Raw genomic sequence first — 92,123 nt, forward strand, 5'->3', positions numbered from 1 at the left:
TGCCAGCCGATCGCCTCCCAGCCCATTCCAGTGACGATGGCGAGAGCGAAGAACCCCGTGATCAGCAGCAGCGATACGCGGTTGGAAATGGTCATGGTGAGAAGGTCGCTGGCAGCGGCAAACGCCATCAGCGCGGGAAACAGAAACAGGCGCGCTAGGTCCAGCAGCATGGCGTCTCGCAGATTGTTCGGAGCGTTCTCGCGAAGACTAGATGTCAGACGTGAACAATCACCAAACGCTTAGGATTCTGAAAGCAAGAATCACGCAGGCCAAGCCGAGCCCGGCGCAGATGAGCAATAGCCCTTCCAGATCGTGCGCAACTGTCGTGCGCTGGAACAGGCTTGTGCCCTGATGGCGCGGCGCCGGCTGGACTTTCACGTCGAGATTCCGCGGTGTCATGCGTTACGCGGACGCAAAAAGGCTTCGGTTTCCCGAAGCCTTTGCTGCATCCTTGGAGGCTTATTAGTTGCCGGCCAGCTTGCCGTTGATGTTCGTGAAAACGCCGTTCAGCGTGCTGCCGAGAGTCTGCACAGCGCCGATGATGACGACGGAAATGCCGGCGGCGATCAGCGCGTATTCGATAGCGGTGGCGCCGGATTCGTCCTTGACGAAGCGAGCGAGCAGGTTGGTCATTGGAGACTCCATAAAATGTATTTACGTGGCTGTCTGTTTCAGTTGGTCCATCCGGAGCGGGTGGGCACCGAGGCCAAGCGCGAGACTAAAATCGAGGAATTGCATCGCAGTTAATTCGATTGCGGAAAGTCGCCTGTATCAGGCTCTTCTTGCACACGGTAAATGCGGCGTTAAACCAATGTATCGCATTTGAATGGCGCTGAATTGATGCATGAAAATTGAGAAAATAAGAGACGAAGTGTCGTTGGGAATTTCGTTGCGGCCAATACATCATTGAATATTTGCAGTTCATTCATCAATTAACGTCAGATTTGCCATACCGGGTCGTCTTTAGGCCCCTGTACAGTTGCGTAAGAGAGTAAGCAGATGAACACCGCGCGTGTTGTGGTGCTGGCCATTGCCGTCAGCGCCGGTGGCGTTGCAGCCTTCCTCGCCAGTGGATCGGATCAGAAGCCGGCGCCCCGTGTCGCTGCTCCGGTGCCGCAACTGGAAACCACGGATGTGCTGGTGGCAAAGAGCGATATCCCGCTTGGCCAGACCATCACCGCCGATGACATGAAGTGGCAGTCCTGGCCCGCCGCGACGGCAAGCTCGAGCTTCGTCAAGAAGAGTGAACGCGCCGACGCTATCAAGGATATGACCGGTTCGATCGTGCGCTCGCCCTTCCTTGCCGGCGAACCGATCCGCGAAACCAAGCTGGTGAAGGCGAATGGCTCGGGCTTCATGGCGGCCATTTTGCCGAGCGGCATGCGGGCGATCTCGACGGAAATCTCGCCGGAAACCGGCGCTGGTGGCTTTATCCTGCCCAACGATCACGTCGATGTGTTGCTGTCCCGCCGCCAGAAGAGCCGTGAGGGAAATGGTGAGAGCGTCAGCTCGGAGATCATCCTGAGCGATGTGCGGGTCCTCGCGATCGACCAGACGGTCGAGGAAAAGAACGGCCAGAAGGTCGTCGTCGGCAAGACCGCGACGCTGGAGCTCAAGCCGGCCCAGGCAGAAACGCTGGCACGTTCCCGGCAGAGCGGAACGCTGTCGCTTGCCCTGCGCAGCCTCGTCGATGCCAATAAGCCCGGCAAGGTCGAGGATGCGAGCGACGAGAAACTGATTACGGTCTATCGGGGCGGCGGCGAGCGTGAAACCTATAATTGCTCGACGTCGTGCAAGAAGCGCAGCAGCGATGGCGGCTAACGCCGCTCTTTCACAGTTCCGGAAGAAACTGGTTACCATTTTCTTAACCGTGCCCCTTGCCTTGTCCGGATCGGGCGCAAGCATTCGACAATCTCTGTCGGTTAGTCTCGGCGGTAGCTATTTAATGGCCCGACTGAGGATAACACGATGCCCGCGCCGTCGCCGCGCACGCTGCACCTGAGGGATGTTTTCCGCCGCTTTGGTATGAACCGGAGGGGCAGCGCGGCGGTTCAATTTGCTATGGTCGCGCCGCTGTTTTTCGCATTGCTGTTCGCGATCGTCGAAGTCGCGATGATGTTCTTTGCCACGCAAGTTCTCGAAACAGGTACGCAGGACACCGCGCGCCTGCTTTTGACGCATCAGGCGCAAGACCAGCAGATGACTGCCGAACAGATTCACGACAATCTGTGCGGCAGGGTTCAATTCCTGCTGACATGCAGCGGCATCTACCTCGACGTGCGAGCCTATCCCGCCGGCGATGCTTTCACTGTGCCGACACTGTTCGATGGAGCAGGAAACGCCACCAACAATTTCACCTATCAGCCGCCGGCTGCAGGGAGCGCCAGCATTGTCGTGGTGCGGACGTTTTACAAATGGCCGCTCCTGATCACGAACCTCGGTTTCTCGCTGGCGAATATCGGAGCTGACAAGCGGCTTATATCTTCGACGACGGCGTTTCGTGTCGAGCCATAGTGCGATCTGGAATCATGCGAATGTCGCTTTATCGAATGGCTGAACGGTTGAATGCGTGCAGGTTGGTGCGCGATGTACGCGCTGTAGCGGCCGTGGAGTTCGCCGTCATTCTCCCCATCGTTCTGATGCTGTTTTTCGGAACGATCGAAGTGTCGACTGGGGTTGCCGTCGACCGCAAGGTCATCATCCTGACGCGTACGCTGTCCGACCTGATTTCGCAGGCAACATCAATCACCGATACGGACCTCAGCAATGCATTCAATATATCGTCTGCGGTGATGGCGCCTTATTCCAACGCTCCGGTGCAGGCAAAGATCTCGCAGGTTTTCATCGACACCAACGGGATCGCCAAGGTCAAGTGGAGCAAGGCGTCGAACACATCGGCGCGCGGCTGCAACGAGGTGGTGACCACGCTCGTCCCCAGCGGCATCGCTATCGGAGGCACCTATCTCATCATGAGCGAGGTGGCTTACGATTATACACCGGCTGCCGGAATGAACGGCGGGAGCTTCACGCCACCGACATTCCATCTGAGCGATAGAACCTTCACCCGCCCGCGGCAGACGGACTCGGTGGCTTATCCCTCAGCTCCGGTTTGTAACTGAGTGGAGCGCGATTCACGCGCGCCTCACAGGCCTCAAGTCATCAAGTTAAAGGCCGTCAAACTAAAAAGACCGCGCAGAGCGCGGCCTTAATAGATCACCGAAATATCGGCGAGATCGGTTTTAACCGGCCGCGCGAAGATTATCGGCAGACGACTTGCCCGAACGGCGATCGGCAACGATTTCGTAGCTGATCTTCTGGCCTTCGCGCAGCGTGCCGAGGCCAGCGCGTTCAACGGCGCTGATGTGGACGAACACGTCGTTGCCACCATCATCCGGCTGAATGAAGCCGTAGCCCTTGGTCGCGTTAAACCACTTCACTGTTCCCATGCTCACGTGGGTAGTTCCTCTCAAGTAGATGTCTAATAACCCGTGTCGCCACGGGTTGGTGAGATCGAAATTTGGAAGAGGTCGTCAGCGCTAACCGGCTATACCGGGGATAGCTATTGTCGTCCGGCCGAAATTCGATTGGGCGATATTATTCGAAAGAAGCCCCCAAAACAATCCTGCCCCCCGACGTTTTTGGGAGGCAGGTTTCAGGGTATGCAAAAGCGCGGTCAGCGGCGGCGGAATTGACCACCGCGCGGCGCCGCGGGGCGCGGCGCGCCGGCCGGGCGCTCGTCCTTGTGGCGGAAAATCAGGCGGCCCTTTTCCAGATCGTAGGGTGACATCTCGATTGTCACGCGATCGCCCGCCAGGGTCTTGATGCGGTTCTTCTTCATTTTGCCTGCAGTGTAGGCAACGATTTCATGCCCGGCATCCAACTGGACGCGATAGCGCGCGTCGGGGAGGATTTCGGTCACCAATCCCTCAAATTGGATCAGTTCTTCTTTGGCCATAAACGTCTCCGGATCAGTTCAGCGCTGCGGGCGCCGATTGCGATTAGGTTGTGATGCGGTGCGCGCAGGTGCGCTGCCACGGTGGAGGAAGGCGACGCCCTGTATACCGCTTCCCTGGCCGGCTTGCGACGGCCGAGTTCGTTCATGTTTCCCCTGTTCGGCGCGGGGAGTGGCTGCCGGATCGTGATGGGAGCCGGGGTTCGCGCCGGGACTGACACCATGGCCGGGATGCCGCCGCCGGCGCTGCGGCCCGCGGGATCCGGGGGCGCCATCGGCATGGGAGTGGTCGGACGCCTCAAAAGATCGCCCCTTGCCGTGTCCCTGGTTACCGCGCCCCTTGCCCTGTCCCTGATGTCCTTGGCCGCCGCCGCGATAGTTCTTGCGCGGCTGTGCGGAGGGCTGACTTGCAGTTTCGTGTTTGCCGGTACGCCGGTCCTCGCGGGGAAGGGTTACGCGGATCAACCGCTCGATGTCGCGCAGGTAAGTATTTTCCTCACCCGCCACGAGCGAGATCGCGGTGCCGTCGGCACCCGCGCGCGCCGTGCGGCCGATGCGGTGGACGTAGGTTTCCGGGATGTTCGGCAGGTCAAAATTGAAGACATGGGTGATGCCGTCGACGTCGATGCCACGAGCGGCGATGTCGGTTGCGACCAGCGTGCGGATGTCGCCATTGCGGAACGAGGCCAGCACGCGCTCGCGATGGTTCTGCGATTTGTTGCCGTGGATCGCCTCCGAGGGGATCCCGGCCTTGACGAGACCGCGCACGACCTTGTCGGCGCCGTGCTTGGTGCGGGTGAACACCAGCGCCCGGTTGACCGGCTCTGATTTCAGCAGTTCCGAAAGCGTGGCCGGCTTGGCGCTGTGATCGAGCTGGATGATGCGCTGGGTGATGCGCTCGGCGGTGGAGGACACCGGCGTGACCGCGACGCGTGCCGGATCGCGCAGCATGTGCTCGGCGAGTTCGGCGATGTCCTTGGGCATGGTGGCCGAGAAGAACAGCGTCTGGCGCTTTACGGGCAGCTTGGCGACGATTTTGCGGATGTCGTTGATGAAGCCCATGTCGAGCATGCGGTCGGCTTCGTCGAGGACGAGAAACTCGACCTGGTTGAGCCTGACGGCATTGCCCTGAACGAGGTCGAGCAGGCGGCCGGGAGTTGCCACCAGGACCTCGACGCCCTGCATCATGGCGCGGACCTGACGGCCCATCGGCACGCCGCCGATGGCGAGCGCCGCGCTCAGCCGCAGGTGGCGGCCATAAGCGTTGAAGCTGTCGAGGATCTGCCCGGACAGTTCGCGGGTCGGGCTGAGCACCAGCACGCGGCAGGTCTTGGGCTGCGGACGGACCCTGTTCTCCAGAAGCCGGTGCAGGATCGGCAGCGCGAACGAGGCGGTCTTGCCGGTGCCGGTCTGGGCGATGCCGACGACGTCGCGCCCGGTGATCGCGATCGGGATGGTCTGGGCCTGGATTGGGGTGGGGGTGACGTAATTCTCTTCGCGGAGGGCGCGTGAGATGGGATCGGCGAGGCCGAAATCCTGAAAGGAGGTCAAGTGAAGCTTTCTGTATGAATCAAAGGGCGAGCCCGGCGGTCTTCTTGGACCTCGGGGGCGCTCGGGTGTCGGAGACACCCGCGTGTTTGGGGCGTCGGTTCGGTTAGCTGAAAGAAGGCAAGCCAGAAACCGTAAACGGATCCGAACACGCGGCTCGCAAAGACCTGACGATTCTCAAGGTCGTGGGCAAGTCTATGAAGCACGAAGACGGCGCTTTCAAGGTTAAAATCAAGCGAACGCGGCGGAATGTTCCGCCCCTGGGCGGCCCATTGGGGCCCTCGCTGTCCCCAACCGCATGATCCAATAGGCTAATCCCCCTCTTTGGACGGAACGCTCGAAAGGGTCGCCCGTTGAGCATGCATGTGGCTGAGGGTCCAAAAGAAATCCATAGATTACGGCGAGTTCTTACTCGCCATGATCCTGCTTGGGCTGTTCATCATCGTGGCGGGGCTCATGACGGTTGTCATGCATTGATTTTGCTGGCTTTTTTTGTCGAAATCTTAACCAATCGGCTGTCGCGCTTCCGGAACGGAGTTTGCCAGCCCCGAGGACAACGCCGGGAGTCAGCAGCGCGTGGTCGATGGCGGTTTGCGGGATTGGGCGGCAGGAACTATTGGCCAGGGTGTGGCTTGACGTTCTTTCGGTTTGCCGGCTCCGCGTCAGTAAGTTTCGATAGACGGTTCATTGTTATTTTGGATTGGCCCGGCCGCGCTGGGCCGTTTTTTATCTGCCCTGAATCCGGAGGAGTTGCAGTCATCTTGAATCGTCTTCGGCAAATCTTTGTATCGAGTCGATAAGCGTGCTCCGGGTTGGTTTTTTCATCGGGCTTCTCGCCATCATCGGGATACTGGTCTCCGGGCTGGTGTCCTATCGTATCTATGAGCAGGAAGGCGTCATCGACCGCGCCGCGCTGACGCGCCAGATCGATGCTCACGCCGGCCTCGTTCAGGAACGGTTGAGCGAACGCGAGGTTCTGGCGCGCGTGTCGGCGGGCGCTTTCCAGCCCTCGACGGCGATTTCCTCGAACGCGTTGCAGCCGCTGCGTCCCTCGATCTACACCTTCAAGACCAATTTCGTAGTGACGGGCTGGATCGCGCATTTGATGCCGTCCGATTTCCCGCTCGCCGAAGCTGAATTGAAAAGAGCCGGTTTCAAAAATCCGCAGATTCGGAATTTCAACGATGCGCCGCTCGACGCCGCCGCGGCAGCGAAAGGCGTCGATGTGCTGATGGATGTCGAGCCGCAGGACGACAACACGTTGAAGCTGCCGGGCCGTGCTTACGACCAGCATCCGGTGATCGGGCCCACGCTGGCGAAGGCAGCCGAAACAGGTGAGCCGGAAGCATCCGATCCGCTGATTTTGTCGCCGGTGGGTGGCTCCTTGGGTGTGGCTCTGGCCGTGCCGGTTGTGAAGCAGGGTACGAAATCCCCGATCGGCTTCATCACCACGTCATACCGGCTGTCGCTGATGCTCGGAAATGACGATCTTTCGCTGTTTTCCGTGGCGTTGCGGGATCCCCGCGCTAAGGGCGGCGAACTCGTGCTCGATAATAACGGCGAGGTGGTGACGGCGGCGGCGCGACCGGAAGAAAACCGGCCCGAGGTCCGCAAGATCCTGTTCGGCGGCCGGCAGTGGGCGCTGGACTATTATCCCAAGACCGACACCATGCAGCGTGCGCTCAATCATGCTTTTGTTGCTGGCCTGATCGGCCTCGCGGTGACGGTCGTGCTCTGTTCGCTGTTCGGCTACGTCTCTTACAACAACGTGCGCCTCAGCCGGGAAATCCAGACCCGGATCGGGTTCGAGCGCAGGCTCACGGCGGTGATCGACGAGCTCAATCATCGCGTCAAGAATATCCTCGCGGTGATCCAGTCGATCGTGACGCGAACATTGCGCCATGGCTCCGACATCGACAGTGCGCGCGAACTGCTGATCGGCCGCATTCATGCGATGTCGAATGTCGTCACGCTGCTGAGCGACAGTCAGTGGCAGGGCGTGAAACTCAAGGGTTTGTTCGATTCACGCGCGATTCCGCACGGCGACCGCATTGCGCTCGATGGGCCCGACATCACGGTTTCGGCGCGCGCGGCGCAGAGCCTGTCGCTGCTGTTTTTCGAACTGGCCTCGCATTCGGACGAGGGCCTGTCGCTGGTCGGCAAGCATCCGCATATCGTGGCGAACTGGACGGTCTCCGGCGAGGAGCCACATGCGATTTTCAAATTCCACTGGGAGGAGTTCAACACCAGTGTTGCGACGCGCCGGCCCGAGAGCGATTTCGGTATCGTGCTGCTCGACCGCGTCGCCCCCGAGGCGCTCGGTGGTACCTCGAAGCGATACTTCACCGATGTCAGCTATGTCTATGAACTGACCGCGCCGATGGCGACGGTGGTGGACGAGAACGAAATGAACCGGACGGGCTATATCTCGCGCGCGACCTGAGGGCGGCTCCATCATGTCCGCCGGATATCCGGATCAGGGCTGGAAACAACAACGGGACGCCAGAGGGCGCCCCGTTGTCCTGTTCGATATAGGAGACAACAGCGATCAGTTGCCGCTGCCACCGATCACGGCGCGGACCGTGCTGTCAGGCCCGAAATCCTCCGTGCCGTCGACATACAGCATGGCGCTGAGCTTCGAGCGCGCCCGGTTGACACGGCTTTTGATGGTGCCGACCGCGCATCCGCAGATGGCCGCCGCATCCTCATAGGAAAAGCCTGAAGCGCCGACGAGGATGAGGGCTTCACGCTGGTCCTGTGGAAGTTTTTCGAGTGCTGCGCGAAACTCCTCGAATTCGAGATGCGAGCTTTGCGCGGGTTGCGACTTCAGCGTCTTGGAGTAGCTGCCCTCGGCATCCTCCACCTCGCGCCGCCGTTTGCGATAATCGGAGCGAAACAGATTGCGCAGGATCGTGAACAGCCAGGCAGGCAGATTCGAGCCGGGCTGAAACGAGTCGATATTGGCGAGCGCACGCAGCAACGTTTCCTGCACCAGATCGTCGGCACGATCGCTCTTTCCGCTGAGCGAAATCGCGAAGGCGCGGAGACTCGGCACAGACGCGAGGATTTCGTCGCGAAGAGAATCTGTGAGAGGCATCAATCCCTCCCGATACTGTTTTGCGGCAGGCCCTCACCGTCGGTCCCAGGCGGTTCGCCGGCGTCCAGTTTGCGGATCAGATCGGCGAAGCGATCTGGCACTCCCTGTTTGACGACATCGTCGTACATGGCGCGGAGCTGGTGGCCGATCCGGGCCTGGATTTCTGCATTGAGGCCGCTTTTGGGGGCCGGCTTGCTGGGAAGCGGCTTGGGGTCTTTCATGGTTGAATCCATGCTGTCGCCATGGGTTAACTCCTTCAAGGAGAATGCTTTTTTGTACCGGCCGGATAGTCTACAGGCCATTCTCCGAACTTTAATGCGGTTCAAACCAGAAAGTTCCGAGAGAAGGGAACTTTAATCGCGCTCGGGGGTAGATAGGGACACGGCTTCCGGGACATAGTCTCGATCGCCCGCAGCCACGATATCGATTTTATGGAGGGGGTATGTCCCGTTCTCAGCTTGTTGCTGAACATTTGCCCTTGTTGCGCCGGTACGCCCGCGCGCTGACAGGGAGCCAGGCGTCTGGAGATTCTTATGTCGGCGCGATGCTGGAGGCCCTGCTGCAGGATCCCTCTCTGCTGGATGAGAGCCATGGCCCTCGAGTCGGCCTGTTTCGCCTCTTCACCAAGATCTGGCATTCGGTTGCGTTGAATGACGAAGGCGAGCCTGTTCCTCTGGCCGCGTCGGAGCGGCGGCTCTCCAACATCACGCCGCTTGCGCGTCAGGCCTTTCTGCTGCTGTCCCTTGAAGGTTTCTCCGAGGAAGAAGTCAGTTTCATTCTCGATATCGATGTTGCGGAAGTTCGTGCGCTGACGGATACGGCGGGCCGCGAGCTTGCAGCCGAGATCGCGACTGACGTGCTCATCATCGAGGACGAGACATTCATCGCCATGGATCTCGAAAGTCTGGTGAAAAACCTCGGCCATAACGTCATCGGCGTCGCGCGCACTCACAGCGATGCGCTTTCGCTCGCGAAAACCAAGCGGCCGGGCCTGATCCTCGCCGATATCCAGCTCGCGGATGGCAGCTCGGGCCTCGATGCGGTGAACGAACTGCTGCGAACCTTCGAGGTGCCGGTGGTGTTCATCACCGCTTACCCGGAACGCTTCCTCACCGGCGAACGGCCAGAGCCAGCTTTCCTGATCTCGAAGCCGTTCCAGCCGGCGATGGTTTCGGCGGTGGCGAGCCAGGCGCTGTTCTTTCAGAGGAACTCACGCAATCGTAACCAGCGGGCGAGCGCCTGACGGGCGGGGCCTGACCACGTTCACGAAAAGCCCCGCTTAGCGGGGCTTTTTTCTTGGAGAAACGGGCACCTACCTCTTTTGGGGTACTGCACCTGCGCTCGATAGTCTTACCCCGCCAGATCTCTTGCCGGAACGAAGCCTTCCGGCAATCGTTATCTGATGCATCGTCTGTGGTGCGTTTAGTAAAAGCGACGACGACCATGTTTCAGTTGGCCTCAGGAATTTTGGGTGCTGCCGCAGCAACGCTGGCGTTCAGCACCGTGCATCTCGAAGTCCCCGCAAAGGGCGATCAGCGGCAGCCGTCTGCGATTGTGCGGGCCGATGCGGGGCCTCAGATCGAACGCGCAGGCAAAGGCGACCGTCTCACAACGCCATCCGTGCCAGGGCCGAACCTCACTGTTTCTTTCCAGCTGCCGGGTGCCGATAGTTCGGTGATGATGCGCGTTCCGTTGCCTGCGGGCGGTTCTGCGACAGACCATATCGCGCCCCCTCCGGTGGACCGGGCTTCGACGGGTAAACGCATGGTGGCATGCGAGCCGTCCGTCAGTGTGCTGACGCCGGTCGCGAAGCTGCTGCAACCCTCCCGCTGCATCACCTGACGTGCCATTGAAGCAGTGGACTTGCACTTGCACCGCCCGCGCAAAAACACGGGCGATTATTCCTTCGCGGACGGTCGCTTCGACATCAGCCCCAACGCGATGCCGCCGATTGCGAGCAGCGGGATCATCCGCTTCACGCCGATAATCCGCACGGCCTGCAGGGCGGTTGCAATGACGAGCGGGTCGCCGAGCGCGGTTTGCAGCGTCGATTTTGCGGCCTCCACGCGACGCTGACGGATGGCGCGTTTACGCAGTGCGTAGCAGATCGCAGCCATGGCCGCGCAGACAAAGAACACGGCGGCGCCGGCGAGGCAGGCATAGACCGGGCCATATTTATCAAGCACGGCGACGAAGGCCGCCCCGCACAGGAATCCGGTGGTGATGAAAAGGCAAACGGCAACAGCGGCGGCGAGCGACGTGAGTCGCATCGCCGTTCCGGCGCTTTCCTTCAGGTCATCAATGAACTTGTCGAGCATGAAAGCCTCGATCAGTGAAACAGGACAAACGAAAAAGGCGGTCGCTCGCGCGCCCGCCTTGAAGGTTCAGGGCACTAGCGGCGCCACGTCACGCCGATCAGGAAGCCGAGGCCGATGGCGAGGCCGACGGCTGCGAGGGGGCGTTCAGTGATCGCATCTTCAAGGGTTTCTTCCAGGGTGTTGGCGGCGTCCTGCGCCATGTCGAGCGCCGCGCTGCCGCGCTCCGCCGCATCGGAGACGGCGGCATCGACCTGCGCGCGAGCCTGTCGATAGCCGCGTCTGGCGCGAGTTTGTGCGGTGTCGGCCAGTGAGTTCAACGACTCGGTGAGTTGCTGCGCGAGATTTGAAACGTCTTTTCTGACGGCATCGAAATCTTTCTGAAGGCGGTCGAGAGTGGCTTGATCTGTCATGTGCTGAATTTCCCGTTACCGGTACGCGACATCGGAATGCCCGCTGCAGGGCGAGCTGTGTGCAGCACAAACGCGTCCCTATCCCGGAAAGTTCCCGCAGCCTCAGTCTGATGGAAGCGGCTGGTCGCGCTCAGGTATCATGTGCTCCTTGACGATGAGGCCGACGATCAACAGCGGAGACGATAGAAACGCGCCCATCGGCCCCCACAGCCAGGTCCAGAATGCCAGCGCGAGAAACACCGCCAGCGCGTTGAGTGACAATCGCCGCCCGATGATTGTCGGTGTGACGAAGTGTCCCTCGACGAAGGCGATCCCCGCGAAGGCGAGAGGCGCGATCAGCGCGCCGCCAAGGGTCGGCATCGCGACGATCCCGACACACAGCAGGATCGCAAACATCAGGATTGGCCCGATGATGGGAATGAAGTTCAGCGTCGCAGCGAGCCCGCCAAGCCCTGCCGGATTTGGCATTTGCGCAAGCGCACAGGCGATGCCGGTGGCGACGCCGACACCGGCATTGATGAAGCTGACAGTGAGGAGATAGCTGCCGAGATTGGTTTCGATAGCGTTGAGGATCCTCAGCATCCGCAGCCGGGAGTCGTGGTTGGGAAAATTCATCACGAGCGCGCGGCGCAGGTCCGGCCAGCTTGCGATGAACAGAACGAGCACCGCGAAAAACAGCAGGATTTCGGTGAATGTCGGGGAAAGGAATTCAATCGTGGGCTGTACCCACGCGACTTTCGGAAGCTGCAACGACGGCTCTGCCGTGGCCGGCGCACCCAGCATCGCCTGCAGTTGATGCCAGATCGCAAGCGGGCGGTCGAACACATGCAGCTTGTCCTTCAGGATGGGGCCAAGCTCAGGCAGCTTGCCGAACCAGTCCATCACCGGCACCGAGATCAGCCCGATCATCAGCACGAAAGCCGCCCAGGTGAGGACGACGATGAGCGCCGCCGAGACCGGACGCGGTACCCGGAAGGCCTCGAGGCGCTTGGCCGCGGGTGAGAGCATGGTGCCAAGAATGACCGCGGTGACGACGGGCAGGAAGAACGCGCGCCCCACATACAGCACCGCGACGATGGCGAGGATCAGCAGCGCGACCAGACAGAACGAGACGATTTCGGCGCGCTGGATGACGGGAGGCGAAAGGGCGATGCTTTCGGGGACAGGTTCGCCAACGGTTTCGATCGCGCGCTCATGCATGGGTTTTTCGCTCGATCGGTATCCGGCAATGGCCACAACTTGAAACAAACTGGCGGGACTGCCGGCCGTCCGTCAGATGCAACAAACTTCCCCTCCGGCAACACCCCCGGCAGCGAGAAACTCCGCACTAACAGGCGTCATAACGAGAATCATGAGGCAATGGTTCCTCGCTCAGTTTGTGATCCTCGTCTCTAAAGAGGTAAGGAACCGCAAGGCTTGTCTGCGCATTGGCTTCGCGCTCGCATCATGGGATGCGCGGAGGCGTGGTGTCATGAGTGACCTGGCTGGCGGTAGGAGGGACTTTTTCGCATTGCGCTCGGTGTTGAACTGGGGCGCTGGTTTATCCGTGATGGCAGCGGCGATGGTCATGGCTGCACCGGCTTCCGCGCAGTCGCTAAGCTACGCGGCGCAGCCGGGCCTGTACTGGCCGCAGAATTCAGCCGTTCCGTCGGGGGGCCCCGACAATGAAGCCTCTGAGGATGCGGCGTTGCCGGATCGTTTGCGGCGCGCGGTGGTATCCTATCCGAGCCGCGAGGCGCCGGGCACGATCATCATCGATACGCGCCACACCTATCTCTACCTCGTCCTCGGGGGCAATCGCGCCATCCGCTATGGCGTCGGCGTCGGGCGGGAAGGCTTCACATGGTCGGGTGTGCAGACCATTTCGCGCAAGGCGGAATGGCCGGATTGGCATCCGCCGGCACAGATGATCGCGCGCCAGCCCTATCTGCCTCGGTTCGTCGCGGGCGGGCCCGGCAATCCACTCGGCGCACGGGCGATGTATCTCGGCCATAGCGACTATCGCATCCATGGCACCAACGATCCCACCACCATCGGCAAGTTCGTCTCGAGCGGCTGTATCCGCCTGACCAACACCGATGTCGAGGACCTGTTCAATCGGGTGAAGGTCGGCGCCAAGGTGATCGTGCTGCCGAAGGGCGGTTCTCCGCAATTTGAAGCAAAACGCACGTTGCCATCTCAAGCCTCGCTAACCAGCAGCACGGAAAGAGCCAGTCAGCCGATGCAGTTGTCGAGGCTCGATTAACGCTGTCCCGGTAGGACGCGAAGGATGGGTGTGAGGAGAAGTGGAATGCCGCCGAAACATGCGACGTGGATCACGGGTCTCGCCGCCGGATTGACGATGGCCATCGTCGCCTCTGGTTCGCCGGCGCAAGCCCAGGATTTCTTTTCATCTCTGTTCGGTGGATTCGTGCGGCCGAGCTACCATGCTCCTTCGTTGCCGTTTGCCGAGCCGGGCTATGATAACTCCGCGCCGGAGCAGCCGCGTGTCGCATCGGGGCCTTCTAAGGCGTACTGCGTGCGCACCTGCGATGGCCGGTATTTTCCGCTTGGTGCGACAGGGAACGAGAGCAAGGCCGAGATGTGCCAGAGCCTTTGCCCTGCCAGCGCAACCAAGGTGGTGTTCGGGCATGATATCGACAGCGCGGCGACCGACAGCGGCAAACCCTATTCGGCACTCCCCAATGCTTTCCGCTATCGCAATGAGCTCGTGAACGGGTGCACTTGCAACGGCAGGACCCCGGGGGGACTTGCGCATATCGATATCAAGGACGACCCGACGCTGCGTAAGGGCGATCTGGTCGCCAACGCAGATGGCACGCTGTCGGCGACCGGGGCGAAGTCCAGCCGGGTGACGCTGAAGGTCAGTCCCGCCCAGACGAAGAGTGCGGCCTCCCGCTTTGCGACCATCCCCGTCATGGCGGCGCAGTAATCCGTTCCCGAACGGGAACTTCAAATTCCGTCACGCGTTGGCTTCTCTGAGGAGCGGCGATTTATGTTCGTCGCGGTCAAACAGACGGGGCCTTCATGTCATTGCTCATCAGCGCACTGATTACGTTCGTTGTCGTTATTCTGGTTCTGTATCTGGTTAATATGCTGCCGATCGAGGGACGGGCGAAACAGATCATCCGCATCGTCGTCATCATCATCGGTATTCTCTCGCTGGTGCGATACATCACGCTGTAGCGCTCAATAAAAAAGCCCGGCAATGCCGGGCTTTTTGCTTTCGGGATGAGACTGGCTTCAGGATGCCAGCTTCCGCCGCGCCGCTTCCTTGATCTCGCGGCGGCGCGCATGGAGGATGAACTCGGTGTAGCCGTTCGGCTGCTCGCGGCCCTTGAAGATCAGGTCGCAGGCCGCCTGGAAGGCGATGCCGTCATAGCGCGGCGCCATCGGCGTGTAGTCCGGGTCACCTTCGTTCTGCTTGTCGACGACGATGGCCATGCGCTTGAGCGCTTCCATCACCTGCTCGCGGTCGATCACGCCATGGTGCAGCCAGTTCGCGAGCAACTGGCTCGAGATGCGCAGCGTGGCACGATCTTCCATCAGGCCGACATTGTGGATGTCGGGCACCTTCGAGCAGCCGATGCCCTGATCGAGCCAGCGCACGACGTAGCCGAGGATGCTCTGGCAGTTGTTGTCGAGTTCTTCCTTCACGTCGTCCGACGACCAGTTCGAATTGGCGAGCGGAATGGTGAGGATGTCGGAGAGCTTGGCGCGCGGACGCGACTTCAGCTCCTTCTGCCGAGCGTCGATATCGACAAGGTGATAGTGCATCGCGTGCAGCGTGGCTGCGGTCGGCGAGGGTACCCATGCGGTCGCGGCACCAGCCTGCGGATGCGCGATCTTCTGCGCCAGCATGTCAGCCATCTTGTCGGGCGCGGCCCACATGCCCTTGCCGATCTGCGCATGGCCGGGAAGGCCGTCGAGCAGGCCGGTGTCGACGTTGGAATCCTCGTAAGCCTTGATCCAGGCGCTTGCCTTCATCTCGGCCTTACGGACCAGCGGGCCGGCTTCGATCGAAGTGTGGATCTCGTCGCCGGTGCGGTCGAGGAAGCCGGTGTTGATGAAGCAGACGCGCTCGGATGCGTTCTGGATGCAGTTCTTGAGGTTGACGGTGGTGCGGCGTTCCTCGTCCATGATGCCGACCTTGAGCGTGTTGGCCGGCAGCGACAGCACTTCTTCCACGCGTCCGAACAGACGCACGGTCAGCGCTACTTCATCCGGACCATGCAGCTTCGGCTTGACGATATAAACCGAACCAGCGCGGCTGTTGCGGCGCTGCTTCAAATCATGCAGCGCGAGCAGCGCGGTGATGGCGGCATCGAGAATGCCTTCGGGAATCTCATGGCCGGCTGCATCGAGCACGGCGTCCGTGTACATGTGGATGCTGACATTGCGCACCAGCATCAGGCTGCGGCCGGGGAGCGTGATTTCCTTGCCGTCGCGGCCGACATAGGCGCGGTCGTCGTTCAGTTCGCGATGCAGCGTCTTACCGCCCTTGCTGAATTCGGCTTTCAGCGTGCCCTGCATCAGGCCAAGGGCGTTGCGATAGATCAGGACTTTGTCCTCGGCATCGACGGCGGCGACGCTGTCCTCCATGTCGAGAATCGTCGTCACCGCGGATTCGATGACGATGTCGTTGACGCCGGCGGGATCGTCCTTTCCGATCGTGGCTGTGCGGTCGATCTCGATATCGATGTGCAGGCGGTGGTTGACCAGCAAGACCGCCGAAGGGGCTGCGGCATTGCCGCGATGGCCGATGAACTGGGCCGGGTTCTTCAGCGCGGTTGAACCACCTTCAAGCCGTGCGACCAGTTCGCCCTTCTCAACGGAATAGCCGGTGACGTCGGCATGGCTGCCCTTGGCGAGCGGCACGGACTGGTCAAGGAACGCCTTGGCCTTCGCGATGACCTTGGCGCCGCGATTCTTGTCGTAGCCGTTCTTTTTGTAATCGGCGTCGTAAGGAATGGCGTCGGTGCCATATAGCGCGTCATACAGGCTGCCCCAGCGCGCGTTGGCGGCGTTGAGCGAATAGCGCGCGTTGCTCAGCGGCACCACGAGCTGCGGGCCGTGAATGTGGGCGATTTCGTCGTCGACGTTGGCGGTCTTCACCGGCTGCGTCGGCTGTTCGGGAACGAGATAACCGATCTCCTTCAGAAACGCGGTGTAAGCGGCGAGGTCGATCGGCTTGCCGCGATGGGCGCGATGCCATTCGTCGATCTGCTTTTGCAATTCGTCGCGCTTTTTCAAAAGCGCCTGATTGTCTGCTGCGAATTCCTTCACGAGCGTGGCGACGCCGTTCCAGAATTTCTCGGCGGAAATTCCGCTGCCGGGTACGGCTTCCTTCTCGACGAATTCCGCGAGGACAGGAGCAATCTTCAGGCCGGCGATTTCTGTGCGAGTCATTTCAGTCCCATTCCCAAACAGCCACTGGCGGCCATTTCAAAAAATGGAATGAAATGTCCGCCGAAATGAATTGGATTGGGACGATCTAACGATAAACACCCCATAAAGAGAAGTGTTTTGCTGCATAGCACCTATTAGACCTATGGCGCACGAAAACGACTAAGCGTTGCGATTTTGCAAATCTATTTTTACAAAATTTACAATTTTACTCCGCGCGATGACAGATTTTGCCCCGCGCGGAGGAAAGCGCGTCCGCTGCCCTCAGATATGAGCGGCAATATCCATCGGTTCCTGCAGGAGGACGTGGCTCGCAAGTAGCATGCGCTCGATCTCGCCGACCGCTTCGAGAACCGGCCGGGTTGCGGTGTCGAGCACAAGTTCGGCCGCGGAGGGTGGCTGGTAATCGGTGCCGGTGCCGGTGAATCCGGGCAGGCCGCCCGCGCGCGCCTTGGCGTAATGGCCCTTCGGGTCGCGGCTTTCGCAAACCTCGGCGGATGTCGACACGTAGATCTCATGGAACAGGTCGTCGGCGATGCGGCGAGCCTGGGCGCGGTCCTCTGCGGCGGGGGAGACAGCCGCGACGATGGCAATGTGGCCGTTGCGGGCGAGATGGGCTGCGACTTCGGCGAGGCGGCGGATGTTTTCACGCCGGTCGTCGGAGGAAAATCCGAGATCGCTGTTGAGGCCTGCGCGCAGCGTGTCGCCGTCGAGCAATATCGCGGAGCCACCACGGCTGAACAGCCTGCGCTCCAGCGCGCGTGCGAGCGTCGACTTGCCCGCGCCGGGCAGGCCCGTGAACCACAGCACCGCGCCGGAGTGATGATGCCGCGCTGCGCGCTCTTGCGGTTGCAGGGCGGATTCGACGGGGACGATATCGACCGGCACCGCGCGCTGTCCGGCATCGATGCTGAGCACGAGTCCGCCGCCTGCGATGCGGCCGCCGACTTCGATCACCAGCCGTCCGTTGCGCGGGTTGTCGGCATAGGGGTCGGCGGCGGCGGGTCTTGCGAGCGAAAGGTCGATTTCGCCGACATGGTTGCGCGCGATCGAGGTGCTTGCGACGCCCGTCAATTCGCCGGGATCGACCGCCTTCTCGACGGCGACTACGGTGGCGCGGCTCTCCATCGTGCCGATGCGGACGAGAACGGTGTCGCCGGTTTTCAGCGGCGCTTCATGCAGCCAGAAGATACGGGCGTGCAGGCGGCGGGTGTCGCGCGGCGCCGTGGCCGTGTGGGCGATGACATCGCCGCGCTCGAGAAAGAGTTCGCGGTCGAGCGTGATGCCGACCGAGCGGCCGGCAGCTTGCGGTCCGTTCACGGGGGTGTTCGGCCAGCTCTCGACGGTCTTGATCTTGGCGATCTTGCCCGCAGGCATAATGACGATTTCATCGCCGGGTGAAAGTTGTCCGGCCTCGATGCGGCCCGCGATGATGCGGCGGTCGTCGAATTTGTAGATCGCCTGCACCGGCAGGCGCAGCGGCAATTCGGTGAGAGCGCGTGTTGGCGTCAGCGTGTCGAGCGCGCCGACAACGGTTGGACCATTGTACCAGGCGATGCGCGGCGTGTTGTGCGCGACGCCATCGCCATCGCGCGCGGAGATCGGGATAACGGCAGCTGGTGTCACGCCGAGTCCGGTGAGATGCTCGCTGATCTCGCACTTGATCTCATCGAAACGCGCCTCGCTGAAATCGACGCGGTCCATTTTATTGATAACGACGCAGACCTGCTTCACGCCGAGCAGATGCAACAGATAGCCGTGGCGGCGAGTCTGGTCGCGCACGCCTTCAAGGGCGTCGATAATTAGCACGGCGGCGTCGGCCTGCGAGGCGCCGGTAATCATGTTGCGCAGGAATTCGGCATGGCCGGGCGCATCGATCAGGACGATGTCGCGCGAGGGCGTACGGAAACGGATCTGCGTGGTGTCGATGGTGATGCCCTGGTCGCGCTCGGTCTGCAGCGCATCGAGCAGGAACGACCACTCGAACGGCATGCCGCGCCGCGCGCTGACGGCTTTCAGCATTTCGAGCTTGCCGTCCGGCAGGCTGCCGGTCTCATGCAAGAGGCGGCCGACGAGGGTCGATTTGCCGTGGTCGACATGGCCGACGATGACGATGGAAACCTGCGGGCGCTCGCCGGTTGCGGCGTGCGGAACGGCAGAAGGAGAAACAAGAATGGTCATGGCGCTGCTCCCGCTTCACAGATAACCGGCGACGCGCAGCCGCTCGAAGGCATCTTCGGTTTCATGATCGAGCGCGCGGCCCGCGCGCTCCGGCACCTTGGTGCTGTGCAACTCGGCGAGAATTTCGGGAATGCTCGAGGCATGCGAGGCCACGGGATGGGTGATGTCCTGGTCGCCGAGTGAGCGATAACGCTTGCCGTTCTTTGACAGATAAAGCGGGATGATCGGAATGTTCTCGCGCTGGGTGTAGGCCCAGATGTCGGTCTCGGTCCAATGCAGGATCGGATGGATGCGTAAGTGAGCACCCGTCGGCACCGAAGCGTTGAAGTGATCCCAGAACTCCGGCGGCTGGTCGCGGACGTCCCATCCGCCTTCCGTGCCGCGCGGCGAGAACACGCGCTCCTTGGCGCGGGTGGCTTCCTCGTCGCGACGGATGCCGGCGATCAGGCCATCGAAACCGTACTTGGCGAGTGCGAGCTTGAGGCCTTCGGTCTTGCGCGCCGCAGAGCGGGCCGCTGGTGGCAGCGTGGGGTCGACCTCCTCGACCGGCGGGCAGAAGTCCACCTTGAGATCGAGGCCCCATTCCTTCGAGTAGTGATCCCGGAAGGCGTACATTTCCGGGAATTTCTTTTGCGTGTCGACGTGCAGGCACGGGAACGGCACCTTGCCGAAGAACGCCTTGCGCGCCAGCCAGATCATGACGTTCGAATCCTTGCCGAGCGACCACAGCAAGGCGAGCCGTTTCAGGCGCGCGAACCCCTCGCGAAGAATGTAGATGCTTTGTGCTTCAAGCTCGTCGAGATGGTCCATGCGTCGTCATCTTTCGTGGCTACTCCGTACCCGGGGCCAGCTTGACGCGCAGGCCGTCGGTTTCAGGAGTCATCAGGATTTGGCAGGCAAGCCGTGAATTCGGCTCGACGAAGAAGGCCCCGTCGAGCATGTCGATTTCCTCATCGCTCGGCGGCGCGAGCCGCCCGACCCATTCCGGGTCGACATAGACGTGGCAGGTTGCGCAGGCGCAGGCGCCCCCGCATTCGGCCTTGATCGAAAGCCCCCAATCGCGGATGACCTCCATGACGCGCCATCCGTCCAGACCTTCCAGTTTGTGCTCTTGGCCGTCGCGGTCTTCGACAAGAAGATACATTTCCCTTGTTTCACTATCTGGGAAGGCAAAAATTCTTCGATAGGATCGTTCTTTAGAAGAATTAAATTCTACTTGGTGTATCTTCTAGATACATATATAGAAATTAATTCTAGTCAATCCAGAATTTCAGCTTCGAGTTGTCATGCGCTTCCTGCCGATCTTTCTCGACCTTCAAGCCGGGCCCGTTCTTCTTGTGGGCGCGGGAGATCTGGTGCGGGCAAAGCTGCGGCTGCTGTTGTCAGCGGGAGCGCGGGTGAGATGGTTTGCCGTGGATGGCGACTACGATTCCGGCCTCGATAGCGAGGCTGCGGGCCGGGTCGAACGCGCCGGCGATCCTTTATCAGCGGACCTGAATGGTGTCATCGCCATTCTCTGCGCCGGGGCGGGAGAGTTGGGCGAAACCGTGGCGGCGCGGGCGCGAGCGGCGGGCATTCCCGTCAATGTCATGGACGATCTTACGCATTCGACCTTCATCTTTCCGGCCATCGTCGATCGCGGCGATGTCGTTGTCGCGGTCGGCACCGGCGGCAGTTCGCCGGTGGTGGCGCGGCGTGTGCGCGAGAAGATCGAAAGCATTCTGCCCGCGCGTATTGGTGACCTCGCGGCCTTCATCGGTCGTTGGCGCAAGCCGATGCAGGCGCGGTTGCCGGAGATGTCCGATCGGCGGACATTCTGGGAGCGCATCGTCGATGGCCCGATCGGCGCGCTGGTTCTGTCCGGGCGCGAGCGTGAGGCCGAACGCGCGCTGGATGCGATCGAGGATCCTGTCGCCTTCGCATCCGAACGCGGTCTCGTCACTCTGGTCGGCGCGGGACCGGGCGATCCCGATCTTCTCACGATCAAGGCGCTGCGGGCGCTTCAGGATGCCGACGTGATTTTCTACGACGATCTGGTGTCGCCTGAAGTGCTCGATCGTGCGCGCCGCGATGCCGCGCGCGTGTCGGTCGGCCGGCGTATCGGTAAGCCGGGGATCGGGCAGGAGGCCACCAACAGGCTGATGATCGAAGCCGCGCGCGCGGGCAAGCGCGCCGTCCGCCTCAAGGGTGGCGATTCTTTCATTTTCGGTCGCGGCGGCGAGGAGATCGCGGCGCTGCGCGAAGCGGGTGTTGCCTATGCCGTCATTCCGGGCGTCACCGCCGGAATAGGTGCTGCAGCGCAGTTCGAGGTGCCGCTGACATTCCGCAAGAAGGCCACGCGGATCACCTTCCTCACTGCGCACAAGACTCGCGATGCCGAGGCGGTGGACTGGTCGCTTCTCACCGACGTTGCGATGACGGTGGTGGTCTACATGGGCATCACGGCGGCGCCCGCGATCCGCGCCGGGATGCTGGCCGCAGGCCGCTCGCCCGATACGCCGGTCGGCGTGTTCGCGCGTGTGACGCGGCCGGATGCGAAAGCCGTGGTCGGCACGCTCGACCAGCTTCCTGACCTTGTCACGCAGGTCGAGAACGGCCCTGCGATCCTTATCATCGGCGATGTGGTGGAGCGCTCGCTGTTATGGCGCCGGTCGGATTTCGATCGGCTGGCCGCGAGCCTTATGGAGAAAATCCAGTGATGGCATTGGATGTAAAAGTTACGGACGTCGCGGCGCTGGACGCGCGGCTGAATGATGCTTCGCCCGCGGACATCATTCGTGCCGCTGTTGAAGCGGTCGGACGCGAGAAGCTCGCGTTGGTGTCGTCGTTCGGCACGGAATCGGCGGCGCTGCTGAAATTCGCGGCCGATGTCGACCCGGCGATCCCTGTCGTATTTCTCGATACCGGCTGGCTGTTCGAGGAAACGCTCGCCTACCGCAACACGCTGATCGATCATCTCGGCCTGACCGACGTGCACACGATCCATCCGTTAACCGAGGACGTGGCGCGGCAGGACGCGGATCGTGAATTGTGGCTGACCGATCCGGATGCGTGCTGCCATTTGCGCAAAGTGGAGCCGCTTACGCGTGCGCTTGCGCCGTTCGCTGCCTGGCTCAATGGCCGCAAGCGATTTCAGGGCGGTGCACGCGCGGCCATCCCCGTCGTCGAACGTGATGGCGAGCGGTTGAAATTCAATCCGCTGGCCAATGTGACGGCGGAAGAATTGAGGGCGCTCTACGCGGAAGCGAAGTTGCCGCAGCATCCTCTGGTCGCGTCAGGCTACGCGTCGGTCGGATGCATGCCGTGCTCGAGTCGAAGTGCGCCGGGAGAAGAAGACGCGCGTGCCGGTCGCTGGCGCGGAAGAGCCAAGACAGAATGCGGCATTCACGTTGCGAAGACTTGATAGCACGTTCGTTACGCTTCGCATCAAACAAAGAAATCCCGTTTCGTTGACGTAAACACGTGAGTTTCGGACTGTAGCTCCATCGCTGATGACGTTTTGTCATCGGCTCGCATGGAGATTTGAATGATCCGTCGTACCCTTCTTGCGCTCGCGGGAATCGTGGTTGCAGGTGCCGCGCACTCCGCCGATTATACGTTGCTGAATGTGTCGTATGATCCGACGCGCGAGCTTTACGTCGACTTCAACAAATCATTCGCGGCTGCCTATCAGAAGGAAACCGGCAAGACCGTCGAAATCAAGCAGTCGCACGGCGGCTCGGGCTCGCAGGCGCGTTCGGTGATCGATGGCTTGCAGGCGGACGTTGTGACGCTCGCTTTGGCTTATGACATCGATGCCATTGCCAACAAGGGCGTGCTGAAGAAGGACTGGCAGAAAAGCCTGCCGCAGAATTCGTCGCCTTATACCTCGACGATCGTGTTTCTTGTCCGCAAGGGAAACCCGAAGGCGATCAAGGATTGGGACGATCTCATCAAGCCGGGCGTCAGCGTGATTACGCCGAATCCGAAAACGTCGGGCGGCGCACGCTGGAATTATCTCGCGGCCTGGGGCTACGCGCTGAAGAAGTTCGGCTCCGAAGACAAGGCACGCGAATTTGTCGCGAACATCTACAAGAACGTGCCGGTGCTCGATACCGGTGCGCGCGGCTCGACCGTGACATTCGTGGAGCGTGGTGTTGGCGACGTGCTGCTTGCCTGGGAAAACGAGGCTTATCTAGCGGTGAAGGAATTCGGCGCGGACAAGTTCGCGATCGTGGTGCCTGCGATTTCCATCCTTGCCGAGCCACCGGTGGCGATCGTCGACAGTGTTGTAGACAAGAAGGGGACGCGCGGCGTTGCCGAGGCCTATCTGAAACATTGGTACACGAGGGAAGCGCAGGAGATCGCGGCGCGCAATTTCTACCGCCCGCGCGATCCCGAAGTCGCCAAGAAGTATGCGGCGAATTTCGCCAAGGTTGATCTGTTCACCATCGACGATGTGTTCGGTGGATGGACCAAAGCCCAGAAGGAGCACTTCGCCGAGGGCGGCGTGTTCGACAAGATCTATAAGAACTGACGGAATTTTTGATCGACAAGGACTGCCGGGCGCATCACATGCGCCCGGCAGTCACGGTTTATCGAAGCAAGCGAGGCGCTGTGAGTGTGTTGACGAGACGGAGCGTGTTGCCGGGGTTTGGGCTGACCCTCGGGCTCACTCTGACATGGTTATCAATCCTGATTCTGCTGCCGCTTGCGTGTCTGTTTCTGAAGAGCGCGGAGCTTGGCTGGTCCGGGTTCTTCGATGCGGTGACGAGCGGTCGCACGCTTCATGCGCTGTCGGTGTCGTTTGGCATCGCCTTCGCCGCGGCACTGGTCAACCTCGTGGGCGGCGTCATCGTTGTCTGGGCGCTGACGCGTTATGATTTTCCCGGCCGCCGCCTGTTCGATGCGATCGTGGATATTCCCTTCGCGCTGCCGACGGCGGTGGCGGGCATCGCGTTGAGCACGCTGTTCGGCGCGAAGGGCTGGCTTGGTGCGCCGTTGGCGGCGCTGGGCATCAAGGTGGCGTTTACGCCGCTCGGCATTTTCGTGGCAATGATCTTCATTGGCATTCCCTTCGTCGTGCGCACGGTGCAGCCGGTGCTGGCCGATCTGGAGCCGGAACTGGAGGAGGCCGCGAGCAGTCTCGGTGCGCGGCGCTGGCAGGTTATCGCCAGAGTCATCCTGCCGAGTCTGACGCCTGCCATTCTCACCGGCTTCGCGCTCGCTTTCGCGCGGGCGGTCGGTGAATACGGCTCGGTGATTTTTATCGCGGGAAATCTGCCGAACGTGTCGGAGATCGCGCCGTTACTGATCGTGATCCGGCTGTCCGAATTCCGCTATGCCGATGCAACCGCGATCGCGGTCGTCATGCTGGTCGCGGCCTTCCTGATCATCTTCGTGATCAACCGTATTCAGCGCTGGGCCCAGACCCGTGGCGCAGCGAGTTATTAAAATGAGCGATCTTGTCCTCACCACAAGCCGTATTCTGCCGCTGGCGCGCCCCGATGCGCGCTCGGAGCCGCGCATCCTGCGCTTTCTTGTCATCGCCTTCGCGATCACTTTCCTGTCGGTCTTCGTGCTGTTGCCGCTGATTCTGGTTTTCGCCACCGCGCTCACCAAGGGCGCGTCGGCCTATTTCGATGCATTGTCCGGCACTGAGACGCTATCGGCGATCCTGCTGACGCTGACGACGGCGCTGATCTCGGTGAGCGCCAACCTCGTGTTCGGTCTCTTGGCGGCGTGGGCGATCGCCAAGTTCGAATTCCGCGGCAAAACGCTGCTGATCACGCTGATCGATCTACCCTTCTCGGTGAGTCCGGTCATTTCGGGGCTAGTGTTCGTGCTGCTGTTCGGTATGCAGGGCCTGTTCGGCGTCTGGCTGCAGCAGCACGGCATTCAAATTTTATTCGCCACGCCGGGGATCGTGCTGGCGACGACGTTCGTGACGTTCCCGTTTGTTGCCCGCGAGTTGATCCCGCTGATGCAGGAGCAGGGCACGCAGGAGGAAGAAGCCGCGATCTCGCTCGGCGCATCCGGGCTTCAGACATTTTTCCGCGTCACCGTCCCCAACATCAAATGGGGCATCCTGTACGGCGTGCTGTTGTGCAACGCGCGGGCGATGGGCGAATTCGGCGCGGTGTCGGTGGTGTCCGGCCACATCCGCGGCGAAACCAACACGATGCCGCTGCTGGTCGAGATTCTATACAACGAGTACCAGCTCGCGGCGGCGTTCGCCGTCGCCTCGCTGCTCGCATTGCTGGCGCTGGTGACGCTGGTTGCCAAGACCATCCTCGAAGGACATTTGGAAGGAGAGCCCGCAAATGACGATTGATGTTCGCAATCTCGTCAAACGGTTCGGCGCGTTCAAGGCACTCGACGATGTCAGCCTGAGGGTCGATGATGGAGAACTGCTGGCGCTGCTCGGCCCGTCCGGCTCGGGCAAGACCACGCTCCTGCGCATCATCGCTGGTCTCGATTGGCCGGATGCAGGCTCGGTGCGGTTCGACGGCAATGATGCGCTGTCGCGCGGCGCGGGCGAGCGAAATGTCGGCTTCGTCTTCCAGCACTATGCGCTGTTCCGCCATATGACCGTGTTCGAGAATGTCGCCTTCGGCTTGCGGGTGCAGCCGCGCGCGGTGCGTCCGAGCGAGGATGTCATTCGGCGGCGCGTGAAGGAGTTGCTCGACCTTGTGCAACTGGACTGGCTGTCCGACCGCTATCCTGCGCAATTGTCCGGCGGTCAGCGCCAGCGTATCGCACTTGCGCGTGCGCTGGCGATCGAGCCGCGCATCCTGCTGCTCGATGAGCCGTTTGGCGCGCTCGACGCCAAGGTGCGCAAGGAATTGCGGCGCTGGTTGCGCCAGTTGCATGACGAGATTCACGTCACCTCGATTTTCGTGACGCACGATCAGGAGGAGGCGCTGGAAGTTGCCAACCGCGTGGTGGTGATGGACAAGGGCAGGATCGAGCAGGTCGGCTCGCCGGGCGATGTCTATGACAACCCGGCGAGCGCCTTCGTGCACGGCTTCATCGGCGAATCCATCGTGCTGCCCGTGCATGTCGTGGACGGACAGGTTCGCCTCGGCGAGACGACGCTTGCGCTGGACTCGCAGGGCAGCGCTTCAGGGCCGTCGAAATTGTTCATCCGCCGCCATGATGTCGCGGTGGGTCCTGCGGGCAGCGGGCTTCTCGAGGGCGATGTCAGGCATGTGCGCACGTTCGGGCCCACCCAGCGGGCCGATATCGCGCTGCATGTCGGCGGCGGGGAGACCGTGATTGAAATCGATGCGCCGCGCGACCGTGGGCTCAAGTCCGGCGATGTGGTGGGGCTTCAGCCCCGCCGGTTCCGGATTTTCGCCGGGGCATAAATCCAGGAGCCGGACGGCACGCCTGCTATTCCTGAAAATTGTGTCCGTGTTCACCTTTCAGCCATGGTTCCTGTGCAACAACGGCCCTCTCAAGGGGCCTTTGCACACATGTTACGATTAGCCGTCGCCATTCTGGGATTGCTCGTGCTCGCCGGTTGCGCCGGTAACGACATCTCCACCGAGCAGCCATCCTTTTATGTCAGCATGGCGAATCCGAACGCCAAACTCGATGCCAGTGCGGCGGCCTCGATGATCTCCCAATACCGCCAGAACAACGGATTGGGCGCGGTGACGATCGATTCCGAATTGATGACCGCCGCCGAAACGCAGTCGCGGGCGATGGCGGCCAAGAACAAGCTCGATCACGATGTCGCGGGTCCGTTCGCCAAGCGCGTGAAGGCATCGGGCTTCAATGCCGCGAAGGCGGTCGAGAATATTTCCGCCGGCTACCACACCATGGCGGAAGCGTTTTCCGGCTGGCGCGACTCGCCCTCGCATCGGGCCAACATGCTGGCGAGCGGTGTCACAAAAATGGGCATTGCCGCGGTCTATGCGCCGAATTCCAAATACAAGGTATTCTGGACCATGATCCTGGCCTCACCGGATCGTTAAACCTCCTCCGCAAGCCGGGATTGACGGCGCGCTGGTCACGTCCCACGTTCTCCCGCGAGAGTGTTCAAGACGCAGGAGCGCGCAATGACTTCACTGGCAGGCAAGGCCGCCGTCATCACCGGATCAACCAGCGGCATCGGCCTCGCTTATGCGCGGGCGCTTGCCAAGGCGGGCGCCAATATCGTGCTCAACGGCATGGGTGAGCCCGCCGATATCGAGAAGGAGCGCTCCGGCATTGAGCGCGAATTCGGCGTCAAGGCGGTGCATTCTCCCGCGGACATGACCAAGCCTGCCGAGATCGAGCAGATGATCGCGCTCGGAGAGAAGACTTTCGGTTCGGTCGATATCCTCATCAACAACGCCGGTATCCAGTTCGTCTCCCCGGTCGAGGAGTTTCCACCCGAGAAGTGGGACGCGATCATCGCGATCAATCTGTCATCTGCCTTTCATGCCATCCGCGCGGCGGTGCCCGGCATGAAGAAGCGCGGCTGGGGTCGCATCATCAACACCGCCTCGGCGCATTCGCTGGTGGCATCGCCCTTCAAGTCGGCCTATGTCGCGGCCAAGCATGGCATCGCAGGTCTCACCAAGACCGTGGCGCTGGAGCTTGCGACCTTCAAGATCACCTGCAACGCGATCAGCCCCGGCTATGTCTGGACGCCTTTGGTGGAGAAGCAGATTCCCGACACCATGAAGGCCCGCAACATGACCAAGGATCAGGTCATCAAGGATGTGATGCTGCAGGCGCAGCCGACCAAGGAGTTCGTCACCTCCGAGCAGGTCGCCGCTCTTGCAGTCTATTTGTGCGGTGATGATGCGGCCCAGATCACCGGCGCCAATCTGTCGATCGACGGCGGCTGGACAGCGGCGTAAGCGGCGCGCTCAGGCGCTCTTGCGTCCGCCAAAAGCGAGAACGTGCAGGCCGAGCTTATGCTTGGCGATGGCGAACAGAAGAATGCTTTCGAACACCAGCGAGGTCGAAGTGGCCGCGGCTGCGCCGTAGCCGCTGTAGTGCGGCACCAGTACCACGCACAGCACGAGGTTCATGACGAACGCGCTGGCATAAGTCAGCGCGCAGGAGCTCTGGTTGCCGCTCATGTTCAGGAGCCTTTCCACCGGGCCGATCGCCGCACGCGAGATCAATCCGATGGCGGCGACGAACATGATTCCATAGCCGGCGGTGAATTGCGGGCCGAACAACCACAATAATGGCTTGCCGCATGCGAGCAGAAGCAGCGTCGCGGCGAGCGAGGGCCAGAACGTCCACTTGATCGCATGCTTCACATAGGCGGACAGCCGTTCGGTGTCGCCGCTCGTATAGTATTCGGTAAAGCGATGCGCGGTGGTGGTCGCCATCGCGTAATGGATGAAGGACACCAGCGCGAGCGTTTTCACCACCGCGAAATAAAGACCGACTTCTTCGGATGACCGGAAATGCTCCAGCACCAGAATGTCGGTGTAGGACAGCAGCAGGTAGAAGCCTTCCACCATCATGATGGGGAGCGACAGCTTGAGCCAGCTTGTGAGCGCGTAGTCGCGCGGGCCGCGCTCCACTTCGGCGTGCAACTTGCGGTTCAGAATGAGCATCTGCCCCGTCACGGAGATCCATACTGCAGCAGCGCTCGCCATCATGGCGGCGGTGGCCTCGAGATGCAGGCCGAGCGCGACCATGCCCGCCGTGAACGCGATGATCAGCGTCTGGCGGACGATGAATTGCGGCATCAGTCCGAGGCGAATCCAGTCATGTGAGCGGGCGATGCCGTCCTGCATGTTGGCGACGACGAAGGCCGGCAATATCAGGCAGCCGATGTAAAGCGGCGTCGCCATGCCTGCTTCGAGCCATGGCGTCACGAGATGGACGATGCTGGCGAAAACGAGGGCCATCAGGGTCGATGCGCCGAGCACCATCAGACGGCTGCCGAGCAGGAAGCCGCGCAGGAGGGCCTGCTGGCCGCTGCTGCGATATTCGGGAATGAGTTTCTGTGCCGAAACGGCTAGGCCGAAATCGAGCATGCTGCCGACCAGCAGCACCCAGGTCCAGACATAGACGTAGATGCCGTATTCCGATCCGCTCATCCAGCGCGCCAGCAGAATCTGCGCCAGATACGCAAGGCCGGCGCTGAGCACGCGGATGGCAAATACGGCGCTCGCGAGACGGCTGGTCAGCGAGGCCTCGTTGGTGCCTCCCAACATGCCGCGTAGCCGCTCCAGCCAGGTCGATAGGCGGTTCGTCGAGCTTTGAGCGTCCATGAGGGCCAAGGGGCGGTGATCCGTCTGCCGCATCTGCGGCGATGGTCCGACCTAGCAAGGATTCGTTAAGATATGGTTGGGCGGCGGGCCTATCCCTTGAAGCCGCCATCGGCGAGGAAGGCCGCTTCCTCCGCTGTCGTCTGCCGCCCGAGCACGGTGTTGCGATGGGGGAAGCGTCCGAATTTGCGGATGATGTCGGCGTGCAGTTCGGCGAACGCCAGATTGTTGGCGTTGCCGAACGCGCGGAACACCTCGACGCAGCGAAGCTGGTCCTTGGGATCTTCCGAATGCATCAGCGGCATATAGACGAAGGCGCGAAGGTCGGGGCCAATGCGCTGGTCCATGCCCTGCGCGACGGCGCGCTTGGTGAGGGCGAGCGCCTGCGGGTCGGTCGAGAACGCCTCGGCGCTGCCGCGAAACATATTCCGTGGAAATTGATCCAGCACAATGATCAGCGCCAGCATGCCGTCGGCGGTCTTTTCCCAGTCGGCATGGCGGCCGTTGCGGGCTTCCTGCCATAGCGTGTGAAAACGCGCGCGTACGTCGGCGTCGAAATCCGCATCCGCCTTGAACCAGCGGTCCTCGCCGGCGTCACGCCAGAACGAGATGATGTCGTCGGGAGAAAACGAAGTTGTCATCGATCAGTGTTTTGCCATTTCTTCATCGCGCAGCGCGCGGCGGAGGATTTTTCCGACATTGGATTTCGGCAGCTCGTCGCGGAATTCGATGTGCCGCGGCGTCTTGTATTTGCTGAGCTGCTCGGCGGCAAAATCGTGCAACGCCTGCTCGGTGAGGTTTGGGTCTTTTCTGACAACAAAAGCCTTCACCACCTCGCCGGACTTTCCATCCGGAGCGCCGATCGCCGCGCACTCCCGCACGCCGGGATGGCTCGAGAGCACTTCCTCGACTTCGTTCGGATAGACGTTGAAGCCTGACACCAGGATCATGTCCTTTTTCCGATCCACGATCCGAAGATAGCCTTCGGCCGATAACACGCCGATGTCACCGGTGCGGAAAAAGCCGTCCGCCGTCATCGCCTTCGCGGTCTCGTCGGGCCTGTTCCAGTAGCCCTGCATCACCTGAGGGCCGCTGGCGCACACCTCGCCGCGCTCGCCGACCGGCATCTCATGATCGGAGTCGTCGCGAATCGAAATCATGGTCGACGGCAGGGGCAGTCCCACGGTGCCGTTGAAGCTGTCGATGTCGGACGGGTTGCAGGTCAGCACCGGCGACGTTTCGGACAGGCCGTAACCTTCCGCGATGGCGCAACCGGTGCGCTTCTTCCATTCCTCGGCGACCGTGCGCTGCACCGCCATGCCGCCGCCCGCGCAGGCGATCATCTGGCTGAAGTCGATGTCGTCAAATCCCGGCGCGTGAAGCAGCGCGTTGTAGAGCGTGTTCACCGCAGGCAGGCTATGAACGCGGTACTGCTTCAATTCCTTGATGAAGCCGGGAATATCGCGCGGGTTGGGAATAAGGAGGCTTGCGCCGCCCGCGCGCAATGTCAGCAGGAAGCAGGCACTGAGTGCGAAGATATGATAGAGCGGCAGCGCGCAGACCTGAAGGAATTGGCCTTCGACAGGCTTTTTCTTCAGTGCCGGTTGTAGCCATGCATCGTTCTGCAACACGTTGGCGACGATGTTGCGATGAAGCAGCACGGCACCCTTGGCGACGCCGGTGGTGCCGCCGGTATATTGCAGGAAGGCGATATCGTCCGGGCCGAGCGTAGGTTTCTTGAAGGCGATGCCGCGCCCTCGCGCCAAGGCATCGTTGAACGACACCGCGCTCGAAATCGAGAAGGCGGGGACGAGCTTCTTGACGTGCCGCACCACGAAATTGACGATCCTGCCCTTGAAGCCCATCAGGTCGCCGAGCGAGGCCACGATGACATGCCGCACCGGGGTGACGGTCAACGCCCTTTGCAGCGTGTGCGCGAAATTTTCCAGCACAACGATGGCGTCTGCGCCGCTGTCCTTGAGTTGCACCTCAAGCTCGCGCGGCGTGTAGAGCGGATTGATGTTCACCACGACGAAGCCCGCGCGCAGAATCGCGGTGGACGTAATCGGATGCTGCAGCACATTCGGCATCATCACGCCGACGCGTGATCCCTTGGGCAAGCCGAGGCTTTGGAAATAAGCGGCGAGAGCGGCGGAGAACTCGTCATATTGCCGGTAGCTTAGCGACTTTCCCATGCAGGTGAAGGCCGTGCGGGCGGCGAAAGCCGCCATGCTTTCTTCGATCAGGTCGACGAGGGAGGCGTAATGGCTTGCATCGATATCCGCCGGTATGCCGGGCGGATAACTTTTGAGCCAGATACGTTCCATGACATCTCCCGAGGCGGCGCAGCCACTCTTGGAACGAGTATCGGAGAGCGGCTGGCTCAAGGCAAGGCGCAGGGTCTGCGCGATCAGGATGCGCACCGAACATTTTGCCGCGCGCTCTTGTGATGCGGCAGCATCACCGCATCGTCAGGTTTTTGGTGCGGTGTCTTTTTGCGACGTGGCGGGTTTTGGCTTCGGCTTGGCGGAAGCGTTCGCCGTGGGCTTCTTGGCCGGGTGAGCAACGGGCTTCGCGTGCACTGCGGGCTTCGTGGAGGACGCTGGCGCAGGTTTGGCCGCAGGCTTCGCAGCCGGAGCAGCCGACGCTGTCGCGGTGCGCTTGCCACTGCTCGCTGCGGCCTGCTTCGGTGCAACGGGCGTATCTGCAGGCTTGGCCGCCTGTCTGGCGTGCTTGTGCGCGCCATGCTTGGCAGCTCTGGCTTTGCGGAGTGCCTTGCCCGCTGCGGCCTGTTTGGCGGCTTCTTCGGCATTGGCGGCAAGCAGCGCAGAACCGCTGCGCGTGGGGCCCGTATAGACGATGATCGGCTGCGCCTGCACGGCCGGGACCGACAGGATGTCCGACGCCTTGATGTTGACCTGAAGCTTGGCGAGCGCGAAGGCGGGGTTCGCGGAGTCGCTCTTGTTGTCGAGCGTGATCTCGACATCGTCGTCCTCGTCCTCGGCGGCGGGACGCTTGCGATGCGGACCGCAGACCTGATCGCGCAGGTTTGGCGGCGCGGCGTCGATCGGCGGCAATTGTTCGACCGTGCCGAGAGAGGGTTTCAGCCAGGCAAGCTTGCTGTGATTGAATCCCTTTTCCAGAAGCTGTGCGGCCTTGATCGTGCGCTGGGCCGATGAGGGCGCGCCGAGCACCACCGCGATCAGATGCTTGTCGTTACGCGTGGCGCTGGCGACGAGATTGAAGCCGGAGGCGCAGATGAAACCGGTCTTCATGCCGTCCGCGCCGGGATAGCGGCCGATCAGCTTGTTGAAGTTCATCGTCACGCGGCGGCCGAATTTGATGCCGGGCAGGTGGGCGAAATACTCGTACTCGGGCAGGTCGCGATAGAAGGCGCGCGCTAGAATGCCGATATCGCGCGCCGATGAAATATGTGCGTCGTCGGGCAGGCCGTTGGGATTGACGAAATGACTCTGCGTCATGCCGAGTTGACGGGCGGTCTCGTTCATCATGCCCGCGAAACCCTCGATGGAGCCACCGACGCCTTCGGCGAGCACGACCGCCATGTCATTCGCCGATTTCACCATCATCATCTTCAGCGCGTTATCGACCGTCACCGTCGTCCCAGCGGGGAAACCCATTTTCGAGGGGGCTTGCGCGACCGCGTTCGGCGAAACGGTGAGCAGCGTGTCGAGGCTGATGCGGCCCTGCTTCACCGCCGTCAGCGTCACATAGGCGGTCATGATCTTGGTGAGCGAGGCCGGATACCATGGCTGGGTGGCATTCTCGGCTTGCAGCACTTTACCGGAGTTGGCGTCGATCAGCAGATAGGCTTCCGCGTGGGCCGGTGTGGCTGAAGCGTGCAACGAAAACGCTGCGGCGATTGCGATCAGCCACATGCGAAATGCGCCGGAATGGCGAAGCATAAAATCAGTCACGCTTAAGTCCGGTTCGTTGTGGCGCCGGCGAAGCAGGCGAACACGTTGCGATGAAGCCGCTCTTGCGGATGCATGAAAACGGATGGAGCGACGCGGCAAACCTATACCGGCTTGGGCGCGAGAGAAAGCCTGTGAACGCTCCTTTCGGCAGTCTATCCGCCACGAACTGGGCCAAATTTCGTCGCGATCGGGCTTTCCTAAAGCTTCTCGATGGCAATCGGCGGCGCATCGCGGTCTGCTTCCTGCACCATGAACTGGGCCCGGGCGAGATTGGCAAAATATCCTCCCCGCGCAACCAGTTCATCGAAGGTTCCACTCTCGATCACACGTCCTTTATCGAACACGAGGATGCGCGTTGCATTGCGGATAGTAGAGAGGCGATGCGCGATCACGAACGTGGTGCGGCCCTCCATCACGGTGTCGAGAGCGGCGTTGACCTTGGCTTCGGTGACGGCATCGAGCGCGGAGGTTGCCTCGTCCAGAATGAGGATCGGCGGGTTCTTCAACAGCGCGCGGGCAATCGAGAGCCGCTGGCGCTCGCCGCCGGACAGCATGCGTCCGCGCTCGCCCGCATTTGTGTCGAATTTCTGCTCGCTGCGTTCGATGAAGTCGAGGGCCTGCGCGCCTTTTGCTGCCTGCCGCAATTCCTCGTCGGTTGCATCCGGCTTGCCGACTCGCAGATTCTCGGCGATCGAGCGATTGAACAGCAGCGCTTCCTGAAACACCACGCCGATGTTTCGCCGCAAGCCCGCAAGCGTGAGGGCGCGGATGTCCATGCCGTCGATCTTGATGACGCCGGATTGCGGATCGAATGCCCGGTGCAGCAGCGCGATGGCGGTGGATTTGCCCGCGCCGGTTTCGCCGACCAGCGCGATGGTCTGGCCGGGCAGGGCGGTGAGTGACACGTCCTCGATCGCAGGCCGCTTGCCGTCGTAGGAGAACGACACGTCGTTGAATTCGACGAGCCCCTGCAGGCGGCCGGGGTCGATGGCGTCAGGCCGGTCACGCACGGCGGGAACGGCATCGAGGACGTTGAAGAACTCCTGCAGCCGCGGTGCCTCCATGAACACGCTGTTGACGAAGCCGACCACCTGCTCGAGCCGCTGGATCAGCATCGTGGCGAAGGAGACGAACATCACGATCTCGCCGACGCTGGTGAGGCCCTGCTGGTGAAGGATGATGCCGACGGTGAAAATCGCGAGCACGGTGATGGTGGTCGAGGCGCGCGTCATCACCGAAACCAGCGCCCACCATGATAGCACCGGCATCTGCGCGGCGAGCAGCTTATCGGCGATGCCGCGCAGGCCCTGAACTTCGGCGTCGATGCGCACGAAGCTCTGCACCAGCGCGACGTTGCCGAGCGCGTCGGAGGCGCGTGCGGACAGATTGCTGTACTGTTCCTCGACTTCGTTTTGCATGCCGTAGGTCTTGCGGACCACGAGCGTCGTCAGCGTCGTGAAGACGATGCACAGCACGAACAGGAGAATCGCGAGCCGCCAGTTGATGTAGAAGGCGAGCGGCAACAGCACGAGAAGCGAGAGCACGGATGCGAAGTGCTCGCGGAAGAACGACAGCCACAGCCGCCACAGTGCGTCGGTGCCTTGCAGCATCACCTTCATCAGCCGGCCCGAATGCGTGCCGGTGTGGAAGGTGAGCGGCAATTGCATGATGTGGTCGAAATAGCTTGTGAGAACGGCCTGGCGTTGCCGGTGCGACAGCCGGTCGGCATGCCAGGCGACGGCGGCGTTGCAGAGAATCGTGAACAGCCCGAATCCGACCCAGGCGGCGAGCAGGGGCCATGGCGTCTGCGCGGGGATCGCAGCAGCGGCATTGCCGGCGCCCGGATTGGCGGTCAGCACATCGATGATGCGGCCGAACAGGACCGGCTCGGCGAATTGCGCCGTCGCGAGCAGGAGATTGGCAAAAGCCAGAATCCAGGCCAGCCGGGCTTCGTCGCCGAGCTGATCGAGAACCCGTAGATAAAGACGGATAAGGGCCATGAAGAAAAACCGGTGCGGGGCAGACTTTGGCAAACCTGCCGCCGCCGTACAAGCGACTGACGGGGCTGGGTTCTTCGGTCGTGCCGGAGGCATGCGATGCGGCCAACTGTCGCTTGACGAAGGCGCTCGGAACCCCATGTTCTGACAAGGGTTTCTTTCAGGGCTGTTCGGCTCGCTTTCAGGAGGAGCAGATGCCAGGTCAGATCCGATCGATCTTCCTCGCAGGCAAGGGTGCGGCCTTTGTCCTTGCGACCACCATGCTTGTCACGGCACCGGGAGCAAGCCCCGCTCAAGCGGCCTCGACGGGCCTTTTGCAGGCTTCGGTACCGGCCATGAACGTCGCCGGGGAAAGACTGACGGATGTGAGCGCGCGCGCCAAGACACGTCATGCGAAACGTCATTACCGTCGGAACGATGCGGCGGCCGCCGCGATCTTCGGCCTTGCCGCGGGCGCAATCGGTGGTGCAATCGCGGAGTCCCGTCGTCGCGATTACTACCGGCAGAATTATTACTATGGCGGCGATCCCTATTACGGGCAGCCTTATTATGGCGGACCGGCCTATTACGGCGGCTACCGCTACTATCCTTACTGAGGAATGAAGTCGCGAGTCTGCGCCGGGGCTTATCGGCCCCGGCGTTCGTTTGTGACAATCATGCGGTCGGTGCGCGTTAACCCCGTGGCGACAAGGTTGGATTAGTTTGAAGGCATGAGTGATTCGCTTGAGCGGCTATACCGTGCGGTGATCGCTGCACGGAATCTCGATCCCGCCACGTCGCGGACAGCGAAGCTGTTTCAACGCGGCCCTTCCAAGATGGCGAGGAAACTCGCCGAGGAGGCCATAGAGGTCGTGATCGACGCGGTGAGCGGCAAGCAGGACGCCGTCGTCCGCGAAAGCGCCGACCTTCTCTACAATCTGACGGTTTTGTGGGCTGCCGCCGGCATCCGCCCGCAGGATATCTGGGACGAGATGGATCGCCGCGAGCGCGCTCAGGGGATCGCTGAAAAGCTGCCGAAGCAGAAGGCCGCCATCAAGACCGGCCCCGCCGGAATTCCGGCACCTCGCCGCCGGGTTTTGGCCCGGCCTGCGGCGACACGCTGATCATTGCAAGCTGACCCCATGCGACGCATGGACAAACGCGCGCCCGCGTGTTTCATCGCGCCATGCTGAGACGGATCTACGATTGGTGCATCGCCGCCGCCGATAAGCCCTACGCGTTGTGGCTGATGGCGGCCGTATCCTTTGCGGAAAGCTCCTTCTTTCCTGTTCCGCCGGACATCATGCTGATTCCGATGGCGCTGGCACGACCGCAGCGGGCTTGGATCTATGCCGGTGTCTGCACGGTGGCATCAGTTGCCGGTGGCGTGCTGGGCTATGCGATCGGGTCGTTGCTTTATGACTCCGTCGGGCAATGGCTGATCGGTCTTTATGGCTATGGCGACAAGGTCGATGCCTTCCGCGCGTCCTATGCCCATTACGGCGCATGGATCATCCTGCTGAAGGGCCTGACGCCGATCCCCTACAAGATCGTCACCATCACATCCGGCTTCGCCGGTTACGACATCTGGCTGTTCATCCTGCTTTCGGCGATCACGCGTGGCGCACGTTTCTTTATCGCGGCGGTCCTCTTGAATCGCTATGGCGAGACGATCCGCCATCACATCGAAAAGCGCCTCGGCCTCTGGGTCGCGATCGGCGCTGCGGTGCTGGTCGGGGGCTTTATTGCCGCGTTCAGGTTGTTCTGACCGGAACACCCTTGCGTGCCGCCGGTGGCGGGATAGTGTCCGGCTATGGGACGATGGCTTTGGCATCTGGGAATCCGGACTTGCTGCTTTGCGGCCGGATTTGCGGTGTGCACCTTGATGATTGCGGTACCGCTGCCTGCTTTGTCTCAAGCACTTGCGCCGTCCGGACAGACGCCGGACCCTACGCCACCGCCAGCCGCTCCCGCCATCGCGCCGCCATCGCCTTCTCCTGCACAGCCGTCCACGCCAGCCAAGCCGGCGCACAACCCGGGCCTCGTAGAAGAACTCGGCAAGCTGCTGAAGGATTCGGCCTCAAATCTCTCCTCGGGGTGGAAAGGCTCTCAGAAGACGCTGGAAGACCTTAACGCCAAGACCAAGGACGCAACGGAAAGCCTGACGCGAGTGCAGTCGGTCACGACCGGTCGGGCTGCCTGTCCGATGACGGCCAATGGAGCGCCCGATTGCAATGTCGCCGCAGAACAATTGTGCAAGGGCAAGGGATTCAAGAGCGGCAAAAGCCTCGATATCGAGACCTCCGAAAAGTGCTCGGCGAAGGTTTACCTGTCCGGGCGGACCGGCGCGCCGGGCGAGTGCCGCACCGAAAATTATGTGACGCGGGCGGTCTGCCAATAGGCGCCCTGACGGGCGAGCCGCTTATTTAGCATGCCAATTATTTTGCGCTGCATCATCGTCAATCTGTCGCGGCCAGTTCCACTTTCGCAACACTTCCTAAACCGCATTGGTATAGACATACAGTAACTGAGCGAGTCTGCACCTGTAACGGGTGTCGGACTCTCGTGGGCTATCGGCTGGCTCACGGCAACCCGGCATCCTGGCGTTCCCACGCGAAGAATCGCGCAGCGGAATTTCTTACAATTTTAGACCGCAGGTCATGACAAGAATTGTACAGGACGACATGGACTTCGATTCCGCGAAAGAGGTCGCGGACAGGGCCATGGATCATATGATCCGCGAGAACGTCCCACTGACTCCGAATAACTTCACCGTCTGGTTCAATTATTGCCTTGGCACGCCGCCGGACCTGAAACGGACGATCGACATCCTCGTCGGCAACAAGCGTAAATTCGACAGCTTCGTTTGCGACGATCTGCGCTCGCTGTATATCGCAACGCCGGGCGTCAACGCGCCTGCGGCCCAGAATATCTCCGAGCAGCTTGGTCACGTTATGGCTCAGGCGCAGCAGTATCTGGCGACTGCCATCACCGACAACCGCGACCATATCCGCGAAATCGACGGGGTTGCCACACAGGCAAACCAAGGGATCAATCCGCGCTCGCTGGTCGAGAGCCTGATGGGCGCGTTGTCGAGTGCCGCGAGCCGTGCCTCGATCCTCGAATCCAACTTCACCGAAGCCTCACAGGAGCTCGACACCATCCGCACCTCGCTGAGGGATGCGGAAGAGCGCGCCAAGACCGATACGCTGACGGCGCTGCCGAACCGCCGGGCGCTTGAGGAGTTCTTCCGCGTTGCGCAGATGCGGGCGATGGAAGTGGAAGATCCGCTGAGTCTTCTGATGCTCGACATCGACCATTTCAAGAAGTTCAACGACACCTACGGTCACAGCGTCGGCGATCAGGTGATCCGGCTGATCGCAAGCGTTTTGCGCGAGCGGGTGCGTGAGAACGACCTGCCTGCGCGTTATGGCGGCGAGGAATTGATCGCGGTGTTGCCCGGCGCAGATCTTGCGACCTGCCATGAGGTGGCCGAGCGGATTCGGACAACGGTTGCGGGCTGCCATCTCACCCGCCGTTCGACGGGTGAATCGCTCCCCGATATTTCGGTCTCGATCGGCGTGGCGCAATTCCGCCCCGGCGAATCGATGGCGACACTGATCGAGCGCTGCGATCGCGCGCTATACAAGGCGAAGGCGCAGGGCCGCAACTGCGTCGTCTCCGAAGACGATCTCACCGACGCCGATTGCGCGGCGTAAACGAGGCTCAATAGTCCCGTGGTGGCTTGCGGCGATGCCGAGGCGGTTTTGCCGGCTCGGTATACATCGGATTGATGTTGCAGTAAGCGACGCGGCCTGACGCCGAGGCCGCGCATTGGGCATAGGTGTCGTAAGCGCAGTCGCTTGCAGTGTCGTTGTGTTCGTAGAGGCAGTAGCGGTAGTTGCGCGCCTGCGCTGGAAGTGTGCTCCAAATCAATCCTGCCAGCGTAGACGCCAGAACGGCAGCCATCGAAATGCGCATGTGATCCTCCTCAGCGGGTCGGCAATTCAAGTCTGGTAATGGAAAGAGGTTCCGGCGCCGCGGCCGGTAAAAACGCGAACATATTGTTTGTGTCGAAGATAGCGCCGCGTATCAGGATGTCCATGCCCTGACTGGGGAAACTCTCCGAAGCAACTTGCGCTTAACTAAATGTAAGTTTGAAGCGCTACCCTGATATTGCACTTCGAATCATTTCTTCCCTGCAGCGCGGGGTCTCTAACGGAGTGTGGGGCCCTCCTGACGGGGCTCCCTTGAGATATGGAGCCTTTAGCAAAATGGGGCTCCAAATGTCATTGCTATCCAACACCAAAATTCTGATCAAAATTCTTGCGGTCGTTGTCCTGATGGCGGGTATCGCAGCCGGCTTGAGTTGGCTCGGCATTCATTCCATGGGCTCAATGAATGACGATGCAGTACAAATGAGTGCGGCGGCCAAGCGCGCCGTGAAGGCCGCCAGGGCCAATCTCGATATTGTCGCGATGAGCCGCGCGGAATTCGACATCGCGATGGATCCGCGTCCCGAAAACGTCGCTGATGCAAAAAAGCAGATCGAAACGGAATTGAAGGCCTTCAACGCGCGGATGGCGGATATTGAGCAGACACACGACGCGAAAGCCAAGGCGATGATCCTGCCGGCAAAGGATGCGGTCGAGGCGTACGAGAAGGACGTCCGCAATACGCTGCAGATCGCCGAACAGTTGAAGAACGTGCAAGTGAACGTGGAAACGGAAGGGCTTCGCCAGGCCGCTTTCAAGAGCAAGGAAGCCGCCGGCAAGGCGAGGGCTCAGATCAAGGCGATCGCGGACAGGCTGGAAGAAACCGTCCAGGAAGAAGCCAGGGCATCGACGGAGGAATATCAGTCCATCTCGAATACGATGATCGTCATAGCGGCAATCGGTGTCGTCATCGGAATGGTCGCGGGCACTCTGCTGGGCATCTTCGGCATTACAAAGCCGATACGGATGCTGGCGAGGGTCATGACCCGGCTCGCCGGAAATGACATGTCTGTCGATATCCCCGGCACCGCCCGCAAGGATGAGATCGGCGACATGGCCGGCGCGGTGCAGGTCTTCAAGAACAATATGATTGAGGCCGAACGGCTGCGCGCCGAGCGGACCGAGAGTGAGGCGCGTGCGGTGAAACAACGCAAAGCGGACATGTATAAGCTCGCTGACGGTTTCGAGGCGGCTGTGGGCGAGATCATCAAAACCGTGGCCTCTGCATCGACCGAGCTTGAAGCTGCTGCCGACTCGCTGACAAAGACGGCCGCGATCACCCAGCAATTGTCCACGAGTGTGGCATCCGCCTCCGAGGAGGCCTCGGCGAGTGTGCAGTCGGTGGCGTCGGCAACTGAAGAAATGGCGTCATCCGTTCAGGAGATCGGTCGCCAGGTCGAGGCGTCATCGAAGATCGCGGGCGATGCCGTCATGCAGGCAGACATGACCGACAAGCGCATCATGACGCTGAGCAACGCCGCGACCAAGATTGGCGATGTTGTCGAACTGATCACGACGATCGCGGAGCAAACCAATCTGCTGGCGCTGAATGCAACCATCGAAGCGGCGCGGGCGGGCGAGGCAGGCCGGGGCTTCGCCGTGGTGGCGACCGAAGTGAAGGCGCTGGCGGAGCAGACCGCCAAGGCCACGCAGGAAATTGCCGGGCAGATCGGCGAGATCCAGACATCGACCAGCGATTCGGTTACCGCGATCAAGGAGATCAGCACGACGATCAGCGAGATTTCGGTGATTACGACAACCATCGCCGCTGCTGTCGAGGAGCAGGGTGTCGCGACACAGGAAATCGCACGCAATGTCCAGCAGGCGGCGACCGGAACGAGCGAGGTCGCCAACAACATCGGCGAGGTGAACAGAGGTGCGACGGAGACGGGCTCGGCGTCGAGTCAGGTGCTGGCGTCGGCACAGTCGCTGTCGAACGAGAGCAATCGTCTCAAGCTTGAAGTCGAGCACTTCCTCGCCAGTGTGCGGGCGGCTTAAACAGAGCACCGGTACAGAGCGGGAGGTTCGCGAACATGCGCGATCAACGGCGAACCCCCGCGGCCGTGGTTCTAATATAAGCCATTGATTTATATTGATAATGCGAATGCCGCTGGGGCGGGATATAAGTAGCGCGAGCAGGTGTTGGTGCCCCTGGCCGGAATCGAACCAGCACTCCTTGCGGAACTCGATTTTGAGTCGAGCGCGTCTACCAGTTCCGCCACAGGGGCGCTTGCAGCACGGGTCAGGCGCGGCGAGCGGGCGGACTATAGCCAGCGGCGTCGGCGGGTCAACCGGCTGTGATCCTGCCTCTCTCGACACCTGCCGGAGGGCGCGCTAGGAGCGGACGAGCCCGGAGGCAGGCCTTGTCTGACGCTATTTTTTCATCCGACCAACCGGCGCGGTCGCGCGCTTTCCGGATGGCGCTGGCGATCTGTGTGATTGCGTTCGCCACCATCGCGGGGGCTTGGTTCTTCCAGCTCGTGCTCGGTATCCGGCCCTGTCCGATGTGCCTTGAGCAGCGATACGCCTATTACATCGGGATTCCGCTTGCCGCTGTACTGGCCATGGTGGCCGCCCGCGAGGGACCCCGCTCCCTGCTGGTGGCGGGATTTGCGGTGCTGTTCTGTGTGACGGTGTTCAACAGCGCCTTCGGCGCTTATCACGCCGGGGTCGAATGGGGCTTCTGGCCCGGGCCGACCGAATGCACCGGGTCGGCCGTTGATTTCGGCAATCCGGGCAATCTTCTGGAAAACCTCAAGACCGCCAAGGTCGTACGCTGCGACGAGGTGCAGTGGTCTTTCCTCGGCCTGTCGCTGGCGGGTTATAACGCGCTGATCTCGGCTCTGATGGCGGCGCTGGCCGGATGGGGCCTGCTTGGTCTGGGCCGCCGCCCGGCATGAGGCCCTTTTCCTGCGCGCAATGAAAAAGCCGGCGGTCAGACCGCCGGCTCAAGTTTCAGGGCAGGTGAGGTACGTCTACGCACGCAACAAAAAAGCTACTTCTTGGTCGCATCGCGCTTGCACTTGGAGCGGAACTTATGACGCTCCTTGCCGTGCAGCCCCTTCGCGTCGGCCTGCTTGGAGCAGTCGAGCGAGGCGGCGGAGCGCGGTTTCTCGGCCTTGGCGGCAGGCGCGAGCGTTGTTGGGGCCTGGGCGAGGGCGGGCCCTGCAAGCAGGCTGACGACGAATGCGGTGCCGATGGCGCGAGACAGGAATGTCATGGTTGAGCCTCAAGTTCAGGCCTACACCCTGTCTCCCGGTGGATGAACTGTTCATGAATGGCCGAAGCGGGCGGCATCGGAAGACGATATTTTAGATCACGGCTTTCGTTCATCCGTTGAAACCCTCCGGCGCTGCGCTAGGATCGGGCCCTCTTCATTTTAGGAGGCAGGCGATGGTTTTTCAGTCGAAATTACTTTTTGCTGCTGCCACGGCGGGTTTGATGGCCCTCGTTGCGGCAAGTCCGGCAAGCGCGCTGTCGATGACGGAATGCAGCGCCAAATATAAAGCAGCGAAGGCCGATGGCTCGCTTGGCGGTCAGAGCTGGAAGGATTTCCGCAAGGCCAAATGCGGCGCCGAGGCCACGGCTGCTCCGGCTGCGGCACCTGCGCCAGCCACCGCGGCAGCAAAACCCGCCGCCAAGCCTGCGACCAAGCCAGCGGCCGCCCCTGCGGCGACGGCATCCGGCCCGGCTGTTTTCCCGAATGCCGTTGCGGCGAAATACGCGTCCGAGAGCGCGGGCAAGGCTCGCATGCACACCTGCGTGGACCAATACAACGCCAACAAGGCCTCCAATGCCAACGGCGGCCTGAAGTGGATTCAAAAAGGTGGCGGTTATTACAGCGAGTGCACCAAGCACCTGAAGGGCGGCTAGCCTTACCCCTCGTGGGGCATTCCTGCGAGATATGATGGTCATCGCGGCGGATGGATGGGCGCAGGCCCGTCACCCGCCGCGATACTTTTATCTATCGTGTCACGAGGCGTTTTATGCGATGGCGCGATCGATTATTTGCCCGCGCTTCCTGCGCCTTGCGAGGTGGTGCGACCGGATTGCCGACGCCATTGGTATACAAAATATCAGACGTTGATTTGCATCATGCAGCAAGCATTCCGGCATTAACGCTGGACAGTTGAATCGCGATTTTATTTTCTGCGTGTGGTAGTCGGTGACCGTGACGTTGCCTCAGGACAACGGTCAGGTTCAGGTGAATGACGATAACTGCATGGGCCCCGCGAAGCCGGCCGGGTTTTGGATTTTCGACATTTCACGGTAGCCGCCGCGTTTTTGCGGCGCTTGCCGTTTTTATTGTGATCGGTGCGATTGCCGTGTGGGAAATCGCATCGGCGATGTCGTCGCGCGCGCTGCGCGAGATCGAAGCGGCGGGCTTTCAGCGGATCGAGCTTTATTCGAGCACGGTTTCGAACGCACTCGCGACCTATGCCTATCTTCCGTCGGTGCTTGCGCGCGACAGCGAGATCGTCGCCGCTGTCAGCGGGGATGATGCATCGGCGGTCGCTGCTGCAAACGCCAAACTGAAACTGACGAATGAAAATGCGCGAAGCGCTGCGATCTATGTGATGGACACCTCGGGGCTGACCCGCGCGTCCAGCAATTTCGACAGCCAGTGGTCGTTTGTCGGGAAGAACTATTCGTACCGGCCCTATTTCATCCAGGCGATGCAGGGGCAGTCGGGGCATTTCTACGGCGTGGGAACGACCACGAATCTCGCCGGCTATTTCATTTCCAGCCCGATTTATGCGGGCGGCACGATCGTCGGTGTCGTGGTCGTCAAGATCGACCTTGAGCCGTTGCAGGCCGAGTGGGCGAGCGGCGGCGAACGTCTGTTCGTTATGGACCGGAACAAGGTCGTGATCCTGTCGAGCTATCTCGGCTGGAAGTATGGAATGCTGCACGTGCTCGGACCGGGCATCGCCGAAGAACTGAAGGAAACGCAGGAGTACGGCAACGCGAATCTGCATGTTCTGGCGTTCAAGAGACTCGGCAGTCTTGCCACGCATTCCTCGGTGGTGGACTTCGAGAAGCGCCGCTATCTGATGCAGACCCGGGATTTTGGCGATGACGGCTGGACCATCGGTTATCTGAGCGATATCGCGCCGGTGAATGCCAAGTGGCGCGAGGTCATGATCTCGAGTGGCGCGGTTCTTGCGCTCCTCGTGCTGATCGGGTTGTTCTTCTGGCAACGGCGGCTGCGCCTGCATACCGAATTGCACGCCCGCAAGGCGGTCTCCGAAGCGTTGCGGGTGGCGCACGATCAGCTCGAGCAGAAGGTGTGGGAGCGAACGCTCGATCTGCAGGCGGAAATATCGGAGCGCGAAAAGGCCGAGCTCGAACTGCGCGCGACGCAGGAGGAGTTGATCCATGCGGGCAAGATGGCGGCGTTGGGGCAGATGTCGGCGGCCATCGCTCATGAAATCAACCAGCCGCTCGCTGCGATCCAGACCTATTCGGCGAGCACCCGCCTGCTTTATGAGAAGGATGACAAGCAGGGCGTCAGCGCCAATCTGGACATGATCGCGAGCCTGACGAAGCGCCTTGCGGGCATCACCAGCCATCTGCGGACCTTCTCGCACAAGTCCGCGATGAAGCGCGATCCGGTGTCGCTGGAATATTGCGTCGACCGGGCATTGGCGCTGCTGCAGACGACGATCGACCATGCGGATATCGAGATCGATCGCGCGGTGCCCGATGATGCGATGGTCTGCGGCAATGAAATCCGGCTCGAGCAGGTGCTCGTCAACCTGATCCGGAATGCGATCGACGCGATGCAGGGGCAACCCGTGCGGAAGCTGACGCTTCAGGCGGTTCGTGATCACGATTTCTGGGTCCTGAAAGTCGGCGACACCGGCTCGGGCATCAAGGAAGAGAATCTTTCGAAACTGTTCGAGCCGTTTTTCTCCACCAAGAATGCGGGCGTGGGATTGGGGCTCGGGCTGTCGCTGTCTTATACGATCATCCGCGGGTTCGGCGGAACGGTGACGTGCGAGAACAACCTCGATGGGGGCGCTTCGTTTTACGTGAAGCTGCCGATAGTCAATGATGCCGGTAATCATGCCTGAGAACAACCAAGTCATTTTCGTCGATGACGAAGCCGCCATGCGCGAATCCATGAAGCAGTGGCTGGCGCTCGCCGATATCGACGCCACCATCCTGTCGTCGGCGGAGGATGCGCGCGCGATCATCGACCGGCAGTTTTCCGGAGTCGTGCTCACAGATGTTCAGTTGAAGAAGATGAGCGGGCTCGATCTGCTTCAGGAATGCCTTGCGATCGATCGCGATATCCCGGTCGTGCTGCTGACCGGCCACGGCGACGTGGCGATGGCGGTCGATGCGATGAAGCAGGGTGCTTACGACTTTCTCGAGAAGCCCTTCGATCCGGATCGGTTGATCGGTACGGTGCGGCGGGCCTGCGAGATGCGCCAGCTCGTGCTGGAGAACAGGCGCTTGCGGCTGGATGTGACATTCGGCAACCGGATCGAGCGGCGCCTGGTCGGCATCTCGCCGGGAATCCGCCAGCTTCGCGCCGATATCCTCGAACTTGCCGCGACGCCGCTCAATGTCGTCATTCGCGGCGAAACCGGCACGGGCAAGGAGCTTGTCGCCAGATGTCTGCACGAGTTCGGGCCGCGCAGCGAGCATCCGTTCGTTGCGGTGAACTGCGGTGCTATTCCCGAGACGATGTTCGAGAGCGAGTTCTTTGGCCACGAGCAGGGTGCATTCACCGGAGCGGTCGGCAAGCGGATCGGCCGGCTGGAATATGCGCACAAGGGGACGCTGTTTCTCGACGAGATCGAAAGCATGCCGCCTGCGTTGCAGGTCAAGGTGCTGCGTGCGTTTCAGGAGAAGGCGTTCGAGCGGCTCGGCTCCCATAAATCGATCCCGTTCGATGCGCGCATCGTGGTCGCGGCTAAGGTCGATCTGTCCGAGGCGGTCAAGGGAGGCAGTTTCCGGGAAGATCTCTATTACCGGCTCAACGTGTCTGAATTGACGATCCCGCCGCTGCGCGCGCGGCTACAGGACATCGGTCTGTTGTTCGAGCATTTTGTCGCCGAAACCGCGGCGGCGCAAAACCGCAAGAGCCGGGAGATTACTGCTGTCGATCTGACGAGCCTGCTAAGCCATACGTGGCCGGGCAACGTGCGCGAACTGAAGAACGTCGCCGAACGCTTCGCGCTCGGGCTGAGCGTTGGCGGAAAGGCTGGAGGCGCGGTAGTCGCGGGCGGTCAGGCGCTGCCGCAGTCGCTGGCCAATCTGGTCGCCGACTTCGAACGCGGCGTTATCGAAAAAGCGCTACTCGCAAGCGAGGGCAATGTCGCGAAAGTCCTTGAGATGCTCGATATCCCGCGCCGCACGCTGAACGAGAAGATGACGCGCTACGCGATCGAGCGGAAGGATTATTGCCGTCCGTGAGGCGAACGGCGGAATTTGGCTCATCGATGCGTTTTGCTCGGCGATAATCTGCCGATATCCGCAGGCTATTTCACGCCCGTTTCATTCTCCTTCTGAAATGACTGAGTTTTTGGGATTGGCATCGTTCTTGCGATCCTGACGGCAAAGGGCGGCAAACGCCCTGGCGTCTGGGAGGGCGCCGCCGTTGCGGACTTGAGCCGGCAACCTTTCTTTCCTTCCAAAACGATCAAGCCACGCCGGTTCACCGGCGGGAAGATTCTGTCCTGTGAGGAGACGTCTATCATGAAGTTTCGTGCTGTCATTCTGTCTATCGCCATGGCTGTGGGCATTCAGTCCGCGCATGCCGAGGATGTTGTCCGTCTGGGCAATTTGAAGTTCGCTCACTATGGAGCCGTCTCCTACATGAAGGAGATTGCGCCGGAGTTCGGCCTCAAGGTCGAGGAGCGGATTTTCGCCAAGGGTCTCGACATCATGCCGGCCATTCTCGCCGGTGAGATCGACGTTGCCGCGAGTGCTCTCGATGCCGCGATTGCCGGGCGTTCCGGCGGCGCGCCGATCTACGTGGTCGCGGGCTTCGCGAAAGGGGGCGTGCGTATCGTCGCCTCGAAAGCGAGCGGCATTCATTCGGTCGCCGACTTCAAGGGCAAGAAAATCGGCGTGGCTCGCGGCGGCGCTCAGGAGCTTCTGCTTCTGGCGGAGCTGTCGAAGGCCGGCCTGACCTGGTCGGACAAGCCCGGCAAGGATGTGCAGATCTACTATCTCGCCTTCGCCGATCTCAATCAGGCGCTGATCGGCGGCCAGATCGATGCGATCTGCCAGTCCGAGCCACAGGCCGCCCAGGTCATCAACAAGGGCGCGGGCGTCGAGATTCTGAAGCCGTACGACACCGAGATGGGCGAGCCGATCCGCGCGCTCGTGATGACCGAGAAGATGTACAAGGAGCGTCCTGACGTTGCGAAGCGCTTCATGCAGTTGTTCGTGAAGGCGACCCAGACTTTCAAGAACGATCCGGCGCTGGCCGAGAAGTATGTCCGCACCAGCCTGTTCAAGGGTCAATTGAGTGAGCAGGACTACAGGGACGCAATGTCGAACGCGTCGTTCTCCTACGACATCGACCTGCATCACGTTCAGGTCACGACCGACATGATGCAGAAGTTCGGTGTCGGCCGCATGGTCGCGCCCCCGAAGGCTGCCGACTGGACCAAGCTCGATCTCCTGAAGGCCGCGAAGGCCGATTTGAAGATCAATTAAGGGGCGCGTGATGTCCAAGCGTACTTTAACAGAGAAAGGTGGTCGCCTGTTTCGGGCGACCATCATCCCCATCATGGTTCTCGTGGTGTGGCAGGCGTTTTCGTCGGCTCATATTCTCAGCCCGATCATCCTGCCGGGTCCGCTTGCGGTGATCCAGAAGTGGTGGGCCTATTTGCTGCCGCCGCTGCCCCGCAATCCGCTGACGGATAGCTGGCTGTCGTGGGCGCTGTCGGGCGAGCTTCCGCTCGATGCTTTTGCGAGCTTCCAGCGCGTCGTCGTCGGATTTCTCATTGGGGCCGGTCTTGCGTTGCCGCTCGGCCTCCTGATGGGCGCGAACGACAAGATCTACCGGCTGTTCAATCCACTGATCGAAGTGCTCCGTCCGATTCCGCCGATCGCCTATATTCCCCTGGCGATCCTGTGGTTCGGCCTTGGCAATCCGCCGGCCTATTTTCTTATCAGCATCGGGGCTTTCTTTCCCGTGCTGCTGAACACCATCGCCGGCGTGCGCCATGTGGATGGCATTTATATCCGCGCCGCGCGCAACCTCGGCGTCAGCCAGTACCAGATGTTCGTGCGGGTCATCCTGCCGGCGGCAACGCCGTACATCCTGTCGGGCGCGCGCATCGGCATGGGCACGGCGTTCATCGTCGTGATCGTGGCGGAGATGATCGCAGTCAACAGCGGGCTCGGCTTCCGTATTCTGGAAGCGCGCGAGTACTTCTGGTCCGACAAGATCATCGCCGGAATGTTCACGATCGGCTTTCTCGGCCTGGGCATCGATACCGTGATGACCCGTATCAACAATCACCTTCTGCGTTGGCATAGAGGTATCGATGCGTGAAGCAGTGCGTAAGGACAATGTCATGATCATGGACACGCCGATTCTCGCCGGACGTCAGCGGGAGGACATCCAGATCAAGGTCGAGGGCGTGCAGAAGCGGTTCGGCACCGCCCAGGATACAGTGACGGCACTCAAGGACATCAACCTCGAAATCAGCGATGGTGAGTTCGTCTGCCTGCTCGGACCGTCCGGCTGCGGCAAGTCCACCTTGCTGAACGCGATTGCGGGATTTTCTCCTCCGACGGAAGGGCGGATCACTGTCGAGGGCAAGGATGTCGTGGCGCCGGGGCCCGACCGGGGCATGGTGTTTCAGGAATATGCGCTGTTTCCCTGGATGACGGTGCGCCAGAACATCGCGTTCGGCCTCGAGATCCAGAAACGCCCGCTGGTGGAAATCGACGAGCGGACCGAGACGCTGATGCACAAGCTGAAGCTGCAGGACTTCAAGGACCGCTTCCCGAAGGATCTGTCGGGCGGCATGCGTCAGCGCGTGGCGATTGCCCGTGTCCTGGCGCTGAATTCGCCGATCATGCTGATGGACGAGCCGTTCGGCGCGCTCGATGCGCTGACGCGGCGATCCCTGCAGGATGAGCTGCTGCGGATCTGGGCCGAGCTGAAGAAGACCATCATCTTCGTCACGCACAGCATCGATGAATCGATCTATCTCGCCGACCGCATCATCGTCATGACCTATCGCCCCGGCACCGTGAAGGCCGACGTTCGTGTCGAGATCGAGCGCCCGCGCGATTCGACGCGGGCCGAGTTCAACGACCTGAAGAAATACCTGACGTCGCTGGTCATGAAGGAGCAGGAGCGGTTTGCGGAGGACGAAGGCAAGCTCGCCGGGCTTCGCGGTTAAAGGCCGAGTTGCGAAATGGGGATTCGCGGCCGGATCAGCTTTGGTTTCGCAACGACGCTTCTCATGCTGCTTGTCGTGGCATGTACGGCGGTGGTTTCGTTCCGGAGTCTCGGAAACTCGGTCGCGGATTTGAGCGCCGTGGCTTTCACGCGGGTTGCGGCGTCCTACAATCTCGAGCAGCAGGCCAACCTCGCGGCGCAGGCGGCGCAATCGTGGATCGCGTCGGACACGCCGGAAAGCAAGGCGGAATTCCAGCAGGCTGTTGCGGCGATGCGATCGAATCTCGATCGCATGCCTCAGGGGGATTCCATGAGCGGCGTGAAGGAAGCGCGCTCGCTGATTCAGCAATTTGAAGCCATTGTCGGGCAGGGCGCTGCTGCGGCCGCGGACGGCCGCAAGCAGATCGGAATTCTCAAGCAGAAAAGCCATGCCGCCACATGGCTTGCGCAGGAGTTTGCCTCGACGGCCGAACAGGATCTGTCGGGGTTGATGGTGAAGACGCCGGAGGAAAAAGAAAAGGCGTATGCCGCGAGCCAGAACGCAGGCAAGGTCGAGCGCGGCATTCTGGCCACGCGGGTGGCCGAGCAGGCCTTCATGATCGAGCGGCAGCAGTCCTTCCTCAATCAGTTGAGGCAGCAGTTCGATTCGCTGGGCGAGTTGTTCGGCGAGATGGAATCGGCGTCGAGCGACGACGTGCAGATCCTCAAGATCAAGGCAATCCGCAAGGCCACGGGCGACTACACGGCGGCCTTGAATGCGTGGGTCAAGAACGATGCGGTGCTGGCCAAGACACGCGCGAACATCCGCGAGGCGCAGGATCAATTGATTTCGGTCGCGCACGGGCTCGCGGAGAGGGCCGGCAAGGACGGCGCGGAAACGGCGGGCGCCGCCGGTGAATTCATCCGCAGTTCGACATGGCGGTTGATTGTGATTTCCGCGCTGGCGGCGATCCTGACGGTGGTCATCGCCTTGGCGATCGCGGGCAATCTCGTCCGGCCGATTGCGGGCATGACGGTCGCTATGCGCGAGCTTGCCGGCGGCGCCGTAAATGCCGAGGTGCCTTCGCTCGGGCGGCGGGATGAGATCGGCACCATGGCGAAAGCGCTGCTGTTTTTCAAAGAGGAGATGATCCGCTCTAACGCCTTGGCCGACGAACGCCTGCGCGAACAGGATGCGAAAGCGGCAAGGGCGGCCAAGATCGAGGAATCGATCCAGGAATTCAAGGGAACCATCGGCGCCATCGTCGACGACGTTGCGTCTTCGGCCGAGGCGATGAAAGCCGCCGCGCAGAGCATGACGAACACGGCCAGCGAGACGCTGGAGAAATCGAATCTGGTGGTGAGCTCGGCACGTTCGGCACTGGACGAGGCCGATCTGGTTGCGAAGGCTGCAAGCCAGCTCGCGGCCTCGATCGAGGACATCGGCGGCAAGGTGGAGCATTCGACACAGGTTGCGAGCAACGCCGCCAATGAAATTTCCAGAGTCGATGCGATGGCGGCCAATCTGTCGGACGTCTCGACCCGGATCGGCGAGATTGTCGAATTGATCGGACGTGTCGCCAAGCAGACGAATTTGGTTGCGCTGAATGCTTCCATCGAGGCGGAGCGCTACGGCGACGAAGGATTGGGCTTTAAGATCGTCGCCAAGGAGGTCAAGGCGCTGGCCAACGAGACGGCACAGGCGACAGAAAAGATATCGACCCAGATCGAGAGCGTTCAAAAGGCGGCATCCGGCGTCACTGCGGAAATCAACTCGATCAGCGAAAAGATATCGATCATGAACAACGTCTCCTCCAGCGTGTCCGAGGCTGTCGGAGATCAGAAGGCGTCGACGCATGAGATCGCCAAGAGCGCGGCCGAAGTCTCCGCCAGTAACGGCAGCGTACTCGAGATCATCACCACCGTCGGCACGTCCGCGACACGGACCGGCAGTGTGGCCGAGGAGGTGCTGTTCGCATCGGGTGATTTGTCCCGCCATGCGCAGGCCCTGCGGGAGATCGTCGATGGCTTTGTCGCCAGGATCAGCGTGGCCTGAAAAGAAAATCGCCCGGTCCTGAAGGGCCGGGCGATCGCGGGGTGTATTGGTGGCGCAGGTCAGGCCGCGCGGATTTGGCCCAGGAAGTTGTCGACCTGCTGCCGGAGTTGCTGTGCTTGCACGGATAGCACCTCCGCTGCTTCCCGGACGTTCCGCGCCGAATCGCCCGTGGACTTGGCGTCTTCCGACACGCCGCCGATATTGTCGGAGACAGCCTGCGTGCCCTGGGCGGCCTGCTGGGTGTTGCTGGAGATTTCCTGCGTGGCGGCACCCTGCTGCTCGATCACGGCGGCGATGGCGGTCGCGACCTCGCTCACCTCCATGATCGTGCCGCGGATGCCCTTCATCGCTTCCATCGAATCCTGCGCGACATTCTGGACGGCAAGGATTTGCGTCGAGATTTCCTCGGTCGCTTTGGCGGTCTGGCTTGCCAGCATTTTCACTTCGGATGCGACCACCGCAAAGCCCTTGCCGGCATCGCCTGCGCGGGCGGCTTCGATGGTGGCGTTGAGCGCCAGCAGGTTGGTCTGGGCCGCGATGTTGTTGATGAGATTGACCACGTCGCCGATCTTGCTCGCGGTTTCCGAGAAGCCTTTGACGCGATCATCGGTCTGCTGAACCTGCTCGACGGCGCGCAGCGCCGTGTCGGCCGCATGGGTGACCTGACGGCTGATGTCATGAATCGACACGGTCAACTCTTCGGAGGCCGCGGCAACGCTCTGGACGTTGGCAAACGCCGCGTTCGCCGCGCTGACCGCCGTCATGACCTGATCGTTGGTCCGATCCGAAATTTCAGACATCTCCTCGGAGGTATGGTTCATCTGCTCGGAGGACATCGAGAGCGCATCGAGTGCGCTGCCGATCTGTTGTTCGAAAGCGGCGATATGGGATTCCACGGTCTTTTGCCGCGCGAGCTTGCGGGCATTTTCCACGCCGTTCTCGCTTTCGATGCGCTTCTTGTCCTCGGCGTTCTGCTTGAAGGTCGCGAGTGTCGCCGCCAGGGCTCCAATTTCATCGGCGCGGGTGGCGAAGGGCACCTCCACGCTGAGATCATCTGCCGCGACGCTTTGCATGGCGTCACGGATTTTGTGAAGCGGGCGGATCACGACTTTATTGACCACCGCGATGCAGGAGCCGGCGAAGATGATCGCCATCAGTAGGAATCCAAGCTGCCAGATCAGCGATGCCCTGGCCTGGGCATACAGTTCGGAACTGCGGGCACGGGCGGCATCGAGAGCATTCTCGGCCAGGGTGACGGCGCTGCTCATCTGGCTGACCGAGAACGGGCTCCAATAGCTCGCATTGGTTTCCGGCGGTGTGCCGTTGGTCAGCGCGTCGGCGAGGCGCTCGCGAAGGCCGGTGTACTTTTCGTCGAAATAGGCGGCCTTCGTCGCGTCCATGGCGGTCTTGACGGATGCCGGTAACTGCATGCCCTCGGCGGCGATCTCGAGGCCTTCCCAGGCGGACTGTGTTCCGCCGATCAGCTTGGTGAGCTGGGTATGGGTTTCGGGTGTCATCTTGCCCGCACCCAAGGCCATTGAGACCCTCAGCGATGCTTCACCGGCGGTCGCGCGCAGGTGCCAGGCGGATTGCTTGATGGCGAGCAACTGATCGACGGTCGCATCGGCGTGGTTGATCAGTCCGACCAGTTGTGTGGACAAATCCTGAAGAAGGTCGAGTAATTTGCCGCCGACCTCGTTGTATTCGGTCGGCAGAGCGGCGCGCCGGGTCGATTTCTCGTTGTGTACGGCGCTCATGGATTCGGTCTGGAGCGCGGCGAAACGATCGGTGAGCTTGATAAGCTCTTCGCGGACGTTCGCCTGGCCATTGAAATCGACGGAAGCGAGGTTCTTGCCGACCGCGCGCATCGCCTTGATTTCACCGGTGTGAAGATCGTCGAGATACTTCTGGATCTTCGGCTCGATCGTTTTGTCGGCCTTCAGGGTGCGAACCATGGTGGACTTGTCGGCGCGCAAATTGTGCATCGCCTGGAAGGCATCGGCCGACAAATCGGAGATCACGGTCATCCGCTTTGTCTCGGTCAGGCGTTCCCAGGAATGCCAGGACTGGCGTGCAAGCATCAATACAATGGAGACTGCCATCAACGTGATCATCAAATTCAAGGTCGAAGCAATGCTTGGACGTTTCATCAAGTGCCCCCAGGCGCTGAATTGGAACGGGGCAGCTAACGGCATGGCATACGCAACCGTCCGATAACTCCCCCTATCTGGATACTTTCGCTGCTTCGATTTAAATTTTTGATAAGGGCAATGTATCGCTTCGGTGTGCGGATTTCCGCTCGCGTGAAATTGCATCTCGCGATGAAAGCGGTACCGCTTTTTGTGGCTTGAGATCGTGGATGAGAGCGCTCACGCGTCTATCTCGGCAAATTATTGCCGATGATGGATGCTCTCGGCAAAAAATCGCGCAAAAGGATAGAGAGGCTTTCCGGAAATGCCTTGCGATATGATCGTATGGCGAGTGTTTGCCGCTGGCATCCTTCTTGCTCCCCCGCGACTCAAGGCCAAGCACAAAGGCCGTTCAAGGCCGGCTTGATGATCTGTCGCCACCCGGGGGAAACAATAATGGTCTCGTCGACGAAGTCTCTTATCATCCAGCGTTCGATCGCGGTCGCTGGCCGCAAAACCAGCGTGAGCATGGAGCAGCCGTTCTGGGACGCGCTCAAGGAAATCGCCCATGCGCATAATCAGTCACTCGCGCGGATCGTGACGAGGATCAAGGAAGATCGGGAAGACAGCAATCTGTCTTCGGAAGTGCGGCTGTTCGTTTTCGATTATTTTTTTCACAAAAAGCATGCGCGGGAAGACAACAGGATTCAGAAAATCCTACTCGCGACCTGACGGCGTGTAGCAGAATTCATCTGGCGGATTTCATGCAGAGGTAACCGGCTGTTTCGCGCATCGTGCATGCTGTGTGTTTGTTCGCTCAGAGGTATGATCGCCTCATTGCAGGCAATGAATGCGCATGCAATGGATGGCACGGCAAAAACCGTGTCGATGACTGATGCAAGAATTTCTCGATGTGAAACGTCCCATGAATGTCCGGTCGTCGCGAATTGCGGGCCTCGGCCATTATGTGCCCGAGCGGCGTATTGAGAATTCCGTTCTTGAGCAGGATCTCGGTTTGTCGAACGGTTGGATCGCGCGCCGCACCGGCATCAAGGCGCGCCGCTGGGTGGCACCGGATCAAGCGCTGACGGATATTGCCGTGGAGGCGGCTTCATCTGCGCTTGCGCACGCGCAAATCGAGACGAATGACATCGGTCTGGTACTGCTCGCCACCTCCACGCCGGATCATTTGTTGCCACCGTCTGCGCCGCTGCTGGCGCATCGCCTCGGTCTCACCTGTGGGGCGATCGATCTGACCGGGGCGTGTTCGGGGTTCATCTATGCGCTGCTGTTCGCAGACGGATTCGTCAAAACCACAGGCCAGTCGGTGCTGATCGTTGCGGCCAATATCCTGAGCCGACGCATCAACAAAGCGGATACGACGAGCGCGGTTCTGTTCGCGGACGCCGGGGCGGCGATGGCGCTTGCGCCGTCGTCGCGTGAGGATGCGGGAGTTCTCGGTTCGAGCGTCATGTCCGACGGCAGTCTCTACGATATGATTGCGATCAAGGCGGGCGGCACGCGCAACCCTGATATGGGCACGGCGGAGCCGGAAGACCGCGTGATCCGGATCAAGGACGGCAAGGTCGTCTTCGAGAAGGCTGTGAAGTTGATGACGCTCTGCTCGGAGCAGGCGCTGGGGCGGGCGGGCATCAAGGCCTCGCAGATTGATCACTTCATTCCGCATCAGGCCAATGCGCGCATTTTCGATCTTGTCGCGGAAAATCTGGACATCGATCCGTGCAGGACGCTGCGGTCGATCGAGGAATTTGGCAATTCGTCGGCGGCCACCATTCCGCTCACGCTGTCGCTCGCCAGCGAGCAAGGAAAATTTGCGGACGGTCAGTTTCTCCTGATGGCGGCGGTAGGCGCAGGCTTCACCGGCGGCGCAGTTGTCTTCCGGACTTCGGATCAATGACGGGATAATCCGTCGCGTTGGATGGTGAAATAGAGATGCCTGCCCCAAAGGGAAAATCCGTTATACGAACGATCGCCATGCCGTCCGACACCAATCCGGCCGGGGATATTTTCGGCGGCTGGCTGATGTGGCAGATGGACCTGGCCGCGGGAAGTCTCGCGACGCGGCTGGCGCGTGGGCGCTGTGCCACCGTTGCCGTCGATGCGATGGAATTCATCAGCCCGGTTTTTGTGGGCGACGAGGTCACCTTCTTCGCAAGCCTGAAGGAAACCGGCCGTACCTCACTGCGTATTTCGGTGGAAGCCTGGCGGCGCAGCCGCGACAGCGAAGAAACGAACAAGGTCACCAGCGCGATCTTCGCGTTCGTCGCAATCGACAACGACCGCAAGCCTCGTCCGTTGAACCTGAAAAAGAGCAGAGCCGCGCCGAAGCGCGGCAATGGCCGTGCGGCCTACGGGTCGAGTTCGGTGTCCCAGTAGAGATAGTCAAGCCAGCTTTCGTGCAGGTAGTTCGGGGGGAACAGCCTGCCGTTGCGGTGAAGCTGGTGGACCGTCGGCGCATAAGGAGTTTGGCGCGGGAACATATTCGCCTGCTGCATCGTCATGCTGCCCTTCTTCAGATTGCAGGGCGAGCAGGCGGCGACGACGTTTTCCCATGTCGTCTGCCCTCCGCGCGAACGCGGGATGATGTGATCGAAGGTGAGGTCTTCCTGCGAGGAGCAGTATTGGCAGGAGAAGCGGTCGCGCAGGAAAACATTGAAGCGCGTGAACGCGGGATGCGTCGTCGGCTTGACGAAGGATTTGAGCGACACGACGCTCGGCAGTTGCATCTCGAATGACGGGCTGTGAACGGCGTGCTCGTAACTGGCAACGATGTTCACGCGGTCAAGGAACACGGCTTTGATTGCGTCCTGCCATGACCAAAGTGAGAGCGGGTAGTAACTCAGCGGCCGGAAATCGGCATTCAAGACCAATGCCGGCCAACCTCCTTGTGAGACATGTGCGTTCAAGTAACGCTCCTGACCCCCCTGATCGGCTGCGAAGCAGCTTTACGGGCAGAATACTACAGGTAGCGCGACACGATTGTGAAGGGCGGACGCTATTTTTTCCGCTGGCCCCGTTGGGTTGCATGCGGTTTTCCGGTCGGTTTCACGCGGGCTTGAACGGGCGGTGCACCGGCCCGAACGGAACGCACGGCCTTCGATTCGGTGCGCGCGGTGTTGTCGGGGAGGATGCCTTCGCGGCGCTTCACGGCATGATAATAGGCCCACCACAAATGCGCCGCCGCCCCGCGCCAGGGCCGCCAGCGTTCCGCCAGCGCCGTGGCCTGTTTGGGGGTCGGGCGCGCATCGAGGTTCAGGCCGATCCGCATCGCCTCCTGCACGGCGAGGTCGCCGCCCGGCCACGCATCGCCATGGCCGAGACAGAACAGCAGATAGATGTCGGCCGTCCAGGGACCGATGCCGTGCAGCGCCGTCAACGCGGCGTGGGCGAGGTCCGCCTCCTGCCGGCCGAGTGTGTCGAGATCGAGTCGCTCGGCTGCAAGCTCCCGCGCCAGCGCCTTCAGTGTCTTGATCTTGGCGGCCGAGAGCCCCAGCCGCGCCAGCCGCGCGGGACGCGCAGCGCGGATCAGATCGTGATGAAACGGATCGAAGGCATCGCTGACACGCTTCCAGATTGCGGCAGCGGCGTGAGTGGACAATTGTTGACCGCAGACGATGGCGGCAAGGCCGGTGAACCCCGGCTCCCGGCGGCGCAGTGCGGGCATGCCTGCCACCTTCGCGATCTCCGTAAGGCGCGGATCGGCCGCGACCAGCATGGCGATGGCATGGTCGAGGTCGGTCTGCGTGTTCAGGTATAGTGTCATGCCCGTCAGAATCAGCATGTCGCGTGAACAGGATCAATGCCGCCACCCGTTTTCCGTTTTGCCCCGAGCCCGAATGGGCGGCTGCACCTCGGCCACGCCTATTCGGCGCTGTTGAACTTCGACCTCGCGCGGCAGAGCGGCGGGCGGTTTTTGCTGCGGATCGAGGATATCGATGGGTCGCGTTCCCGCCCGGAATACGAGGCGGCGATCTATGAAGACCTCGCATGGCTCGGCATCGTCTGGGAAACGCCGGTGCGGCGGCAGTCGGAGCATTTCGATCTCTACCGGGATGCGATGGAACAGCTCGCCGGGCAGGGGCTGGTCTATCAGGCCTTCGAGAGCCGGGCGGAGATCGCCCGGATGATCGAACAGAGTAAGCCGTTGTCGGATAAGCCTTGGCCGCGCGATCCCGATGGGGCGCCGCTCTATCCTGGTTCGGCGGCGGCGTTGTCGCCGCAGCAACGTGAAGCCCGGATGCAGGCAGGAGAGCCCTTCGTCCTGCGGCTGGACAGCCGGATCGCCTGTCGCCGGGCAGGTGCGCTGGTCTGGGAAGAGCAGGGTTCCGGCCCCGGAGGAGAAACCGGACATGTTGCGGCCCGGCCCGAGGCATGGGGCGATGTCGTGCTGGCGCGCAAGGAAACGCCGACGAGTTACCACCTCTCGGTCGTGATCGATGATGCCTTGCAGGGCGTGACTCATGTGGTGCGCGGGCAGGACCTGTTCTGGGCGACCAGCGTCCATCGGCTGTTGCAGCAATTGCTGGGCCTGCCCGCCCCGGTCTACCGGCATCACGGTCTGCTGCGCGGCGAGGACGGTAGGAAGCTCTCGAAATCGGCGCAGGCAACCTCGTTGCAGGCGCTACGGGAGCAGGGCCTGAGCCCACAAAATATCCGGGAGATGGTCGGGCTGCCGTGACTCTTGCGCCCACGGATGGCAGGATGAAGCCTCGTTGGGGGATTGCATGGCGACGAAGCCGCGTTCGACGCGCCGCCTGGGGAAGTCGAAGACATTACACAAGGGAAAGCGACCTCCGGCGAAGAAGACGCCGGCGCGGAAGGTTGCGCCCAAGCGCGCTGCCAGCAAGCCGTCACGCAAGCCCGCAGGCCCGGTACGCGGCGTGGTGGAAACGGCGCTTGCCGCCTTCGCCCATGAGGTGCGCACACCGCTGACCGGTATCCTCGCGATCTCGTCGCTGTTGGAGACGTCCGACTTGGGCGCGCGCGAGCGTCGCTGGGTGGAAACCATCCGCACCGGCGCGGAGCATCTCGCAGCACTCGCGACCCTTTATGTCGATGCCGCCAAGAGCATGGCCGCGCGCCTGCCCATGCGTGAGGATTTTTTCGATCTGCACGCGCTGGCGCGTTCGGCCGGCGATGGCCTTGCTGGCCGCGCGACCGCCAATGGCCTGCAATCCAAAGTGACGATCACCGAAGGCCTGCCGCAGTTTGTGACAGGCGACGCCGTGCGCCTGCGCGCTGCGCTGGAAAATCTGGTCGACAACGCGGTGAAGTTCACGCCGTCAGGATTGGTCGAACTCGATGTTTCCGCCACGCCGCGCGGCAAGAATGGGATGAATGTTGCTTTCGCTGTGTCCGACAGCGGCATCGGCCTGTCGCTCGCCGAGATCAACCGGTTGTTCAAGCCGTTCTCGCAGGCAAGCATCGATGTGGCATCGCGTTTCGGCGGCGCGGGACTCGGGCTGTGGTCGGTGAAGCAACTCGCGCAGGCCATGGGTGGCAATGTTAGTGTGACGCGGCGCAAGTATGGCGGCACCGTCTTTACGCTGACGGTGCGTGTCGGCTTGCCGCGAGAGGAACGAAAGACATCTGCGCCGCCACCGTCCTATATCGGCGCGTTAAAAATCCTCAGCGTCGAGGACAACCCGTTCGGCCGCGTCGTGCTCAACACGGTGCTTGGCGAATTGGGACACAAGATCGAATTCGTCGGGCAGGGCGAGCTTGCGGCGGAGCGCGTGTCGCGCGGCGATCTCGATGTCGTGCTGATGGACATGGTGCTGCCGGGCATCGACGGTGTCGAGACCATTCGCCGGTTGCGCGCGCTGGGCGTTGCGGGCGCGCGCGTCGGGATCGTCGGTGTCTCCGGCCACGAGCAGGATGAAGCCAAGGCGCGCGCCGCCGGCGCCGATGCCTTCCTGATGAAGCCGGTCAGCCCGCGGGCGCTGGCGGCGGCGCTTGGCGAGGCGACGGTTCGCCGGGCTGCTTCCGGCGGATGATCGCGGCATTGAGCGCGCCGCCATAGATGAAAATCGCGGCGATGAAATACAGAAACACCAGTGCGATCACGACCGAGGCGAGCCCCGCATAGGTGGTGACATAGTTGTTGGCGAAGCGCGCCAGATATTGTCCGAAGCCTGCCGCCGAGACGAGCGAGGCGATCACGGTGAACGCGATCCCCGGCATGATCTGCCGCAGCGTCCGGTGTCCGGCGGGCAACCAGGCATGCAGCACGAACAAGGCGCTCACGAGCGACACCAGCGCGATGGCGTAACGCGAAAAGTTGAGCAGATGCGCTTTCGGCTCGATGATAAGCGGCAGGTAATAGCGCGCGGTGGCGAGCAATAGCGGGCCGAGCACCAGCAACAGTGCGAGCACCAGCGAGATGAGGGCCGCGATCAGCGTGTAGCCGATCGATTCCAGCCGCAGCCAGTACCACGGCCGTGTCTCCGTGACGCCGTAGGCGCGGTTGAGGCCGACCCGCAGGCTCTCCACGCCGTTGGAGGAAAAATACACTGACAGCACGAGGCCGAGTGTCAGCGCATCGCCGCGCGTCTGGGTCAGGACGTCGTGGATTTGTGTCACCAGCGCATCGGCGGCCTGACTCGGCCAGACCTGCAGCATCAGTCCGGCAGCCTGGTCGGCCAGATCCTTGGAGCCCAGGAAGCCTGCGAGCGAGGCGAGCACGATCAGGAACGGAAAGAACGCCATTAGCGCCGACAGCGCGATATGACTCGCGATCGCCCAGCCGTCGTCGGCTAGAAACGCATTGAAGGCGTCGATCCCGATCTGAAAGGCGCGGCGGATGAATGTCATGAGACGCGGGCTTTCTCTCGGAGATGGAGGTTAGCGGGATACGGTGAGCAAGTCATGAAATCCGGGATGCCCAGCCATGTTCCTCCCGCGAGACCGGCTGAAAGCCTTCTAAATCCTTGGGGGGCGGGTCGCCGGGTGGTATGTAACGCACATGACCTCCTTTTTTTCCTTATTCCTTCTCCCCATCGCCCTGATCGCCGTCACCATCGTGCTGCTGCTGGGCCTGATCAATATGATGCGCGGCGGCTCGCCGAACACCTCGCAGCGCCTGATGCGGCTGCGGGTGCTGTTTCAGTTCATCGCCATCGTCATCGCCATGGCTGCGGTCTGGGCGATGGGGCGCTAGACGAAGCAAGAGCATGGTCACCCTCAACCGCATCTATACCCGCACCGGAGACGACGGCACCACCGCGCTCGGCAGCGGCGAGCGGCGTCCGAAATACGATCTGCGGGTCGCGGCCATCGGTACCGTCGACGAAACCAATGCCGCTATCGGCGTAGCGCGGTTGCATCTTGGGGATCACGCCCGGCTCGATGCGATGCTGGGTCTTGTCCAGAACGACCTGTTCGATCTCGGCGCCGATCTCACAGTGCCGGAGCGCGAGGGCAAGGCGGAGCGGCTGCGGGTTCTGCCGGTGCAGGTCGAGCGGCTGGAGCGGGACATCGATGCGTTGAACGAAGCGCTTGCGCCGCTGACGTCTTTCATCCTGCCGGGCGGGACCGCCGCCGCGGCGCATCTGCATCAGGCGCGCACCATCTGCCGCCGCGCCGAACGGCTGGTGGTTGAATTGGCCGGGAAAGACAATGAGCCGGTCGGCGATGCCGTGGTGCGCTATCTCAACCGCTTGTCGGATTTCCTGTTCGTGGCGTCGCGGGCTGCGAACGGCAACGGCGCGGGGGACGTGCTGTGGGTGCCGGGCCAGAACCGGTGAACGGGACGCGGCACAGGGTTTTCAGAGGCGCTTTCGGGTCTTTCCCTCGCCCAAGCGCGTTGACCCGGCAGGGCGACCTCTTTAGGTTCCGCAGCGCACACTAAGTCAGAATGAAGGGGAACCATGAAGGTTCTGGTGCCGGTTAAGCGGGTCATCGACTACAATGTCAAGATCCGGGTCAAAGCCGATGGCAGTGGCGTCGAGCTTGCCAACGTCAAGATGTCGATGAATCCGTTCGACGAAATCGCGGTCGAAGAAGCGCTGCGGCTAAAAGAAGGCGGGAAAGCGACCGAGGTGGTTGCGGTGTCCATCGGGCCCGCGCAGGCGGCAGAGACGATCCGCACCGCGCTCGCGATGGGCGCCGACCGTGGCATTCACATTAAATCCGATGCGCCCGTCGAGCCGCTCGGGGTGGCCAAGGTTCTGAAGGCGATCACGGAGCGCGAGCAGCCGGGTCTTGTGATCCTCGGCAAGCAGGCGATCGATGACGACTCCAACCAGACTGGCCAGATGCTGGCGGCGCTGCTGGGGTGGCCGCAGGCGACCTTCGCGTTCAAGCTCGAAGCCGACGGCGCGAACATCCAGGTGACGCGTGAAGTCGATGGCGGCTTGCAGACCGTGAAGTTGCAGGGGCCGGCGATCGTGACCACCGATCTGCGGCTCAACGAGCCGCGCTATGCGAGCCTGCCGAACATCATGAAGGCGAAGAAGAAGCCGATCGAGGAGATGACGGCGGATCAACTCGGCGTCGATCTCGCGCCTCGTCTTGAAATCCTGAAAACGTCCGAACCCTCGGGCCGCAGTGCGGGCGTCAAGGTCGCCTCGGTTGCCGAACTCGTCGGCAAGCTCACTGAGGCGGGAGTGCTGTGATGGCGACATTGTTGATGGCCGAGCATGCGGACGGCGTGCTGAAGGACGCGACCGCCAAAGCGCTCACCGCTGCCGCGGCGCTGGGTGGTGACGTCGATATTCTGGTAGCGGGGCAAAATGCCCGTGCAGCCGCCGAGGCCGCGGCCAAGCTTGCTGGCGTGCGGAAAGTTCGATTGGCGGACGATGCGGCTTATGCGCACGATCTGGCCGAGAATCTGGCGACACTGGTTGTCTCGATCGCAGGCGAGTACGACGTCATCGTCGCGCCCGCGACCTCGCGCTTCAAGAACACGCTGCCGCGCGTAGCAGCACTTCTCGACGTGATGCAGATATCGGAGATCACCAAGGTCGTGGCGCCCGACACGTTCGAGCGGCCGATCTATGCGGGCAACGCCATCCAGACCGTGAAGTCGAAGGACGGCAAGAAGGTCATCACGGTTCGGACCTCGTCATTCGCGGCCGCTGCGGACGGCGGCAACGCGCCAATCGAGGATGTTGCGGCGGTGGCAGGGCCGGGCACATCGGCCTATGTCGGTGAGGAGGTCGCCAAGAGCGACCGGCCCGAGCTTGCTTCGGCCAAGGTGATTGTCTCCGGCGGCCGCGCGATGCAAAGCCGGGAGAACTTCACGAAATATATCGAACCGCTGGCCGATACCCTCGGTGCGGGTGTCGGCGCGTCACGCGCCGCCGTCGATGCGGGTTATGCGCCGAACGACTGGCAGGTGGGGCAGACCGGCAAGGTGGTCGCGCCCGATCTTTATATAGCCGTCGGCATTTCCGGTGCGATCCAGCATCTCGCCGGCATGAAGGATTCGAAGGTGATCGTGGCGATCAACAAGGACGAGGATGCGCCGATTTTCCAGGTCGCGGATTATGGCCTGGTCGGCGATCTTTATCAGATCGTGCCGGAACTGACCGAGGAACTGGCCAAGCGACGGCGTTAATGACGCATGCCGGAAGACCCGGCAGGCGACGGGGTTTTGGTGTAATAGAGAGAGCGCAGGCCCGCGAAGACTTGCAGCGGATGTGCCGCGAACGGATGGCGACGGAAAGATGACAAAAGAAATCAAGTCAATCGGCGTGATCGGATCAGGTCAGATGGGCAACGGCATCGCGCATGTCGCTGCCCTCGCCGGAATGAATGTCGTGCTGAACGATATTTCGGAAGACCGGCTGAAATCGGCGATGGCGACCATCAATGGCAACCTGTCGCGGCAGGTGACGAAGAAGGTCATCACCGAAGCCGAGCATCAGGCTGCGCTGAAAAAGATCAGTTCTTCGGCAACGCTGGAGGGCCTCGCCTCCTGCGATCTCGTGATCGAAACCGCGGTCGAGAAGGAAGAGGTCAAGCGCAAGATTTTCCACGATCTGTGCGCGGTGCTGAAGCCTGACGCCATTATCGGGTCGAACACGTCCTCGATCTCGATCACGCGCCTTGCGGCTTCGACTGACCGTCCGGAAAAATTCATCGGCATTCACTTCATGAATCCGGTGCCGTTGATGGAGCTCGTGGAGTTGATCCGCGGCATTGCCACCGATGACGCCACGTTCGAGGCCGCGCGGGCTTTCGTCACCAAGGTCGGTAAGCAGATCGCGGTGTCGGAAGATTTTCCGGCCTTCATCGTCAACCGCATCCTGCTGCCGATGATCAACGAGGCGATCTACACGCTCTACGAAGGCGTCGGCAATGTGCAGGCGATCGATGCCGCGATGCGGCTCGGCGCGCACCATCCGATGGGGCCGCTGGAACTGGCCGACTTCATCGGCCTCGATACCTGTCTGTCGATCATGCAGGTGCTGCATGAAGGGCTCGCGGATTCGAAGTACCGCCCATGCCCGCTCCTCGTGAAGTACGTTGAAGCAGGGTGGCTCGGCCGCAAGTCGCAGCGCGGTTTCTACGACTATCGCGGCGAGAAGCCGGTTCCGACGCGCTGACGCTCCGGCATCCGTTCGAGATTGTTAACCTTCGCTGGTTAGGTTGCCTGTCTCGAACAGGATGAGTGCGTCATGGATATGAGTCTCGTTGCCGCCGCGATGGTGATGCAGGCTGGAAATACCCAGCAGCAGATCGCGACGAGCGTGCTCAAATCGCAACTGAACGCGCAAGGCTCGGTCCTGCAATTGCTTCAGCCCGCGCAAAGCTCTCCCGCCGCGAACAATGCGGCGGGTATCGGCGGCCAGCTCGATATTTTCGCCTAGAATTTCAGCATCATCTCGAAGCCGCCATAGATCAGCCGCTTGCCGTCGAACGGCAGCGTCTTGGTGTCCATCATGTCGGCGAGCCGTGGGTCTTTCATCACCTTGGCGTTGATGCGGTCGCGCTGCTTGCGCGATTTATAGATGATCCAGGAAAACACCACGGTCTCCTGCGGTTTCAATTTCACGCTCTGCGGAAACGAGGTCAGCTTGCCGGGTTTGACATCCTCGGCCACGCATTCGCGATATTCGAGTGCGCCGTATTCGCGCCAGATCTTTCCAGCCCTGCGGGCGAGTGCCCGGTAGGCGGCGAGCTTCTTCTTCGGCACAGGGACGATGAATCCGTCGACATATTGCATGACAGGCCCTTTCGCTGCTGATGCACCGCAGCGACATGGACTCCGTCAAAGGCGACGAATGTAAGGAAAGAAGGGCGGCCTATTGTCCGAGGGCTGCGGTGATCAGCTTGACCGCGTCGCCGCTGGCCCATTCGGCGGGGCCCGCGATGGTCGCGATTTCGCAGCCCGAAGGATCGACCAGCATCGAGGTCGGCATGCCGAGGGCACGTCCTGCGGCCTTCAGATCCTGAAACACCTTGGCGCTGTTGTCGTAAAAATAGCTGAGTTTGGTGAGGCCGCCGTCTTTCAGGAAATTCTTCGGCTTCTCGGGATCGCGGGTGTCGATATTGATGGCGACGACCTCGAATTTCGGCCCGCCGAGCTTGGCCTGAAGCTGGTCGAGCGCCGGCATTTCGCGGCGGCAGGGCACGCACCATGTCGCCCAAAGGTTCACCAGAAGGGTGCGGCCACGGAATTCCGACAGCTTGCGTGATTTACCGGAGGCGTCGTCGAAGGTGAGATCCGGGACCCGCAGCGGCTGCGAGGCCATGGTTAATGCGGCGACTTCGCCCTGGGCGAGAGGCTTGAGTTTCTGCGCGAGATTGACCGCCGGGCGGCAAACCGGGTCGCCAGATGCATTGCCTTGCAGGCCTCGCATCCCGTATATCGCCACAGTAGCGGCGCCGACGCCGATAATGACGGTGGCGAGCGCCATGGGAATGCGGGGGCGGGAGCGGGTAGGCGGTGTCTGCTCGGTCATTGGTGCTATTTATCGTAGATTGAGTGCGAAGTCAGGTCGGCAGTCGTGAGCTATCAGTCATGAGCAACAAGATGTGGGGCGGCCGCTTCGGAGAGAGCCCCGATGCGATCATGGAGGAAATCAACGTCTCAATCGACGTCGATCAGCACCTCTATGCCCAGGACATCGCCGCGTCAAAGGCCCACGCAGCCATGCTGGCCGCGCAAGGGATCATTACCGCCAACGATGCAAAAAACATCGCCGGTGGTCTAGACACAATTTTGTCAGAAATCAAAGCAGGCACGTTCACCTTCAAGCGCGCGCTCGAAGACATTCACATGAATGTGGAAAGCAGGCTTGGCGAATTGATCGGCCCTGCGGCGGGTCGGTTGCATACCGCACGTTCGCGCAACGATCAGGTCGCGACCGATTTCCGCCTTTATGTGCGCGATGCCATTGACTCCTTCGACGCCGATCTTGCCTCGCTGCAACGTGCGCTGGTGAAACGCGCGCTCGAGCATGCCGGAACGGTGATGCCGGGATTTACGCATCTGCAGACCGCGCAGCCGGTGACGTTCGGCCATCATCTCCTGGCCTATGTCGAAATGGTCGCGCGCGACCGCGGGCGTTTTGCCGATGCGCGCAAGCGCCTCAATGAAAACCCGCTCGGCGCAGCCGCCCTTGCAGGCACCTCGTTTCCGATCGACAGGCGTGCAACGGCATCGGCGCTCGGCTTCGCGCGGCCGATGGCGAACTCGCTCGACGCGGTCTCGGATCGCGACTTCGTGCTGGAAACGTTGTCTGCGTGCTCGATCGCAGCGGTGCATCTGTCGCGTTTCGCCGAAGAGATCGTGATCTGGACCTCGCCGCTGGTCGGGCTTGTTCATCTGTCGGACAAGTTCACGACCGGTTCCTCGATCATGCCGCAGAAGCGCAATCCCGATGCGGCCGAACTGGTGCGCGCCAAGACCGGCCGCATCGTCGGCTCGTTGAGCGCGCTCTTGATGGTGATGAAGGGCCTGCCGCTCGCCTATCAGAAGGACATGCAGGAGGACAAAGCGGGTGCGATGGAAGCGTTCGCCGCGATGTCACTGGCGATCCGCGCCATCACCGGCATGGTGCTCGATATCGAGCCGGACGAGGCGCGCATGAAGGTCGCGGCGGGCGAAGGCTATGCGACCGCCACCGACCTGGCCGATTGGCTGGTGCGGACGCTGAAGATGCCATTCCGCGAGGCGCACCACGTCACGGGCCGGATCGTCGCCAAGGCGGCGGAGGCGGGGTTGGCGCTGCATAAGCTGCCGCTCAGCGATATGCAGGCGGTCGAGCCTGCCATCACGGAAGACGTGTTCGGCGTGCTGTCGGTGGAAGCCTCGGTCGAGAGCCGGACCAGCTTTGGCGGCACCGCTCCGGAAAACGTTCGTGAACAGGCGAAAAACTGGCTTATGCGGCTGGAAAAAGAGCAAAAATCGGGCTGACAGGCCGAAGATTGACAGCGCGGGGGCCTCGCCAGCCGCAGCCGTTCTTTGTATGGTGCGGCCCGAATTCAAGGACACCGCCGTGAACCGTTTCGTCTCTCACGTTTCCTGGTCGAAGCTCGCTGCGCTTGGGCTGATTCTGTCTGCCTTTGCGCTCGGCGGCTGCGGCCGGAAAGGCCCGCTCGATCTGCCGCCCGGCGCGGCGCTTACGCCTTCGCACGCTGAGGTCGAGGGCAGCAATACGCAGACCTATCGCTCGCAGACGTCGCCGGGATCGTCGGCCGATGAAACTCTTTTTGCTCCTGCCGGAAGCCAGGGCAAACAGATGATCGCGCCTCGCGGCGAGAAGAAGCGCATCATTCTCGATCCGATTCTGGATTGAGCCATCATGCACCACTTCCATTACCGTAACGGCGTTCTTCATGCCGAGGACGTCGATATAGGCCGTCTGGCGGAGGCCGTCGGCACGCCGTTCTATTGCTATTCGACCGCGACCCTGGAGCGGCATTATCGCGTGTTCACGGAAGCCTTCGCGGGTCTCGACACGCTCGTGTGCTACGCCATGAAGGCGAATTCCAACCAGTCGGTGCTGCGTACGCTGGCGCGGCTCGGTGCAGGCGCGGATGTCGTCTCGGGCGGCGAATTGATGCGCGCCCGCGCGGCGGGCATTCCGGCCGACAGAATCGTGTTTTCCGGTGTCGGCAAGACGGAAAGCGAATTGCGTCAGGCGCTCGCTGAAAACATTCTCTGCATCAATGTCGAGTCCGAGCCCGAACTCGATCTGCTTTCGCGCATTGCGCACGAGACCGGCAACACCGCGCGCATCTCGTTGCGGCTCAATCCCGACATCGGCGCGGGTGGCCACGCCAAGATTTCCACCGGCAAGTCGGAGAACAAGTTCGGCATTCCGCTGGAAGGCGCGCGCGCGGTCTATGCACGGGCAGCGAAGCTGCCCGGTATTCGCGTCACCGGCGTCGATATGCATATCGGCAGTCAGATCACCGATCTCGGCCCGATGGAATCGGCGTTCACGCTGCTGGTGGATTTCGTGCGGACCCTGCGCGCCGACGGTCATGCGATCGATCATATCGACTTCGGCGGCGGCCTCGGCATTCCCTATGAAAGCGATCTGCCGGTCCCTCCGGCGCCGGATGCTTATGCGGACGTGGTCAAGCGCGTCACCAGGGGACTCGACTGCACGCTGATGTTCGAGCCCGGACGGATGATCGTCGGCAATGCCGGCATCCTCGTCAGCCGCGTGATCTATGTGAAGCATGGCGAGGCGCGCAATTTCGTCATCATCGATGCGGCGATGAACGATCTGATCCGTCCGACGCTCTATGAAGCGCATCACGACATTCTCCCCGTGCGCGAGGTATCGTCTCCGGGTGATGGCATCGTGGCTGACGTGGTCGGGCCGGTGTGCGAGACCGGCGATTATCTCGCACTGGGCCGTCATTTGCCCGCACTCAAGGCGGGCGATCTCGTGGCGGTGATGTCGTCGGGGGCGTATGGCGCGGTGCAGGCCGGTACCTACAACACCCGCGGACTGGTGCCGGAGGTGCTGGTCAAGGGTGACCAGTACGCCGTGGTGCGTCCGCGCATCGATCCCGCGCAATTGATCGCGCTGGACCGGATCGCGCCCTGGCTGTGAGCTTGATTCCGGGCCTTTAGGCGTGGGCGGAGCCGGTTCCGGCCGTGCCTCATTGAGGCCGCCGTGATAGGCTGATCTTCGTTCAACCGGAGATTTTCGTGAGCGGCCAGACACCCGATTCCCCGCAGACGCCTCCCTCGGAGGAGGACCTTCTGCTGAAGGCGATCGCCCGCGCTGTGCAACATGCGCGGCTTGCGATCGCGTGGGAGCGGCTGTGGCCGTCGCTGGCGCGGGTGTTGACGGTCGTGGGCCTGTTTCTCGCCGCCTCCTGGGCAGGCGTCTGGATGGTGGCGCCGTTTGTCTTGCGTGTCGCGGGCGTGGCGATTTTCGCCATCGCCGGTCTTGCCGCGCTGGTGCCGCTTGTTCGCTTCCGCTGGCCCGCCCGCGAGGAGGCGCTGCGCCGCCTCGACCTTGATTCTGGCATCGCTCATCGTCCCGCGACCGCGTTAACCGACACGCTGAGGTCGGAAGACCCGGTGGCGCTGGCATTGTGGAATGCGCAACGCGCGCGCATGCGTGCCTCGCTCGACCGCATCCGCGCGCGGCTGCCGTCGCCAAATCTGCCACGCCACGATCCGCTGGCGCTGCGCGCTGCGGCGATCCTGTTGCTGATCGCGACCTTCATCGCTGCGGGCGACGAGCGGACCGCGCGTTTCATGCAGGCCGTCGACTGGAACGGGATGTTCTCGGGCACTCCGGCGCGAATCGATGCCTGGGTCGATCCGCCGCCCTACACCAACCGTCCGCCAGTCGTGATCTCCGGTCCGCAGAAGGCAGCTTCCGCCGAGGAGCCGATCTCGGTTCCGGCAGGGAGCACGCTGATCGTGCGCGCGAGCGGCGGTTCGCTCGATGTCAGCCTGAGCGGCGGTGTCGCCGCTGCGGCCGAGACCGGGGACGCGCCGAAGAACACAGACGAGCGCCGCTTCACCATCGCAACCGATGGCAGCGCGCGGGTCCGCTCGCCATCCTCGCTGCCGCAATGGTCGTTCAAGGTCATTCCCGATCATGCGCCGACAATTGCGCTGGCGAAGGACCCCGAGCGGCAGGCGCATGGTGGCTTGTCGCTGTCCTACAAGCTCGAGGATGATTACGGCGTCACGCAGGCGCAGGCGCATATCGCGCTTCGCAATTCGGATGACGATGGCACGCCGGAAAAGGCCACCTCGCCGCTGTACGATCCGATCGCGTTCGCTTTGGGCTTGCCGAGCGCGCGGACGAAAACGGGTGTCGGTCAGACCGTGAAGGATCTGAGCGAGCATCCTTATGCGGGTGCGGAGGTCAGGCTGACCCTGACGGCCAAGGACGAAGCCGGCAACGAAGGACGCAGCGAGCCCTTCAACATGCGGCTGCCGCAGCGCGTCTTCAATAAGCCCCTGGCGCGCGCCCTGATCGAGCAGCGCCGGATTCTGGCGCTTGACGCCAGCCAGAAGCCGCTGGTGATGATCGCGCTGGAAGCGCTTCTGGTCGCGCCGCAGGCGTTCACGCCGGAGTCGGGCGAATATCTCGGCCTCCACGCCGTTGCCAACCAGCTCGCACATGCCAACACGCGCGAGGCGTTGCGCGGCACGGTGGACAGCCTGTGGGCGCTGGCGGTGGCGATCGAGGACAAGAACGTCACCGATGTCGAAAAGGCGCTGCGCGCGGCACAGGATGCGCTGAAGCAGGCGCTGGAACGCGGTGCGAGCGATGAGGAAATCAAAAAGCTCACACAGGATTTGCGTGCGGCGCTGAGCGACTATCTGCGGCAACTGGCGCAGCAGTTGCAAAAGAATCCGCAGGAGCTGGCGCGCCCGCTCGATCGCAACGCGCGAGTGATGAGCGAGCAGGATCTCAAGGCCATGATCGATCGCATGGAGCGTCTGGCGCGTTCCGGCGACAAGGAAGCCGCGCAGCAACTGCTCGAACAGATGCAGCAGATGCTGGAAAACCTGCAGATGGCGCAGCCGGGGCAGGGCGATCAGGATATGCAGCAGGCGCTCAACGAATTGAGCGATCTCGCCCGCAAGCAGCAGCAGTTGCGCGACAAGACCTATAATGAGGGACAGAATTCGCGTGACTCGCGCCGTGAGCAGCAGGAAGGCCGCAACGCGATGGGCGATCTGCAGCGTGAGCAGCAGAACTTGCGTGACCGCCTTCAGAAGCTGCTCGACGGCATGAAGCAGAAGGGCATGATGCCCCAGCAGGGCGGGAAACAGCCCGGTGAAGACGGCGAGTTGAGCGAAGGCAATCCGCTCGGCGACGCCGACAACGCGATGGGCGAAGCGGGAGGTCAGCTCGGTCAGGGCAGCGCAAATGGTGCGGTGGATGCGCAGGGCCGCGCGGTCGAGGCGTTGAAGAAGGGCGCACAAAACCTCGCGCAGCAGAATCAGGGCGATGGCGAAGGCCAGCAGGGCAATCGCTTCGGCCAGCGTCAGAGCGGCGGGCAGGACACCGATCCGCTCGGGCGGCCGCTGAAGGGGCGTGATTACAGCGACGACCAGAGCGTGAAGATTCCCGGCGAAATCGACGTGCAGCGCGTCCGCCGTATTCTGGAAGAGCTGCGGCGGCGGCTCGGTGATTCATACCGGCCGCAGATCGAACTCGACTACATCGAGCGTCTCTTGAAGGACTATTGAGCCGGTCGCGAGGCGAGCGCGTCGGCGACCGCTGTGCGAATGTCGGCGATCGCAAACGGTTTCGTCACCACGTCATGGACGATGGCCTCGAGGCCCGAGGCGCGCTCGCGCTGGTCGGCGAAGCCGGTCATCAGCACGATCGTCAGCTTCGGGTAGTCGCGCGCCACCGCGAGCGCGAGCGCGATGCCGTCCATCACCGGCATCTTGATGTCGGTCAGCAGCAGGTCGAATGCGCCATTGGCGCGGGTGATGATGTCGAGCGCTTCCGCACCGTCCTGCGCGGTGGTGATGTCGTGTCCGTCCATCGCGATGGCGCGCGCCACGAGGAGGCGCATCGACTCCTCGTCGTCAGCGATCAGGATTTTCGCCATCAGGTTGCCCCGGCTCCGATATCCCGGCGCTGGAAGAATCGAACGGCGATTTCCCGGCCTTCGGCTGGCGGCGAGGCGAGGCGGGACTTGAACGCCAGCCGCTCGTTGGCCTTCAGCACGGGCTGCTCCAGCACGGAATTCCATGCGTAGATGTCGGTGCCGTTCTGGTCGCGGACGATGAAGCGCAGGCGCGGCAGTTCGACAGGCTTGCGGGTGATGTTCTTCATCGCCCCCTGAATCACCAGCACAGACTTGCCGTTGACCATCTCCGAGGAAAGCTGAAGCTTGTCGAACTCAAGCCCGCGCAGATTGACGCCGAGCCCGGCTATTTTGAAGAACGGTCCGGTCTGCGGCATCAGTCGCACGACATCGGCGCGCCAGATGATGAGGCCAAGGCAGATGGCCGCCATCGCCGTGCTGGTGAAAGCCAGGCTGACCTTCGGCGGCCGCAGGTGCGGCACGCCCGGAATGCGGGATGTGATGCCGGACAGGAAACGGGTTTGCAGCATCGGTTGCAGCGGGCGCAGCAGGCTTTGCAGCCATTCGGGCCTGCGGGATGCGCGAGGTTCATCCTCGCCATCGGTTGCCTCGTGAGAAGCATACTCATCCTGCCAGTCCGCGGCGATGGACGGACTTTGGACGTGAGGGGTGTCCTCCTCACGGACCGGCGTTCCCGCCGCCAGACCCCAGCCCGCATCGACCTCCTCGAACGGGTCCGGCCCCGCCATCGCGGAGGCGGATTCCGGCTTCGCGAGCCAGGTTTCGCCGCAGCGCGCGCAGCGGACATTGCGGCCGGCGGCGCCGAATTTGGACGAATCCACGTCGTAGAATGTCGTACAATGGGGACAGATGATCTGCATAAATCGAATCGCCGAGAATGAGCCGCCCGCAGTCTATGCGGCGTCCGTTAACGAATCGGAAACCATAACGGCCCCAAGACTGGTCCCAAGACTGGCGACAGATATGTCCCTGTTTTGCGGCGGAATTGTTCCCGCCATGGAATTCGCGCCCTTTTCCGAACGGAGCTGAGCTTGGTCCGATTCGAAAATGTCGGTTTGCGCTATGGGCTTGGTCCGGAGGTGCTGCGGGATCTGACGTTCCAGATACCGGCGCATTCCTTTCAGTTCCTCACCGGCCCCTCCGGTGCGGGCAAGACCTCGCTGCTGCGGATGCTGTTCCTGTCGCTGCGCCCGACGCGCGGCCTGGTCAACATGTTCGGACAGGATATCTCGCTCCTCGACAAGAACGCCATCGCGCGGCTGCGTCAGCGCATCGGCATCGTGTTGCAGGATTTCCGCCTGCTCGATCACATGACGACGTATGAAAACGTGGCGCTGCCGTTTCGCGTCATGGGCAAGGACGAGTCGAGCTATCGCCGCGAGGTGATCGACCTGTTGAAATGGGTCGGGCTCGGCGAGCGGATGGACGCATTGCCGCCGATCCTCTCTGGCGGTGAGAAGCAGCGCGCGGCCATCGCGCGTGCGGTGATCGCGCGGCCGCAGATTCTGCTCGCCGACGAGCCCACCGGTAACGTCGATCCATCGCTGGCAAGGCGGCTGCTCAATCTCTTCATCCAGCTCAACAAGACCGGAACCGCCGTCATCATCGCCACCCACGATATTGCCTTGATGGATCAGTATCAGGCACGCCGCATGGTCCTTCATGAATCCAGGCTGCATATCTATGAGTAAGCTTTTCACTCGGGTGCACCGCCGTGACTGATGCGAACTACCAGACCGAGGACGATGGGCCGGCGCGCAACGTCTCGCCGATCGTGCCGCGCGGCTCGATGTCCGGCCGCGCGCTGGTCGCAGTGGTCGCGATCATGACGTTTCTCGCCTCCATCACCACCGGTGCGGTGTTGCTGGTGCGGGCGTCCGCCGCACAGTGGCAGTCGGATGTCGCAAGCGAAATCACCATCCAGTTGCGGGCGACCTCCGGCCGTGACATCGACCGCGACGTCAAGGCAGTGACCGATGCCGTGCGCGGACAACCCGGCATCGTCGATGCGCGGGCCTTCACCAAGGAGGAATCCGCCAAATTGCTCGAGCCATGGCTCGGCACCGGCTTTTCCATCGACGACCTGCCGGTGCCGCGCATCATCGTGGCGCGGGTCACGCCGGATGGCTCTCTCAATATTGCCGATCTGCAGAAACGTCTCGTGGCGATCGCGCCGTCTGCCACGGTGGACGATCATCGTGCCTGGATCGAACGGATGCGCTCGATGAGCGGCGCGATCGTGTTGGCGGGCACGGGCGTTCTGATCCTTGTGATCTTCGCCACCGTGATTTCGGTGTCGTTCGCGACGCGCGGCGCGATGTCCGCCAACAGGCCGATTGTCGAGGTGCTGCATTTCGTCGGCGCGCAGGATCGCTTTATCGCCAACCGCTTCTTCCGGCACTTCCTGCAGTTGGGGCTCGAGGGCGGCGTGATCGGCGGTGTCGCCGCCATCCTGGTGTTCGGATTCTCGGAATCCATCGCAAGCTGGTTTTCCGGCACGCCTGCGGGCGACCAGTTCGCGGCGCTGCTCGGCACGTTCGCGCTGCCGGCATCCGGGTATCTCGTGCTCGCGGGGCAGGCGATGCTGATCGCAGCGGTGACGGCATGGGCGTCGCGCCGGACGCTGTTTGCGACGCTTGACGAGATCGATTGAAGGCGGGCTTGGGAATGATGCTGTGGGAATGATTGCGGGCGGCTGCCGGTTCGGGCATTTTGGGCGCGGGGAAACGATACGATCGGGACGGAGCGCATCACGGTCATGACCAGCAGGCCGGACCATTCGAAAATGAGCGAGGCCGAAGCGCGGGCGCGCGCCGGCGGCTGGCCGGTGACGCGGTTTTTGTTCTCGTTCTTCGTGATCTTTCTTGCCGGATTTGCCTGGTTTGCCTCGCAGCTCCGCTCCGAGGAAAGCAAGCCAGACCGCCATGCCGATGGAATCGTGGTACTGACCGGCGGCGCCTCGCGCGTGGCGGATGCGCTCGACCTGCTGTCGAAGGGTTACGGCAAGCGGCTGCTGATCTCCGGCGTGCACCCTGCCAATGGCGCCGCTGACATCCTGCGCGCGCAGCCGGAGAGCCAGGCGCTGCTGAAATGCTGCGTCGATCTCGACCGTTCCGCCGTCAACACCCGCAGCAACGCGACCGAGACGCGGCGCTGGGTGAAGGAACGCGGATTTCATTCTTTGATCGTTGTGACATCGAACTACCACATGCCGCGCGCCACCGTGGAATTGACGCACGCAATGCCCGACATCGATCTCATCTTCTATCCCGTGGTCAGCGAAGCGTGGCGCGGGGAGCCATGGTGGAACAGCCCCGCCGGAGTGCGGCTGGTGGCGCTTGAATACGTGAAATATCTGGTTGCGCAGGTCCGCGTGCGCCTCGCGGCGTTCGGCATCAATTTTCCCGAATGGGAGGAGCAGCCCGCCAAAAGCGGTGCGGTGTCAAAGCCGTCGGCATCGGCCGGTTGATGCGCATGACGAAGTTTTCGCTGTTCGTGCGTTCGCTGGTCTACAACATCGTGTTTTATCTCAACACGATCCTCTGGTGCGTGATCGGCCTGCCGACCTACGCGATGCCGCGCTGGGGCATCATCTGGATCGCCAAGACATGGGCGCGCACCAGCGCGTGGCTGCTCACGCTGATCTGCAATGTGAAGGTGGAGTATCGCGGCGTCGAGAATATCCCCGAGGGGCCTCTGCTGGTCGCCTCCAAGCATCAATCCGCGTGGGAGACCTTCGCATTGATGCCGTTCTTCGATCAGCCGCTGTTTATTCTCAAGCGCGAGCTGACGCGGATTCCGTTTTTCGGCTGGTATCTCGTCAAGGCGCAGATGATCGGCCTTGACCGCGAATCGGGCGGACGCGCTCTGCTGAAAATGATGAAGAACGCGCGCGATCAGGTCCAGCGCGGGCGGCAGCTCATCATTTTTCCCGAGGGCACGCGGCGTCCGGTCGGTGCCCCGCCGGATTACAAGGTGGGCGTCAGCCAGATCTATGTCGGTTGCGGCGTCACTTGTCTGCCGGTGGCGCTGAACTCCGGGTTGTTCTGGCCGCGCCGTACTTTCCTGCGTTATCCCGGTACGCTGGTGGTGGAATTCCTGAAACCTATTCCGGCAGGGCTTTCGCGCGACGAATTCACCGCGCAGGTCTCGTCCGCGATCGAGGATGCGAGCAACCGCCTGATCCGGGAAGGGCGGGCGGAGCAGGAGCGCATCATGGGATTTTCCGCGCCGTAGCGCGGATCATTCCGCTTCCTGCAGCGGCGCTTCGTTTTGTAGCAGCGTGACCAGACGGTGCAGTGTTTCGTCGTGGCAGCCGCGGGCTTCCAGCGTTTTCACCGTCGAGATCACGTAGTCGCGATTGGCCCCGGAGGCGCCGTGGCTGTGCGCGACATAGTGTAACTGCTGCTCCACCGTCAGCGCCCCGGCATATTGCGGGTGGTTGCGGTCGACCACGAAAGCCAGCGCCTGAACTCGTTCGCGGGCATCGCTTTCGATCGAGACCGAACGCAGAACCTCGCGGTAGACGCCGGTGATCTGCTCGCGCTCGCGCAGGTAATCGAGTGTCACCTTGCGCAGGCTCTCCGCCACGCGGAACACGGTGCCCTGGCAGGTGCCGCCACGGTCGAGCCCGAGCACGAGGCCCGGCCGCTCCGCCGTGCCGCGATGATGGTGCGAAAAGACACATAATGCGCGGTGTTCGCCGATCAGCCGCGCGGGAAATTCAGCGATGTAGTCGAAGCCGGGACGCCACATCAGCGATCCATAACCGAACACCCACAGGTCCCCCTGGGGCAGGTCTTCGTCGGGAATGGGTCTTATCGCCATGAATCGCGCCTTCTTGAGTGAATCATCATATCTGTTCGACTGGACTTCAAGACCTAACGCGGCAATGAGTGTCTTTCATCCGCCGGATTTGAATGCTCTGGGACCGCCTATGATGACTTATGCCGAACCACGCGCTCCTTTGCCCCGCCGCCGCCGGTTGTGGCCGGTTTTTGTTCCGTCCGCGCTGCTGCTGCTCGCCGCCATCGGCTGGAGCGGATTCTGGTTCTATGCCTCCCATGAGGTCGACGCGCAGTTCAAGGGCTGGCAGGCGCGTGAGGCGAAATCCGGCCGGATTTACGATTGCTCAAAGCGTGATGTCGGTGGTTTTCCATTCCGCTTCGAGGTGCGCTGCGTCGATCCGGTGATCTCGCTTACGGCGCAGACCGCGCAGCAATTCGCCACCAAGACACCACTGACGGCCAAACTCAGCCAGATCCTCGCCGTCGCCCAGATTTACGATCCGACCCGCGTGATCGCGGAATTCACCGGGCCGGTGACGGTCGGCGAAACCGGCCAGCAGCCGTTCGCGACCGCCAACTGGAGCCTTGGCCACGCCAGTGCCGCAGGCCTGCCGTCGCTGCCGAAGCGCATTTCCATGGAGTTCAACGATCCCGTCGTCGAGCGGATCGTGGCGGGGGTGACCGCGCCATTTTTCAGCGCCAAGCATCTGGAGTGGCATATCCGGCTGGTGGAGGGCGAACTGAACGACCATCCGGTGATCGAGAGCGTGTTGCGCAGCGAGGGCGCCAGCGTGCAGGACGTCCATCCGGTGCTGGCGACGCCATTTGACGAAACCATTCATGTGAAGCTGCGCGGGCTCAACGATTTTGCGCCGAAGCCGTGGCCGGAGCGATTTCGCGAAATTCAGGCCAATGGCGGCGGCATCGACGTCACCGAATCGCGCATTCAGCAGGGCGACACCATCGCGGTGGCGGCGGGCACCCTCAGCCTGACGCCAAGCGGCCATCTCGATGGCCAGTTGCAGATGACCATCGCGGGTTTCGAGAAGATCGTGCCTGCGCTGGGCCTTGAGAAGGCGCTCGCGGAAGGTGCCCCGCCGTCGAACGTCGCGCCGGGCGTTTCGACGCAGGACGTCAACAAGATGATCGATTCGCTCGACCGGATCATTCCGGGGCTGGGACGTGTCGCGCGCAAGAACGCCAATGCGGGATTGATCGCGGGGCTTAACCTGATCGGCCAGCAGACCACGCTGGAAGGCCGCCCCGCGCGGGCGATCACGCTGCGGTTCATGGACGGCGCGCTGCTGCTCGGGCCGCTGCGCGTGGCGCAGACCCCGGCGCTGTTCTAGGCGACAAGATTATTTCGACGGTGCCGGTGTCGCCGGTTTCGCATCCTGCGGGAGCCTTTCCGTCGGGCGGCCGAAATTAGCGCCGGACGAATCCTGGCCAAGATTGACGATGCCGCGCCGGATCGCCCGCGTGCGGGTGAAATGATCGAACAGCGCCTCGCCGTCACCGTGGCGGATGGCGCGGGTGAGCTTCGACAGGTCTTCCTGGAACGTGCCGAGCATCTCCAGCACCGCGTCCTTGTTGGCAAGGAAGATGTCGCGCCACATCGTGGGGTCGGACGCCGCGATGCGCGTAAAGTCGCGGAAGCCGCCCGCGGAGAATTTCAAAACTTCCGCCTCCGTCACCTTCTCCATGTCCTCGGCGGTGCCGACGATGGTGTAGGCGATCAAGTGCGGCAGGTGGCTCGTCACCGCGAGCACCAAGTCATGATGATCGGGTGACATCGTCTCCACATTGGCGCCGATGGTGCGCCAGAGAGTTGCGAGCTTTTCGACCGCAGCAGCATCCGTGTCCGGCAGCGGCGTCAGGATGCACCAGCGATTGATGAAGAGTTCGGCAAAGCCGGAGTCGGGACCGGAATCCTCCGTGCCCGCGACCGGATGGCCCGGCACGAGATGAACCGTTTTCGGCAAATGACTTGCCATTTCGCGCGTCACCGGGCCCTTGACGGAGCCGACATCTGAGACGATCGCGCCAGCCTTGAGATGCGGCGCGACTTCAGCGGCGACTTGGCCCAGTTTTCCGACCGGCACGCAGATGATGACGAGGTCGGAATCCGTCACGGCCTCGACGTTGCTCTGCGCCACGCGGTCGCCCAATCCGATCTCGGCGGCGCGGGCGCGGATGGCGGCGGCTCCGTCCGTCACGACCAGTTCATTGGCGAGATGGAGCTGCTTGATCGCGCGTGCAATCGAGGAGCCGATATGGCCGAGCCCGATGATGGTGATGCGGTTGAACTGGATCGTGCTCACGCTGCACCCATGAATTCGCGGAGCGCCTCGACGACGAGGCGGTTGGGCTCCTCGGTGCCGACGCTGAGCCGCAACGCCTGCGGCAATTTGTAGGCCGCGACCGCGCGCAGGATCAGTCCGCGCTTAGTGAGGAAAGCATCGGCATCCGCCGCTGTCTTGCCCGACGTGGAGGGGAAGTGGATCAGGATGAAATTCGCGGCACTCGGCGTCACGGTGAGGCCGAGACGTGAAATTTCGTCGGTCAGCCACGCGCGCCATTTTTCATTATGCGCCTGCGCCGCCTTGTAGTGCCCGGTGTCGGCGAGCGAGGCGATGGCCGCCTGCATCGCGGGGCCGTTGGCGTTGAACGGGTCGCGCACGCGGTTGACGACGTCGATCAGGTGCGGCGGTCCGAAGATGAAGCCGATGCGCACGGCGGCGAGGCCGTGGATCTTCGAGAAGGTCCGCGCCATCACCGTGTTGTCGGTTTCCTTCACGAGTTCGATGCCGGCCTCGTAATCGGCGTTCGAGCAGAAATCGGCGTAGGCGGCATCGAGCACCAGCAGCGTTTGCGGCGGCAGATTTTTGCGCAGCCGGCGCACTTCCGCGGCGGTCACGTAGGTGCCGGTCGGATTGTTCGGGTTGGCGAGCCAGACGATCTTGGTGCGCGGGGTCACGGCTGCGAGAATCGCATCGACATCGGCAGTGAAGTTTGCCTCCGGCGCGACGACGTTCGTGGCGCCGTTGCTCATGGTCGCAATCGGATAGAGCAGGAAGCCGTGCGTGGTGTGGATCGCCTCGTCGCCGGGGCCGAGATAGATGTTGGCGATGGTGTGCAGCAATTCGCCCGAGCCAACGCCGCAGACGACATTGGCGGGATCGATGTTGAAACTCTTGCCAATAGCCTCGCGCAAGAGTCGCGCGGAGCCATCCGGGTAGATTTCCAGTCCCGCAGCCGTCCGGGTAAAAGCCTCGATGGCCTTCGGCGAAGGACCCAGAGCCGCCTCGTTCGCCGACAGCTTGAACACGCGCCCATGCATGCCCGCGCCGCTCTTGCCGGGGACGTAGGGCGCGATTTCAAGGATGCCGGGTTTCGGCATGGGGCGGGACATTGTTGGCTCCAGAGACTTCAAGGCGCGGGCGTGCCGGGCGATGGCACCCTATAGCGCGTTGCGTGGCCGCCGACGAGAGCGGAGGCCCGCACGGCTGCGCCTGCCTCGGTCAGGGCAGATATGATCTTTTCGATCCCATCGGTGTGAGCGACCGAGACCAGCAGGGCGGCGGTGCCTGATGAGGCATCCGCGACCGCCAGCACGTCGGACAGCGGCGAGAGGGCGCGCGCTGCGGCCGGGCTCCAGCCGCTGACGTGCAGGCTCCATGTCTCGATTTCGGTCACCAGTGCATCGTCTGCCACGCGGGAGATGACGAAGACCGGCATCGCGGCCGGATGGTCGGCGCGCTCGACGAACGGCAGTCGCGCGATGATCTTCGGCGCGCCCGGCTGTTCGAGGACGCTCCACCACGGCGTCTGGCTCGATGTCGCCGACACCAGCGCGAGGTCGCCACGCGATTTCGCGACCGCTTCGACGGCGGCACCCGCGTTGAAGTGGGCAAGGAACGGCACCGTAAAACCAAAATGGAAGCGCGCGCTGTCGCGCATCGCGCTTTCACCCGACGACAGATCGGCATGAACGGAGAACGGCGCCTGCACATAAGTGAAGGTCGAGATGATGACGCGCCAGATGCTCTCGACGGTGTCGAGCGGCAGGATGCCGTGATGCCGCGTCACGAGGCGGCGCATCATGTCCGCCTCGCGCGCGGGGCGGAACGCGGAGCCGACCTCCTGGGTCTGCTTCACGCGGATCAGGCGGTCGATGATATCGCCGCGCCGCATCAGCAGCGTATGCACCTGCTCGTCGATCGTATCGATCTCGCGGCGCAAATCCTGGAGTGAAATGGGTGAGGGTGTATCGGGCATGCAAAGAGCTTTCGCAACGAAGGTTCTGATTAGAAAAGACGGTGCCTGAAAGCAAAGAAAACCTTCACGCTGAGGGGAGTTTAGCGGCCTCCGCCTTGATGGAGCTCCTTGACGGAGGGGTGGCGCAGGACTACTTTTGCCTTGTTCCGTGGTCATTTGAGCCGGCCGGCTTGCAGCCACGTTAAAGAATTCGCTAAACAGGCCGGGGACATCTGGATCCCGGCCGAACAATTCGTTCAGGCCGGTTTTTTTGGGCCTGAAGGTCTGGAGATACGATGTCCGACGTTGCAAGCCGACAACCGGTCGGCAAAAAACCTACTGTCAGCGAAGAGCGCGCGCGCGAGGCGGATCATCCGTCGTCGCAGCTTGTTGTGTTCGGCGCCGACAAGCCGCTGCATCTGGATTGCGGTGTCGATCTTTCGCCGTTCCAGATCGCCTATCAAAGCTACGGCACGCTCAATGCCGACCGCTCCAACGCGATCCTGATCTGCCATGCGCTCACCGGCGACCAGCATGTGTTCAACACGCATCCCGTCACCGGCAAGCCGGGCTGGTGGCAGACGCTGGTGGGGCCGGGCAAGCCGATCGATACCGACCGCTATTTCGTAATCTGCTCGAATGTCGTCGGCGGCTGCATGGGCTCGACCGGGCCGTCCTCGACCAATCCCGCCACCGGCAAGCCGTGGGGGCTGGATTTTCCAGTCATCACCATTCCCGACATGGTGCGCGCGCAGGCGATGCTGATCGATCATCTCGGCATCACCAAATTGTTCGCGGTGGTCGGCGGCTCGATGGGCGGCATGCAGGTTCTGCAATGGGCGACCGCGTATCCCCAACGGGTGTTCGCGGCACTTGCGATCGCCTGCGGTGCGAAGCATTCCGCGCAGAACATCGCTTTCCATGAGCTCGGCCGTCAGGCGGTGATGGCCGATCCGGATTGGCGGCAGGGACGATATTTCGAGCATGGCACGCATCCGCGCCGCGGCCTCGGCGTCGCGCGCATGGCCGCGCATATCACGTACCTGTCGGACGCGGCGCTGCATCGCAAGTTCGGCCGCCGCCTGCAGGATCGGGACGAGCCGACCTTCTCGTTCGACGCCGATTTCGAGGTGGAAAGCTATCTGCGCCATCAGGGCTCGTCGTTTGTCGAGCGCTTCGATGCCAACTCCTATCTCTATCTGACCCGCGCAATGGACTATTTCGACATCGCCGCCGACCATAACGGCGTGCTGGCAGCGGCGTTTCTCGGCACGCGGACGCGCTTCTGCGTGATCTCGTTCACGAGCGACTGGCTGTTTCCAAGCTCCGAGGCGCGCGCCGTGGTGCACGCGCTGAACGCGAGCAGCGCGCGGGTGTCCTTCGCCGAAATCACCACCGACAAGGGGCACGATGCATTCCTGCTCGACGAGCCCGAATTCTTCGCGATCTCGCGCGCGTTCCTGGAAGCGGCCGCGAGCACGCATGGTCTGAACAGTGTGAGTTGATATGAACGCGCCTGAATTTTTCCGCCCAACCGCGCAGCTCCCCAAGGTCGACGGAGTCCGGGGGGACCATCTGCTGGTAGCCGAAATGGTTGCGCCGGGCTCCAAGGTACTCGATGTCGGCTGCGGCGAGGGCGATCTTCTGCAATTGCTGGAGGCGCGCGGCGTCGATGGGCGCGGGATCGAGCTGTCGCGCGAAGGCGTGAATAGTTGCGTCGCCAAGGGCCTTGCGGTGGTGCAGGGCGACGCCGACACCGACCTCGACAGTTATCCCGACGACTCGTTCGATTACGTGATCCTGTCGCAGACGCTGCAGGCGACGCGGCAGCCGCGCAAGGTTTTGGAGAATCTGCTGCGCATCGGCAGCCGTGCCATCGTGTCGTTTCCGAATTTCGGGCACTGGCGGATGCGGCTGCAATTGCTGATCGGGGGCCATATGCCGCGCACCGAGAACCTGCCGGCGACGTGGTACGACACGCCGAATATTCACTTCTGCACCATCAAGGATTTCGTTCAGCTCTGCGACGAGATCAATGTCGGGATGGAGCGTGCGGTCGCTCTCGACCTTTATGGAAGGCCGTTGCGCCTCAATGCGCCGTGGTGGTTCTGGAATATGTTTGGCGAGCAGGGCGTGTTTTTGCTCACCCGGCGCAATTAATCTGAGCGGCTAAAATAGGGCATTTCCGCGATTCTTCCGGTTTTCGTCGACGGAAGTGCCCCCAGTGTGCCCGCATGGCGAATACCTGTCATGCAGGTATGAATTGTGCCGTTTTCTCGCCACATCGAAAGGGGTCTTACGCGCCATGTCGCGCTGCACGCGCGCAATGTATGCGTAAAGGAACCTTCGAAGAATGAAACGACCCACGACTCTTCCGCCGTTGCGTCTCGCAGCTCTGGTCATGTGCACCGCTGCGGTTGCGGCATTCTCCAACCCGGCCGAGGCGCGTCCGCGTCATCACGCCAGGCATCACGTCGGCCAGCATCACACCTCCAAGCATCATGCTCATCGCCACCATGTGCGCCACAGCGCGCGCTGGGGTGCATTCCGCGCGCAGGCGCAGCAATTCGGCGAGACCAATGCATCGATGGACTCCTCCGGTGGTTTTGGCGGCGGCTTCGGCGGCTCGAACGTCGTGGCGGAAGCGCGGAGCTTCATCGGTAAGGGCAATCCCACCGGACGCTCGCGCCTGTGGTGCGCGCGCTTCATGAACATGGTTTTGCAGAAGACCGGTCATAAGGGCACCGGCTCGGACATGGCCAGTTCTTTCGCGCGCTATGGTCATCGCGTTTCGGGGCCTCAGGTTGGCGCGATCGCGGTGATGAGCCGCCGCGGCGGTGGTCATGTCGGTGTCGTCAGTGGCATCGATGCCAAGGGCAACCCGATCATCATTTCCGGCAATCACGGTCATCGTGTCGCCGAGGCGACCTATTCGCGCGGGCGCGTCTACGCCTACGTGATGCCGTCGAGCTAAGGAATTTCGATTTGGTCGCCGGGTGCCACGTCGCCCCCGGCGATCACTTCCGCATAGACGCCGCAATGGGTGTGGCCGAAACGGTCCATCAGCGTCTTCGGAATGTTCATGTCGCGCTCCGTCGTCACGGGATCGACATTGGTTGCTGCGCACCTCACGATGTTGCGCGTCACGCGCAGGCGGACACGGCCGATGCGAATGTCCCGCCCCATCGATTCAAGCTCGCGCCATGCGGGCCATCCTTCGACATACAGATTGGCGCGAAAGCGCAGCGGGTCGACCGGCTGCCCAACCGCGTTCTCGATCTCGGACACGCTCGCCAGATTGACGATCGACACCACCTTGGCGGCGACGTCGGAAAAGCTGTGACCCGACGCTTCGAGAATCTTCGGCGGCCCCTTCAATTCCTTCGTGAAGTTCGCGGCGAAGAAATCCTCGATTGCCACTCGTCCCGCAGCGGTGGAGAGGTCGCCGCGCGCCACCTCGGCGTTGTTGTAGGCGATGCGCAGGGTGGTGCTGGAATCGTCGAAGCGGCTGCGCAGGGCGGCCAGCCGCTCGTCCCGCATCAGCATCAGGAAGCGGATTTTCGGAAAATGCTTCGGGTGCGCGGGGTCGAAATCGAGCGCGCCGTTGGCGATGGCATAGCGCCGGTCGGCCGGCACCGTCTGCCCGACGGCCAGCGCGGCCCCAGTGAGCGGTTCGGGGGAAAGCCCCTTGACCGGATAGCGGTAAAGACTTTTGAGCGTGCCTTGAGAGGGATCAAACATATCGCTTTTTAACGGAGGTTCTGGCCGCGCGCCAATGACGCCGAAATTTGATCTGGCCCCTTTCACAAATAGCCCCGTGGTCCCACATTGTGGCCAAGCCGGGCGCTTTCCGGCCCGCGTCCGGCTGGCTGCGGCTAGGCCGTGCGTAACCCAATGAAGATGCCTTCGCCGTGCTTTCGAGGCGGCGGGGCAGGCTGAGGGAAGGCCATCGAATGAACGTTGAAAAATATACCGACCGCGTGAAGGGGTTCATCCAGTCCGCGCAGTCGCTTGCCCTGCGGGAAGGGCACCAGCAATTTTCCCCGCTCCATATCCTGAAAGTTCTGCTCGACGATCCCGAGGGGCTTGCGGGCGGTCTGATCGACCGCGCGGGCGGCAACTCGCGCGCCATTCTTCAGGCAACCGAGCAGGCGCTCGCAAAACTGCCGAAAGTCTCCGGCGGCGGTGCAGGCCAGATCTATCTCGCGCCCGAGACGGCGCGGGCTTTTACGGCGGCCGAGCAGGCCGCGGAGAAGGCAGGCGACAGTTTTGTCACCGTCGAACGCCTGCTGCTGGCGCTGACGCTGGACAAGGACAGCGAGGCCGGCAACTTGCTCGCCAAGGGCGGCGTCACGCCGCAAAACCTCAATGCCGCGATCAATGCGCTACGCAAAGGCCGCACCGCCGACAGTGCGTCCGCGGAAAACGCCTATGACGCGCTGAAGAAATATGCCCGCGACCTCACTCAGGCCGCGCGCGAGGGCAAGCTCGACCCGGTGATCGGCCGCGACGAGGAAATCCGCCGTACGATTCAGGTGCTCTCCCGCCGCACCAAGAACAATCCGGTGCTGATCGGCGAGCCCGGCGTCGGCAAGACCGCCATCGTCGAAGGTCTCGCACTGCGCATCCTCAACGGCGACGTGCCGGAAAGCCTCAAGGACAAAAAACTGTTGTCGCTCGACCTCGGCGCGATGGTCGCCGGTGCGAAATATCGCGGCGAGTTCGAGGAACGGCTCAAAGCGGTGTTGCAGGAAGTGACGTCCGCTGAGGGCGGCATCATCCTGTTCATCGACGAGATGCACACGCTGATCGGCGCGGGCAAGGCGGACGGCGCGATGGATGCATCCAACCTGCTCAAGCCGGCACTGGCGCGTGGCGAACTGCATTGCATCGGCGCGACGACGCTCGATGAGTATCGCAAGCATGTCGAGAAAGACGCGGCACTGGCGCGGCGCTTCCAGCCGGTGTTCGTGTCCGAGCCCACTGTCGAGGACACGATCTCGATTTTGCGTGGCCTCAAGGAAAAATACGAACTGCACCACGGCATCCGCATCGCGGATTCCGCGCTGGTGGCTGCGGCTATGCTGTCGAACCGTTACATCACCGATCGCTTCCTGCCGGACAAGGCGATCGATCTCGTCGACGAGGCCGCGGCGCGGCTGAAGATGCAGGTCGATTCCAAGCCGGAAGAACTGGATTCGCTCGACCGCGAAATCATCCGGCTCAAGATCGAGCAGGAGGCGCTGAAGAAGGAAACGGATGCGGGCTCCAAGAGCCGGTTGCAGACCCTCGAGGGCGATCTGGTCGATCTCGAGAAGAAGTCCGCCGACCTGACCTCGAAATGGCAAGCGGAAAAGAGCAAACTCTCCGACGCCCAGAAGCTGAAAAGCGAACTCGAGCAGTTGCGCACCGAACTCGCCAACGCCCAGCGCAAGGGCGAGTACCAGCGCGCGGGCGAACTCGCCTATGGCCGCATTCCCGATCTGGAAAAGCGGTTGGCGGCGGTCGAAGTCACCGAAGACCCGTCGATCGACGAGGCGGTGACGGCGGACAGTATCGCGCAAGTGGTGTCGCGCTGGACCGGCGTGCCGGTCGACAAGATGCTGGAGGGCGAGAAGGACAAGCTGCTGCGCATGGAGGACATGCTCGGCAAGCGCGTTATCGGGCAGGCGCAGGCGGTGCGCGCGGTCTCGACAGCCGTGCGGCGCGCGCGCGCGGGCTTGCAGGACCCGAACCGGCCGATCGGCTCGTTCATGTTCTTGGGGCCCACCGGCGTCGGCAAGACCGAACTGACGAAGGCTTTGGCCGAGTATCTGTTCGACGACGAGACCGCGCTCGTGCGCATGGATATGTCCGAATACATGGAGAAGCATTCGGTCGCGCGGCTGATCGGCGCGCCTCCGGGCTATGTCGGCTATGACGAGGGCGGCGCGCTCACCGAAGCGGTGCGGCGCAGGCCGTATCAGGTCGTGCTGTTCGACGAGATCGAGAAGGCGCACCCGGATGTGTTCAACGTGCTGTTGCAGGTGCTCGACGATGGCCGCCTGACCGATGGTCAGGGCCGCACCGTCGACTTCCGCAACACGCTGATCATCATGACCTCGAACATCGGCGCGGAATTCCTCGTCAACCAGCCGGAGGGCGAGGACACGGGCGCGGTGCGCGATCAGGTGATGGGTATGGTGCGCACGCACTTCCGTCCGGAATTCCTCAACCGCATCGACGAGATCATCCTGTTCCATCGCTTGCAGAAGAGCGAGATGGGCAAGATCGTCGAAATCCAGTTCAACCGGCTGCGCGGGCTCCTGGAAGATCGCAAGATCGACCTCGTGCTCGACGCCAAGGGCCGCGACTGGCTGGCGGAGAAGGGCTGGGACCCGGCCTATGGCGCGCGCCCGCTCAAGCGCGTGATCCAGCGCAGCGTGCAGGACCCGTTGGCCGAGATGATCCTCGCCGGCGACGTGCGCGACGGCGCGACCGTGAAGATTTCGGCCGACAAGAGCGGCCTGACCTTCAACGGAAAGGCGGTCGGCGAGGACGCATCGGATCTCGATGAGGCGCCGAAGGCGAAGCGGGTGCTGAACTGAACGTGCCGGTCGGCCCTAGCAGGTGACACTGAAAAGCCCGGCTTGAGCCGGGCTTTTTTATTGCGGGAGGGGCTTGCCTAGCGCGTGCTGACCGCAGAGGAGATCGGCGGCAGGCTTGGGACGCGGTTGGCGGGCGGCTGCGTGACGACCGGCTGGTTCTGCGCCACCTTCGGTGCGCTGCGGCTCGCCATCATCGCGTCGATGCGGTCGCGCTCGCTTTCGAATGCGGTGAGCATGCCGCCCTCGAGCGAGCGTCCGCGCGGCAGCTTCACGCGCATCGGGTCGACGAAGCGGCCGTTGACGAGAATTTCGTAGTGGACGTGCGCGCCGGTGGACATGCCGGTGGAGCCGACGAAGCCGATCACCTGGCCCTGGCGCACGCGCTTGCCCGGCTCCATGCCCTTGGCGAAGGCGCTCATGTGGCCATAGGCCGTCTCGTAACCGTTGGGATGCTTGATGCGGATATACTTGCCGTAGCCGCCTTCCCATTCCGCTTTTTCGATCACGCCGTTGCCGGAAGCGAAGATCGGCGTGCCATAGGCGGTGGCCCAGTCAACGCCGGTGTGCATCTTGGTGAAGCCGAGGATCGGATGGCGGCGGCCGCCGAAGCCGGAGCGCATGATGGCGTTGTTGACGGGTTTGCGGACCAGGAATTTCTTCGCGCTCTTGCCAGTGTCGTCATAGTAATCGACGCCGCCGTCGTCGGGGGTCTGGAAGCGATAGTATTTTTTGGTTTCGCCGCCGGTGGTCAGCGCGGCGTAGAGAATTTCGGGCTTTTCGCCGGCAGCGGGCGTCTCGTCCTCTCCGGCGAAGAACACCTCGAACGAATCGCCGGCCTGCACCTTCCTCTGGAAATCGACATCGTAGGAGTAGATGCGGACCATGTCGTCGATGACCTGCTGCGGAACCTTGTCGCGCAGGGCCGTCTCATAAATGCTCTGGTAGAGGCGAACGCCAGTGCCGTCATCGTCCTCGTCGTCCTCGTCGCTCGCATTGGAAGCCGTCTCGGTCGAGGCGTTGAAGCTCTGTACGTCGACGGCAACGTATTTGCCGAGATCGGACAGCGCGGCGACGGCTTCGATGGCGGTTTCGTTGGCGACGATCACGCGCACGGGCTGCAGCGGCAGGTTTGGGCCGGCCGGCGCCATCAGGATGCGCAGTTTGAGACCCTCCCGCAGGCCGCCATCGCGGCCGCGGGCGCCAAGCTGGGAGGCGATGGCATGGGCATCGCTGGCGCTGGCGCCTTCGTCGCGCAGGATCGATTCGACCGTCTCGCCCTTCTTGACGACGCGCACCCGCTCGGCGGCGTCCGAACCGCCGGTGGCCTGCGCGCGGGTCTTGGCGAGAAGCGTGACGTTTTCCGGCACCAGACGGGCCTCGAAGCCGCGATAGGGATCGATGCTGCCTTCCGAGGCATAGGCCATCTTCAGCCCGGAGGAACCGTTATAGGCGTAGCGAACGCCGGAATTGCCGCGCCAGTTCGAGGCATTGCGGACCTGATTCAGCACTTCTTCCGCAGGCACTGTCGCTGCGATCTTCGCATGCGGCAACACGCTGCCGAGATCCCGCATCACGAACGAGACCTCCGCGTCTGGTTCGGCGGCGGCACCTGGATTGCGGGAATCGTCACTGTCGGAGGCTGTGCGGCCGACATCGGTCAGCATGCGCTGGGCGTCGAAAGGGGGCACCTTGGAGGCAAGGTCGGTCGAGGACAGCGTCAGGTTGCCGGCGATCCGCACGAACGGGCGCACGCGGACCACCTCCCGATTACCGACCTTGGCGACCATCGAAACCTTGATGACCTGGCGTGCCGCTGCGGCCTCGCTCGGCGGCGGCAGGCGGTCGCTCTTGCGGGCGACGGCATTCTTGTCGGCACCGCCGAATGCGCCGCGCAGCGCGGTTTCCACACGCTCGGGCACCTTGGCGAAGGTGGTCTCGCCGTCGAGGGAGGCGAAAACGGCGCCGCCGATCAGGGCCGCGCCGCAAAGGCCTGTGAGAATGGTGCCGCTGAACCATTGGACGGAGACGCTGCGGCGATCGATGACGGCGGCTTCCGTGCCGTCGACCGACAATGGCGGTTCGTGGCCGAGATCGATCGGCGCGGAACGTCCGTATTGTCCGCCTGTCGTCCTGTGATGCAAGCCGTGGTCCCCAACTGGTCTGTTCAGCGGGCTGAAAGTGCCGCGCTCAAGCTCGTCCGGTCGATCCGCCGCCCCCGCGGGGAGACACAAGTGATAGCCGAAAACGCCGATCTTCGAAATATGCCGGTCAGGGCCGACAATTTCTGTGCCCAGAACGTCCGAGGAATGTGGCTCAAGTGCGGCGTGAGGCCTCTGCAGGCCAATCAATTCAGGGGCTTCTTGAATTTTGGTGCGTTGCGACGATTTCTTGACATTGTCGTTGACAAGCGACGAGAGGGCGGCCTATAACCCGCCCACTCCGGTGCGGCGTTGCTTGACCTTCGGGCGGGCAGGACGGCGCACCCTTGAGGTTCCTCATTCCGATGAGTGAAGTAACAGCCGATAGTTGTCGGTTGTTATTTGGCGTCGGAAGGTCCTTAATAAAGAGTTGGGACTTCGGTCCCGGGCTGTTTGACAAGTAAAGATGAAGAAAGAGAAACGTGGACGGCGGAGTCCTTGCGGGTCTCGTGATTGAAGGCTTCGGCTTTCAGTTCGGGACCGGACGAAAGACTTCGGCGGTACACGTTTCAAAGGTTACACCATCGTTGTCAGCGATGTGAATCGCAGACAGCTGTTAGCTTTAGTTCGCAAGAATTGGGCTAACAAAAAATGGTGGGACCTCGTCAAACGTTGTGATCAGCCGGTTCAAAGTTCAAGTCCAACTTGAGAGTTTGATCCTGGCTCAGAGCGAACGCTGGCGGCAGGCTTAACACATGCAAGTCGAGCGCCGTAGCAATACGGAGCGGCAGACGGGTGAGTAACGCGTGGGAACGTACCTTTTGGTTCGGAACAACACAGGGAAACTTGTGCTAATACCGAATAAGCCCTTACGGGGAAAGATTTATCGCCGAAAGATCGGCCCGCGTCTGATTAGCTTGTTGGTGAGGTAACGGCTCACCAAGGCGACGATCAGTAGCTGGTCTGAGAGGATGATCAGCCACATTGGGACTGAGACACGGCCCAAACTCCTACGGGAGGCAGCAGTGGGGAATATTGGACAATGGGCGCAAGCCTGATCCAGCCATGCCGCGTGAGTGATGAAGGCCCTAGGGTTGTAAAGCTCTTTTGTGCGGGAAGATAATGACGGTACCGCAAGAATAAGCCCCGGCTAACTTCGTGCCAGCAGCCGCGGTAATACGAAGGGGGCTAGCGTTGCTCGGAATCACTGGGCGTAAAGGGTGCGTAGGCGGGTCTTTAAGTCAGAGGTGAAAGCCTGGAGCTCAACTCCAGAACTGCCTTTGATACTGAGGATCTCGAGTTCGGGAGAGGTGAGTGGAACTGCGAGTGTAGAGGTGAAATTCGTAGATATTCGCAAGAACACCAGTGGCGAAGGCGGCTCACTGGCCCGATACTGACGCTGAGGCACGAAAGCGTGGGGAGCAAACAGGATTAGATACCCTGGTAGTCCACGCCGTAAACGATGAATGCCAGCCGTTGGGGAGTTTACTCTTCAGTGGCGCAGTTAACGCTTTAAGCATTCCGCCTGGGGAGTACGGTCGCAAGATTAAAACTCAAAGGAATTGACGGGGGCCCGCACAAGCGGTGGAGCATGTGGTTTAATTCGACGCAACGCGCAGAACCTTACCAGCCCTTGACATGTCCAGGACCGGTCGCAGAGATGTGACCTTCTCTTCGGAGCCTGGAGCACAGGTGCTGCATGGCTGTCGTCAGCTCGTGTCGTGAGATGTTGGGTTAAGTCCCGCAACGAGCGCAACCCCCGTCCTTAGTTGCTACCATTTAGTTGAGCACTCTAAGGAGACTGCCGGTGATAAGCCGCGAGGAAGGTGGGGATGACGTCAAGTCCTCATGGCCCTTACGGGCTGGGCTACACACGTGCTACAATGGCGGTGACAATGGGATGCAAAGGCGCGAGCCCTAGCAAATCTCAAAAAGCCGTCTCAGTTCGGATTGGACTCTGCAACTCGAGTCCATGAAGTTGGAATCGCTAGTAATCGTGGATCAGCATGCCACGGTGAATACGTTCCCGGGCCTTGTACACACCGCCCGTCACACCATGGGAGTTGGTTTTACCTGAAGACGGTGCGCTAACCCGCAAGGGAGGCAGCCGGCCACGGTAGGGTCAGCGACTGGGGTGAAGTCGTAACAAGGTAGCCGTAGGGGAACCTGCGGCTGGATCACCTCCTTTCTAAGGATGAACCTTCAGCCTGCTTCGGCAGCTATCGGTTCGTTTTAGAAACATTCAGCGGCCAACAGATCGCCAGATCGTTGAGCTGCATTGGCGGGACGCCGCCGTCTTCGTTTCTCTTTCTTCGCGGACGAACACGCGCCGGGGGCGGCGCTGAAAGCGATTGTCGCTTCAGCTTTGTGCCTCTTGCCGTTCAGGGCTTGTAGCTCAGTTGGTTAGAGCGCGCGCTTGATAAGCGTGAGGTCGGAAGTTCAAGTCTTCCCAGGCCCACCATTCATTGTGCGCAGCATTCGTCTTCTGGTTACGGGGCCATAGCTCAGCTGGGAGAGCGCGTGCTTTGCAAGCATGAGGTCGTCGGTTCGATCCCGTCTGGCTCCACCAGATGCTCACCGATTGACCTGCTGCAACCGTCGTCGTCCGCGAAACATCACTTTGCATTCGGCAAGTTCCTTCACCAAGGACGCCGTCTGCGAGATATCTGACATCGTAAAGAGGAGATCGATCCGAGCCTGGATCATGAAGCGCATCGCAAGATGTGCGTCGTGGATTTTGGGCGCGTATCTCC

92 protein-coding genes, 3 tRNA genes, 1 rRNA gene and 1 riboswitch (2 of these 97 only partly in view) are annotated in these 92,123 nt (G+C 61.9%); of the genes, 58 read left to right on the top strand and 38 right to left on the bottom strand.

Annotated features, from left to right (window positions below):
- On the bottom strand, positions 1 to 170 hold the 5' portion of the coding sequence (locus AC1RNA_RS06125) for an A24 family peptidase (RefSeq protein ID WP_492950490.1). Its footprint begins 355 nt before the window's first position; only the first 170 of its 525 coding nucleotides appear in the window; the start codon lies at positions 168 to 170; its stop codon lies off the left edge, out of view.
- 292 nt (positions 171 to 462) lie between these two features.
- On the bottom strand, positions 463 to 633 hold the full coding sequence (locus AC1RNA_RS06130) for a Flp family type IVb pilin (protein ID WP_492950491.1): 171 nt from the start codon (positions 631 to 633) through the stop codon (positions 463 to 465).
- Positions 634 to 999: 366 nt separating this feature from the next.
- On the opposite strand from AC1RNA_RS06130, the gene cpaB reads away from it, so the two are divergent.
- The 3 genes from cpaB (at position 1,000) to AC1RNA_RS06145 (ending at position 3,119) form a co-directional block, all read left to right on the top strand.
- On the top strand, positions 1,000 to 1,821 hold the full coding sequence (cpaB, locus tag AC1RNA_RS06135) for a Flp pilus assembly protein CpaB (RefSeq protein WP_009337605.1): 822 nt from the start codon (positions 1,000 to 1,002) through the stop codon (positions 1,819 to 1,821).
- A gap of 147 nt (positions 1,822 to 1,968) precedes the next feature.
- Positions 1,969 to 2,514, top strand: coding sequence for a TadE/TadG family type IV pilus assembly protein (locus AC1RNA_RS06140; RefSeq protein ID WP_492950492.1), 546 nt, complete (start codon positions 1,969 to 1,971; stop codon positions 2,512 to 2,514).
- 65 nt (positions 2,515 to 2,579) lie between these two features.
- Positions 2,580 to 3,119 carry a TadE/TadG family type IV pilus assembly protein gene (locus AC1RNA_RS06145; protein ID WP_492950493.1) on the top strand — a complete coding sequence of 180 codons (540 nt, stop codon included), beginning with the start codon at positions 2,580 to 2,582 and terminating at the stop codon, positions 3,117 to 3,119.
- A 120-nt stretch (positions 3,120 to 3,239) separates the two neighbouring features.
- Here AC1RNA_RS06145 and AC1RNA_RS06150 read toward each other — a convergent pair whose 3' ends face one another.
- From AC1RNA_RS06150 to AC1RNA_RS06160, 3 genes are all read right to left on the bottom strand, one after another.
- The gene (locus AC1RNA_RS06150; protein ID WP_002714433.1) at positions 3,240 to 3,452 is read right to left on the bottom strand and encodes a cold-shock protein; all 213 of its coding nucleotides are present in this window, start codon (positions 3,450 to 3,452) and stop codon (positions 3,240 to 3,242) included.
- 221 nt (positions 3,453 to 3,673) lie between these two features.
- Positions 3,674 to 3,955 carry a translation initiation factor IF-1 gene (gene infA, locus AC1RNA_RS06155; RefSeq protein ID WP_492950494.1) on the bottom strand — a complete coding sequence of 94 codons (282 nt, stop codon included), beginning with the start codon at positions 3,953 to 3,955 and terminating at the stop codon, positions 3,674 to 3,676.
- A gap of 18 nt (positions 3,956 to 3,973) precedes the next feature.
- Positions 3,974 to 5,503: a DEAD/DEAH box helicase gene (locus AC1RNA_RS06160; protein ID WP_492950495.1), complete on the bottom strand. Its 1,530-nt coding sequence runs from the start codon at positions 5,501 to 5,503 to the stop codon at positions 3,974 to 3,976.
- A gap of 799 nt (positions 5,504 to 6,302) precedes the next feature.
- Between AC1RNA_RS06160 and AC1RNA_RS06165 the strand changes: the two genes are divergently transcribed.
- Positions 6,303 to 7,943, top strand: coding sequence for a CHASE domain-containing protein (locus tag AC1RNA_RS06165; RefSeq protein ID WP_492950496.1), 1,641 nt, complete (start codon positions 6,303 to 6,305; stop codon positions 7,941 to 7,943).
- Positions 7,944 to 8,048: 105 nt separating this feature from the next.
- Here the strand turns inward: AC1RNA_RS06165 and AC1RNA_RS06170 are convergent, their stop codons facing one another.
- Entirely contained in the window at positions 8,049 to 8,597 is a 549-nt protein-coding gene (locus AC1RNA_RS06170) for a sigma-70 family RNA polymerase sigma factor (RefSeq protein ID WP_002718381.1), read from the bottom strand.
- Entirely contained in the window at positions 8,597 to 8,818 is a 222-nt protein-coding gene (locus AC1RNA_RS06175) for a NepR family anti-sigma factor (protein ID WP_009337596.1), read from the bottom strand. Before AC1RNA_RS06175 ends, AC1RNA_RS06170 begins: the two co-directional genes overlap by 1 nt.
- 221 nt (positions 8,819 to 9,039) lie before the next feature.
- Here AC1RNA_RS06175 and AC1RNA_RS06180 point away from each other — a divergent pair, with 221 nt between their 5' ends.
- Both AC1RNA_RS06180 and AC1RNA_RS06185 read left to right on the top strand, forming a co-directional pair.
- Positions 9,040 to 9,840, top strand: a complete 801-nt coding sequence (locus AC1RNA_RS06180) for a response regulator (protein ID WP_009337594.1) — start codon at positions 9,040 to 9,042, stop codon at positions 9,838 to 9,840.
- A gap of 200 nt (positions 9,841 to 10,040) precedes the next feature.
- Positions 10,041 to 10,439 (top strand): hypothetical protein, encoded by a 399-nt coding sequence (locus AC1RNA_RS06185; RefSeq protein WP_009337592.1) that lies wholly within the window; start codon positions 10,041 to 10,043, stop codon positions 10,437 to 10,439.
- 56 nt (positions 10,440 to 10,495) lie between these two features.
- Here AC1RNA_RS06185 and AC1RNA_RS06190 read toward each other — a convergent pair whose 3' ends face one another.
- The 3 genes from AC1RNA_RS06190 to AC1RNA_RS06200 all read right to left on the bottom strand — a co-directional run bounded on the left by AC1RNA_RS06190 (position 10,496) and on the right by AC1RNA_RS06200 (position 12,525).
- Positions 10,496 to 10,915, bottom strand: coding sequence for a hypothetical protein (locus AC1RNA_RS06190; RefSeq protein WP_009337590.1), 420 nt, complete (start codon positions 10,913 to 10,915; stop codon positions 10,496 to 10,498).
- Between the two features lie 74 nt (positions 10,916 to 10,989).
- Positions 10,990 to 11,325, bottom strand: coding sequence for an ElaB/YgaM/YqjD family protein (locus AC1RNA_RS06195; RefSeq protein ID WP_009337588.1), 336 nt, complete (start codon positions 11,323 to 11,325; stop codon positions 10,990 to 10,992).
- A gap of 102 nt (positions 11,326 to 11,427) precedes the next feature.
- Complete coding sequence (locus tag AC1RNA_RS06200) at positions 11,428 to 12,525, bottom strand: AI-2E family transporter (RefSeq protein WP_009337586.1); 1,098 nt, start codon at positions 12,523 to 12,525, stop codon at positions 11,428 to 11,430.
- A 271-nt stretch (positions 12,526 to 12,796) separates the two neighbouring features.
- Here AC1RNA_RS06200 and AC1RNA_RS06205 point away from each other — a divergent pair, with 271 nt between their 5' ends.
- The 3 genes from AC1RNA_RS06205 to AC1RNA_RS06215 all read left to right on the top strand — a co-directional run bounded on the left by AC1RNA_RS06205 (position 12,797) and on the right by AC1RNA_RS06215 (position 14,511).
- Positions 12,797 to 13,570, top strand: a complete 774-nt coding sequence (locus AC1RNA_RS06205; RefSeq protein ID WP_492950497.1) for a L,D-transpeptidase — start codon at positions 12,797 to 12,799, stop codon at positions 13,568 to 13,570.
- A gap of 45 nt (positions 13,571 to 13,615) precedes the next feature.
- Complete coding sequence (locus tag AC1RNA_RS06210; RefSeq protein ID WP_492950498.1) at positions 13,616 to 14,257, top strand: DUF2865 domain-containing protein; 642 nt, start codon at positions 13,616 to 13,618, stop codon at positions 14,255 to 14,257.
- Between the two features lie 95 nt (positions 14,258 to 14,352).
- On the top strand, positions 14,353 to 14,511 hold the full coding sequence (locus AC1RNA_RS06215; RefSeq protein ID WP_009337575.1) for a Thivi_2564 family membrane protein: 159 nt from the start codon (positions 14,353 to 14,355) through the stop codon (positions 14,509 to 14,511).
- Positions 14,512 to 14,568: 57 nt separating this feature from the next.
- Here AC1RNA_RS06215 and AC1RNA_RS06220 read toward each other — a convergent pair whose 3' ends face one another.
- The 4 genes from AC1RNA_RS06220 to AC1RNA_RS06235 form a co-directional block, all read right to left on the bottom strand.
- Complete coding sequence (locus tag AC1RNA_RS06220) at positions 14,569 to 16,734, bottom strand: malate synthase G (RefSeq protein WP_009337573.1); 2,166 nt, start codon at positions 16,732 to 16,734, stop codon at positions 14,569 to 14,571.
- 261 nt (positions 16,735 to 16,995) lie between these two features.
- Positions 16,996 to 18,912, bottom strand: coding sequence for an adenylyl-sulfate kinase (gene cysC / locus AC1RNA_RS06225; protein WP_492950499.1), 1,917 nt, complete (start codon positions 18,910 to 18,912; stop codon positions 16,996 to 16,998).
- Between the two features lie 15 nt (positions 18,913 to 18,927).
- A complete protein-coding gene (gene cysD, locus AC1RNA_RS06230; RefSeq protein WP_492950500.1) occupies positions 18,928 to 19,722 on the bottom strand; it encodes a sulfate adenylyltransferase subunit CysD in 795 nt (264 codons plus the stop codon).
- Positions 19,723 to 19,741: 19 nt separating this feature from the next.
- A complete protein-coding gene (locus tag AC1RNA_RS06235) occupies positions 19,742 to 20,056 on the bottom strand; it encodes a 2Fe-2S iron-sulfur cluster-binding protein (protein WP_009337567.1) in 315 nt (104 codons plus the stop codon).
- A gap of 142 nt (positions 20,057 to 20,198) precedes the next feature.
- Between AC1RNA_RS06235 and cysG the strand changes: the two genes are divergently transcribed.
- The 8 genes from cysG to AC1RNA_RS06275 all read left to right on the top strand — a co-directional run bounded on the left by cysG (position 20,199) and on the right by AC1RNA_RS06275 (position 27,746).
- Positions 20,199 to 21,611: a siroheme synthase CysG gene (gene cysG / locus AC1RNA_RS06240; RefSeq protein ID WP_492950501.1), complete on the top strand. Its 1,413-nt coding sequence runs from the start codon at positions 20,199 to 20,201 to the stop codon at positions 21,609 to 21,611.
- Complete coding sequence (locus tag AC1RNA_RS06245) at positions 21,611 to 22,315, top strand: phosphoadenylyl-sulfate reductase (RefSeq protein WP_009337563.1); 705 nt, start codon at positions 21,611 to 21,613, stop codon at positions 22,313 to 22,315. The genes cysG and AC1RNA_RS06245 overlap by 1 nt, the downstream gene beginning before the upstream one ends.
- Positions 22,316 to 22,438: 123 nt before the next feature.
- Positions 22,439 to 23,428 (top strand): sulfate ABC transporter substrate-binding protein, encoded by a 990-nt coding sequence (locus AC1RNA_RS06250; protein ID WP_492950502.1) that lies wholly within the window; start codon positions 22,439 to 22,441, stop codon positions 23,426 to 23,428.
- A 38-nt stretch (positions 23,429 to 23,466) separates the two neighbouring features.
- On the top strand, positions 23,467 to 24,345 hold the full coding sequence (gene cysT / locus AC1RNA_RS06255) for a sulfate ABC transporter permease subunit CysT (protein WP_492950503.1): 879 nt from the start codon (positions 23,467 to 23,469) through the stop codon (positions 24,343 to 24,345).
- A 1-nt stretch (position 24,346) separates the two neighbouring features.
- The gene (gene cysW / locus AC1RNA_RS06260; protein WP_492950504.1) at positions 24,347 to 25,225 is read left to right on the top strand and encodes a sulfate ABC transporter permease subunit CysW; all 879 of its coding nucleotides are present in this window, start codon (positions 24,347 to 24,349) and stop codon (positions 25,223 to 25,225) included.
- Positions 25,215 to 26,261, top strand: coding sequence for a sulfate/molybdate ABC transporter ATP-binding protein (locus AC1RNA_RS06265; protein ID WP_492950505.1), 1,047 nt, complete (start codon positions 25,215 to 25,217; stop codon positions 26,259 to 26,261). The genes cysW and AC1RNA_RS06265 overlap by 11 nt, the downstream gene beginning before the upstream one ends.
- 108 nt (positions 26,262 to 26,369) lie before the next feature.
- On the top strand, positions 26,370 to 26,873 hold the full coding sequence (locus AC1RNA_RS06270) for a CAP domain-containing protein (RefSeq protein ID WP_009337554.1): 504 nt from the start codon (positions 26,370 to 26,372) through the stop codon (positions 26,871 to 26,873).
- Between the two features lie 84 nt (positions 26,874 to 26,957).
- Positions 26,958 to 27,746 carry a 3-hydroxybutyrate dehydrogenase gene (locus tag AC1RNA_RS06275; RefSeq protein ID WP_492950506.1) on the top strand — a complete coding sequence of 263 codons (789 nt, stop codon included), beginning with the start codon at positions 26,958 to 26,960 and terminating at the stop codon, positions 27,744 to 27,746.
- A gap of 9 nt (positions 27,747 to 27,755) precedes the next feature.
- Here the strand turns inward: AC1RNA_RS06275 and AC1RNA_RS06280 are convergent, their stop codons facing one another.
- The 5 genes from AC1RNA_RS06280 to AC1RNA_RS06300 form a co-directional block, all read right to left on the bottom strand.
- Positions 27,756 to 29,123, bottom strand: a complete 1,368-nt coding sequence (locus AC1RNA_RS06280; RefSeq protein ID WP_492951183.1) for a lipopolysaccharide biosynthesis protein — start codon at positions 29,121 to 29,123, stop codon at positions 27,756 to 27,758.
- Positions 29,124 to 29,212: 89 nt separating this feature from the next.
- Positions 29,213 to 29,761 (bottom strand): DUF924 family protein, encoded by a 549-nt coding sequence (locus tag AC1RNA_RS06285; RefSeq protein WP_492950507.1) that lies wholly within the window; start codon positions 29,759 to 29,761, stop codon positions 29,213 to 29,215.
- Positions 29,762 to 29,764: 3 nt separating this feature from the next.
- Positions 29,765 to 31,447, bottom strand: coding sequence for a long-chain-fatty-acid--CoA ligase (locus AC1RNA_RS06290; RefSeq protein WP_492950508.1), 1,683 nt, complete (start codon positions 31,445 to 31,447; stop codon positions 29,765 to 29,767).
- A 144-nt stretch (positions 31,448 to 31,591) separates the two neighbouring features.
- Positions 31,592 to 33,019: a D-alanyl-D-alanine carboxypeptidase family protein gene (locus tag AC1RNA_RS06295; protein WP_492951184.1), complete on the bottom strand. Its 1,428-nt coding sequence runs from the start codon at positions 33,017 to 33,019 to the stop codon at positions 31,592 to 31,594.
- 236 nt (positions 33,020 to 33,255) lie between these two features.
- The gene (locus AC1RNA_RS06300; RefSeq protein ID WP_492950509.1) at positions 33,256 to 35,058 is read right to left on the bottom strand and encodes a glucan ABC transporter ATP-binding protein/ permease; all 1,803 of its coding nucleotides are present in this window, start codon (positions 35,056 to 35,058) and stop codon (positions 33,256 to 33,258) included.
- A 191-nt stretch (positions 35,059 to 35,249) separates the two neighbouring features.
- Here AC1RNA_RS06300 and AC1RNA_RS06305 point away from each other — a divergent pair, with 191 nt between their 5' ends.
- From AC1RNA_RS06305 to AC1RNA_RS06325, 5 genes are all read left to right on the top strand, one after another.
- Complete coding sequence (locus tag AC1RNA_RS06305) at positions 35,250 to 35,651, top strand: hypothetical protein (protein WP_492950510.1); 402 nt, start codon at positions 35,250 to 35,252, stop codon at positions 35,649 to 35,651.
- A 114-nt stretch (positions 35,652 to 35,765) separates the two neighbouring features.
- Complete coding sequence (gene hisE / locus AC1RNA_RS06310; RefSeq protein ID WP_492950511.1) at positions 35,766 to 36,158, top strand: phosphoribosyl-ATP diphosphatase; 393 nt, start codon at positions 35,766 to 35,768, stop codon at positions 36,156 to 36,158.
- 62 nt (positions 36,159 to 36,220) lie between these two features.
- Complete coding sequence (locus tag AC1RNA_RS06315; protein WP_009337545.1) at positions 36,221 to 36,802, top strand: YqaA family protein; 582 nt, start codon at positions 36,221 to 36,223, stop codon at positions 36,800 to 36,802.
- 117 nt (positions 36,803 to 36,919) lie between these two features.
- A complete protein-coding gene (locus tag AC1RNA_RS06320) occupies positions 36,920 to 37,435 on the top strand; it encodes a hypothetical protein (protein ID WP_492950512.1) in 516 nt (171 codons plus the stop codon).
- A gap of 283 nt (positions 37,436 to 37,718) precedes the next feature.
- Positions 37,719 to 38,753, top strand: coding sequence for a GGDEF domain-containing protein (locus AC1RNA_RS06325; RefSeq protein ID WP_009337543.1), 1,035 nt, complete (start codon positions 37,719 to 37,721; stop codon positions 38,751 to 38,753).
- Between the two features lie 7 nt (positions 38,754 to 38,760).
- Here AC1RNA_RS06325 and AC1RNA_RS06330 read toward each other — a convergent pair whose 3' ends face one another.
- Positions 38,761 to 39,015: a DUF3551 domain-containing protein gene (locus AC1RNA_RS06330; RefSeq protein WP_492950513.1), complete on the bottom strand. Its 255-nt coding sequence runs from the start codon at positions 39,013 to 39,015 to the stop codon at positions 38,761 to 38,763.
- Between the two features lie 305 nt (positions 39,016 to 39,320).
- On the opposite strand from AC1RNA_RS06330, the gene AC1RNA_RS06335 reads away from it, so the two are divergent.
- The gene (locus AC1RNA_RS06335; protein WP_492950514.1) at positions 39,321 to 41,027 is read left to right on the top strand and encodes a methyl-accepting chemotaxis protein; all 1,707 of its coding nucleotides are present in this window, start codon (positions 39,321 to 39,323) and stop codon (positions 41,025 to 41,027) included.
- Positions 41,028 to 41,172: 145 nt separating this feature from the next.
- On the opposite strand, the gene AC1RNA_RS06340 is transcribed toward AC1RNA_RS06335, so the two are convergent.
- Positions 41,173 to 41,257: transfer RNA gene (locus AC1RNA_RS06340), tRNA-Leu, on the bottom strand.
- A gap of 189 nt (positions 41,258 to 41,446) precedes the next feature.
- On the opposite strand from AC1RNA_RS06340, the gene AC1RNA_RS06345 reads away from it, so the two are divergent.
- Positions 41,447 to 41,929, top strand: coding sequence for a disulfide bond formation protein B (locus AC1RNA_RS06345; protein WP_492951185.1), 483 nt, complete (start codon positions 41,447 to 41,449; stop codon positions 41,927 to 41,929).
- Positions 41,930 to 42,024: 95 nt separating this feature from the next.
- On the opposite strand, the gene AC1RNA_RS06350 is transcribed toward AC1RNA_RS06345, so the two are convergent.
- Positions 42,025 to 42,249 (bottom strand): PsiF family protein, encoded by a 225-nt coding sequence (locus AC1RNA_RS06350; RefSeq protein ID WP_492950515.1) that lies wholly within the window; start codon positions 42,247 to 42,249, stop codon positions 42,025 to 42,027.
- A gap of 173 nt (positions 42,250 to 42,422) precedes the next feature.
- On the opposite strand from AC1RNA_RS06350, the gene AC1RNA_RS06355 reads away from it, so the two are divergent.
- The 3 genes from AC1RNA_RS06355 to AC1RNA_RS06365 all read left to right on the top strand — a co-directional run bounded on the left by AC1RNA_RS06355 (position 42,423) and on the right by AC1RNA_RS06365 (position 46,457).
- Positions 42,423 to 42,902, top strand: coding sequence for a hypothetical protein (locus AC1RNA_RS06355; RefSeq protein WP_492950516.1), 480 nt, complete (start codon positions 42,423 to 42,425; stop codon positions 42,900 to 42,902).
- A gap of 335 nt (positions 42,903 to 43,237) precedes the next feature.
- Complete coding sequence (locus AC1RNA_RS06360) at positions 43,238 to 45,106, top strand: sensor histidine kinase (RefSeq protein WP_492950517.1); 1,869 nt, start codon at positions 43,238 to 43,240, stop codon at positions 45,104 to 45,106.
- Entirely contained in the window at positions 45,099 to 46,457 is a 1,359-nt protein-coding gene (locus AC1RNA_RS06365; protein ID WP_492950518.1) for a sigma-54-dependent transcriptional regulator, read from the top strand. Before AC1RNA_RS06360 ends, AC1RNA_RS06365 begins: the two co-directional genes overlap by 8 nt.
- 81 nt (positions 46,458 to 46,538) lie before the next feature.
- Here the strand turns inward: AC1RNA_RS06365 and AC1RNA_RS06370 are convergent, their stop codons facing one another.
- Positions 46,539 to 46,841 (bottom strand): hypothetical protein, encoded by a 303-nt coding sequence (locus AC1RNA_RS06370; RefSeq protein WP_492951217.1) that lies wholly within the window; start codon positions 46,839 to 46,841, stop codon positions 46,539 to 46,541.
- On the opposite strand from AC1RNA_RS06370, the gene AC1RNA_RS06375 reads away from it, so the two are divergent.
- From AC1RNA_RS06375 to AC1RNA_RS06390, 4 genes are read left to right on the top strand one after another with little or no spacing between them, the layout of a single operon-like run.
- Positions 46,740 to 47,708, top strand: a complete 969-nt coding sequence (locus AC1RNA_RS06375; RefSeq protein WP_492950519.1) for an ABC transporter substrate-binding protein — start codon at positions 46,740 to 46,742, stop codon at positions 47,706 to 47,708. The genes AC1RNA_RS06370 and AC1RNA_RS06375 overlap by 102 nt on opposite strands.
- Positions 47,709 to 47,718: 10 nt before the next feature.
- A complete protein-coding gene (locus AC1RNA_RS06380) occupies positions 47,719 to 48,552 on the top strand; it encodes an ABC transporter permease (protein WP_492950520.1) in 834 nt (277 codons plus the stop codon).
- Positions 48,545 to 49,411, top strand: coding sequence for an ABC transporter ATP-binding protein (locus AC1RNA_RS06385; protein ID WP_492950521.1), 867 nt, complete (start codon positions 48,545 to 48,547; stop codon positions 49,409 to 49,411). Before AC1RNA_RS06380 ends, AC1RNA_RS06385 begins: the two co-directional genes overlap by 8 nt.
- A 15-nt stretch (positions 49,412 to 49,426) precedes the next feature.
- Positions 49,427 to 51,445, top strand: a complete 2,019-nt coding sequence (locus AC1RNA_RS06390; RefSeq protein WP_492950522.1) for a methyl-accepting chemotaxis protein — start codon at positions 49,427 to 49,429, stop codon at positions 51,443 to 51,445.
- Positions 51,446 to 51,504: 59 nt separating this feature from the next.
- On the opposite strand, the gene AC1RNA_RS06395 is transcribed toward AC1RNA_RS06390, so the two are convergent.
- Positions 51,505 to 53,547 (bottom strand): methyl-accepting chemotaxis protein, encoded by a 2,043-nt coding sequence (locus tag AC1RNA_RS06395; RefSeq protein ID WP_492950523.1) that lies wholly within the window; start codon positions 53,545 to 53,547, stop codon positions 51,505 to 51,507.
- A 297-nt stretch (positions 53,548 to 53,844) separates the two neighbouring features.
- Here AC1RNA_RS06395 and AC1RNA_RS06400 point away from each other — a divergent pair, with 297 nt between their 5' ends.
- The 3 genes from AC1RNA_RS06400 (at position 53,845) to AC1RNA_RS06410 (ending at position 55,971) form a co-directional block, all read left to right on the top strand.
- Complete coding sequence (locus AC1RNA_RS06400; protein ID WP_244469019.1) at positions 53,845 to 54,306, top strand: ribbon-helix-helix domain-containing protein; 462 nt, start codon at positions 53,845 to 53,847, stop codon at positions 54,304 to 54,306.
- A 193-nt stretch (positions 54,307 to 54,499) separates the two neighbouring features.
- On the top strand, positions 54,500 to 55,492 hold the full coding sequence (locus tag AC1RNA_RS06405) for a beta-ketoacyl-ACP synthase III (RefSeq protein WP_492950524.1): 993 nt from the start codon (positions 54,500 to 54,502) through the stop codon (positions 55,490 to 55,492).
- A gap of 77 nt (positions 55,493 to 55,569) precedes the next feature.
- The gene (locus AC1RNA_RS06410) at positions 55,570 to 55,971 is read left to right on the top strand and encodes an acyl-CoA thioesterase (RefSeq protein ID WP_492950525.1); all 402 of its coding nucleotides are present in this window, start codon (positions 55,570 to 55,572) and stop codon (positions 55,969 to 55,971) included.
- On the opposite strand, the gene AC1RNA_RS06415 is transcribed toward AC1RNA_RS06410, so the two are convergent.
- Complete coding sequence (locus tag AC1RNA_RS06415; RefSeq protein WP_040297755.1) at positions 55,944 to 56,501, bottom strand: HNH endonuclease; 558 nt, start codon at positions 56,499 to 56,501, stop codon at positions 55,944 to 55,946. The two genes, AC1RNA_RS06410 and AC1RNA_RS06415, sit on opposite strands and share 28 nt — an antisense overlap.
- 89 nt (positions 56,502 to 56,590) lie before the next feature.
- Positions 56,591 to 57,376, bottom strand: coding sequence for a DNA-3-methyladenine glycosylase family protein (locus AC1RNA_RS06420; protein WP_492950526.1), 786 nt, complete (start codon positions 57,374 to 57,376; stop codon positions 56,591 to 56,593).
- A gap of 18 nt (positions 57,377 to 57,394) precedes the next feature.
- On the opposite strand from AC1RNA_RS06420, the gene gluQRS reads away from it, so the two are divergent.
- Together gluQRS and AC1RNA_RS06430 are read left to right on the top strand one after the other, a co-directional pair.
- A complete protein-coding gene (gene gluQRS / locus AC1RNA_RS06425) occupies positions 57,395 to 58,273 on the top strand; it encodes a tRNA glutamyl-Q(34) synthetase GluQRS (RefSeq protein ID WP_009337525.1) in 879 nt (292 codons plus the stop codon).
- Positions 58,274 to 58,319: 46 nt separating this feature from the next.
- Positions 58,320 to 59,591, top strand: coding sequence for an ATP-binding protein (locus AC1RNA_RS06430; RefSeq protein WP_492950527.1), 1,272 nt, complete (start codon positions 58,320 to 58,322; stop codon positions 59,589 to 59,591).
- Here the strand turns inward: AC1RNA_RS06430 and AC1RNA_RS06435 are convergent.
- Positions 59,524 to 60,408 carry a YihY/virulence factor BrkB family protein gene (locus tag AC1RNA_RS06435; protein WP_492950528.1) on the bottom strand — a complete coding sequence of 295 codons (885 nt, stop codon included), beginning with the start codon at positions 60,406 to 60,408 and terminating at the stop codon, positions 59,524 to 59,526. The two genes, AC1RNA_RS06430 and AC1RNA_RS06435, sit on opposite strands and share 68 nt — an antisense overlap.
- A 151-nt stretch (positions 60,409 to 60,559) precedes the next feature.
- Between AC1RNA_RS06435 and AC1RNA_RS06440 the strand changes: the two genes are divergently transcribed.
- The 6 genes from AC1RNA_RS06440 (at position 60,560) to AC1RNA_RS06465 (ending at position 64,409) form a co-directional block, all read left to right on the top strand.
- The gene (locus tag AC1RNA_RS06440; protein ID WP_009337522.1) at positions 60,560 to 60,754 is read left to right on the top strand and encodes a twin transmembrane helix small protein; all 195 of its coding nucleotides are present in this window, start codon (positions 60,560 to 60,562) and stop codon (positions 60,752 to 60,754) included.
- A gap of 13 nt (positions 60,755 to 60,767) precedes the next feature.
- Positions 60,768 to 61,340 carry a cob(I)yrinic acid a,c-diamide adenosyltransferase gene (locus AC1RNA_RS06445; RefSeq protein ID WP_492950529.1) on the top strand — a complete coding sequence of 191 codons (573 nt, stop codon included), beginning with the start codon at positions 60,768 to 60,770 and terminating at the stop codon, positions 61,338 to 61,340.
- Positions 61,341 to 61,463: 123 nt separating this feature from the next.
- Positions 61,464 to 62,210, top strand: a complete 747-nt coding sequence (locus AC1RNA_RS06450) for an electron transfer flavoprotein subunit beta/FixA family protein (RefSeq protein WP_009337520.1) — start codon at positions 61,464 to 61,466, stop codon at positions 62,208 to 62,210.
- Positions 62,210 to 63,154 (top strand): electron transfer flavoprotein subunit alpha/FixB family protein, encoded by a 945-nt coding sequence (locus AC1RNA_RS06455; RefSeq protein WP_492950530.1) that lies wholly within the window; start codon positions 62,210 to 62,212, stop codon positions 63,152 to 63,154. Before AC1RNA_RS06450 ends, AC1RNA_RS06455 begins: the two co-directional genes overlap by 1 nt.
- Positions 63,155 to 63,263: 109 nt before the next feature.
- Positions 63,264 to 64,145 carry a 3-hydroxybutyryl-CoA dehydrogenase gene (locus tag AC1RNA_RS06460; protein ID WP_040297753.1) on the top strand — a complete coding sequence of 294 codons (882 nt, stop codon included), beginning with the start codon at positions 63,264 to 63,266 and terminating at the stop codon, positions 64,143 to 64,145.
- 72 nt (positions 64,146 to 64,217) lie between these two features.
- Complete coding sequence (locus tag AC1RNA_RS06465) at positions 64,218 to 64,409, top strand: putative motility protein (protein WP_492950531.1); 192 nt, start codon at positions 64,218 to 64,220, stop codon at positions 64,407 to 64,409.
- Here AC1RNA_RS06465 and AC1RNA_RS06470 read toward each other — a convergent pair.
- The gene (locus AC1RNA_RS06470; protein WP_492950532.1) at positions 64,406 to 64,765 is read right to left on the bottom strand and encodes a DUF1428 domain-containing protein; all 360 of its coding nucleotides are present in this window, start codon (positions 64,763 to 64,765) and stop codon (positions 64,406 to 64,408) included. The genes AC1RNA_RS06465 and AC1RNA_RS06470 overlap by 4 nt on opposite strands.
- Positions 64,766 to 64,844: 79 nt before the next feature.
- Entirely contained in the window at positions 64,845 to 65,504 is a 660-nt protein-coding gene (tlpA, locus tag AC1RNA_RS06475) for a thiol:disulfide interchange protein TlpA (protein ID WP_009337515.1), read from the bottom strand.
- Positions 65,505 to 65,563: 59 nt separating this feature from the next.
- Here tlpA and argH point away from each other — a divergent pair, with 59 nt between their 5' ends.
- The 4 genes from argH (at position 65,564) to AC1RNA_RS06495 (ending at position 71,230) form a co-directional block, all read left to right on the top strand.
- On the top strand, positions 65,564 to 66,961 hold the full coding sequence (gene argH / locus AC1RNA_RS06480; RefSeq protein ID WP_009337514.1) for an argininosuccinate lyase: 1,398 nt from the start codon (positions 65,564 to 65,566) through the stop codon (positions 66,959 to 66,961).
- An 82-nt stretch (positions 66,962 to 67,043) separates the two neighbouring features.
- Positions 67,044 to 67,343: an LPS translocon maturation chaperone LptM gene (lptM, locus tag AC1RNA_RS06485; protein ID WP_492950533.1), complete on the top strand. Its 300-nt coding sequence runs from the start codon at positions 67,044 to 67,046 to the stop codon at positions 67,341 to 67,343.
- A gap of 6 nt (positions 67,344 to 67,349) precedes the next feature.
- The gene (lysA, locus tag AC1RNA_RS06490) at positions 67,350 to 68,615 is read left to right on the top strand and encodes a diaminopimelate decarboxylase (RefSeq protein ID WP_492950534.1); all 1,266 of its coding nucleotides are present in this window, start codon (positions 67,350 to 67,352) and stop codon (positions 68,613 to 68,615) included.
- A gap of 98 nt (positions 68,616 to 68,713) precedes the next feature.
- Positions 68,714 to 71,230 (top strand): TIGR02302 family protein, encoded by a 2,517-nt coding sequence (locus AC1RNA_RS06495; protein ID WP_492950535.1) that lies wholly within the window; start codon positions 68,714 to 68,716, stop codon positions 71,228 to 71,230.
- Here AC1RNA_RS06495 and AC1RNA_RS06500 read toward each other — a convergent pair.
- Entirely contained in the window at positions 71,224 to 71,601 is a 378-nt protein-coding gene (locus AC1RNA_RS06500; protein WP_009337510.1) for a response regulator, read from the bottom strand. The two genes, AC1RNA_RS06495 and AC1RNA_RS06500, sit on opposite strands and share 7 nt — an antisense overlap.
- Positions 71,601 to 72,461 carry an MJ0042-type zinc finger domain-containing protein gene (locus AC1RNA_RS06505; RefSeq protein WP_492950536.1) on the bottom strand — a complete coding sequence of 287 codons (861 nt, stop codon included), beginning with the start codon at positions 72,459 to 72,461 and terminating at the stop codon, positions 71,601 to 71,603. Before AC1RNA_RS06505 ends, AC1RNA_RS06500 begins: the two co-directional genes overlap by 1 nt.
- A 171-nt stretch (positions 72,462 to 72,632) precedes the next feature.
- Here AC1RNA_RS06505 and ftsE point away from each other — a divergent pair, with 171 nt between their 5' ends.
- From ftsE to AC1RNA_RS06525, 4 genes are all read left to right on the top strand, one after another.
- Positions 72,633 to 73,292 (top strand): cell division ATP-binding protein FtsE, encoded by a 660-nt coding sequence (gene ftsE / locus AC1RNA_RS06510; protein ID WP_009337508.1) that lies wholly within the window; start codon positions 72,633 to 72,635, stop codon positions 73,290 to 73,292.
- 23 nt (positions 73,293 to 73,315) lie between these two features.
- Complete coding sequence (locus tag AC1RNA_RS06515; RefSeq protein ID WP_492950537.1) at positions 73,316 to 74,254, top strand: cell division protein FtsX; 939 nt, start codon at positions 73,316 to 73,318, stop codon at positions 74,252 to 74,254.
- Between the two features lie 105 nt (positions 74,255 to 74,359).
- Complete coding sequence (locus AC1RNA_RS06520; protein ID WP_009337506.1) at positions 74,360 to 75,070, top strand: YdcF family protein; 711 nt, start codon at positions 74,360 to 74,362, stop codon at positions 75,068 to 75,070.
- Positions 75,070 to 75,837, top strand: a complete 768-nt coding sequence (locus tag AC1RNA_RS06525; protein WP_009337504.1) for a lysophospholipid acyltransferase family protein — start codon at positions 75,070 to 75,072, stop codon at positions 75,835 to 75,837. The genes AC1RNA_RS06520 and AC1RNA_RS06525 overlap by 1 nt, the downstream gene beginning before the upstream one ends.
- Positions 75,838 to 75,843: 6 nt before the next feature.
- Here AC1RNA_RS06525 and AC1RNA_RS06530 read toward each other — a convergent pair whose 3' ends face one another.
- A complete protein-coding gene (locus AC1RNA_RS06530; RefSeq protein WP_492950538.1) occupies positions 75,844 to 76,428 on the bottom strand; it encodes a gamma-glutamylcyclotransferase in 585 nt (194 codons plus the stop codon).
- Between the two features lie 112 nt (positions 76,429 to 76,540).
- On the opposite strand from AC1RNA_RS06530, the gene AC1RNA_RS06535 reads away from it, so the two are divergent.
- Positions 76,541 to 77,737 (top strand): DUF2125 domain-containing protein, encoded by a 1,197-nt coding sequence (locus tag AC1RNA_RS06535; protein WP_492950539.1) that lies wholly within the window; start codon positions 76,541 to 76,543, stop codon positions 77,735 to 77,737.
- A gap of 9 nt (positions 77,738 to 77,746) precedes the next feature.
- Here the strand turns inward: AC1RNA_RS06535 and AC1RNA_RS06540 are convergent, their stop codons facing one another.
- Genes AC1RNA_RS06540 through AC1RNA_RS06550 form a run of 3 tightly spaced genes read right to left on the bottom strand, consistent with a single transcriptional unit; the run spans position 77,747 to position 80,666 of the window.
- Positions 77,747 to 78,709 (bottom strand): prephenate/arogenate dehydrogenase family protein, encoded by a 963-nt coding sequence (locus tag AC1RNA_RS06540; protein WP_492950540.1) that lies wholly within the window; start codon positions 78,707 to 78,709, stop codon positions 77,747 to 77,749.
- A complete protein-coding gene (gene hisC, locus AC1RNA_RS06545; RefSeq protein ID WP_492950541.1) occupies positions 78,706 to 79,800 on the bottom strand; it encodes a histidinol-phosphate transaminase in 1,095 nt (364 codons plus the stop codon). The genes AC1RNA_RS06540 and hisC overlap by 4 nt, the downstream gene beginning before the upstream one ends.
- Before the next feature lie 17 nt (positions 79,801 to 79,817).
- Positions 79,818 to 80,666, bottom strand: coding sequence for a chorismate mutase (locus AC1RNA_RS06550; RefSeq protein WP_009337495.1), 849 nt, complete (start codon positions 80,664 to 80,666; stop codon positions 79,818 to 79,820).
- Positions 80,667 to 80,804: 138 nt separating this feature from the next.
- Positions 80,805 to 80,884: riboswitch (SAM riboswitch) on the top strand.
- Between the two features lie 57 nt (positions 80,885 to 80,941).
- Between AC1RNA_RS06550 and metX the strand changes: the two genes are divergently transcribed.
- The 3 genes from metX to AC1RNA_RS06565 all read left to right on the top strand — a co-directional run bounded on the left by metX (position 80,942) and on the right by AC1RNA_RS06565 (position 83,619).
- Complete coding sequence (metX, locus tag AC1RNA_RS06555) at positions 80,942 to 82,150, top strand: homoserine O-acetyltransferase MetX (RefSeq protein WP_492950542.1); 1,209 nt, start codon at positions 80,942 to 80,944, stop codon at positions 82,148 to 82,150.
- Between the two features lies 1 nt (position 82,151).
- Positions 82,152 to 82,805, top strand: coding sequence for a methionine biosynthesis protein MetW (gene metW, locus AC1RNA_RS06560; RefSeq protein ID WP_009337492.1), 654 nt, complete (start codon positions 82,152 to 82,154; stop codon positions 82,803 to 82,805).
- Positions 82,806 to 82,998: 193 nt separating this feature from the next.
- A complete protein-coding gene (locus AC1RNA_RS06565; RefSeq protein WP_009337490.1) occupies positions 82,999 to 83,619 on the top strand; it encodes a TIGR02594 family protein in 621 nt (206 codons plus the stop codon).
- Here AC1RNA_RS06565 and AC1RNA_RS06570 read toward each other — a convergent pair.
- Positions 83,616 to 84,386 carry an MOSC domain-containing protein gene (locus tag AC1RNA_RS06570; RefSeq protein WP_492950543.1) on the bottom strand — a complete coding sequence of 257 codons (771 nt, stop codon included), beginning with the start codon at positions 84,384 to 84,386 and terminating at the stop codon, positions 83,616 to 83,618. The two genes, AC1RNA_RS06565 and AC1RNA_RS06570, sit on opposite strands and share 4 nt — an antisense overlap.
- A gap of 212 nt (positions 84,387 to 84,598) precedes the next feature.
- On the opposite strand from AC1RNA_RS06570, the gene clpB reads away from it, so the two are divergent.
- The gene (clpB, locus tag AC1RNA_RS06575) at positions 84,599 to 87,232 is read left to right on the top strand and encodes an ATP-dependent chaperone ClpB (protein ID WP_492950544.1); all 2,634 of its coding nucleotides are present in this window, start codon (positions 84,599 to 84,601) and stop codon (positions 87,230 to 87,232) included.
- 77 nt (positions 87,233 to 87,309) lie between these two features.
- On the opposite strand, the gene AC1RNA_RS06580 is transcribed toward clpB, so the two are convergent.
- Positions 87,310 to 89,373, bottom strand: coding sequence for a M23 family metallopeptidase (locus AC1RNA_RS06580; RefSeq protein ID WP_040297748.1), 2,064 nt, complete (start codon positions 89,371 to 89,373; stop codon positions 87,310 to 87,312).
- A 698-nt stretch (positions 89,374 to 90,071) separates the two neighbouring features.
- Here AC1RNA_RS06580 and AC1RNA_RS06585 point away from each other — a divergent pair.
- From AC1RNA_RS06585 to AC1RNA_RS06595, 3 genes are all read left to right on the top strand, one after another.
- Positions 90,072 to 91,558, top strand: a 16S ribosomal RNA gene (locus AC1RNA_RS06585).
- A 196-nt stretch (positions 91,559 to 91,754) separates the two neighbouring features.
- Positions 91,755 to 91,831 (top strand) — tRNA-Ile (locus tag AC1RNA_RS06590).
- Between the two features lie 32 nt (positions 91,832 to 91,863).
- A tRNA-Ala gene (locus AC1RNA_RS06595) sits at positions 91,864 to 91,939 on the top strand.
- 5 nt (positions 91,940 to 91,944) lie between these two features.
- Here the strand turns inward: AC1RNA_RS06595 and AC1RNA_RS06600 are convergent.
- Positions 91,945 to 92,123, bottom strand: the 3' portion of a protein-coding gene (locus tag AC1RNA_RS06600; RefSeq protein WP_492950545.1) for a hypothetical protein. It continues 103 nt past the right edge of the window; only the last 179 of its 282 coding nucleotides appear in the window; its start codon lies beyond the right edge, outside the window; it ends in the stop codon at positions 91,945 to 91,947.

It is taken from the genome of Afipia sp. GW821-FHT14H12 (assembly GCF_058803465.1).

Bases quoted from the DNA above. Each gene is read 5' to 3' on its own strand.
- AC1RNA_RS06130 (WP_492950491.1), bottom strand. From the start codon at position 633: ATGACCAACCTGCTCGCTCGCTTCGTCAAGGACGAATCCGGCGCCACC.
- cpaB (WP_009337605.1), top strand. From the start codon at position 1,000: ATGAACACCGCGCGTGTTGTGGTGCTGGCCATTGCCGTCAGCGCCGGT.
- AC1RNA_RS06140 (WP_492950492.1), top strand. From the start codon at position 1,969: ATGCCCGCGCCGTCGCCGCGCACGCTGCACCTGAGGGATGTTTTCCGC.
- infA (WP_492950494.1), bottom strand. From the start codon at position 3,955: ATGGCCAAAGAAGAACTGATCCAATTTGAGGGATTGGTGACCGAAATC.
- AC1RNA_RS06170 (WP_002718381.1), bottom strand. From the start codon at position 8,597: ATGCCTCTCACAGATTCTCTTCGCGACGAAATCCTCGCGTCTGTGCCG.
- AC1RNA_RS06175 (WP_009337596.1), bottom strand. From the start codon at position 8,818: ATGAAAGACCCCAAGCCGCTTCCCAGCAAGCCGGCCCCCAAAAGCGGC.
- AC1RNA_RS06180 (WP_009337594.1), top strand. From the start codon at position 9,040: ATGTCCCGTTCTCAGCTTGTTGCTGAACATTTGCCCTTGTTGCGCCGG.
- AC1RNA_RS06185 (WP_009337592.1), top strand. From the start codon at position 10,041: ATGTTTCAGTTGGCCTCAGGAATTTTGGGTGCTGCCGCAGCAACGCTG.
- AC1RNA_RS06190 (WP_009337590.1), bottom strand. From the start codon at position 10,915: ATGCTCGACAAGTTCATTGATGACCTGAAGGAAAGCGCCGGAACGGCG.
- AC1RNA_RS06195 (WP_009337588.1), bottom strand. From the start codon at position 11,325: ATGACAGATCAAGCCACTCTCGACCGCCTTCAGAAAGATTTCGATGCC.
- AC1RNA_RS06200 (WP_009337586.1), bottom strand. From the start codon at position 12,525: ATGCATGAGCGCGCGATCGAAACCGTTGGCGAACCTGTCCCCGAAAGC.
- AC1RNA_RS06205 (WP_492950497.1), top strand. From the start codon at position 12,797: ATGAGTGACCTGGCTGGCGGTAGGAGGGACTTTTTCGCATTGCGCTCG.
- AC1RNA_RS06210 (WP_492950498.1), top strand. From the start codon at position 13,616: ATGCCGCCGAAACATGCGACGTGGATCACGGGTCTCGCCGCCGGATTG.
- AC1RNA_RS06215 (WP_009337575.1), top strand. From the start codon at position 14,353: ATGTCATTGCTCATCAGCGCACTGATTACGTTCGTTGTCGTTATTCTG.
- AC1RNA_RS06220 (WP_009337573.1), bottom strand. From the start codon at position 16,734: ATGACTCGCACAGAAATCGCCGGCCTGAAGATTGCTCCTGTCCTCGCG.
- cysC (WP_492950499.1), bottom strand. From the start codon at position 18,912: ATGACCATTCTTGTTTCTCCTTCTGCCGTTCCGCACGCCGCAACCGGC.
- cysD (WP_492950500.1), bottom strand. From the start codon at position 19,722: ATGGACCATCTCGACGAGCTTGAAGCACAAAGCATCTACATTCTTCGC.
- AC1RNA_RS06235 (WP_009337567.1), bottom strand. From the start codon at position 20,056: ATGTATCTTCTTGTCGAAGACCGCGACGGCCAAGAGCACAAACTGGAA.
- cysG (WP_492950501.1), top strand. From the start codon at position 20,199: ATGCGCTTCCTGCCGATCTTTCTCGACCTTCAAGCCGGGCCCGTTCTT.
- AC1RNA_RS06245 (WP_009337563.1), top strand. From the start codon at position 21,611: ATGGCATTGGATGTAAAAGTTACGGACGTCGCGGCGCTGGACGCGCGG.
- AC1RNA_RS06250 (WP_492950502.1), top strand. From the start codon at position 22,439: ATGATCCGTCGTACCCTTCTTGCGCTCGCGGGAATCGTGGTTGCAGGT.
- cysT (WP_492950503.1), top strand. From the start codon at position 23,467: ATGCGCCCGGCAGTCACGGTTTATCGAAGCAAGCGAGGCGCTGTGAGT.
- cysW (WP_492950504.1), top strand. From the start codon at position 24,347: ATGAGCGATCTTGTCCTCACCACAAGCCGTATTCTGCCGCTGGCGCGC.
- AC1RNA_RS06265 (WP_492950505.1), top strand. From the start codon at position 25,215: ATGACGATTGATGTTCGCAATCTCGTCAAACGGTTCGGCGCGTTCAAG.
- AC1RNA_RS06270 (WP_009337554.1), top strand. From the start codon at position 26,370: ATGTTACGATTAGCCGTCGCCATTCTGGGATTGCTCGTGCTCGCCGGT.
- AC1RNA_RS06275 (WP_492950506.1), top strand. From the start codon at position 26,958: ATGACTTCACTGGCAGGCAAGGCCGCCGTCATCACCGGATCAACCAGC.
- AC1RNA_RS06280 (WP_492951183.1), bottom strand. From the start codon at position 29,123: ATGGACGCTCAAAGCTCGACGAACCGCCTATCGACCTGGCTGGAGCGG.
- AC1RNA_RS06285 (WP_492950507.1), bottom strand. From the start codon at position 29,761: ATGACAACTTCGTTTTCTCCCGACGACATCATCTCGTTCTGGCGTGAC.
- AC1RNA_RS06290 (WP_492950508.1), bottom strand. From the start codon at position 31,447: ATGGAACGTATCTGGCTCAAAAGTTATCCGCCCGGCATACCGGCGGAT.
- AC1RNA_RS06295 (WP_492951184.1), bottom strand. From the start codon at position 33,019: ATGTGGCTGATCGCAATCGCCGCAGCGTTTTCGTTGCACGCTTCAGCC.
- AC1RNA_RS06300 (WP_492950509.1), bottom strand. From the start codon at position 35,058: ATGGCCCTTATCCGTCTTTATCTACGGGTTCTCGATCAGCTCGGCGAC.
- AC1RNA_RS06305 (WP_492950510.1), top strand. From the start codon at position 35,250: ATGCCAGGTCAGATCCGATCGATCTTCCTCGCAGGCAAGGGTGCGGCC.
- hisE (WP_492950511.1), top strand. From the start codon at position 35,766: ATGAGTGATTCGCTTGAGCGGCTATACCGTGCGGTGATCGCTGCACGG.
- AC1RNA_RS06315 (WP_009337545.1), top strand. From the start codon at position 36,221: ATGCTGAGACGGATCTACGATTGGTGCATCGCCGCCGCCGATAAGCCC.
- AC1RNA_RS06320 (WP_492950512.1), top strand. From the start codon at position 36,920: ATGATTGCGGTACCGCTGCCTGCTTTGTCTCAAGCACTTGCGCCGTCC.
- AC1RNA_RS06325 (WP_009337543.1), top strand. From the start codon at position 37,719: ATGGACTTCGATTCCGCGAAAGAGGTCGCGGACAGGGCCATGGATCAT.
- AC1RNA_RS06330 (WP_492950513.1), bottom strand. From the start codon at position 39,015: ATGCGCATTTCGATGGCTGCCGTTCTGGCGTCTACGCTGGCAGGATTG.
- AC1RNA_RS06335 (WP_492950514.1), top strand. From the start codon at position 39,321: ATGTCATTGCTATCCAACACCAAAATTCTGATCAAAATTCTTGCGGTC.
- AC1RNA_RS06345 (WP_492951185.1), top strand. From the start codon at position 41,447: ATGGCGCTGGCGATCTGTGTGATTGCGTTCGCCACCATCGCGGGGGCT.
- AC1RNA_RS06350 (WP_492950515.1), bottom strand. From the start codon at position 42,249: ATGACATTCCTGTCTCGCGCCATCGGCACCGCATTCGTCGTCAGCCTG.
- AC1RNA_RS06355 (WP_492950516.1), top strand. From the start codon at position 42,423: ATGGTTTTTCAGTCGAAATTACTTTTTGCTGCTGCCACGGCGGGTTTG.
- AC1RNA_RS06360 (WP_492950517.1), top strand. From the start codon at position 43,238: ATGACGATAACTGCATGGGCCCCGCGAAGCCGGCCGGGTTTTGGATTT.
- AC1RNA_RS06365 (WP_492950518.1), top strand. From the start codon at position 45,099: ATGCCTGAGAACAACCAAGTCATTTTCGTCGATGACGAAGCCGCCATG.
- AC1RNA_RS06375 (WP_492950519.1), top strand. From the start codon at position 46,740: ATGAAGTTTCGTGCTGTCATTCTGTCTATCGCCATGGCTGTGGGCATT.
- AC1RNA_RS06380 (WP_492950520.1), top strand. From the start codon at position 47,719: ATGTCCAAGCGTACTTTAACAGAGAAAGGTGGTCGCCTGTTTCGGGCG.
- AC1RNA_RS06385 (WP_492950521.1), top strand. From the start codon at position 48,545: ATGCGTGAAGCAGTGCGTAAGGACAATGTCATGATCATGGACACGCCG.
- AC1RNA_RS06390 (WP_492950522.1), top strand. From the start codon at position 49,427: ATGGGGATTCGCGGCCGGATCAGCTTTGGTTTCGCAACGACGCTTCTC.
- AC1RNA_RS06395 (WP_492950523.1), bottom strand. From the start codon at position 53,547: ATGGCAGTCTCCATTGTATTGATGCTTGCACGCCAGTCCTGGCATTCC.
- AC1RNA_RS06400 (WP_244469019.1), top strand. From the start codon at position 53,845: ATGATGGATGCTCTCGGCAAAAAATCGCGCAAAAGGATAGAGAGGCTT.
- AC1RNA_RS06405 (WP_492950524.1), top strand. From the start codon at position 54,500: ATGAATGTCCGGTCGTCGCGAATTGCGGGCCTCGGCCATTATGTGCCC.
- AC1RNA_RS06410 (WP_492950525.1), top strand. From the start codon at position 55,570: ATGCCGTCCGACACCAATCCGGCCGGGGATATTTTCGGCGGCTGGCTG.
- AC1RNA_RS06420 (WP_492950526.1), bottom strand. From the start codon at position 57,376: ATGCTGATTCTGACGGGCATGACACTATACCTGAACACGCAGACCGAC.
- gluQRS (WP_009337525.1), top strand. From the start codon at position 57,395: ATGCCGCCACCCGTTTTCCGTTTTGCCCCGAGCCCGAATGGGCGGCTG.
- AC1RNA_RS06430 (WP_492950527.1), top strand. From the start codon at position 58,320: ATGGCGACGAAGCCGCGTTCGACGCGCCGCCTGGGGAAGTCGAAGACA.
- AC1RNA_RS06435 (WP_492950528.1), bottom strand. From the start codon at position 60,408: ATGACATTCATCCGCCGCGCCTTTCAGATCGGGATCGACGCCTTCAAT.
- AC1RNA_RS06440 (WP_009337522.1), top strand. From the start codon at position 60,560: ATGACCTCCTTTTTTTCCTTATTCCTTCTCCCCATCGCCCTGATCGCC.
- AC1RNA_RS06445 (WP_492950529.1), top strand. From the start codon at position 60,768: ATGGTCACCCTCAACCGCATCTATACCCGCACCGGAGACGACGGCACC.
- AC1RNA_RS06450 (WP_009337520.1), top strand. From the start codon at position 61,464: ATGAAGGTTCTGGTGCCGGTTAAGCGGGTCATCGACTACAATGTCAAG.
- AC1RNA_RS06455 (WP_492950530.1), top strand. From the start codon at position 62,210: ATGGCGACATTGTTGATGGCCGAGCATGCGGACGGCGTGCTGAAGGAC.
- AC1RNA_RS06460 (WP_040297753.1), top strand. From the start codon at position 63,264: ATGACAAAAGAAATCAAGTCAATCGGCGTGATCGGATCAGGTCAGATG.
- AC1RNA_RS06465 (WP_492950531.1), top strand. From the start codon at position 64,218: ATGGATATGAGTCTCGTTGCCGCCGCGATGGTGATGCAGGCTGGAAAT.
- AC1RNA_RS06470 (WP_492950532.1), bottom strand. From the start codon at position 64,765: ATGCAATATGTCGACGGATTCATCGTCCCTGTGCCGAAGAAGAAGCTC.
- tlpA (WP_009337515.1), bottom strand. From the start codon at position 65,504: ATGACCGAGCAGACACCGCCTACCCGCTCCCGCCCCCGCATTCCCATG.
- argH (WP_009337514.1), top strand. From the start codon at position 65,564: ATGAGCAACAAGATGTGGGGCGGCCGCTTCGGAGAGAGCCCCGATGCG.
- lysA (WP_492950534.1), top strand. From the start codon at position 67,350: ATGCACCACTTCCATTACCGTAACGGCGTTCTTCATGCCGAGGACGTC.
- AC1RNA_RS06500 (WP_009337510.1), bottom strand. From the start codon at position 71,601: ATGGCGAAAATCCTGATCGCTGACGACGAGGAGTCGATGCGCCTCCTC.
- AC1RNA_RS06505 (WP_492950536.1), bottom strand. From the start codon at position 72,461: ATGCAGATCATCTGTCCCCATTGTACGACATTCTACGACGTGGATTCG.
- AC1RNA_RS06520 (WP_009337506.1), top strand. From the start codon at position 74,360: ATGACCAGCAGGCCGGACCATTCGAAAATGAGCGAGGCCGAAGCGCGG.
- AC1RNA_RS06525 (WP_009337504.1), top strand. From the start codon at position 75,070: ATGCGCATGACGAAGTTTTCGCTGTTCGTGCGTTCGCTGGTCTACAAC.
- AC1RNA_RS06530 (WP_492950538.1), bottom strand. From the start codon at position 76,428: ATGGCGATAAGACCCATTCCCGACGAAGACCTGCCCCAGGGGGACCTG.
- AC1RNA_RS06535 (WP_492950539.1), top strand. From the start codon at position 76,541: ATGACTTATGCCGAACCACGCGCTCCTTTGCCCCGCCGCCGCCGGTTG.
- hisC (WP_492950541.1), bottom strand. From the start codon at position 79,800: ATGTCCCGCCCCATGCCGAAACCCGGCATCCTTGAAATCGCGCCCTAC.
- AC1RNA_RS06550 (WP_009337495.1), bottom strand. From the start codon at position 80,666: ATGCCCGATACACCCTCACCCATTTCACTCCAGGATTTGCGCCGCGAG.
- metX (WP_492950542.1), top strand. From the start codon at position 80,942: ATGTCCGACGTTGCAAGCCGACAACCGGTCGGCAAAAAACCTACTGTC.
- metW (WP_009337492.1), top strand. From the start codon at position 82,152: ATGAACGCGCCTGAATTTTTCCGCCCAACCGCGCAGCTCCCCAAGGTC.
- AC1RNA_RS06565 (WP_009337490.1), top strand. From the start codon at position 82,999: ATGAAACGACCCACGACTCTTCCGCCGTTGCGTCTCGCAGCTCTGGTC.
- AC1RNA_RS06570 (WP_492950543.1), bottom strand. From the start codon at position 84,386: ATGTTTGATCCCTCTCAAGGCACGCTCAAAAGTCTTTACCGCTATCCG.
- clpB (WP_492950544.1), top strand. From the start codon at position 84,599: ATGAACGTTGAAAAATATACCGACCGCGTGAAGGGGTTCATCCAGTCC.